Annotated in this window: 116 protein-coding genes and 1 riboswitch (1 of these 117 running past the window's edge); of the genes, 50 read left to right on the forward strand and 66 right to left on the reverse strand. The window is 35.2% G+C overall.

Going from position 1 to position 115,343, the window contains the following annotated elements; translation table 11 throughout:
* Nucleotides 1-264 precede the first annotated feature (264 nt).
* Nucleotides 265-954 (reverse strand): ATP-binding cassette domain-containing protein, encoded by a 690-nt coding sequence (locus tag IR022_RS08735; protein ID WP_050708807.1) that lies wholly within the window; start codon nt 952-954, stop codon nt 265-267.
* 1,337 nt (nt 955-2,291) lie between these two features.
* Nucleotides 2,292-2,735, reverse strand: a complete 444-nt coding sequence (locus IR022_RS08740) for a cysteine peptidase family C39 domain-containing protein (RefSeq protein ID WP_082204240.1) — start codon at nt 2,733-2,735, stop codon at nt 2,292-2,294.
* A gap of 336 nt (nt 2,736-3,071) precedes the next feature.
* Here IR022_RS08740 and IR022_RS08745 point away from each other — a divergent pair, with 336 nt between their 5' ends.
* The 6 genes from IR022_RS08745 (at nt 3,072) to ppc (ending at nt 14,109) form a co-directional block, all read left to right on the forward strand.
* Nucleotides 3,072-3,605, forward strand: a complete 534-nt coding sequence (locus tag IR022_RS08745) for an NUDIX domain-containing protein (RefSeq protein WP_194203445.1) — start codon at nt 3,072-3,074, stop codon at nt 3,603-3,605.
* Complete coding sequence (locus IR022_RS08750; RefSeq protein WP_194203446.1) at nt 3,602-6,607, forward strand: tetratricopeptide repeat protein; 3,006 nt, start codon at nt 3,602-3,604, stop codon at nt 6,605-6,607. The genes IR022_RS08745 and IR022_RS08750 overlap by 4 nt, the downstream gene beginning before the upstream one ends.
* 85 nt (nt 6,608-6,692) lie before the next feature.
* Entirely contained in the window at nt 6,693-8,465 is a 1,773-nt protein-coding gene (locus IR022_RS08755; protein ID WP_194203447.1) for a hypothetical protein, read from the forward strand.
* Nucleotides 8,466-8,828: 363 nt separating this feature from the next.
* Nucleotides 8,829-9,097, forward strand: a riboswitch (cobalamin riboswitch).
* Between the two features lie 160 nt (nt 9,098-9,257).
* The gene (locus IR022_RS08760) at nt 9,258-9,476 is read left to right on the forward strand and encodes a cysteine-rich CWC family protein (RefSeq protein WP_194203448.1); all 219 of its coding nucleotides are present in this window, start codon (nt 9,258-9,260) and stop codon (nt 9,474-9,476) included.
* Nucleotides 9,477-9,618: 142 nt separating this feature from the next.
* Nucleotides 9,619-11,355, forward strand: coding sequence for a phosphoenolpyruvate carboxykinase (locus IR022_RS08765; RefSeq protein WP_194203449.1), 1,737 nt, complete (start codon nt 9,619-9,621; stop codon nt 11,353-11,355).
* A gap of 117 nt (nt 11,356-11,472) precedes the next feature.
* Complete coding sequence (gene ppc, locus IR022_RS08770) at nt 11,473-14,109, forward strand: phosphoenolpyruvate carboxylase (RefSeq protein WP_194203450.1); 2,637 nt, start codon at nt 11,473-11,475, stop codon at nt 14,107-14,109.
* An 81-nt stretch (nt 14,110-14,190) separates the two neighbouring features.
* Here the strand turns inward: ppc and IR022_RS08775 are convergent, their stop codons facing one another.
* Entirely contained in the window at nt 14,191-14,868 is a 678-nt protein-coding gene (locus IR022_RS08775; RefSeq protein WP_185099992.1) for a response regulator transcription factor, read from the reverse strand.
* Between the two features lie 86 nt (nt 14,869-14,954).
* The gene (locus IR022_RS08780; protein WP_194203451.1) at nt 14,955-16,334 is read right to left on the reverse strand and encodes a sensor histidine kinase; all 1,380 of its coding nucleotides are present in this window, start codon (nt 16,332-16,334) and stop codon (nt 14,955-14,957) included.
* A 253-nt stretch (nt 16,335-16,587) separates the two neighbouring features.
* Between IR022_RS08780 and IR022_RS08785 the strand changes: the two genes are divergently transcribed.
* Nucleotides 16,588-16,713, forward strand: coding sequence for a ComC/BlpC family leader-containing pheromone/bacteriocin (locus IR022_RS08785; RefSeq protein WP_194203452.1), 126 nt, complete (start codon nt 16,588-16,590; stop codon nt 16,711-16,713).
* A 44-nt stretch (nt 16,714-16,757) separates the two neighbouring features.
* Here IR022_RS08785 and IR022_RS08790 read toward each other — a convergent pair whose 3' ends face one another.
* Nucleotides 16,758-17,870, reverse strand: coding sequence for an Mrp/NBP35 family ATP-binding protein (locus tag IR022_RS08790; protein WP_194203567.1), 1,113 nt, complete (start codon nt 17,868-17,870; stop codon nt 16,758-16,760).
* Nucleotides 17,871-17,903: 33 nt separating this feature from the next.
* Nucleotides 17,904-18,662 (reverse strand): tRNA (guanosine(46)-N7)-methyltransferase TrmB, encoded by a 759-nt coding sequence (trmB, locus tag IR022_RS08795; RefSeq protein ID WP_194203453.1) that lies wholly within the window; start codon nt 18,660-18,662, stop codon nt 17,904-17,906.
* 303 nt (nt 18,663-18,965) lie between these two features.
* On the opposite strand from trmB, the gene IR022_RS08800 reads away from it, so the two are divergent.
* On the forward strand, nt 18,966-19,256 hold the full coding sequence (locus IR022_RS08800; protein WP_194203454.1) for a GNAT family N-acetyltransferase: 291 nt from the start codon (nt 18,966-18,968) through the stop codon (nt 19,254-19,256).
* A 61-nt stretch (nt 19,257-19,317) separates the two neighbouring features.
* Here the strand turns inward: IR022_RS08800 and IR022_RS08805 are convergent, their stop codons facing one another.
* The 5 genes from IR022_RS08805 to IR022_RS08825 form a co-directional block, all read right to left on the reverse strand.
* Entirely contained in the window at nt 19,318-19,950 is a 633-nt protein-coding gene (locus IR022_RS08805; RefSeq protein ID WP_194203455.1) for a DUF3256 family protein, read from the reverse strand.
* 85 nt (nt 19,951-20,035) lie between these two features.
* Nucleotides 20,036-20,935, reverse strand: a complete 900-nt coding sequence (locus tag IR022_RS08810) for an EamA family transporter (protein WP_050709739.1) — start codon at nt 20,933-20,935, stop codon at nt 20,036-20,038.
* Between the two features lie 128 nt (nt 20,936-21,063).
* On the reverse strand, nt 21,064-22,212 hold the full coding sequence (gene nhaA / locus IR022_RS08815) for a Na+/H+ antiporter NhaA (RefSeq protein ID WP_194203456.1): 1,149 nt from the start codon (nt 22,210-22,212) through the stop codon (nt 21,064-21,066).
* Between the two features lie 92 nt (nt 22,213-22,304).
* Nucleotides 22,305-23,048: a tRNA pseudouridine(38-40) synthase TruA gene (truA, locus tag IR022_RS08820; protein WP_194203457.1), complete on the reverse strand. Its 744-nt coding sequence runs from the start codon at nt 23,046-23,048 to the stop codon at nt 22,305-22,307.
* A gap of 13 nt (nt 23,049-23,061) precedes the next feature.
* A complete protein-coding gene (locus IR022_RS08825) occupies nt 23,062-23,724 on the reverse strand; it encodes a DUF5715 family protein (protein ID WP_050709736.1) in 663 nt (220 codons plus the stop codon).
* 306 nt (nt 23,725-24,030) lie between these two features.
* Between IR022_RS08825 and IR022_RS08830 the strand changes: the two genes are divergently transcribed.
* The 8 genes from IR022_RS08830 (at nt 24,031) to IR022_RS08865 (ending at nt 30,775) form a co-directional block, all read left to right on the forward strand.
* Complete coding sequence (locus IR022_RS08830) at nt 24,031-25,743, forward strand: SulP family inorganic anion transporter (RefSeq protein WP_050709735.1); 1,713 nt, start codon at nt 24,031-24,033, stop codon at nt 25,741-25,743.
* Nucleotides 25,744-25,930: 187 nt separating this feature from the next.
* Complete coding sequence (gene rpmH, locus IR022_RS08835; RefSeq protein ID WP_050709734.1) at nt 25,931-26,083, forward strand: 50S ribosomal protein L34; 153 nt, start codon at nt 25,931-25,933, stop codon at nt 26,081-26,083.
* Between the two features lie 107 nt (nt 26,084-26,190).
* Complete coding sequence (locus IR022_RS08840) at nt 26,191-26,679, forward strand: CvpA family protein (protein ID WP_050709733.1); 489 nt, start codon at nt 26,191-26,193, stop codon at nt 26,677-26,679.
* A 160-nt stretch (nt 26,680-26,839) separates the two neighbouring features.
* A complete protein-coding gene (locus tag IR022_RS08845; RefSeq protein ID WP_194203458.1) occupies nt 26,840-27,646 on the forward strand; it encodes a patatin-like phospholipase family protein in 807 nt (268 codons plus the stop codon).
* Between the two features lie 140 nt (nt 27,647-27,786).
* On the forward strand, nt 27,787-28,722 hold the full coding sequence (locus IR022_RS08850) for a ribose-phosphate pyrophosphokinase (protein WP_050709745.1): 936 nt from the start codon (nt 27,787-27,789) through the stop codon (nt 28,720-28,722).
* A gap of 149 nt (nt 28,723-28,871) precedes the next feature.
* Entirely contained in the window at nt 28,872-29,546 is a 675-nt protein-coding gene (locus tag IR022_RS08855) for a phosphatidylserine decarboxylase family protein (protein ID WP_050709731.1), read from the forward strand.
* A complete protein-coding gene (locus tag IR022_RS08860; RefSeq protein WP_050709730.1) occupies nt 29,543-30,253 on the forward strand; it encodes a CDP-alcohol phosphatidyltransferase family protein in 711 nt (236 codons plus the stop codon). Before IR022_RS08855 ends, IR022_RS08860 begins: the two co-directional genes overlap by 4 nt.
* A gap of 279 nt (nt 30,254-30,532) precedes the next feature.
* On the forward strand, nt 30,533-30,775 hold the full coding sequence (locus IR022_RS08865; RefSeq protein ID WP_194203459.1) for a DUF4834 family protein: 243 nt from the start codon (nt 30,533-30,535) through the stop codon (nt 30,773-30,775).
* A 14-nt stretch (nt 30,776-30,789) separates the two neighbouring features.
* Here the strand turns inward: IR022_RS08865 and IR022_RS08870 are convergent, their stop codons facing one another.
* Nucleotides 30,790-31,503, reverse strand: coding sequence for an SIR2 family NAD-dependent protein deacylase (locus tag IR022_RS08870; RefSeq protein WP_194203460.1), 714 nt, complete (start codon nt 31,501-31,503; stop codon nt 30,790-30,792).
* A gap of 163 nt (nt 31,504-31,666) precedes the next feature.
* Here IR022_RS08870 and IR022_RS08875 point away from each other — a divergent pair, with 163 nt between their 5' ends.
* Nucleotides 31,667-32,251 (forward strand): FKBP-type peptidyl-prolyl cis-trans isomerase, encoded by a 585-nt coding sequence (locus IR022_RS08875; RefSeq protein ID WP_194203461.1) that lies wholly within the window; start codon nt 31,667-31,669, stop codon nt 32,249-32,251.
* Nucleotides 32,252-32,277: 26 nt separating this feature from the next.
* On the forward strand, nt 32,278-33,282 hold the full coding sequence (locus tag IR022_RS08880) for an FKBP-type peptidyl-prolyl cis-trans isomerase (protein ID WP_050709726.1): 1,005 nt from the start codon (nt 32,278-32,280) through the stop codon (nt 33,280-33,282).
* A gap of 73 nt (nt 33,283-33,355) precedes the next feature.
* Here IR022_RS08880 and IR022_RS08885 read toward each other — a convergent pair whose 3' ends face one another.
* Together IR022_RS08885 and IR022_RS08890 are read right to left on the reverse strand one after the other, a co-directional pair.
* Complete coding sequence (locus tag IR022_RS08885; protein ID WP_194203462.1) at nt 33,356-34,099, reverse strand: BT1926 family outer membrane beta-barrel protein; 744 nt, start codon at nt 34,097-34,099, stop codon at nt 33,356-33,358.
* A 17-nt stretch (nt 34,100-34,116) separates the two neighbouring features.
* A complete protein-coding gene (locus IR022_RS08890) occupies nt 34,117-35,886 on the reverse strand; it encodes a hypothetical protein (protein WP_194203463.1) in 1,770 nt (589 codons plus the stop codon).
* Between the two features lie 385 nt (nt 35,887-36,271).
* Here IR022_RS08890 and IR022_RS08895 point away from each other — a divergent pair, with 385 nt between their 5' ends.
* The 6 genes from IR022_RS08895 to IR022_RS08920 all read left to right on the forward strand — a co-directional run bounded on the left by IR022_RS08895 (nt 36,272) and on the right by IR022_RS08920 (nt 41,508).
* Nucleotides 36,272-36,736, forward strand: coding sequence for an Lrp/AsnC family transcriptional regulator (locus tag IR022_RS08895; protein WP_050709723.1), 465 nt, complete (start codon nt 36,272-36,274; stop codon nt 36,734-36,736).
* A gap of 147 nt (nt 36,737-36,883) precedes the next feature.
* A complete protein-coding gene (locus IR022_RS08900; protein WP_194203464.1) occupies nt 36,884-37,507 on the forward strand; it encodes a PASTA domain-containing protein in 624 nt (207 codons plus the stop codon).
* Nucleotides 37,504-38,565 carry an RluA family pseudouridine synthase gene (locus tag IR022_RS08905; RefSeq protein WP_050709721.1) on the forward strand — a complete coding sequence of 354 codons (1,062 nt, stop codon included), beginning with the start codon at nt 37,504-37,506 and terminating at the stop codon, nt 38,563-38,565. The genes IR022_RS08900 and IR022_RS08905 overlap by 4 nt, the downstream gene beginning before the upstream one ends.
* Before the next feature lie 39 nt (nt 38,566-38,604).
* Nucleotides 38,605-39,594 carry a D-alanine--D-alanine ligase gene (locus tag IR022_RS08910; RefSeq protein ID WP_194203465.1) on the forward strand — a complete coding sequence of 330 codons (990 nt, stop codon included), beginning with the start codon at nt 38,605-38,607 and terminating at the stop codon, nt 39,592-39,594.
* A complete protein-coding gene (locus IR022_RS08915) occupies nt 39,594-40,742 on the forward strand; it encodes a hypothetical protein (protein WP_194203568.1) in 1,149 nt (382 codons plus the stop codon). Before IR022_RS08910 ends, IR022_RS08915 begins: the two co-directional genes overlap by 1 nt.
* A gap of 187 nt (nt 40,743-40,929) precedes the next feature.
* On the forward strand, nt 40,930-41,508 hold the full coding sequence (locus tag IR022_RS08920; protein ID WP_194203466.1) for a DUF4468 domain-containing protein: 579 nt from the start codon (nt 40,930-40,932) through the stop codon (nt 41,506-41,508).
* A gap of 82 nt (nt 41,509-41,590) precedes the next feature.
* Here the strand turns inward: IR022_RS08920 and IR022_RS08925 are convergent, their stop codons facing one another.
* Nucleotides 41,591-42,193: a ribonuclease HII gene (locus IR022_RS08925; protein WP_194203467.1), complete on the reverse strand. Its 603-nt coding sequence runs from the start codon at nt 42,191-42,193 to the stop codon at nt 41,591-41,593.
* A gap of 270 nt (nt 42,194-42,463) precedes the next feature.
* Here IR022_RS08925 and purB point away from each other — a divergent pair, with 270 nt between their 5' ends.
* The 8 genes from purB to IR022_RS08965 all read left to right on the forward strand — a co-directional run bounded on the left by purB (nt 42,464) and on the right by IR022_RS08965 (nt 51,610).
* Nucleotides 42,464-43,807, forward strand: coding sequence for an adenylosuccinate lyase (gene purB / locus IR022_RS08930; RefSeq protein WP_194203468.1), 1,344 nt, complete (start codon nt 42,464-42,466; stop codon nt 43,805-43,807).
* Nucleotides 43,808-43,868: 61 nt separating this feature from the next.
* A complete protein-coding gene (locus IR022_RS08935) occupies nt 43,869-45,080 on the forward strand; it encodes a pseudouridine synthase (RefSeq protein WP_194203469.1) in 1,212 nt (403 codons plus the stop codon).
* A 133-nt stretch (nt 45,081-45,213) separates the two neighbouring features.
* The gene (asnS, locus tag IR022_RS08940) at nt 45,214-46,617 is read left to right on the forward strand and encodes an asparagine--tRNA ligase (RefSeq protein ID WP_050709715.1); all 1,404 of its coding nucleotides are present in this window, start codon (nt 45,214-45,216) and stop codon (nt 46,615-46,617) included.
* Between the two features lie 62 nt (nt 46,618-46,679).
* On the forward strand, nt 46,680-47,954 hold the full coding sequence (locus IR022_RS08945; protein WP_194203470.1) for a DUF6080 domain-containing protein: 1,275 nt from the start codon (nt 46,680-46,682) through the stop codon (nt 47,952-47,954).
* 17 nt (nt 47,955-47,971) lie between these two features.
* A complete protein-coding gene (locus tag IR022_RS08950) occupies nt 47,972-49,285 on the forward strand; it encodes a DUF6080 domain-containing protein (RefSeq protein ID WP_194203471.1) in 1,314 nt (437 codons plus the stop codon).
* 95 nt (nt 49,286-49,380) lie between these two features.
* Nucleotides 49,381-50,271 carry a decaprenyl-phosphate phosphoribosyltransferase gene (locus IR022_RS08955; RefSeq protein ID WP_194203472.1) on the forward strand — a complete coding sequence of 297 codons (891 nt, stop codon included), beginning with the start codon at nt 49,381-49,383 and terminating at the stop codon, nt 50,269-50,271.
* 2 nt (nt 50,272-50,273) lie between these two features.
* A complete protein-coding gene (locus IR022_RS08960; protein ID WP_194203473.1) occupies nt 50,274-50,870 on the forward strand; it encodes an HAD family hydrolase in 597 nt (198 codons plus the stop codon).
* A gap of 20 nt (nt 50,871-50,890) precedes the next feature.
* On the forward strand, nt 50,891-51,610 hold the full coding sequence (locus IR022_RS08965; RefSeq protein ID WP_194203474.1) for a DUF3667 domain-containing protein: 720 nt from the start codon (nt 50,891-50,893) through the stop codon (nt 51,608-51,610).
* 331 nt (nt 51,611-51,941) lie between these two features.
* Here IR022_RS08965 and rplQ read toward each other — a convergent pair whose 3' ends face one another.
* The 33 genes from rplQ to rpsL all read right to left on the reverse strand — a co-directional run bounded on the left by rplQ (nt 51,942) and on the right by rpsL (nt 70,082).
* A complete protein-coding gene (gene rplQ, locus IR022_RS08970) occupies nt 51,942-52,472 on the reverse strand; it encodes a 50S ribosomal protein L17 (RefSeq protein WP_194203475.1) in 531 nt (176 codons plus the stop codon).
* A 6-nt stretch (nt 52,473-52,478) separates the two neighbouring features.
* Nucleotides 52,479-53,471, reverse strand: a complete 993-nt coding sequence (locus tag IR022_RS08975; protein WP_050709710.1) for a DNA-directed RNA polymerase subunit alpha — start codon at nt 53,469-53,471, stop codon at nt 52,479-52,481.
* A gap of 4 nt (nt 53,472-53,475) precedes the next feature.
* Entirely contained in the window at nt 53,476-54,084 is a 609-nt protein-coding gene (gene rpsD / locus IR022_RS08980; protein WP_050709709.1) for a 30S ribosomal protein S4, read from the reverse strand.
* Between the two features lie 107 nt (nt 54,085-54,191).
* A complete protein-coding gene (rpsK, locus tag IR022_RS08985) occupies nt 54,192-54,581 on the reverse strand; it encodes a 30S ribosomal protein S11 (protein ID WP_050709708.1) in 390 nt (129 codons plus the stop codon).
* Between the two features lie 9 nt (nt 54,582-54,590).
* Nucleotides 54,591-54,971: a 30S ribosomal protein S13 gene (gene rpsM, locus IR022_RS08990; RefSeq protein ID WP_050709707.1), complete on the reverse strand. Its 381-nt coding sequence runs from the start codon at nt 54,969-54,971 to the stop codon at nt 54,591-54,593.
* A 30-nt stretch (nt 54,972-55,001) separates the two neighbouring features.
* Nucleotides 55,002-55,118 carry a type B 50S ribosomal protein L36 gene (ykgO, locus tag IR022_RS08995; RefSeq protein WP_006800238.1) on the reverse strand — a complete coding sequence of 39 codons (117 nt, stop codon included), beginning with the start codon at nt 55,116-55,118 and terminating at the stop codon, nt 55,002-55,004.
* 11 nt (nt 55,119-55,129) lie between these two features.
* Nucleotides 55,130-55,348, reverse strand: coding sequence for a translation initiation factor IF-1 (infA, locus tag IR022_RS09000; protein ID WP_050709706.1), 219 nt, complete (start codon nt 55,346-55,348; stop codon nt 55,130-55,132).
* Between the two features lie 10 nt (nt 55,349-55,358).
* Entirely contained in the window at nt 55,359-56,159 is an 801-nt protein-coding gene (map, locus tag IR022_RS09005; protein ID WP_050709705.1) for a type I methionyl aminopeptidase, read from the reverse strand.
* A 19-nt stretch (nt 56,160-56,178) separates the two neighbouring features.
* Nucleotides 56,179-57,504: a preprotein translocase subunit SecY gene (gene secY, locus IR022_RS09010; protein WP_050709704.1), complete on the reverse strand. Its 1,326-nt coding sequence runs from the start codon at nt 57,502-57,504 to the stop codon at nt 56,179-56,181.
* A 1-nt stretch (nt 57,505) separates the two neighbouring features.
* Entirely contained in the window at nt 57,506-57,955 is a 450-nt protein-coding gene (gene rplO, locus IR022_RS09015; protein WP_050709703.1) for a 50S ribosomal protein L15, read from the reverse strand.
* 31 nt (nt 57,956-57,986) lie between these two features.
* On the reverse strand, nt 57,987-58,163 hold the full coding sequence (gene rpmD, locus IR022_RS09020; RefSeq protein ID WP_050709702.1) for a 50S ribosomal protein L30: 177 nt from the start codon (nt 58,161-58,163) through the stop codon (nt 57,987-57,989).
* 20 nt (nt 58,164-58,183) lie between these two features.
* Nucleotides 58,184-58,702 carry a 30S ribosomal protein S5 gene (gene rpsE, locus IR022_RS09025; protein ID WP_050709701.1) on the reverse strand — a complete coding sequence of 173 codons (519 nt, stop codon included), beginning with the start codon at nt 58,700-58,702 and terminating at the stop codon, nt 58,184-58,186.
* A 5-nt stretch (nt 58,703-58,707) separates the two neighbouring features.
* Complete coding sequence (gene rplR / locus IR022_RS09030; protein ID WP_050709700.1) at nt 58,708-59,052, reverse strand: 50S ribosomal protein L18; 345 nt, start codon at nt 59,050-59,052, stop codon at nt 58,708-58,710.
* Nucleotides 59,053-59,073: 21 nt separating this feature from the next.
* Entirely contained in the window at nt 59,074-59,628 is a 555-nt protein-coding gene (rplF, locus tag IR022_RS09035) for a 50S ribosomal protein L6 (RefSeq protein WP_050709699.1), read from the reverse strand.
* A 17-nt stretch (nt 59,629-59,645) separates the two neighbouring features.
* Nucleotides 59,646-60,041: a 30S ribosomal protein S8 gene (gene rpsH, locus IR022_RS09040; RefSeq protein WP_050709698.1), complete on the reverse strand. Its 396-nt coding sequence runs from the start codon at nt 60,039-60,041 to the stop codon at nt 59,646-59,648.
* Between the two features lie 66 nt (nt 60,042-60,107).
* A complete protein-coding gene (gene rpsN / locus IR022_RS09045; protein ID WP_194203476.1) occupies nt 60,108-60,377 on the reverse strand; it encodes a 30S ribosomal protein S14 in 270 nt (89 codons plus the stop codon).
* Between the two features lies 1 nt (nt 60,378).
* On the reverse strand, nt 60,379-60,942 hold the full coding sequence (gene rplE, locus IR022_RS09050; RefSeq protein ID WP_050709696.1) for a 50S ribosomal protein L5: 564 nt from the start codon (nt 60,940-60,942) through the stop codon (nt 60,379-60,381).
* Nucleotides 60,942-61,259 carry a 50S ribosomal protein L24 gene (rplX, locus tag IR022_RS09055; protein WP_050709695.1) on the reverse strand — a complete coding sequence of 106 codons (318 nt, stop codon included), beginning with the start codon at nt 61,257-61,259 and terminating at the stop codon, nt 60,942-60,944. The genes rplE and rplX overlap by 1 nt, the downstream gene beginning before the upstream one ends.
* A 21-nt stretch (nt 61,260-61,280) precedes the next feature.
* Nucleotides 61,281-61,646 carry a 50S ribosomal protein L14 gene (gene rplN, locus IR022_RS09060; RefSeq protein WP_050709694.1) on the reverse strand — a complete coding sequence of 122 codons (366 nt, stop codon included), beginning with the start codon at nt 61,644-61,646 and terminating at the stop codon, nt 61,281-61,283.
* Nucleotide 61,647: 1 nt separating this feature from the next.
* A complete protein-coding gene (rpsQ, locus tag IR022_RS09065; protein ID WP_050709693.1) occupies nt 61,648-61,905 on the reverse strand; it encodes a 30S ribosomal protein S17 in 258 nt (85 codons plus the stop codon).
* 9 nt (nt 61,906-61,914) lie between these two features.
* Nucleotides 61,915-62,112 (reverse strand): 50S ribosomal protein L29, encoded by a 198-nt coding sequence (rpmC, locus tag IR022_RS09070; RefSeq protein WP_050709692.1) that lies wholly within the window; start codon nt 62,110-62,112, stop codon nt 61,915-61,917.
* Between the two features lie 5 nt (nt 62,113-62,117).
* Nucleotides 62,118-62,549, reverse strand: a complete 432-nt coding sequence (gene rplP, locus IR022_RS09075; RefSeq protein WP_050709691.1) for a 50S ribosomal protein L16 — start codon at nt 62,547-62,549, stop codon at nt 62,118-62,120.
* Nucleotides 62,550-62,570: 21 nt separating this feature from the next.
* A complete protein-coding gene (rpsC, locus tag IR022_RS09080; protein ID WP_050709690.1) occupies nt 62,571-63,317 on the reverse strand; it encodes a 30S ribosomal protein S3 in 747 nt (248 codons plus the stop codon).
* 9 nt (nt 63,318-63,326) lie between these two features.
* Complete coding sequence (rplV, locus tag IR022_RS09085) at nt 63,327-63,734, reverse strand: 50S ribosomal protein L22 (RefSeq protein WP_050709689.1); 408 nt, start codon at nt 63,732-63,734, stop codon at nt 63,327-63,329.
* 49 nt (nt 63,735-63,783) lie between these two features.
* Nucleotides 63,784-64,053, reverse strand: a complete 270-nt coding sequence (gene rpsS / locus IR022_RS09090; protein WP_029903251.1) for a 30S ribosomal protein S19 — start codon at nt 64,051-64,053, stop codon at nt 63,784-63,786.
* 21 nt (nt 64,054-64,074) lie between these two features.
* Nucleotides 64,075-64,899, reverse strand: a complete 825-nt coding sequence (gene rplB / locus IR022_RS09095) for a 50S ribosomal protein L2 (protein WP_050709688.1) — start codon at nt 64,897-64,899, stop codon at nt 64,075-64,077.
* Nucleotides 64,900-64,907: 8 nt separating this feature from the next.
* A complete protein-coding gene (rplW, locus tag IR022_RS09100; protein WP_050709687.1) occupies nt 64,908-65,201 on the reverse strand; it encodes a 50S ribosomal protein L23 in 294 nt (97 codons plus the stop codon).
* An 11-nt stretch (nt 65,202-65,212) separates the two neighbouring features.
* Nucleotides 65,213-65,842 carry a 50S ribosomal protein L4 gene (rplD, locus tag IR022_RS09105; protein WP_050709686.1) on the reverse strand — a complete coding sequence of 210 codons (630 nt, stop codon included), beginning with the start codon at nt 65,840-65,842 and terminating at the stop codon, nt 65,213-65,215.
* On the reverse strand, nt 65,842-66,459 hold the full coding sequence (rplC, locus tag IR022_RS09110; protein WP_050709685.1) for a 50S ribosomal protein L3: 618 nt from the start codon (nt 66,457-66,459) through the stop codon (nt 65,842-65,844). The genes rplD and rplC overlap by 1 nt, the downstream gene beginning before the upstream one ends.
* Nucleotides 66,460-66,483: 24 nt before the next feature.
* Nucleotides 66,484-66,789, reverse strand: a complete 306-nt coding sequence (gene rpsJ, locus IR022_RS09115; RefSeq protein WP_026626968.1) for a 30S ribosomal protein S10 — start codon at nt 66,787-66,789, stop codon at nt 66,484-66,486.
* 92 nt (nt 66,790-66,881) lie between these two features.
* On the reverse strand, nt 66,882-69,008 hold the full coding sequence (fusA, locus tag IR022_RS09120) for an elongation factor G (protein ID WP_050709684.1): 2,127 nt from the start codon (nt 69,006-69,008) through the stop codon (nt 66,882-66,884).
* Nucleotides 69,009-69,029: 21 nt separating this feature from the next.
* A complete protein-coding gene (rpsG, locus tag IR022_RS09125; RefSeq protein WP_050709683.1) occupies nt 69,030-69,506 on the reverse strand; it encodes a 30S ribosomal protein S7 in 477 nt (158 codons plus the stop codon).
* Between the two features lie 159 nt (nt 69,507-69,665).
* On the reverse strand, nt 69,666-70,082 hold the full coding sequence (gene rpsL, locus IR022_RS09130) for a 30S ribosomal protein S12 (protein ID WP_050709682.1): 417 nt from the start codon (nt 70,080-70,082) through the stop codon (nt 69,666-69,668).
* A gap of 380 nt (nt 70,083-70,462) precedes the next feature.
* Here rpsL and IR022_RS09135 point away from each other — a divergent pair, with 380 nt between their 5' ends.
* Both IR022_RS09135 and tsaE read left to right on the forward strand, forming a co-directional pair.
* Nucleotides 70,463-72,007, forward strand: a complete 1,545-nt coding sequence (locus IR022_RS09135) for a PglZ domain-containing protein (protein WP_050709681.1) — start codon at nt 70,463-70,465, stop codon at nt 72,005-72,007.
* 47 nt (nt 72,008-72,054) lie between these two features.
* Nucleotides 72,055-72,468: a tRNA (adenosine(37)-N6)-threonylcarbamoyltransferase complex ATPase subunit type 1 TsaE gene (gene tsaE, locus IR022_RS09140; protein WP_050709680.1), complete on the forward strand. Its 414-nt coding sequence runs from the start codon at nt 72,055-72,057 to the stop codon at nt 72,466-72,468.
* 67 nt (nt 72,469-72,535) lie between these two features.
* Here the strand turns inward: tsaE and IR022_RS09145 are convergent, their stop codons facing one another.
* The 6 genes from IR022_RS09145 to gnd all read right to left on the reverse strand — a co-directional run bounded on the left by IR022_RS09145 (nt 72,536) and on the right by gnd (nt 81,375).
* Nucleotides 72,536-73,009, reverse strand: coding sequence for a hypothetical protein (locus IR022_RS09145; protein WP_194203477.1), 474 nt, complete (start codon nt 73,007-73,009; stop codon nt 72,536-72,538).
* A 239-nt stretch (nt 73,010-73,248) separates the two neighbouring features.
* Complete coding sequence (locus IR022_RS09150) at nt 73,249-76,152, reverse strand: glycoside hydrolase family 2 protein (RefSeq protein WP_242053173.1); 2,904 nt, start codon at nt 76,150-76,152, stop codon at nt 73,249-73,251.
* A gap of 172 nt (nt 76,153-76,324) precedes the next feature.
* On the reverse strand, nt 76,325-77,668 hold the full coding sequence (locus IR022_RS09155; protein WP_194203478.1) for a DUF6080 domain-containing protein: 1,344 nt from the start codon (nt 77,666-77,668) through the stop codon (nt 76,325-76,327).
* Between the two features lie 441 nt (nt 77,669-78,109).
* Complete coding sequence (gene pgl / locus IR022_RS09160) at nt 78,110-78,832, reverse strand: 6-phosphogluconolactonase (RefSeq protein ID WP_242053184.1); 723 nt, start codon at nt 78,830-78,832, stop codon at nt 78,110-78,112.
* 2 nt (nt 78,833-78,834) lie between these two features.
* Complete coding sequence (gene zwf / locus IR022_RS09165) at nt 78,835-80,364, reverse strand: glucose-6-phosphate dehydrogenase (protein WP_194203479.1); 1,530 nt, start codon at nt 80,362-80,364, stop codon at nt 78,835-78,837.
* A 114-nt stretch (nt 80,365-80,478) separates the two neighbouring features.
* Nucleotides 80,479-81,375, reverse strand: coding sequence for a phosphogluconate dehydrogenase (NAD(+)-dependent, decarboxylating) (gnd, locus tag IR022_RS09170; protein ID WP_194203480.1), 897 nt, complete (start codon nt 81,373-81,375; stop codon nt 80,479-80,481).
* A gap of 256 nt (nt 81,376-81,631) precedes the next feature.
* On the opposite strand from gnd, the gene IR022_RS09175 reads away from it, so the two are divergent.
* Both IR022_RS09175 and IR022_RS09180 read left to right on the forward strand, forming a co-directional pair.
* Entirely contained in the window at nt 81,632-82,666 is a 1,035-nt protein-coding gene (locus IR022_RS09175; protein ID WP_194203481.1) for a hypothetical protein, read from the forward strand.
* A complete protein-coding gene (locus IR022_RS09180) occupies nt 82,629-85,025 on the forward strand; it encodes a hypothetical protein (RefSeq protein ID WP_194203482.1) in 2,397 nt (798 codons plus the stop codon). The genes IR022_RS09175 and IR022_RS09180 overlap by 38 nt, the downstream gene beginning before the upstream one ends.
* A gap of 182 nt (nt 85,026-85,207) precedes the next feature.
* On the opposite strand, the gene gpmA is transcribed toward IR022_RS09180, so the two are convergent.
* From gpmA to rnr, 4 genes are all read right to left on the reverse strand, one after another.
* Nucleotides 85,208-85,954: a 2,3-diphosphoglycerate-dependent phosphoglycerate mutase gene (gpmA, locus tag IR022_RS09185; protein WP_050709672.1), complete on the reverse strand. Its 747-nt coding sequence runs from the start codon at nt 85,952-85,954 to the stop codon at nt 85,208-85,210.
* Nucleotides 85,955-86,082: 128 nt separating this feature from the next.
* Nucleotides 86,083-87,045: a hypothetical protein gene (locus IR022_RS09190; protein ID WP_194203483.1), complete on the reverse strand. Its 963-nt coding sequence runs from the start codon at nt 87,043-87,045 to the stop codon at nt 86,083-86,085.
* 36 nt (nt 87,046-87,081) lie between these two features.
* Nucleotides 87,082-88,518, reverse strand: coding sequence for an MBOAT family O-acyltransferase (locus IR022_RS09195; protein WP_194203484.1), 1,437 nt, complete (start codon nt 88,516-88,518; stop codon nt 87,082-87,084).
* A gap of 125 nt (nt 88,519-88,643) precedes the next feature.
* The gene (gene rnr / locus IR022_RS09200) at nt 88,644-90,791 is read right to left on the reverse strand and encodes a ribonuclease R (protein WP_050709669.1); all 2,148 of its coding nucleotides are present in this window, start codon (nt 90,789-90,791) and stop codon (nt 88,644-88,646) included.
* Nucleotides 90,792-91,080: 289 nt separating this feature from the next.
* Between rnr and IR022_RS09205 the strand changes: the two genes are divergently transcribed.
* From IR022_RS09205 to IR022_RS09220, 4 genes are all read left to right on the forward strand, one after another.
* On the forward strand, nt 91,081-92,268 hold the full coding sequence (locus IR022_RS09205) for a DUF418 domain-containing protein (protein WP_194203485.1): 1,188 nt from the start codon (nt 91,081-91,083) through the stop codon (nt 92,266-92,268).
* 129 nt (nt 92,269-92,397) lie between these two features.
* Complete coding sequence (locus tag IR022_RS09210; RefSeq protein ID WP_194203486.1) at nt 92,398-93,405, forward strand: NAD-dependent epimerase/dehydratase family protein; 1,008 nt, start codon at nt 92,398-92,400, stop codon at nt 93,403-93,405.
* Nucleotides 93,406-93,493: 88 nt separating this feature from the next.
* Complete coding sequence (locus IR022_RS09215) at nt 93,494-95,218, forward strand: ABC transporter ATP-binding protein (RefSeq protein WP_194203487.1); 1,725 nt, start codon at nt 93,494-93,496, stop codon at nt 95,216-95,218.
* Nucleotides 95,219-95,305: 87 nt separating this feature from the next.
* The gene (locus IR022_RS09220) at nt 95,306-97,072 is read left to right on the forward strand and encodes an ABC transporter ATP-binding protein (RefSeq protein ID WP_194203488.1); all 1,767 of its coding nucleotides are present in this window, start codon (nt 95,306-95,308) and stop codon (nt 97,070-97,072) included.
* 54 nt (nt 97,073-97,126) lie between these two features.
* Here IR022_RS09220 and IR022_RS09225 read toward each other — a convergent pair whose 3' ends face one another.
* Nucleotides 97,127-98,077: a FimB/Mfa2 family fimbrial subunit gene (locus tag IR022_RS09225; RefSeq protein ID WP_050709664.1), complete on the reverse strand. Its 951-nt coding sequence runs from the start codon at nt 98,075-98,077 to the stop codon at nt 97,127-97,129.
* Nucleotides 98,078-98,302: 225 nt separating this feature from the next.
* Here IR022_RS09225 and rimP point away from each other — a divergent pair, with 225 nt between their 5' ends.
* The 5 genes from rimP (at nt 98,303) to murI (ending at nt 104,743) form a co-directional block, all read left to right on the forward strand.
* Nucleotides 98,303-98,770, forward strand: coding sequence for a ribosome assembly cofactor RimP (gene rimP / locus IR022_RS09230; protein WP_050709663.1), 468 nt, complete (start codon nt 98,303-98,305; stop codon nt 98,768-98,770).
* Nucleotides 98,771-98,772: 2 nt separating this feature from the next.
* Nucleotides 98,773-100,029: a transcription termination factor NusA gene (nusA, locus tag IR022_RS09235; protein WP_050709662.1), complete on the forward strand. Its 1,257-nt coding sequence runs from the start codon at nt 98,773-98,775 to the stop codon at nt 100,027-100,029.
* A 114-nt stretch (nt 100,030-100,143) separates the two neighbouring features.
* Nucleotides 100,144-103,116: a translation initiation factor IF-2 gene (infB, locus tag IR022_RS09240; protein WP_194203489.1), complete on the forward strand. Its 2,973-nt coding sequence runs from the start codon at nt 100,144-100,146 to the stop codon at nt 103,114-103,116.
* A 201-nt stretch (nt 103,117-103,317) separates the two neighbouring features.
* The gene (locus IR022_RS09245; RefSeq protein ID WP_050709660.1) at nt 103,318-103,866 is read left to right on the forward strand and encodes an OmpH family outer membrane protein; all 549 of its coding nucleotides are present in this window, start codon (nt 103,318-103,320) and stop codon (nt 103,864-103,866) included.
* Nucleotides 103,867-103,906: 40 nt separating this feature from the next.
* Nucleotides 103,907-104,743 carry a glutamate racemase gene (gene murI / locus IR022_RS09250; protein WP_194203490.1) on the forward strand — a complete coding sequence of 279 codons (837 nt, stop codon included), beginning with the start codon at nt 103,907-103,909 and terminating at the stop codon, nt 104,741-104,743.
* Between the two features lie 127 nt (nt 104,744-104,870).
* On the opposite strand, the gene IR022_RS09255 is transcribed toward murI, so the two are convergent.
* The 7 genes from IR022_RS09255 to IR022_RS09285 all read right to left on the reverse strand — a co-directional run bounded on the left by IR022_RS09255 (nt 104,871) and on the right by IR022_RS09285 (nt 109,910).
* Nucleotides 104,871-105,176 carry a T9SS type A sorting domain-containing protein gene (locus tag IR022_RS09255; RefSeq protein ID WP_050709658.1) on the reverse strand — a complete coding sequence of 102 codons (306 nt, stop codon included), beginning with the start codon at nt 105,174-105,176 and terminating at the stop codon, nt 104,871-104,873.
* Nucleotides 105,177-105,252: 76 nt separating this feature from the next.
* Entirely contained in the window at nt 105,253-106,167 is a 915-nt protein-coding gene (locus tag IR022_RS09260; RefSeq protein ID WP_050709657.1) for a ribonuclease Z, read from the reverse strand.
* Nucleotides 106,164-106,745: a 7-carboxy-7-deazaguanine synthase QueE gene (locus tag IR022_RS09265; protein WP_050709656.1), complete on the reverse strand. Its 582-nt coding sequence runs from the start codon at nt 106,743-106,745 to the stop codon at nt 106,164-106,166. The genes IR022_RS09260 and IR022_RS09265 overlap by 4 nt, the downstream gene beginning before the upstream one ends.
* Nucleotides 106,735-107,088, reverse strand: coding sequence for a 6-pyruvoyl trahydropterin synthase family protein (locus IR022_RS09270; RefSeq protein ID WP_194203491.1), 354 nt, complete (start codon nt 107,086-107,088; stop codon nt 106,735-106,737). The genes IR022_RS09265 and IR022_RS09270 overlap by 11 nt, the downstream gene beginning before the upstream one ends.
* Nucleotides 107,089-107,172: 84 nt before the next feature.
* The gene (locus tag IR022_RS09275) at nt 107,173-108,327 is read right to left on the reverse strand and encodes an endonuclease/exonuclease/phosphatase family protein (RefSeq protein ID WP_194203492.1); all 1,155 of its coding nucleotides are present in this window, start codon (nt 108,325-108,327) and stop codon (nt 107,173-107,175) included.
* Nucleotides 108,284-109,165, reverse strand: a complete 882-nt coding sequence (locus IR022_RS09280; RefSeq protein ID WP_194203493.1) for a rhomboid family protein — start codon at nt 109,163-109,165, stop codon at nt 108,284-108,286. Before IR022_RS09280 ends, IR022_RS09275 begins: the two co-directional genes overlap by 44 nt.
* Complete coding sequence (locus IR022_RS09285) at nt 109,149-109,910, reverse strand: rhomboid family intramembrane serine protease (protein WP_194203494.1); 762 nt, start codon at nt 109,908-109,910, stop codon at nt 109,149-109,151. Before IR022_RS09285 ends, IR022_RS09280 begins: the two co-directional genes overlap by 17 nt.
* 231 nt (nt 109,911-110,141) lie before the next feature.
* On the opposite strand from IR022_RS09285, the gene IR022_RS09290 reads away from it, so the two are divergent.
* The 5 genes from IR022_RS09290 to IR022_RS09310 all read left to right on the forward strand — a co-directional run.
* Nucleotides 110,142-110,408: an HU family DNA-binding protein gene (locus IR022_RS09290; RefSeq protein WP_050709651.1), complete on the forward strand. Its 267-nt coding sequence runs from the start codon at nt 110,142-110,144 to the stop codon at nt 110,406-110,408.
* 333 nt (nt 110,409-110,741) lie between these two features.
* Nucleotides 110,742-112,541 (forward strand): arginine--tRNA ligase, encoded by a 1,800-nt coding sequence (gene argS / locus IR022_RS09295; protein WP_194203495.1) that lies wholly within the window; start codon nt 110,742-110,744, stop codon nt 112,539-112,541.
* Between the two features lie 280 nt (nt 112,542-112,821).
* A complete protein-coding gene (locus tag IR022_RS09300) occupies nt 112,822-113,379 on the forward strand; it encodes a PspC domain-containing protein (RefSeq protein WP_050709649.1) in 558 nt (185 codons plus the stop codon).
* Nucleotides 113,380-113,556: 177 nt separating this feature from the next.
* Nucleotides 113,557-113,922 (forward strand): PadR family transcriptional regulator, encoded by a 366-nt coding sequence (locus IR022_RS09305; protein ID WP_050709648.1) that lies wholly within the window; start codon nt 113,557-113,559, stop codon nt 113,920-113,922.
* Nucleotides 113,923-113,953: 31 nt separating this feature from the next.
* A protein-coding gene (locus IR022_RS09310; protein ID WP_194203496.1) for a PspC domain-containing protein crosses the window boundary here: on the forward strand, nt 113,954-115,343 show its 5' portion. Its footprint extends 29 nt past the window's final position; the window shows 1,390 of its 1,419 coding nt (coding positions 1-1,390); it begins with the start codon at nt 113,954-113,956; its stop codon lies off the right edge, out of view.

A 115,343-nucleotide genomic window follows, 5' to 3' on the forward strand; every position in this document is an offset into this window, starting at 1 on the left:
TATGTATAACCTTGTCAATGATCGCTTCTTTTTGCTTCTGGTAACAACCATCTCTCGGTTGTAAAGCGAGTGCAAAAGTAGTCCCTTTTATAATACACTCCAAATAATTTATATACTATTTTTGAAAGTTTTTTCGCGTTTTTGCTTAACTGCTATTTAAACAGTGTTTTACAACATGATTTATTTTGAAAGTTTTTTTCAAAACATCGAAAGCTTGACCAACACTACAATCACAGAAGCAAAAAAGGCCGAAACATTATAGCTTTAAACTAGAAGATCGGCATTTTGAAAGCGTTCACTTTTTAATTCCTGAGAACAGACTTCTTTATATATCTTCCCATTTTCGAGTATGCCTATATGAGTACTGAAACTTCTTATATCATCTATACTTCGACTTGACATCAGAATAGTTCCACCTTTCTTCTTGATTTTAAGAAGTAACTTACAGATATCACCCTTTGAATCTTCATCCAAGTCTCTTAATAAATCGTCAAAGACAAGTAGATCCGGATTATGGTATAATGCAATTCCTACACTAAGAAACTTTTGTTGGGTTATGGTTAGCTTTTTCACCTTGGTATTGGTGTATTTTGCCAACCCGATAAACCGTAAGACTTCGGCTATCCGCAAATCTCCATAACCAAAGAGCATATCTATATATAAGAAGTTCTGCTTAACTGTTAGGTAATTTTGATAATACGGAAGATCAATAATAGCACCAACAATACTCTGGAGACTTTCTCTCCGGTTATAAAAGTCTTGCCCTTTAATATATACTGTGGAAGCAGTCGTTTTTAATAAACCTAAGATCAATTTTAGCGCTGTCGTTTTTCCCGATTTAGGTTTTCCTACTAGACTATAAATACTGCCTTCTGCAATGGACAGCACAAAGTCTTTGAGAACGAACTGTTGCTTATAGCAAAAGTCCATCCTTTCAATTTTCAAGATGTTCATTCCCTTATTTTATTAATTTCCCCAATAAATAGAAGGCAAATAAACAAAAAAAACAGCATGAAACCACAACAAAATCCCTCTATTTACAAAGGATGCGGCTTATTGAAGCAAATAAACAAAAATATTACAGTTATTGTAAGATTAAACACTCTACAGTATAGGATAAGTTCCTATTTTAACAAATACCGAACACGACTAACCTTAAAATAGAAATATCCTTACAATACCCTAATACAGAACTCTAAGAAACTATTTTTGGAAGATAAACGTGAAAAAAGATCAATAGAACACATAGAATAGATTTAAAGAAACCTAAATGCAACTTATTTAAAATTAAGATATACTGTTTTTATTATTCCGACCAATACAAGAAAAAAAACAAAGAGATGAGCCTCGCCTAACATTAAGGAATTCCTTTCAGACCTATATACAGCTATACAACCCAAACCACCTTTGGATTTTGAGGTAGAAAAAAATATTAGATTATATATAGATTACCTCTCTATATTTAGCTATCTATCGTTCCAAACTTATTGACTATTTTACATTACGATCTCTATTAATAGAAGAGGAACAAGAACTAATCGTTAATAAAGATTGCACATATCAATTTAAACAACAATATATCTGAATATTGCAAGTTTCACATCTAGGATATTACAACAAATCAGATATAAGTTTGCGATTATAACTTTTTTCTAATTTTATCTTCCTTATTCTCTTTGTAAAAAAATGAGATTAGTTAAAAAACGAGAGGGATAGAAATAAAAAACTGAAACTTTCATTATCTTTTTTAGACAACAGTTAAATGAAAGTTTCAGTATATACAGTGAGCTTACTTAAATTAAGAAACTCATCATTTACGAGCTCGCATTGTGTATTACAGCTTTATTATGACTCACGACTAAGACATAATCATCTGTTTTTTTTAACAGTGATATACAAAAACTGTATATGCATTTTCAGTTCTAATTAGACAATATGAAAACAAAATATCTTACAAGAAAAGTGCTCGGAGCATGTGCGCGAATCGAAAAGTTAAACACTCTCCGATACACTTAACTATCAGATAAACAACACATTATTGATTAGAAGGAGATAACAGCTTCTCTAACGGACAGTTCTATCACGCTTTGCAGTTACAAATGTAAAAACACAGCATCATAGTAATATAAGAGAAGAAAACAACTACAATAAGTCAACAGAAATTATGCTTTATAAAAATCTTATAGAACAAACACATTTAAAATATGATAAAATTTCAACTCTTCCCCCTCTTTATTTCACACAAACTACCTTAGAGAAGCATTAAAGACATTTCCTAAACTACTAAGAAATTAGTCTTGTACACTTTTTCTAGTGATTCTTTCCTTACTCGCCTCATTCTCATTTGCAGAGGGCATTACATCGGAATATATTACGATGCTGCTCCACAATTTTTGAAATGCAAACTTCGAAATTTCAATATTTTTATTGATTACAGGGTCGTAAAAAACGACATTACCCTCAGTCCCTAAGCTCTTCAGCACAACATAACGACCTCCATCGATTCTCAGATGAAGTATTCCTTTACGCTTATCTTTTCTTAGAGTTTCAAAATCAGAGTAATAAGTTTTACAACTCAAATCATAATCTTTTAAAATATTGGATATTGCGAGAATGGAAGAATCTTTTTGCTCAAAATCTAGCTGAACGCCAATCACTTTTCTATTATGCACAACATTGCATAACGAAAGGTATGTTGACACGAGATTCACCATGTAGGTACTACGTACATTCATAACAGAAATGTATTTTAACAATTTATATTCAAACAACCAACTTTATTACAAAGAAACAATAAATTTCCAAGTAATACTATAACCTTTTTGTCATCTTTTCTTATGTTTAGGCAAAAGTGAGCCATATTTTATATATTTAACATAGAAAAAAGTGATTTACGAACATAATCGCACTTTCAGAAAGCCAAAAACGACATATATTAACAAACAGAAATAATAATTAAGCTTTAGGCATGCGTTAATTTTATTGCAAACAATAACTATACATAAAACATGTATCTTATAAATAGCTATATTTGTACACAGTGTTATATAGAAGTTTAATACAGAAGTTTTATGTTAGAAAGAAAACATCCTCTTTATCAATTCAAATACTGTCCCAAATGTGGATCGGACCACTTCGTCGACAACAACTTCAAATCTAAACGTTGTCAGAACTGCGGATTCATCTATTACTTCAACCCCTCATCTGCAACAGTAGCCGTCATCATCAATGAGAAAGATGAAATACTGGTAGCTACGCGAGCTCATGAACCGGCAAAAGGAACCTATGATCTTCCAGGGGGCTTTGTAGACATGCAGGAAACTGCGGAAAAGGCTGTTATCAGAGAAGTAAAAGAGGAGACTGGACTAGATGTATCTTCTGTTCAATATTTATTCTCTCTGCCTAATCTATATATGTATTCTGACTTTGAGGTTGAGACAACCGACCTGTTCTTCTTGTGCAAAGTAGACAGCAATGCTAAATTTGCCGCTAACGATGATGTGGCTGCACTTAAGTTTTTACCGTTATCCGATTTAAATCCCTCTTTATTTGGGCTACGCTCTGTTAAACATGGGATCGAAAAAATACAAATGATGAATTTATGAAGAAAATACTACTTATTACAGGGATAGGAATAGCATCTACCCTACAGTTAACTTATGCCCAAAGGGGAATAAATAACGAATTGCCCGAACGTTTGTTTCTACAAGGCAAAGAGATGTTTTTGGACAATAATTTCGTAGGGGCTCAAAATACTCTTACTGAGTTTAAAAGGCTATCTAAAGATAAGAATGCCGAGTTGGAAGCTGATTACATGATTGCAGCTGCATCTTATTTCACAGGTAAGCCGAATGCGGTCAGTATACTACGTGAATATTTGGACACATACCCTGAATCTTATCATAGAAATGATATTTGCTTCTACATAGGATCGTCTTACTTCAACGAAAAAGACTGGTCTAAAGCTCTATATTGGTTCGAACAGGCTGACGTTGCCTATTTAGCAACAAAAGAGCAAGAAGATTACACCTTCCGCTCTGCCTTTGCCAATCTTCAAGAAGGCAAAAGATCTGTTGCAGCCAACCAATTTGAGCTATTAGCACGTAACAGTAATAAATATTATGAACCTGCAACTTACTACAAAGCATATATCGATTTTCAAGAAGGTAAATATGATGATGCTCTTGCAACATTTGAACGCCTAAAAAATAGCCCCGAATATAAAGAACAATCGTTATTCTTTATAACACAAGGACTGTTCTTGAAAAACAACCTAAATGAAGCAATCAATGCAGGACATAATTATCTGAACACATATCCTAATAATAAAAACTCTGCCGAAATACATCGTATTCTGGGTAATTCTTATTACAGACAGGGCAATATAAATGAATCTATTTCGAATTACGAGCAATATCTGGCATCCGAATCTAAACCATTTGCAGAAGATATGCTACAACTAGGAACTGCATATACACAGATAGGAGATTATCAGAATGCAATAAAAGCTTTACAGTTTGCAGCCTCAACAGAAGACAAGCTTGGACAAACTGCTTATATGCTATTGGGACAAAACTATTTAAAAGTAAATGACAATGCAAATGCTTTAATGGCTTTTGATGCAGCATCGCGTGTACAATTCGACCCTTCCATTAGCGAAGTAGCATTATACAATTACGCAATGTTGGTTCATAAAACATCATTGTCTGTTTTTGACCAATCGATTACAGTATTACAACGTTTCTTAAACGAATACCCTAACTCGAAATATGCAAATGAGATAAACAACCAATTAGCTGCAACTTTACTTTCAACCAAGAACTATCAGGCTGCGCTTGCTGTTATCGACAAAATGCGTAATCCGGGAAGACAAATAATTGAGACTAAGCAGACTATTCTCTTTCAACTTGGAGCACAAGATTTTATCGATGGAAATTACGATCAGGCAATTCAACGTTTCAACGCTTCAATCAATTTAGGTAACTATGACGTTAAGTCTAAAAACGAATCGTACTTCTGGCGTGGCGAGACATATTATCGTGAGAATAATTATCCGGCAGCAATAAAAGATTATCAAACATATCTTTCGGTATGTAATGCTTCGGACGATAACTATACTAATGCACTGTACAATCTTGGTTATACATACTTCAATTTAAAACAATATTCTAATGCTTTAAATTACTTTAAACAATATACATCACAAGAAAGAAACAGGCAGCTATTGACTTATTCTGATGCTTGGAATCGTATTGGAGATACGCACCTGTTTAACCGCAATTTTATTGAAGCAGAAAATGCATACTCTCAAGCTTCCATCAACAATCCTCAAAGTGCAGAATATGCAGATTTCCAAAAAGCATTTGTACTAGGTTTACAACACAACTATAACGGCAAGATTGCTGCATTGGATGTGATGATGAGAAAATATCCAGACTCGCAATACTATGATGATGCAATGTACGAGAAGAGTCGTGCTTTGATCATGCTAAATCGTGAGGCGGATGCAATTCCAATTCTGACTAGAATATTAAACGATTACCCCAATTCGAATGTTGCACCACAAGCAGGCGTACAATTGGGTCAGTCTTATTACAATACCAATAATCCACAAAAAGCAATAGACGCTTATAAACAAGTAGTACAAAATCATAAGAACTCAGAAGAAGCTCGTATTGCCATACAAAGTCTCGAGGGTATTTATCGTGACATCAATGACATTAGTTCATATGCCAGCTTTGCAAACTCTTTAGGAAATGGTATTATAATTACTGCCAGTCGTCAAGACTCTTTGTCTTACCTTGCTGCCGAAAACATATACATGAAAGGTCATGCAGGAGAAGCAGCTAATGCAATGAATAAGTACTTACAAGCTTATCCACAAGGTCAGTTTGCAGGAGATGCACATTATTATATTGGAGCAATAGCCTACAACAAGAAGGATTACGACACTGCACTTCAGGCATTCAACAACACCATCAATTCGGGCAATTCTAAAAATCTGAATAAAGCACTTGCTCTTGTTGGAGAAATACAATTAAGCAAAGGAAACAATCAAGCGGCATACAATGCGTATAAAGAAATGATGCGCACAGCCACCAGTGCCGATGATAAGAGTACAGCTCAGTTGGGCATGCTTAAAGTAGCCAACAGCCTGAATAAAGATGTAGAAGTAATTACTGTTGCAACAGCTTTATTATCTCAAGGAAAAACATCACCCGAAGTAGTAAGTGAAGCACGCCTTTACAGAGCTAAAGCATATCTCAATACAGGAGAAACCAATAAGGCTATGGACGATCTTCAAAAAGCCGCAAGCGATACTCGTAGTATATATGGAGCCGAAGCTCAATATCTTCTAGCTAAAACATACCTAAAAAATGGCAACTATGATAAAGCTGAGCAACAAGTTCTTGCATTGATGAAACAAGGAACACCTCACGCTTACTGGATGGCACAATCTATCATTGTATTGTCGGATACCTATCTTGCAAAAGGAGATAAATTCCAAGCGAAGCAATACCTTGAAAGCTTGAAGGCTAATTATACCGGAAACGAAGCGGATATTGCTACAATGATAAATGATCGTTTAACTCAATTAAATAAATAAGGCGTAGACCTTTGCATTGCTTTATGCGAGTATAAAATACAACTATAAAGCAGTAAAATATTTACTATACTTAAATTAAAAGATAATGAATACATTATATAAAACTTTATTTATTAGCACATTGGGACTAAGCGTTGCATCAGTAAACATTGCAGCTCAAACCGCCGCTAAAGATACAACCCTAAACCGTCAGGTTTCTCTCGAAAGAGAGTACACTCCTACAATACAGGATGCTTCAAAAATCAATACGCTACCAGCTCTTCATGAGCCAACAAAAAAGCAATATGATATAAAATTTGAAAATAGTATTCCTAATACCAGTATCACCTCTCATCCCATCGGAGATACTGGTTCGGGAGATATAAAAACAGACATTCCTTTTAGCAAACACAGAGGATATTTTCTATTCGGAGCTGGGATGTACTCTAACTTAGATGGTGCAGCCGGATATAGAATTGTAGATTCAGAGAACGATCAATTCGATCTTTTTGCGACTCACAATTCTACCGATGGTAAGATTAAATACCTAAACCCGAGTTCTTATCTGGATGAAGCGAAAGCCAAAAACATGGAGAACCTAATAAAAGCTAAGTATAGCCACAAATTTGAATCATTAACATGGCACTTGAATGGCTCATTTTTCAACAATACTTTTAATTACTATGGTAATCCATATGTATTTAGTAATATATTAGGCGAAAATGCTTCTTTTCATGAAGGACTTATGAAGCATAACCAAGGAGTAAATGTTATTGAGGCTGAAACAGGAATTACATCAACTGAACATAGCGATGCAATGTATTATTCTGCAAATGTAAAATACAACAACTTCACATCTAAATATGGCTATGATACAAACTATGATGGTGTATCAGGAAGCATATTCGATGCGATGGTCAATATTGCAGCACCAGTTCAAACAGATCATAAAGCAGGAGTTGAAGGAGGTGTTTTCTTTCAATCGTTTAGCAATATCGACTTTTTGCCTTTGTTAGACACAGATCCGTTTCATAATCTGACTATATTCAAAGCCAGACCATATTATAGTATTGATGGCGGAGACTTCAAACTATCACTCGGGGTCAATATTAATTGGGCTTCAGATATAGAGAACAAATTTGTAGCTGCTCCCTCCATCAAAACATCTTGGAACTTCAACGAGAAGAGTTTATTGTACTTTAATGTAGGTGGTGGTATTAACGACAATAACTTTGTAGAAATAAATCGAGAGAATAGATATATAAATCCTATATCTCGTGTATTTATTTCTCAAACATTATATGATGCTCAGATTGGAGTTAGATCGGGAATCGTAAGCGGTCTTGAATTTGATATCTTCGGAGGATATAAATATACTAAAGACGATCATTTATTTGTACCATACGATGCTGCATCATGGGGTAATGTTTCAGATATGTTGTATGCTAATCTGGGCGAAGGTCATTTCGGTGGAGCATTAAAAACTAAGTTAATCCCTTATACCGATCTTTCGTTGAAAGCAACTACACATTTTTACAACCTCAGCAAATATACTTTAACAGATAATGCACCTGAAAAGAAAGAAGCTTGGGGATTACCATCTTTAACTTTCGACTTTAATGCAGATTTTTCATTCATTGATAATCTTACACTATCAGTTAATTATATATTCGAAGGTGGACGCAAAATGTATGTAAACGAAGCTTCTTCCAAAATGGATAACATTAACGAACTGAATATTAAAGGAACTTATAATATATTAGATTGGTTATCATTCTTTGTAAGAGCAAACAACGTAATGAATCAAAAATACGAAAGACAATACGGTTATACCAATCAAGGCATTAATGCTCTTGGAGGTATAAGCCTAAAATTCTAAGAATAAATCTCATAACAGACCAACGCCCATATCTACGATTGTAGGTATGGGCGTTCTCTATTGACAGAGAATAGGAAAAAAAGGATCAATTCTAAGAAAAAAAAGAGATTTTGGTTATACCCCTATCAAGTCTTTATGCCGTTCTTTGCACTTAAGAACGAGGTTTTTCATACACATACATATAACGAATATCAATTACTAACAGTAAGTCTAAAAAAAGTGCCAGGAAAACACAATCCATAATATCTCAATTTAATATAGGACTCTCCTTCTCCTATAGGCACATTCTTGGAACAAAAAATCTTTCCTTCATTAAGGGAAGATTTTTTTGTTTCTGAGTGTAGCATCAATCATACATTTTATTATCTTTACACTGATTTTGGTGTTATTCTATCACAATCGCAGATAGAGTAATGAAAAGGGAATCCGGTGTAAATCTGGAACAGACCCGCTGCTGTAAGCTTCATTAAGAGTTTCTAAACAATACTCTAGCCACTGTCCGAATAGTAAGCAAAAACAGTAAACAACAAACTTGTTGATAACTGAGACCTGATAAATGCTGACTAAAAAGATGGGAAGGATGTTTAGAAATGAAGTAAGTCAGAAGACCTGCCAAAAAACACGAGCAAGAAACTCTCGGGAAATAGAGTTGATGCGACATATCATTACAACAATGATAGAAACTAAAAAAGACAAAGATGCTTTAGAAAAAAGCTATCAACAAAGACATGATCAGATCTTTCAAATAATCTGACCATAGAGAAAAACTTGTAGAAACATTAAATACAAAGGATGGATAAAATATGCCCTTGCTGTTCAATAAACTTTACCTGTAGAGTAGATAAAATTGAATTGTGTAATTGTTCAAGAATCAACCTAGCAGAGGGTGTCAGACAATACATTAAGACAACTTATGGAAACTGTTTATGCTTTGATTGTCTTAAAGATCTAAATGATCAATTTGTAAAATCACACGAAGAAAAGGCAAAGAATAAAGCAATCAGTAAGTAAACCAAAATAAGTCTTTTATCAATTCTTCTAATACAAGTAAAATGATTAAATTTGAAATTAGATTTTTGTTGAAGGAAATATCAAAACAGGATTATCAAAATAGATTCTAATAACTAAAATTATAAACAAAACCGAATAAACAATGCTAAACGAATTTACAATCAGTCGAGGAAAAGCGATGATTAACTTCTCGCTGAAATATTGTGATAACCGTCAGAAACTTTTGAATAGTTATGGTTTCAAGAAAGTAATCGACTCATTTATTCAAGTATTAAAGAAAGACAATGTCATTATATATGACTATTATATCAAGTACTTTAATAATAACGATGACGAATTTGCTCAATCACTTGTACAAGTATTCAAGTTCCTTACAGTTTGTGACGAGAACGAAATAGTAAGAGTAGACAACAGATATTCGGTTTGCTTTGCTGACAAAGACCTTTTCATTGAACTTATCGAACTATTATATTCATATTGGAGACGCTTAGACCGTATTTCGGTTGTTCGCAACTCAAGCCTTGGAGAAGGTTTGCAAGATGTTAGATTTACTCAGGCAAACTCTCAATTCAACGATCTAATTCTTGCGACTTATCGCCGCATCGAAGAGACCGTTATGGGATTTCAACACAGAGTATATCGCCAGTTAATTGCAGGTGCTAATGCTGGACTTATTCTTAATGACGAAGTATCATGGAATTGCCCAATCGAATACAAGGGACTATCAGCAGTACCATTTATAAGCACTGTGATATTTCAACCTCCATTGATTACATATACTAAAAGAAATACTCGTGACGGAATATTCCACGAACATTCTTCGAACCCCATAGCAAACATTTCTTTGAATGATGACGAATGGTTTGTATTCCCTGCTTGGGTAGGTAATATGCTTACTTTCGTTTATTTCCACAAAGACTTTATCGATCATGGCTTAGGTTTGTCTAATCTATTCGAATTGGCAACACCAAGCAGCTATATTGGTAAAAAGCCCGATATGATCTACGTATTCGGTTATGCTGATGGGCATGAAGAAAAACGTACGTTCTATTATAAAGACAAACAAAATGACATTCTTATTGGATATGCAAACTATTGCGACGATATCGACTATTTTGGCTATATGAAAAAAATGCTCCTAACTCTTCACAATGTGAAACAAATGGAGTTGGGTCGTTTACCAATACATGGAGCGATGGTAAACATTGCACTGAAAAACGGAAAAGAATCAAACATTATCATCATGGGTGATAGTGGTGCAGGAAAATCTGAGAGTTTGGAAGCATTCCGTAACCTGAATGAAAAATATATCAGACACATGCGTATCATTTTCGATGATATGGGTTATTTGAACATAGAAGCTGATGGTTCGGTTAAAGGGTATGGTACTGAAATAGGAGCATTTGTTCGTGTAGATGACTTAGATCCTTCGTATGCTTACCAACAATTAGACCGAGGAATATATACCAATCCCGATAAGGTGAATGCTCGTGTAACTATTCCTGTTTCAACCTACGAAGTTATTTCTAAAGGATATAAAGTAGATTATATGCTTTATGCCAACAATTATACTGAAACCGATCAGAAAATTAAATTCATGGATAACCTTGATCAGGCTATTCAAGTATTTGAGGATGGAGCTAGAAAGGCTAAAGGTACAACAACAGAAGTAGGCTTAGTAAAATCTTATTTTGCAAATCCATTCGGACCTGTTCAAGAAAGAGAGCTTGCCGAGAAGTTGGTACGTCAGTACTTTAGTAAAATGAACGAAAACGGTGTTAAGATCGGAGAGATCCATACATCTCTGGCTATAGAGGGCAGAACAAAAGAAGGACCCCGTTTAGCGGCAGAAGAATTGTTCAGTCTTATAAATGACTAAAGGTTGTGGTTTACTATAAAGTATACTAAGCCTTATTAACAATATCTCCTTTGTATTTTGATTAATTTCTTTCTACAAAGGAGATATATTGAATAAATAACATAAAAACAAGAAACTATGAGTCAATCAAATTCTTTGATGAACGACAACATAGCAATGCTCGGAAAATTACTTGGTGAAACCATCAAGGGAGCATTGGGTGAAGGCACCTATGAACGCGTTGAAACAATTCGCCAATTATCCAAAGCTTCACACAATGGTGATAAGCAAGCACATGATAAGTTGGTAGAAACTCTTCAAAATCTGCCTGATAAAGATTTTTTACCTGTAGCACAAGCATTTAATCAGTTTTTAAACCTTACAAATACTGCAGAGCAATACGATACCATATCGCAACATGCAATGGGAAAAGAAAATCCTGTCAACTTTGCTCGTATTTATGAGACCTTAAAAGGTAAAGGTGCAAATGATGAAGAGATAAGAAAAGCAATTGATGAAATATCAATAGACTTGGTTCTTACTGCTCATCCAACTGAAATAAATCGCCGTTCTTTGATTAACAATCTTAACGAAGTAAGCGATTGTCTTCAGCAATTAGACCACGATGATATTGTAAGCTACAAGCAAGAACATATAATGAGTCGTCTAAAACAACTTATTATTCAGTATTGGTTTACTGCTGAAATAAGAAAAGACAGACCAACGCCTAACGAAGAAGCTAAATGGGGTTATGATGTTATCGAAAGCAGCCTTTGGTCTGCCGTCCCCTCTTTCCTGAAAGAATTCAATAAACAGTTGGAAGCCTCTATCGGATATAAAATTCCAGTTGATGCTCGTCCCATACATTTTACATCCTGGATGGGTGGCGACCGCGATGGTAATCCTAATGTTACAGCAGTAGTCACAAAAGATGTATTACTTCAAAGCCGTAAACGTGCAGCTACCCTATTCTTAAAAGATATAGAAGTACTGGTTAAAGAATTGTCAATGTTTAATTGTACTGTTGAATTCAGAGACTATCTGGGCGATGCCGAAGTACAAGAACCATACAGAGCTTTAATGAAGAAACTACGATCAAAACTCAAGAAAACAATTATCTTTCTTGATGAAACGATCGAAGGAAAGCATACAACAATAACTGATGATATTATTTTCCATAACGAGCAATTATGGGAACCACTCATCAAATGCTACGACTCTCTTATTGCCTGCGGCATGGAAAGTATTGCTGATGACAAACTTTTGGATACACTTCGTCGTATAAAATGTTTTGGAGTTACATTAGTAAAAATAGATATACGTCAAGAAAGTACCAGACATACCGAAGCATTATCCGAATTAACTCTTTACTTAGGTTTGGGAGACTATGCAGCTTGGTCTGAAACAGAGAAGCAAACGTTTTTAATAAAAGAACTTTCTTCAAAAAGACCGCTAATACCCCAACAATGGCAGCCTAGTGCAGAAACTAAAGAAGTAATAGATACATTTAGAGTAATTGCAGAGACTCCTCAAGGGGTAATCCCCGTCTATGTTATCTCAATGGCTCGTACTCCTTCCGATGTTTTGGCTGTACATTTGTTACTTAAAGACACAGGTTGTCCCTACACATTGCCGGTAGCTCCATTATTCGAAACTCTTAATGACCTTAACAATGCCTCTGATGTTATGCAACAATTGCTAAACATTGGCTGGTACAGAGGTATTATCGGAAATAAGCAAATGGTAATGATCGGATATTCCGATTCAGCCAAGGATGCTGGAGCATTAGCAGCAGGATGGGCACAATACAGCGCACAAGAAGCTTTACTTAAAACCTGTAATGATGCCGGAGTAACACTTACTTTGTTTCATGGTAGAGGCGGAACAATCGGTAGAGGGGGAGGTCCTGCTAAAGTAGCCTTATTCTCTCAACCTCCAGGTTCTCTAAAAGGAGGACTTCGCGTTACTGAACAAGGCGAAATGATCCGTTTCAAACTAGGTTTACCTGATTTAGCCATCACAACATTGTCACTGTATATAGATGCAATATTAGAAGCAAATATATTACCTCCACCTGCACCAAAAGAAGAGTGGAGACAAACGATGGATGAACTATCTAATATTTCATGCAAAATATATCAAGACCTTGTTAGAAACAATGATAATTTCATTCCCTATTTCTATCAAGCAACACCCGAAGCTGAATTGGCAAAACTTCCATTAGGTTCACGTCCTGCTAAACGTAAATCGACAGGTGGCGTAGAAAGCCTACGTGCTATACCTTGGATTTTCGGTTGGTCACAAAACAGACTTATGCTTCCTGCATGGTTAGGAGCAGGACAAGCCTTACAACAGATTATTGATGAAGGCAAAATGAATATATTGGAAACAATGTATCAGGATTGGCCTTTCTTTAATACTCGTATAAGTATGCTTGAAATGGTATATGCAAAAGCCGATAGTCGTATTGCAGCCTACTACGATCAGCGATTAGTAGATAAAAACATACAATACTTAGGTACCGAATTACGCGAGCAATTAGCAAAAGATACTAATACGATCTTAAACATTGCTCATGATAAATCTCTGATGGAAAATTTACCTCTTATAGCAAGCAATATTGCTATGAGAAATATTTACACAGTACCGTTGAACCTTCTTCAAGTTGAATTATTGCAACGAGTTAGAAGCAATGAAGTACACCCAGATGAATTAGAGCAGGCGCTCATGGTTACAATTTCAGGAATTGCAGCCGGAATGAGAAATACTGGTTGATCTCATCTATAGTATCATAAAATAAAAAGAGGAATATAATTTAAATTATATTCCTCTTTCTTTATACATATATATACGATATTATCTTTCCATAAGTTTATAACCTACTTTAGATATTGTAACTAATTCTACATAAGGATTCCCTTCAAGATATTTTCTGATCTTATGAGTCAAATTATTTAGAGAATGTTCTTTTTGATATACATCTTGCTCACCCCATAACAACCAGACAATACTTTCTTTGGTAACAACTCCATTTACATTTTCGCAAAGAAGACGTAAAAATGCCGCTTCAGTTTTTGCGACTCTCAGTTCTTGACCATCATATTCAATAACTTGATCAATAGGGCTAAATGAAAAACCAGAGAAGACAAACTTCTTTGACCCCGATTCGCTCACTCTATTTAAAAGATTATTTATTCGAGCCAACAATTCTTTTGTTCCATAAGGTTTCTTTTGATAATCAACATGTCTTAATTTCAATCCACGTTCAATATCTTTAAAGTGTGTTTTGCCTGTGGTAAATATGATAGGCAAAGACGAATTTGATAGTCTGACTCTTTCCGCGACATCAAACCCATTCATTTCTCCAGCTAAATCGACATCCATCAATATAAGATCGATAGGTTGCTCGTCAATTGTCTCCATTACATATTCGCCTTTCTTCACATGTTGTACATCAAATCCTTCAACTTCCAGATTCTCTGATAGCATAAAAGCTAGATTCTCATCGTCTTCTACTAATAGTATATTTGCCATAGACATAAGTTTGTAAAATGTGCTTAAAAAAAATTAATCTGTTTCACAAAGATAGTAAAGTTTAACTTACTCAAATAAATTAATAATTATTTTACGTTCTTTACTAAGGGCAATTTTACAATAAACTCACTACCAACACCTAGTTCGCTCTTAACAGAGACACTTCCTCCATGCTTTTCAGTAATACGTTTTACGTAATTTAAGCCAATTCCATGACCTTTAGCATGAGTCGTTTTTCCAACACGCGAATATTTTTCGAAAACAACATTTAAGTTCTCTTCTGAAATACCCACTCCTGTATCTTTTACCGAAATACAGACATTATTATTTTCATTGTATAATCTAATATGTATATCGATTGAGTCTTTCGAATATTTTATTGCATTACTTATTAAGTTCGAAACCAAATGTTCCATATGATCTTTATCTGCGAAAATCATAGAATCCTTCAATTCATTATCGACATCTATTTCAGGTGCCCCAGGCGTTGTATCAACAGCCTTATCCGCTAAATCGAAAACAACTTTCACAATATCAAATTCGGTAGGATGCAATTCGAAAAGGCCTTCATCATCCTGAGCAAGACTTAAGAACATTTCTGTTCGACTTGTCATATTTAGAATCTCTTCTTCTCCAATCCTCAACATACGAGCTCTTTTTTCCTCATTCAAAATTATCTTTTCATTTCCTAGAGAATTCATTGTCTGACGCAAAACGGCCAAAGGACGTTTAAACTCATGGGATACTTCTGAGAAAAAGTCATTTTTCAAGCTTGCCAATTGTTTCTGTTTCGCTAAAGTTTTCTTTTGTATGTGTAAACTGTATATACAGAATATAGAAAGCAATAATGAAAGAACCAACATCCAAGCCATCTGAGGATAAATCTTCCAGGTTGGATTCACCACAGCTAAACGCAGATATTTAGTTTGCTTTACATTCAGAGGTATTTCTTTAGAATAGACAACATCAGAATAACTATTAGGATTAGTCAAAGTCGTTTCTAAAACTGAATCTGAGTCTAAATCAACAATCTCTGAATAAAATTTCAGATTAATATCATTTTGAGCAAGAATAATTCCCGCTAAGCTATCTATTTTCTGCAAATTGATAGGGTATTTTCTACTAATAAACTCTTCCATTGCTAAATTCAGAACAGAAGTAAGCCCCTTGTCTCTTTTCATTGATTCCATACCTTGACTACCGCCATCAATACGAGTAACTTTAGTGGTATCGACTCCAGGAGGCGGAGTTGTTCCAGCATACTTAACATCTGGAGTCTTATGCCCTCCTTTTAAGCCTAAACGAGCATTTAAGTCCTTATTGTAAACCGATTCTATAACCAAATTCAACTCTCGTTGAAGCAAATCTACATTTGTCTGAAACAAACGATAAACTAGCAAGGCTTGTAATACAAATATTATTCCAACTGCGAGTATGGAGAACCGCGTCATATAAGTATACTTCATGTAGTAAAGATATTAAATCATTTTATTATTTCAGAGAAATACAAAGAACCAAATATAAGACAAAAATAGATAAAACAGCACTATTTTAGAAATACAAAAAAGAAAGAAAAAAAAGAAAAACAGAGATAAAGATTTAACCTACAGAAGCAACTATTCGAGAAAAATATGACTATTTTATTATATAAACATCTGAATTACAGAAGTATCTTTACTTCTAGGAAAGTATAATAAAAACATCATTAAAAAATAAGTCATGAAAAAAAAATCAATTAAGAATTTTAAAAAATTAGAAAATAAAGATTTAAAAAAGATTAAAGGAGGAGAAATCCATTATGTATGGGTTGGAGATGAATGGATGGCTGTTGATTATCCATCATAATAATAAAAAAAGCTAGTCATATGACTAGCTTTTTTTATTTACTATTATTTTAGATGCACCTCAACCTTTTGAGTAGGGTCACCCTCTTTATTTCTCTTGTCTACGGAAGCTACAAAGTGCTGTGCTAAAAGAGCAAAAGCTTCGCCAGTCACCGAATTTTCATTCAAAGCTACCGGACTACCACTATCTCCTCCTTCACATATACTTTGTACAATAGGTATCTGACCTAATAGAGGAACATTCATTTCCTCAGCCAAATTCTTTGCTCCATCTTTTCCAAAGATATAGTATTTATTCTCGGGAAGTTCAGCAGGTGTAAACCATGCCATATTTTCGACTAATCCTAAAATCGGTACATTTACTTTTTCATTGGTAAACATATCAATACCCTTACGTGCATCAGCCAAAGCAACCTCCTGAGGAGTACTTACAACTACAGCTCCTGTTATTGGTAAGGTTTGAACCAAAGTCAAATGTATATCGCTTGTTCCTGGTGGAAAGTCAATCAAGAAATAATCGAGCTCACCCCAATTACCATCAGTTATCAATTGTTTTAAAGCATTACCTGCCATAGCTCCGCGCCAAACAATAGCACTCTCTTTCTTCACAAAGAAACCTATTGACAACATTTTCACACCATATTTATCAACGGGAATTATCATTTCCTTATTCCCTACAAGCTCCAAGAATGGTTGAACATCTTCCACATCAAACATTTTCGGCATAGAAGGTCCAAAAATATCCGCATCAAGCACACCTACTTTATAACCTTGTTTTGCTAATGCAACTGCCAGATTAGCTGTTACAGTACTCTTACCAACACCACCTTTTCCTGATGATATAGCTATGATGTTTTTAACTTCAGGCAATAGCTTAGGAGCAGCGGGAGGAGGAGCAACTTCGTTTGTTTTAACTTCAATATTTCCCTTTATATCAATATCGGGACTTATATATGTAAGTATGGCCGTTTCGCAGGCTTTAACTACAGATTTAATAAAAGGATCGTTAGGCTTTTCGAAAAGCATAGAGAAACTAACTTTATTACCTTCGATATGAATATCATCAGATACAAGTCCCATTTCTACGACATCCTTACCTGTTCCGGGATAACGCACATTACGTAGCGCATCAAGAACTAATTTCGGATATATTTTTATACTCATTATATATTATTTTAGTTGGATTCTTATTTATATTCGTTTTGTTAGAATTTGAGAGTTACTTCTTCCATAACTCCGATAACTATCTTGCTCTATTTCAACTTCAGGTTCTACCCAATCCTCTTTAGGAAAATACTCGAATTTAAGGTATTTTATATTCAGACCTCGTGCAATCCACTGTTGTTCATAAAATGTTTTGATACTTAAGATATCATCTACTAAATCCGAATGATATAAATCATCTGTCTTAAATAGCACCTTAAGATTATTCAAATCTACCATTTCTGAAGTATAAGTAAACATAAAATTACTATCCGATTTCAAATGAACTACTCCATTGGGCTTAAGAAACTGTGCATATAGTTTCATAAAACGTGTTGAAGTCATTCGTCTATTTACTTTATTCATCTGAGGATCTGGAAAAGTAATCCATATTTCTGAGACTTCTCCCTCATCAAAGAAATTACTTAGCAGTTCGATATGAGTTCGTAAAAAAGCTACATTCTCCAATTTCTCTTCAAAAGACTGCTTAGCCCCCGACCACATACGAGCTCCTTTGATATCGACACCTATGAAATTATTCTCTGGATATAGTTTTGCCAATCCCACAGAATATTCACCTTTTCCGCATCCCAATTCGAGGATTATGGGATTATTGTTTTTAAAAAACATCTCATTCCACTTTCCTTTCATTTCAAATCCTTTTTCCTTTAATACAGCAAAAGGATATTGAAACACATGTGGATATTCATTCATATTAGCAAACTTTGCTAATTTATTCTTTCCCATATTTCGACTCTCTTAGAACTATAATATTTTATGATACTTAATAATAGGTATACACCTCAAATTAAAAGACAAAGATACATTAAAAAGAGTGTACTGTAAATATCTTGATTAGACTTATAACAAGAAAGCTAAATCACTTTCTTAAACTTCTTTCGTTATATATTTGTTTAAATAAGGGTACAAGTGTCATAATCTTTTAAGGACTTATACCTTTTTTATAACTTTGGTAAGTATGACAGTTATAGCCAGCCAACGCTAAAGTGTAGAGCTAAATACTTTTATTTAATTAATAAAATAACAAATATGGAATACGAAATAAAGCATAATTTAGAAGAAGAAAGATTTGAAGCTTTGTCAAATCAGGAAATAGTAGGAGTAATAAATTACTATAAAGAAGATAATGTATTGGTGGTTACTCATACGGGTGTAGAATCAGAATACGAAGGGCAAGGGATTGCTGGTGCATTGACAAAATATTTATTGACTTATATAACCAAGAATAATTTAAAAGTCACACCGCTCTGTTCTTATACCAAAACCTATATTGATCGCCACCCCGAATATCAAAACTTAATTAAACAGGAATATGAATAAGAGAAAAGGTTGACTTCGAACGAAGTCAACCTTTTCTCTTATATCAGATCTTCGAACTTGTTTACTTATAAGCAAATTTATCCCAAGTATAAACTTGTGGTGCTTCTTTAAGAAAAGGCTCTAGTTTCTTGTAATCATCCTTCGACAAATAATTCTTTATATCGTAAGTTGCCACAATATTTTTATCAGAAGAAGAAAAATTCAACTTTACAGGAGTCATATCCAATGATGCATAAGCATTCAGAAAATCGTCCGATGTACGATCTATATCACCTTTTAAGAAAACATCTTTATTTATTTGAGGAAACAGATCGGGCTGCCCTAAAGGATTCCAATCGGTTGTATAAAAATCAATTCTACTATCACAAGCTGGTCCACAAACCGTTGTTATCACGCCAATAATCTGCGAGTTATTTACCAATGACAAGAGTTTAACCTCCAAGGTACCAACTTTAGATGTTTGCAGTGCAATATAATCATCCGTAAAACCGAGACGTTTTATTGTATCACCCACTGCGTTTACAACAACAGCCTGAGCCGTATCTTTTTCAGGTGCAATAAGTTGCTTACGTTGCTCTAAAGTTACACCAATCAACATATCGTCGGGCATTGCAATAACCAAAGGAGCTATATTCTGTGCCTGAGCGACTAAACCTATAAGCAATAAAGAAAACGTATATACTATTTTTTTCATATGTTGTGTATCTTCTAAGATCTCAAAACCATTTGTTGCTCCAATTAAAGCAAAAAATCCTTAAGCCTTAAATCCTTTCTATCAATTATTTTGTACCCAAATATAGGAAAAACATTCCTATAATTATTAAGATCAAATCTATCGCCTTTCCTTTTAAGTTTTTTTCATGGAAGAAAAATACTCCACCAATAAAAGAAACTACTACAGAACTACGTCTCACCATAGATACAATAGAAATCATTGCATCTGGATCGGTCAATGCATAGAAATAAACAAAGTCTGCAATAGTCAAGAAAAGTGAAACAAGAAGAATACTCCATTTCCAACTAAAAGCAGTCGAGTTTTTTCGTTTCGGATACCATAATATAACCAGTATCACAAACATCATGATACATTGATAGAGGTTATACCAGAACTGAACCGACGTAGAGCTTATTCGCTGCATCAGGTATTTATCATACAATCCGCTTGCGGCACCTAAAATAGCAGCAATGAATATGAAAAATATCCACTTATTCTGGCGAAAATTAATTCCCTCTTTCTTTCCTGTAGCCGACAATAAAAAGAACGAAACAATAGTCAGTATAACACCTATCCACTGATAAAAGTTGAGACGTTCTCCAAATATAAGTAATGCACCCACTAAAGTCATCACCGGACGAGTTGCATTAATAGGACCTGTTATGGTTAATGGCAGATGCTTAACAGCAAAATAGCCAAATATCCAAGACGATAATACAATTATAGATTTGAGTATAATATAAACATGCGCCTCGAAATTGACTGTTGGAACATAAAAAATAGTATTCTCTATTGTTGCAGGAGCAACGCGGGACAATAAGAATAAAGGCAACAGAAATAAAGTACAAAAAAATGTATTCAGAAATAACACAGGAATCACCGCATTATTATGAACCGACATTTTTTTATTTATATCATAACACCCTAAAAAGAAAGCCGACAGAAACGCTAAACCTAACCACATAATTTATTTGTTCATTTAAGGCCTCAGCCCTTTTTATTATTCAAGTAAAGGTAAACCGATACGTTCGCCTTTATAGATAGACAAACAAAGATCTACCCTTACAACTAAAACAACTTCTCATGATTATATCAATTCGACGACTTCTTTAAGGTCATATGTAAGCATATATACCCAAGCACTCCTGCTAAAAGAGAACTTGTAAGAATAACTATCTTAGATGTATTTATTATTTGCTGATCGTCAAATGCTAAAAGTGTAATAAAAATAGACATCGTAAATCCTATTCCTCCGAGCAATCCTGCTCCAATCATATTATACCAATTGACTCCTTCGGGCAGTTTCGATAATTTTGCAACAATAACAATCAGAGATGCCAATGTTATACCGATTGGTTTCCCCAAAAGCAATCCACTAAGAATACCTAATGATATAGGCTCAGCAAAAAGAGTATGCCAATCTGAGGATATTGTTACAGCTGTATTTGCCAACGCAAATATAGGAAGTATAAGAAAAGTAACTGGAAAATGTAGCTTATGCATCACATAAAAAGCAGGAGAACGTCCATCCTTTCTATCGGCAGAAGGAATAACTAAAGCAAGTAGCACACCAGCAATAGTAGCGTGAACACCTGACATTAGCATAAAATACCACATGGCTGCACCTCCAATAAAATAGGGTATAAGCGAATATACTTTGAACTTATTCAATACAGCTAGGAAAGCGAAGATTCCCAATGCAATAGATAAATCGAGAAGCATAAGGTCTTTGGTATAAAAAATAGCAATAACCATAATAGCACCCAGATCATCTACCACAGCTAGAGCCATTAAAAATACTTTTAACGATGTTGGTACTCTTTTCCCTAGCAATGAAAGCACTCCCAATGCAAACGCAATATCGGTAGCCATAGGTATACCTACACCCGATTGAGAGGGTAAACCTAGATTAAACAATAGAAAAAAAGCAACAGGAACTATCATTCCTCCCAAAGCCGCAGCGACAGGCAATATTGCATTTCGCGGACGTGAAAATTCTCCAACAGCAACTTCTCTTTTCAGTTCGAGTCCGATCATTAAAAAGAAAATTGCCATTAATCCATCATTAATCCACAGCTCGAGACTTAGCCCTGCAAATGCGATATGCCAAAAATGAAGATATTGGTCCTTAAAAGCAGAGTTGGCGATTATCAATGATACTATTGTACATATTATTAATATGACTCCACCAGATTTCTCATCTTTAAGTATATTCTTCAGTTGTTTATACATTTTATTCATTCAATTAAAGTTCTTTTGATTCTTATGATATAGTATAAGGTCTTTATACATTAATATCTACCTCTCAAACTTTTCATTTTTAATTTCTTCGTTTAACCAAAAATCTCATCGGGATATTCAACCTCTTCCAGAAACAATGCATTTCCCGGTACCGAGCATCCTGCAACACTTCTATCTTTAGCTTCTATAATCCGTCGCATTCCTGCCTCATCCAATTTTCCCCGTCCGGCTTCCAATAGTGTACCAACAATTGCACGAACCATATTTCTCAAAAAACGGTTTGCTTTGATTGTAAATATGTAATCTTCTCCCTCTTTTTCCCATCGGGCATACATTATTGTGCAATCGTTTGTTTTGACATCGGTATGCAACTTGCTAAAACTCGTAAAGTCTACATAGTCAAATAAAATATCACTACACCTATTCATTATATCCAAATCTATATTCCCATGTACCTTATATTTATACGGATACATAAACGGGTCTTTTTGTGTAGTTATATAATACTTATATAAACGCGATGTAGCATCAAAACGAGCATGAGCATCGTCTTTCACCCTAACGGTTTTATATATTGCAATATCTTTAGGTAAGATTCTGTTTAATTTCTCTGTCAGCATGACAGTATCTTCAACATCAGCATCAAAATGAGCTATCATCTGACGGGCATGTACTCCTGCATCTGTGCGACCGGCACCCAGAATAGGTGTTGGTACACGTAACAATATAGCTAATGCCTTTTCGATCTCTTCTTGTATCGAAACTCCATTTCGTTGAACCTGCCATCCGCAATAGTTACCACCATTGTAGCCTAAGTACATGAAGTATCTATTCATCTTCTAAATTTTCTTATCTGACTGTTATATGAAAGCAAGCCTGTTTTTTCTCATGCACAACATAGCATTGATCTCTCTGTCTCAGGTCATGCAAAACTTCTCCCAGAACAAGCTTCAATCGATCGGTAGTAACGTCGTTCGTTCCCGAAGGTCCTCTCTTTTCGAACCTTTTCCATGAAATATCAAAAGTTGTGCCATAGCAGTGTGCCGAATTATGACTCGCATTACCATTTCTCTTGGTTAAAGAAGCCACATCATCGAGACTACGAGTAACACTTGTCACTACTAATTTATAAACGGGAAGTTTTTTACTAATAAGCGAATCTCTAAAATTGGAACTGATTTGTACTAATAACTTAGATGCATCGTTCACCAAGTATGGGACAGAATGTGACAATTTAGCTATTTTATATAAATCCAACTCCATGGGTAAATGTACCATCTCGTTCAGCACCCGAGAGGTATCGCCTCTCACTCCCATAGGAAGAATACCTTTTCGTTGAGCTGCCTCCAAATGCAATTCGGGCATATCATTAAACGACTTATACGCTCCCCTAAATCGGGTATATTTTTTGACATCGACATTATCGACAGATGTAGACTCTTCTTTTTTGCCTTTGCAAGCTCCAAACAGAAAGAAAAAAACGGATAAGAAAAATAAAACACGAAAGTTCATCAATATATTTTAATCAGGTCACAGACCCATTAGTAATTTTAGAGAGTATAAGTACAACAAACTATTATAATTTAAGAATGCAGTGTAAATACAAACTCCCATTTTAATTGCTCTTATATATAGGTAAAATCCCGTAAGACAGGATACATTTATCTAGGAAAGCTCATTGAGTCACAAATTTAAAGAAAATAAACGATTTTCGGACGAATCAAGAATGTTAAAACAAATCGATTTTCTATTATGAGGTAAACCAGAAATCATTTCATACCTTTGCAAACTCATAATTATAGGTTATGATATAAAGCTATGAACACGGATTTTTTAAAAACATTCAGGCCTCAAATTATTGATTCCTTAAAAGGCTACAATAAGGAGAAATTTATGGCCGACCTCATGGCCGGTCTCATTGTTGGAGTTGTCGCACTTCCCCTTGCTATTGCATTTGGTATCGCATCAGGGGTGAGTCCCGAAAAAGGACTTTACACGGCAATTATCGCAGGGTTTATAATCTCAGTTTTTGGTGGAAGCACAGTCCAGATCGGAGGTCCGACAGGTGCATTTATTGTTATAGTATATAATATTATAGAGCAATTCGGCTTTCAGGGGTTGGTTATTACAACAGTTATGTCTGGAGTAATTCTCATTCTGATGGGCATTGTAAAACTTGGTGTTGTTATAAAATATATACCCTACCCCATCATTGTTGGTTATATGAGTGGTATAGCTGTCACGATATTCTCCACTCAAATAAAAGACTTCTTAGGGCTTGACATAAAAAATATCCCTCCCGACTTTTTAGGCAAATGGCAACAATATATTCTCAATTTCAACACTCTCGATTTAGTAACTGTTGGTATTGGAGTCTCAAGTCTACTCATCATTATCTTTGCCCATAAGGTTTCGAAGAAAATCCCGGGATCGCTCATAGCCGTAGTTCTTATAACCGTAGTTGTGTACTTCCTGCGTTACTATCTAAATATCGATACTGTTCAAACCATCGGTGACCGTTTTAGCATAAATAGCGAATTACCTCATATGCAAGAAATCACCTTTAGCATAAAGGCAATCAATACGCTATTCCCTTATGCATTCACATTGGCAATTTTGGGATCAATAGAATCACTCATCTCAGCCAATGTTGCAGATGGCGTTACAGGCGAAAAGAACAATTCGAATATGGAACTGATAGCACAAGGAATCGCAAACATTGTAGCACCTCTATTCGGAGGGATACCTGCAACGGGAGCTTTAGCTCGTACTATGACTAACGTTAGCAATGGAGGACGAACCCCGATTGCAGGTATAGTTCATTCTGTATTTTTATTATTAGTTGTTATGTTCTTGGGGAGTTTAACCCAGCATATACCTATGGTTTGTTTAGCAGCAATACTCATTGTTGTTTCTTACAACATGAGTGAGTGGAGATCTTTCTTAGCTTTACTAAAAAACTCAAAGGCTGACGTTATTGTATTAGTTACAACATTTTTACTTACTGTAATATTCGACCTTACTATTGCTATCGAAATAGGCTTATTACTAGCTGTATTCCTATTTATGAAACGCATCATGGATGTTACTGAAATATCGGTTATTACAGACGAGTTAAACCCTTCGGACAAAGAAGGAGCATCTTCCGACGACAACCTCATCATTCCCAAAGGCGTTGAAGTATATGAAATAGACGGTCCATTCTTTTTTGGTATAGCAAATAAGTTTGAGGAAAGTATGCGGGTTATAGAAGATAAACCTCTGGTCAGAATCATACGTATGCGTAAAGTCCCTTTTATAGACTCTACGGGAATGCACAATCTGGAAAGTTTATGTAAAAAATCTCAGGACGAAGACATAAGAATGATACTTTCGGGGGTAAGACCAAACGTAAGGGCTGCACTCGAAAAATTTGGATTCTGTGAACTATTAGGCGAAAAGAATATATGCCCCAATATTAATCTGGCTATGGCAAAAGCTGAAAAAATCTTAAGAGAGCAAGCTATGGCAAACAAAACACCAATTGATTAAAGTGTCTCGTACTATTTACAACAGAAAAGACTAGCTGCAAAATAGATGGATTGTAAAAGTATTAAAATACAGCAATAAAATAATTTACACTACTTAAAATAAAGATATACTTGTATATTTAAAATAAACTATCTACTTTTGCAAGCCAAATTCGATCAGAAACAATAACGAATAATATAATATAGCAATGAAAAGAACTTTTCAACCCTCTAGAAGAAAGAGAATAAACAAACACGGATTCCGCTCGAGAATGGCTACAGCTAACGGTCGTAGAGTATTAGCTTCTCGTAGAGCAAAAGGCAGAGGCAAATTAACTGTATCTGACGAAGCTGCGAAATAATTGAATAGACTATTCGTTTAGTCTTCTGTATAAATGAAAGTAGGAATTAATTTTAATTCTTACTTTTGTCATTCATATAAGTACCATTACTTACCTAATTACGATAGATGAATTGGTTTGATATCTGCATAGTCATAGTGATAATATATTGTATCATAAAAGGATATAAAACAGGTTTAGTTAAGCAATTATCTACACTAGCAGGTCTTATAGTAGGAGCTGTTCTGTCTGGCAAACTCTCTATCTTAGTACTTCCATACATACAACACATCAAACAAATACCCGAGTACATGGCAGCCCCATTGTCATACGCCTTAACTTTTCTCATAATCATTACATCCTTCTACTTACTCGGAACTATGATGGAGGAAATACTCAAGACCGTAAAAATGGGTACATTAAATAAATTGGCAGGGATTGCATTATGCCTCACCAAATGGCTATTCGCTATAAGTATTGTTGTAAATCTCATAGTACAAGCCGATGAACATCATCAATTATTAGCACCTAAAATTCAGAATGGGTCTGCTACATATAAGTACATTCAACCCTTTGCACCTAAACTAGTTCCTTTTCTTAAATTTAGCCTCGATTAAGAAGTAAACACCTCTTTACTGCACTATCACATTAAAATAGTACAGCATTTACAGAATAAATAAACTTACAATAGACACCCTCTATTAGTTATTATTCAAATTAGCCCTCGTATTCCATTTAAAACCTTTACTTTTATATTTCAATTGAGATACACTCTTTATGAGCACAGCCAATACTTATAAATATAAATTAGGACTAGCCTTAAGTGGTGGTGGTGCAAAAGGTTTTGCACATCTGGGCGTACTTAAAGCCCTTGAGGAAAAAGGAATTTCACCTTCAATTATATCAGGAACAAGCGCCGGAGCTTTTGCCGGAGTATTATATGCCGATGGCAATAGTCCAGATGAAATACTTTCTTTTTTTCATAAAAAAGCTTTCAAAGAATTTGCTGAGCTTACTATTCCACATACAGGCATATTCAAGGCTGATCGATTCAGACAATTTCTGAAAACGCATCTAAAAGCCAGAACTTTTGAAGAGTTGAAAACACCTTTAAAAGTAGTGGCAACTGACATAGCCAATGGAACAAGTACCGTATTTGACAAAGGTCCACTTATTCCGGCAATCACCGCATCGTGCGCCTACCCTATTGTGTTTACTCCCGTAGAAATAGAAAAAGTACACTATGTAGATGGTGGTTTATTTAAAAACTTTCCGGTAACACCCATTCGCTTCGAATGCGAAAACATAATAGGTGTAAATGTAGCACCTCTAACTAAACTAAAATACAAAAACTCGCTGTTATATATTGCAGAGCGATCATTCCACTACATATCAGTATCTAATTCTCTGGCAGATCGAAAACTATGCGATCTATTAATAGAACCCGATAGATTATCATCTTATGCCATGTTCACTTTAGAACACACCAACGATATTTTCAATGTAGGCTATGAAGTTGCTATGCAGGAGTTAGAAAAAGAGAAAAACAAGGCGTTATACGAGAGTTTACTAGCCCCCTACTAACAAATAACTAGTCCAAACAATATCCGAAATAGTGTTAATGGCATAATTTATGCATTGATATTCATTTCCTAACAAATAGTTTTATAAATTTGCACTCGATAAATCTACAATTACAATAAAACAACTCATCAATGGAACAAATGGAACAGATACCATTCAAAATCTTCTCGGGAACCAACTCTCGTTACTTAGCTGAAAAAATCTGTAATAGTTTAGGTTGTCCACTCGGCAATATGAATATCGAACGCTTCGCTGACGGCGAGTTCTCAGTATCATACGAAGAGTCGATCCGAGGACGTCAGGTATTCCTGATTCAATCAACCTTCCCCTCTTCAGACAATCTGATGGAACTATTATTAATGGTGGATGCCGCCAAAAGAGCCTCAGCTCGTTCTATTGTTGCAGTAATTCCTTACTTTGGATGGGCAAGACAAGATCGTAAAGATAAGCCTCGCGTATCTATCGGAGCTAAACTTATAGCAGATATGCTAAGTGCAGCAGGAATCAACCGACTTATTACAATGGATTTACATGCCGATCAAATACAAGGTTTCTTTGATGTACCGGTAGACCATTTATATGCTTCTGCAATTTTCTCTGATCACATCAAAACATTAGATCGCGAGAATCTTGTAATAGCAACTCCTGACGTAGGTGGAACAAAGCGTGCCAGCTCATACGCTAAATATTTTGGTGTTCCTATGGTTATCGGTTACAAACTTCGCAAAAAAGCAAACGAAATATCTGAAATGCAAATCATTGGAGATGTAGAAGGAATGGATGTACTGCTTGTTGATGATATTGTTGACACTGCAGGTACCATTACTAAAGCTGCCAATTTGATGAAATCGCATGGTGCACGCTCGGTAAAAGCTATCGCTAGCCACGCGGTAATGTCTGACCCAGCATCGGAACGTGTAGACCAGTCAGCCCTATCTGAAATTATATTTACAGACAGTATTCCTTACTCTAAGAAATGCGAAAAAGTTACAATTCTTTCCGTAGCTGATGTTTTCGCAGATTCAATCAGAAGAGTATGCAACAACGAGTCTATCAGCTCTTTGTACGTTCTGTAAACCAACAAATATAATAAGATTGGGTTCGTAATTCTATTACTGAACCCAATCTTTATTTTTGAAAAAGCAAATAATGTTTTGCCATGTCAGCAAATAAGAATATTTTTGCTTGTTGGAAGGCTAAATAATAACGAATATATATTTAAACGATGAAGCTCCATCACGAAGGGCGCAGCGAACTAGCAATACTAATCTGCATACTATTGGTACTCAATGGTAGTTTGGTTTACTTTTTTGGAAAAAACTTATTCACCTTTTTAATATTAGGTGCATCTGTTACTTTTTTCTTTATCGTACTCAACTTTTACAGAAGCCCATACCGTCGCTTTACAGGTGATATGGTCAATTCTATTGTTGCTCCCGCCGATGGGAAAATTGTTGCCATAGAAGAGGTATTCGAGCCCGAATATTTTAAAGATAGCAGATTACAAGTATCCGTATTCATGTCTCCATTAAATGTGCATGCCAATTGGTATCCAATTAATGGTACTGTTATATTGAAGAAACATCATAACGGACGTTTTCAAGCTGCATACTTACCAAAGTCGAGCACAGAAAACGAACGCTCTACTGTTGTTATTAGACGCGAAGATGGTGTAGAAATACTTATGCGTCAAATAGCAGGTGCTATGGCTAAACGAATTGTAACATATCCTGACGAAGGCTATGAAGCACATATTGATGAGCACATGGGTTTCATTAAATTAGGATCACGTGTTGATTTATTTCTACCACTTGACACTAAAATAAATGTAACTCTGGATCAAAAAGTTACAGGTAATCAAACAGTAATAGGCGAATTACCTCTACAAAACAACGCATGAAAAAACATATCCCCAATTTACTTACATCAATGAATGTCCTTTCGGGCTGCATAGCATGCGTTATGGCATTCAATGGTAATTATCTATGGGTTGTTATATGGGTTATAATTGCTGCGATATTTGATTTTTTTGATGGGTTTGCAGCTAGAATCCTTAAGGCTTATTCGCCAATCGGCAAAGAATTAGATTCTTTAGCTGATATGGTTAGCTTTGGAGTAGCACCAGCCCTTGTTGTATTCAGATTTCTATCAGATTCACCTGTACTCGCTACTCTTGATTGCTCAATTGCCGAATATATACCATTTATCAGTTTTCTTTTGGTTATATTTTCAGCACTCCGATTGGCAAAATTCAATATAGATGAGCGCCAATCTACATCATTCATTGGATTACCAACTCCGGCTAATGCTCTTTTCTGGATTAGTTTCTGCTATGGAATTAGTGTAAGAGACGAGTTTACTCAAACAATAAGTTTCTATCCGATAATAGCTCTTGTTATTATATTTTCCCTTCTACTAACGGCAGAAATTCCGATGTTCTCTTTAAAAATTAAGAGCCTGAAGCTAAGAGGAAACGAGCTACGATACGTTCTAGCTCTTTTTATGATAATAGCCATTTCCTTCTGGGGAGTATTGGGTATTTCGGCAGGGATAATACTTTACATAATACTATCTGCAACAACTTCTAAATTCTTAAAGCAACCTTAAGACCTCAGACCTCTTTATCTCTTTGATGAGCATAAGAAGGACAATTTGCTACAAACAGAGGCTATATTACTAAAGAGTTGAAATTACTTAGAATTAGTAATAGGTCGTTAAATATTCCAAAAAGCTTTTTATTGAATCGGTATTCATTGTATATTTACATTCATAGATTAAAAAAAGGTCATAAGCCTTTTATTGCTTTGCTAAACAATAACCGAAAAAGAAGGTTATAATATTAAAATAGAGCAATAAACATTTAATGTAAACTTAGTAAAATACTAAATGGGAAGTTTCTTTTTATTTATATTAGTAGTATTCTTTGCAATCATAGGCTTGATCGGAGCTTTTGTATTGAGATTTGTGCGTTTGTTTATCAAGCAAACAAGCGGTTTCAATAACAGCAGATCAGCTCATAATAATAGATACGACGATCAGCAAGATCAACCATCACATACAGAGAATAATCATCAAAAAGTATTTAGCAAAGAAGAAGGCGAATACATTGATTACGAAGAAGTAAAATAAGCAGAAGTTAATACTTATTGCTTATTTTTATTATGTCCAAATTGCTCTTTAAGCAGATCTCTCAATTCAGCTACACCTTCCGATGCACCCTTACGTATAAAATGCACTCTACCTTGAGAAACCGAAACATCATTCGGGTCTATTACATAAATAGGAGTTTCGGCATATACATAATTAATAAGTCCTGCTGCAGGATACACATTCAAAGAAGTTCCTATAACAACCAAAGCATCTGCTCTTCTTACAATCTCCTCAGCTTCGGTCATTAATGGCACAGCCTCTCCAAACCAAACTATATACGGACGAAGTGGAGACCCATCATCACACTTATCATCTACACTTATATCGGGATTATCGGGATCTAAAGGATAAACCTTATAAGGATTTATTGAAGATCTGGCTTTCATCAATTCGCCATGTAAATGAATAACACTAGAGCTTCCCGCTTTTTCATGCAAATTATCTACATTCTGGGTTATAATCTGCACATTGTACTCTTGTTCCATTTCAGCCAACCCTATATGCCCTCTATTAGGTTTAGCTAATAAAGACTCCCTCCTTCTTTTATTATAAAAATCTAAAACTAATTGAGGATTTCTTTGGAAACCCTCGGGTGTAGCCACATCTTCTACACGATGTTGTGCCCATAATCCACCTGAGTCTCTAAAGGTTGCAATTCCACTTTCGGCACTCATTCCTGCCCCTGTTAAAACAACAATATTTTTCACTTCAAATATTTTTTATAAGATTTAACAAATAAATCACGAAGATCTTTGATTTTCAAGCATGAAAGTTAGATAAAATATCGCTAAAAGAGTTATTTTTGCAAGATTATAAAATCAGAAATCAACGTAGGGTATAAAAAGGAAAATCCCGAATAATAGAAAAACAATGGATAAAATAAGCTACGCTTTAGGACTTAGTATTGGAAACAATTTTTTAAGCTCAGGTATCAAAAAAATCGACATCGAAGTATTTGCTAAAGCACTTGCAGATGTATTAAACGATAATCAACCATCTATGAGCTACGACGAAGCTAAGAGCGTTATTAATGACTACTTTACAAATCTACAAGCAGAAAAACTTGACATCAACGAAAAAGCTGGTCAAGAATTCTTAGAAATCAATAAAAAACGTCCGGGTGTAGTAACTCTTCCTAGCGGATTACAATACGAAATCATCACCAAAGGAGAAGGTAAATTACCACAAGCTACCGATCAGGTAAAATGTCACTACCATGGTACACTTATCGATGGTACTGTATTTGACAGTAGCGTACAACGTGGCACACCTGCTACTTTTGGTGTAAATCAAGTAATCAAAGGTTGGGTAGAAGCTCTTCAATTAATGCCCGTAGGTTCAAAATGGAAATTGTTTATACCTGCTGATCTTGCTTATGGCAAAGCTGGAGCTGGACAATCTATCGAACCTAACTCTGCATTAGTATTCGAAGTAGAAGTATTGGATATTGTATAATAATTAAATCATAATTAATTTTTCAAATGAAAAAATTTCAAATCCTTGCACTTAGTGCAATTGCTGCTATTGGTACAATGGCTGTTTCTTGTCAAGGAGGCGCCGGCACTCCTAATGCAACCTTAAAGACTGAGGTTGATTCTCTTTCTTATGCTTATGGAGTACAACTATCAGAAGGTGGACTAAATCAGTATCTATCACAACTAGGCGTGATCCAAGACACTGCTATGTTCAAAGCAGTAGAAGGACAACGTATTGCTGCAGAAGCAGATCCTGCAAAAAAAGCTCAACTTGAAAAAGCTCTAGTTTCAAAAATAGATTCTTTAAACAAAGCTAACTCTAAGAACCTAGTTCAATTCATCAAAGGATTAAGCGAAAGCTTCAACAGCAATAGCAAAGATCAAGATGCATATTTTAGCGGTCTTCAAATCGGAAGCCAACTAAAACAAATGACTGAAGGTTTCCAAAATCAAGTATTAGATTCAGCACAAGTTAATAAATCAGCTCTACTTGCAGGTTTACTTAACTCTCTGAAACATGAAAAACTTGCTATTGAAAATGCAACTGAAATAGTTCAAGGTAAAATGATGGCTTCTCAAGCTAAAGCTCAGGCTAAACAAGAAGAAGAACTTAAGAAACAAAACGGTCCTCAAATCGAAGCGGCTAATAAATTTCTAGAAGAAAACAAAGCTAAAGATGGCGTTGTAGCACTTCCTAGTGGTCTTCAATACAAAGTAGTAAAACAAGGTACAGGTGCAATACCAACTGCTAGCGATAGAGTTAAGGTATTCTACAAAGGATCATTGATTGATGGTACTGTGTTTGAAACTAACGAAGGTAAAGATCCTGTTGTATTTGGCGTTGGTCAAGTAATCAAAGGATGGACAGAAGCTCTTCAATTGATGCCTGCAGGTTCAAAATGGACTTTATACATCCCTTACGACCTAGCATACGGTGCACAACAAGCTGGTTCTATCGCTCCATTCTCAACTCTTATCTTTGATATTGAATTAGTGAGCATCGAAAAATAATTTTTCGAAAACTTCATAAAAAAAGAGACTGATATATATCAGTCTCTTTTTTTATTATAGATCAATCTCTTCTTTAAAATTTAATCCCCAACTTTATCATCGGTTGTGAGATAAACGAGAAAGTATGATTATCAGAAGACAAATTACCTAATCCTGCTTGAGGGCGTTCTTTATAAACTGTGTATTGGTAAGCCACGGGACGTACATCCACACCTACAAACAACAATTTATCAAAGAAATAGTCGAACCCGCATACTGGAGCTATGCGAAAACCATACGCTTCGGCAATAGAAGCTCCCATATACTCTTGGCTGTCAGCCTTAGCTGTCACTTTACCATAAGCAAAACCTACTTCTCCTCCAAAGCGGATGAACAAACGATCACTCCTAGATGCATAATAACGATCGGCACCTAATCCAATAGCATACTGAATATTATCGCTATTCGGTACAGCTTTGTAAGTTGGTATTGAACTCGGTTCTGTCCCCCCAGTCCCTACAACCTCGCTATACCCTGGATTATTACTATAAGTAAATCCTCCTGTAAGCTTTAATGCCCAATCATCTGAAACAAACAATTTTGCTTCAATATCTAAAATTGGCTTTTTATCAAACCAAGCAGACATGGGAGCAGAAAGAGTATATTCAGATAGATTTGGTTTTGGCGCAGACATCCCAATATAAGAACCTACTCCAAAATTGACTGAAAGCATAACATCTCCTTTTTCGGGTGCATAACTAGCTACATCTTCCTGAGCAGATAACACACTCCCAAACCCGATAAATAAAAACACAATAGAACTAAATATTTTTTTCATTATTTCTCTGTTTTTATTTATTTCATACGTACATCAATAATCGCTTTGGCATCACTAGCCTGCTTTTCAGCAATTGGAAGCAATGTTTTTAGAGTAGCAATTTCAGCATCTGCATTTTTGATTTTTTGATCAAGTTCAGCAAGAGCACGTTTATTCAACTCTTTCGCATTGGTAATATCTCTCTTATACTGAGCTAAACTAGCTTCATTATTAACAACATTAGCTTCAAGTTCTTTTATTCTCGCTTTCACTTGCTCTAATGAACTTGTCCAAATACTATTACCTCCAGGATATATCAGATCTCCACTATAATATATAGTAGTTAACTCCTGAATATAAGCTGACATACTATACACTTCATTTCGATTGTTTACATGTGCGGTATAAGCTGCATTATAGATCTTTTCGGCAGCAATATAAGCCTCTGCTAATTTTGTAGCTTTGTTTGCATCTCCACCGTAAGCCGCTTTCTGGTTATTAGCCTTGGTCAATGAATTTTGAGTCGAATTCAATGAATACTGCAAATCCGAAATATTGTATTCTAAATTACTGATCATGCTTTGATTAGAAGAATAAGCGCTTGACGCGTTATTATAAGTATTATATGCTGCTTGATACTTATCGTAAGCAGCATTCATTTTATTATAATTAGCAGTAGACCAATCGTTATAGTATGCACTTCTGGCTTCATCATACAAAGCATAAAGTTTGTCTTTTTCGGCCTCTGTGCTCTTGAGAGTAGTATATAATGTTGCCGTTTTCGCTCTGTATTTAGCTACATCTGCATTTTTCTGCTCTATCTGTGTTTTATAAGCAGCAATATTTTTTGTGGTCTCGGTTATAGTTGCATTTATTTCTTCTATCGAATAATAAGTCATATTATAAGGCATCGAATTCCAAGTGCTACTCTTACCTACTAAATCTTGAAAATCGACAAGATCTTTCCTTGCTCCATTTGCAAATTTGGCTTGAGCAGCATTATACTCCTTATATAGTGTAGCCTGCTTAATCAAAAGAGCATCGTATTCTTTGGTCTTTTCAGCTATCTCTTTTTCAAGTTTCGCAGCATCAACATTCGTTAATATCTGATTCCATGAAGCTATTCGTTTCTTATCATTTGCTATTTTAGATTCCAGATTTACAATCCAATCATTATATAGACGAATACTTGCTTCTGTGTTTGCTTCTGTTGTTATCTTCAGATCTGCCAATACTGCTTTATCATAGGCTAAGTTTAATTCTGCCTGAGCCAATGTCTTTTTAAGTAAATTTACTTCTCCGATGTAAACCTTATAATCATTTACAGCTTTATTAAGAACTTCATCCTGTTGATTTTTAGCTTTATCCAATTCAGCCTTAAGCTTCAACATTTCAATCTCAGCTACAATCTGAACCTGTTCAAGTTTATACTTATACTCTTCAAGTTCATACTTAACTTTTGCTTGAAGGCTTTTCAGTTCTTCAGCTGCAATCAATTGATCCGATTCAGCTTTCTTCTTCTCTCCTTCAGTTTGCGCAATTGCTAAAGCAGCATTAGCCTCATTTAGTTTAGTCTGGCTTTTCACCTGCTCTACTTGAGCCTCCATTAATAAGACCTCAACAGCCCCCTTTATCTTATCAGCTTCTAGCTGAGCTTTCAATAATTCAGCCTGAGCCTTTAGCTGATTTGCATAAGCCTCTCTAACTTCCTTTACACTTGACGATTCGTTATCATCTACGCATGACGTAAACGCAAAGGAACCTCCTAGCACCATCAGTGCCGAAACATAAATCTTAATTTTTTTCATTGAGTTTTGTTGTTATTAGTAGTGAATAGTATATAATCAGTTATTAATTAGTATGTGATAAATTATTAATGTTTCGGAAATAAGGCTCAATTATCAAACGACAATTTTAACTATTTTATTAAAAAACCTTATCCAAGGTTAATTTGTGTGCGAAAATATACTTTTAAATTAACAATGCGAAATTTACCAAGCACAATATCAAGAAATAAATGAGCAAAAAAAGATATAGTTTAGTTTAAATGACCCTATCTTACATTTTACAATGCGATAAAGCCGTATTATTTTAATAATATGCTAGCAAAAGAGCCATTTTTTCTCCTAAAAAAATACGTAGCTAAAAAAATACTACTATATTTGACACATAAATAGAATAAAAAGAAAGAATATGGAAAAGATTGATAAACTTGACAAAAAGATTCTCGAAATTATTTCGCAGAATGCAAGGATTCCATTCAAAGATGTTGCCCTAGAATGTGGTGTATCCAGAGCAGCTATACATCAACGTGTACAGCGAATGATCGAAATGAAAGTAATCGTAGGATCAGGATATATTATCAACCCTAAAGTTTTAGGCTATAATACATGTACATATATCGGCGTAAAATTAGAAAAAGGATCGATGTATAAAACTGTAATACCTGAACTTGATAAGATACCTGAGGTAGTAGAGTCTCACTTTACAACAGGACCTTATACTATTTTGGTTAAATTATATGCTAAGGATAACGAACATTTAATGGAGCTCTTGAATAATAAAATACAGGAGATACCCGGTGTTGTTGCAACCGAAACAATGATTTCTTTGAGTCAAGGAGTAAAACGCCAGATTCCGATCACAAAGCCTGAGTAACATACACATATACACTCAGATAAAACAAAAAGGATAGTCTATTCTAATAGATTATCCTTTTCGTTTACTAAAAAATACAAAAGCTATAACTTACATGTCTTTTTTTTAATACTTTTGCAGTTCAGAACATGAGATTTTAGAGATACGATGGGAAAAGATAAAGGAACAAATAGTTTTCTAAAAAAAGTAATTAGTAATACATACGTAAAGAACATAGTAGCAATGATTGTCATTGCAATTGTTCTTATCGGAATTACGCTTTTTTTTGTCAATAAATACACTCGCCACGATCAGGCAATAGAAGTTCCTGATTTGAAAGGACTACAAATTGAAGATGCAGCGGCTATGATTGCTGCGAAAAACTTAAGATACGAAATAGTAGACTCTCTTTTTCAAAAAGACGGTGTACCCGGAGCTATTCTAGAACAAATCCCAAGTGGAAAATCCAGTGTAAAACACGGGCGTACAATATACCTCACAATACAAGCTAAAAACGAACCTTTGGTAGCAATTCCCGATCTGGAAGACGCTTCTTTAAGACAGGCAGAAACACTGCTTAATGCATTAGGAATTTATCAAATTAATATAGTTTCTGTTCCATCCGAATTTCAAGATTTAGTTTATGGTGTTGAATACAAAGGTACTCCGCTTAAAGGTGGGCAAAAAATACCAAAGGGCTCAACCGTAACCTTGAAAGTAGGAAATGGCAATGGAAGCGACACTTCTCTAGACAGTTTACACATTGAAGGAAGTGAAACATCCACCGAATGACCAATCAGCTTGAAGATATAGAAGATCTTATAGAAGGAGATCCAGAACAAGACTCGTCCGAATTATTTGAACATTATCGGTTTGTAGCCGACAAAGGACAGGGACTGTTGCGTGTTGACAAATTTATAACAACACGTATAGACGGAATATCGCGTAATAGAATACAAAATGCAGCAGATGTAAATTGTATTTTAGTAAACGGGACACCCGTAAAATCAAACTACAAAGTGAAACCTAACGATGTCGTAACAATAGTTATGGATCGTCCTCGTCGCGAGATTGAAATAATCCCCGAGGACTTACCGATTGACATTGTATATGAGGATGAAGATTTGATGGTGATTAATAAACAAGCAGGATTAGTTGTACACCCAGGTCACGGTAACTATACCGGAACGTTGGTGAATGCAATTGCTTTTCACTTACAAAACACTCCCGAATATGATGCTAAAGATCCTCGTTTAGGATTAGTGCATCGTATAGACAAAGACACCTCTGGTTTATTAGTAATTGCTAAAAATCCGGCGGCTAAAACTCACTTATCAAAACAATTCTTTGACAAAAGCACTAAACGCGAATATATCGCATTAGTTTGGGGCGCAATAGAACAAGACTCTGGTCGCATTGAAGGCAATATAGGACGAAATGTGAGAGACAGACTACAAATGACTGTTTTTGAAGATCCCGAACTAGGAAAGCCTGCAGTTACCAACTACGAAGTATTAGAACGATTAGGCTATGTAACACTAGTTAAATGTCGTCTCGAAACAGGTCGTACCCATCAAATACGTGTCCATATGAAACATATAGGACATACGTTATTCAACGATGAGCGATATGGGGGCAATATTATATTAAAAGGTACTGCTTTTACAAAATACAAGCAATTTGTTCAAAACTGCTTCAATTTGTGTCCACGTCAGGCACTCCATGCTAAATCATTGGGCTTCATCCATCCTCGTACAGGAGAAGAAATGTTATTTGAATCTTCTCTACCTGAAGATATGACTCTTATGATTGATAAATGGAGAGGCTACATTTCGAATAGAGACTTTTAACTTTAACAATAATATATCTGAGAATATTAAATACTTGCCATGAAGAAAAATGTTGCAATTATATGGGGAGGATATTCTTCTGAGATTGTAGTCTCGGAAAAAAGCATGAACGGAATATATTCGTTCCTAGACAAAGATCGATATAATGTCTATAAAATAAAAATAGACAAAAAAGGATGGACTGCAAATATTGAGGATAAAGAATATAATGTTGATAAAAACGACTTCAGCATTGCTTTCGATTCAGAAAAAATAAAAATTGATTTCGCCTATATAACTATCCATGGTACTCCAGGAGAGGATGGACGTCTGCAAGGTTATTTTGACATGCTAGACATCCCCTATTCTTCTTGTGACTGGATGACTTCGGCCATTACATTCAATAAATTTGTATGCAATAATTTCTTGAAGAATTTCGGATTCAACGTTGCAAAATCAGTATACTTAAGAAGGGAAACTAAGTATAATATCGAGAGTATTGCTGAAAGCCTTAAATTCCCGGTATTTATAAAACCAAATACAGGAGGATCGAGTTTTGCTACAACTAAAGTAAAATCGATCGATAAAATGCAAGAAGCTATAGATTTTGCTTTTGGCGAAGCCTCTGATGTTATTATTGAAAGCTTTATAAGCGGAAGAGAAGTGACTTGTGGCTGTTACAAAACAAAAGAACACGAAGTTATATTTCCTATAACCGAAGTAATTACAGAGAATGAGTTCTTCGATTATAATGCTAAATATATGGGAGAGGTTCAAGAAATAACTCCAGCCGATCTATCTCCAGAAATGACATTGAATATACAACAGCTCACATCTAAAGTATATGATCTGGTAGGAGCGAAAGGAATAATAAGAGCAGATTTTATAATTTCAGAAAACACCCCCTATTTTTTAGAGGTGAATACAACACCGGGCATGACCACCACAAGCTTTCTTCCACAGCAGGTTAAAGCTGCCGGTTTGAGCATGACAGATGTTTTAAGTGAAATAATTGAATGTGAATTTCAAAAAACACAAAAGAGTTTATGATGAGCGATAATAAATTCGTTGATATAGCCCCTTTAGAAGACAAGGACGTAAAGAAAGCTATCCAAGAATTACTAGTAGATCCGGGGTTTATGTATGCTGTTAAGTATATACTTCCGGATATAAATTGGGATGAGTTTTCATCTGAGATGTTGAAATACAATACAAAATTCGATTTTCAATCAAAAATGATCGCCCCTACTGTATGGGCATTAGCAAATAAAACATCATCTGGTGTGACTAGTTCCGGATGGGAAAAACTAGGAGACAAAGCACGCCTTATCATATCAAACCATCGAGACATAATTCTGGATGCAGGGATACTTAATATCCTCCGCAATGAGAAGGGGATGGAAACAACAGAAATTGCCATCGGTGACAATTTACTAATCCACCCTTGGATCGAGAAATTAGTTCGTCTCAACAAAAGCTTCCTTGTAAGACGTGGTGTATCCGTTAGACAAATGCTTGAAGTATCAATCCATATGTCGGAATATATTCATTACGTTATCAATGAAAAGAAGGAGTCTGTTTGGCTTGCTCAAAGAGAAGGACGTGCAAAAGATTCTAATGATAAAACTCAGGAAAGTGTATTGAAAATGCTTGCATTATCTGCACCATCAGGAGGATTTGTTGAAAGAATTAAAAGCCTAAACATATTACCTCTGTCTATTTCATACGAATATGACCCTTGTGATTATCTTAAGGCTATGGAATTTCAGCTTAAAAGAGATAATCCCGAATACAAAAAAGCTCAAATAGATGATCTTCGAAATATGGAAATCGGATTACTTGGCTTTAAGGGAAAAATTCACTTCCGTTTTGGTGATGAGATCAATGATAAGCTAGGTTCAATAGAGTCATTAGATAAAAAAGAACGTACATCGGCAGTAGCTCGAATTATTGATCGCGAAATTCATTTGAATTATGAATTTTATCCATGCAATTACATTGCTCACGATCTATTAGAAAGCTCTAATAAATACAAAGAACATTACACCGACCAACAGGTAAATGATTTCAAGGAGTATATGTCAAAACAGATTGATAAGATAAAACTCGAAAATAAAGATATTCCTTTCCTTAGGAATAAGATATTGGAGATGTACTCAAATACGCTAAAAAACTATCTAAAAGCAAAGGAAGAATAATTATTCTTCCTTTTTCTTTTTTATTGTTAAACTACCACTGCACTATTATATTTTTCATAAATTTGCAAGAATACAAAAGACTTATTTTGTTGTCTGTATAGCTAGTGCAGTAAAATTCACACAAACTTCTTTCAACAACAAGCTCATAAATAAGCAGGAATTCATTATTATAAAATAAGTAAACACTATGACCAGACTAAAAAGCATAACAATCTGTTTAGTATTCTTCTTGACCTTGTTATCTGGCAACATCTTTGCACAAGTATTAGTTCAGAATGATAAATTTACTTATGCCCCCCTATTCAACAATCAAGTAGTATTGGTAAGAGAGATCCCTCTAAATAATAATGACATTGAAAAAAGTTTTCACAGGGTAAAAGAATGGGGTAAAGAAAGATATGCCTCTTCTCCTCTTATATCAAATATAAGATACGATAACACTAATAAAGAGATTATTATAAAATCAAGAATAGAACTTCTTCTTCCTGAAAATAATGAAAAAATAAGAGAGAAAGTGGTTATGACTTACCACCTCAATACATTTATATTTAATGATAAATGTGTATTTGAAGTAAAAGGTATTACTTACAAACTACATAATGTAAAGAAAAGTGTAAAAGCCGAAGAGATTATTACACCATCGGCATTAGAAACTGCAGGACCACAGCAAGAACTAAGAGTAAATATTCAAAGAAGCACACTTTTCTTCCTTAACGAATTAGCCGACAGTTTAGCTGATGCACTAAATGCACCGGATAGTCTTTAAGGTATCAGACCTTTTTATTACTTTGGCAAGTAAAATAGCTGTAGTTTATTACAACCATATATAGAGCATTAAAAAGCTGACATTACTCAAAATCAAGACTAAGTTGTTTGTTTTTCAGATTAAACGTCAAACGATGATAAGGCGTTATCCCATGTTCTTCAATCGCCAGCCTATGCTTCATAGTGGGGTATCCTTTATTCTGATTCCACCCATACTGAGGGTATTCTTCATTTAATTTCATCATAAAGTCATCTCTGTAAGTTTTTGCTAATACAGAGGCTGCTGCAATAGCTAAAAATTTACCATCACCTTTTACAATACAAGTATGAGGTATATCTTCATACTTCTTAAACCGATTTCCATCAATGAGTAAATGTTCGGGGGCAATTGCTAAATCAGACACAGCTCTATGCATTGCCAAGAAAGATGCATTCAAAATATTTATCTCATCAATCTCTGAATGCGAGACAATTCCAACAGCCCATGCCAAAGCTTGCTCCTCAATAATCGTTCTTAGACTATACCTTGTTTTTTCTTTTAGTTGTTTCGAATCATTCAATAATTCACAACTAAAATCGGGTGGCAAAATTACTGCTGCTGCAAACACAGGACCGGCCAAACATCCGCGTCCGGCTTCATCACAACCAGCCTCTACAACATTAGGATTTAAGAATAACTGAAGCATTTTAAGTCTATTGAAATGTAAGATTTGCTAGCTTCATAAAGAAGCAATAAAATTGACAGAAACTATATTAGAGCATATAATACTAAAATATGAATTAGTATATATCCATTCAAAAATAAACATATTATCCTATTTTCACCAATAATCATATATTTTATCAAGTTTTTTCTTGTAATTGGCTACAAATAATTGATTTAATAATTACCTTTGTAAGGCACTTAGGAGCATCAAAAAGGATGATATCTTACTATTAAACTCAAAATAACCATCATGAAATTAGATACCCTAACAGCCATTAGTCCAATTGATGGTCGTTATCGTAACAAAACCGAAGAATTAGCAAACTACTTCTCGGAATATGCATTGATCAAATACCGTGTATTAGTTGAAGTTGAGTACTTCATAGCTTTATGCGAACTTCCATTACCACAATTGAAGAATATCAATCATACAATTTTTCCCGAATTAAGGAAAATAGTTACAAATTTCACAGAAGAGGATGCTACTCACATCAAAGAAATTGAGAGCATAACTAATCATGATGTAAAAGCTGTCGAATATTTCATCAAAGAAAAATTTGATGTTCTACACTTAGAGCAATACAAAGAATTCATCCATTTTGGATTGACTTCACAGGATATAAATAATACATCAATCCCTCTTTCTTTGAAAGAAGCATTAGAGAATGTGTATTATCCGCTTTTAGACGAACTTATAAACCTACTTCAAAGCAGAGCAGAGGAATGGGAAGAAGTATCTATGTTAGCAAAAACTCACGGACAGCCAGCATCCCCTACCCGCTTAGGTAAAGAGATAATGGTTTTTGTGAGTCGACTTAAGAATCAGGTTGATTTAGTAAAATCAGTTCCATTTTCAGCTAAATTCGGAGGAGCAACCGGTAATTACAATGCTCATACTGTTGCTTATCCTCAATACAACTGGAAAGACTTTGGCTCGAAATTTGTATCTGATAAATTAGGATTAGTAAGAGAAGAATATACAACACAGATTTCTAATTATGATAATATGGCAGCAATCTTTGACGGATTGAAGCGTATAAATACGATCATGATTGACTTGAATCGCGACTTCTGGCAGTATATTTCGATGGAATACTTTAAGCAAAAAATAAAAGCAGGAGAAATAGGCTCATCAGCCATGCCTCATAAAGTAAATCCTATTGATTTCGAAAACGCAGAAGGTAATCTGGGCATAGCTAATGCTATATTAGAACACTTATCAGCAAAATTGCCAATATCTCGTCTACAAAGAGACTTAACCGATTCGACAGTACTAAGAAATGTGGGTGTTCCTGTGGGACACATTATTATCTCATTGCAAAGTACACTTAAAGGATTAGGAAAGTTACTCTTAAATAAAGATGCTTTAGATAACGATCTAGAGAAAAACTGGGCAGTGGTGGCTGAAGGAATACAAACTATATTGCGTCGTGAAGGATATCCAAAACCATACGAAGCTCTTAAAGAATTGACTCGTACCAATGAGGCTATTACAATGACTTCTATCTCTAATTTCATTAATGGACTATCTGTTAGTGACGAAATAAAAGAAGAATTAAGGAAAATAACGCCTCATACATATACTGGAGTATAACTCAAATAGCCGCGAGGCTATTATAATTAATTGATTGATTAAAATTTAAATCTTATTACAGATGATTACAGACAGAGATAATGAAAGCCGAGATGGTTACTCATCATCAAATAAACCGTCTCTTAACAAGAATAATCAGAGTGAAGCGAAGAAAAAACGTCCTCGTGTAGGCGATACTCGCCCTGTGATTAACCGGGATAATAATAACTCTGACGACAGACGCAGCAACTATAATGCGGATGATAGACGTAGTGATTACAACTCTGGAGAAAGAAGAAGTAATTACAATTCCGATGACAGACGTAGCAACTACAATTCTGGCGGAGACAGAGGTGGCAACTACAATTCAGGAGAAAGAAGAAGTAATTACAATGCGGGCGGAGACAGGGGTGGTAATTATAACTCGGGAGACCGTAGAAACAGTTCTTATCAGTCAAGAGACAATAATCGCAGACCTTATGACAGAGATCAAAGATCTGGCGATTCTCAAAACAGATCTAAGGGACCTAAACAGTTATTTAAACCTGTTAAATACAAAGAAAATTTAGATCCAGAAACACCAATCCGTTTAAATAAATACTTAGCTAATGCAGGTGTATGTTCTCGTCGCGAAGCCGACTCGTTCATTACAGCCGGTGTAGTAAGAGTTAACGGAGAACTTGTATCAGAATTAGGAGCTAAAGTAAAAAGAGGTGACACTGTTACTTTCCAAGACAAACCAGTTCGTCTAGAAAGTAAAGTTTATGTACTTCTAAACAAACCTAAAAACACGGTGACAACTTCTGACGATCCACAAAACAGAAAAACTGTTATGGATTTAGTAAAAGGAGCATGTCCTGAACGTATTTACCCTGTAGGTCGTCTTGATAGAAACACTACCGGAGTATTACTACTTACTAATGATGGCGATTTAGCTTCTAAGCTAATGCATCCAAAATATGTAAAGAAAAAGATTTATCAAGTAAGATTAGACCGCGAAGTGGCCATAGAAGATATGCAAGCTATTGCTGACGGTATTATGCTTGATGATGGAGAAATTCATGCAGATTCGATCGCTTACGTTGGAGAAGATGTACTTGATGAAGTAGGAATCGAAATTCACTCAGGAAGAAATCGTATAGTACGTCGTATATTCGAAAAATTAGGATATCAGGTGCTAAAATTAGATCGTGTATATTTTGCTGGACTTACCAAGAAAAATGTAACACGTGGTCGATGGAGATATTTAACTGAATCGGAAGTAAACATGCTCCGCATGGGTGCATTCGAATAAACAATAGTATAAGGTAACAAACCTTGTTGCTGCTTTTGCATGTATAATGACAGAGATGGCTATACATGCAAAACGCAGCAATACATATTTTAGAGAACTTATAACCCTAGTTTAGGACAAACTTAAATTAAAAATGGAAACAATTCGTAGAACTAAAATTTCAGACTTGCTCCGCAGAGATGATTTTGGAGCAACCGTAAGTGCCAAAGGATGGGTACGTACCCGAAGAGGCAACAAATTTGTAAGCTTTATACATTTAAATGATGGTTCTACAATCAATAATATACAAGTAGTTGCAGATAATGAGCTATTTAATGAGGATATACTAAAAAAGATAACTACCGGAGCATGTATCCATGTAGTTGGAACCTTAGTAGCATCACAAGGACAAGGACAAAATTGCGAAATACAAGCTAAAGAAATAGAGATCTATGGTATTGCCGATCCTGAAGAATATCCATTACAAAAACAAAAGAATGGTCCGTCTTTAGAATATCTTCGTGAAATTGCACACTTGCGCCCCAGAACAAATACTTTTGGAGCAATCCTTCGTATGCGTCACCACATGTCATTTGCTATCCATAAATATTTTAATGATCATGGATTTTATTACCTGCATACGCCTATTATTACAGCGTCTGATGCTGAAGGTGCGGGTTCAATGTTTCAAGCAACCACATTAGATTTCAATAATACACCTCGTACCGAAACTGGTGCAGTAGACTACAGTCAGGATTTCTTCGGACGTCAGACTAATCTTACAGTTTCAGGACAATTAGAAGGTGAACTAGGAGCTATGGCATTAGGTGCTATATACACCTTTGGCCCTACATTCCGTGCAGAGAACTCTAATACTCCTCGACATCTTGCCGAATTCTGGATGATAGAGCCGGAAGTAGCATTCTATGATATCAACGATAACATGGATTTAGCTGAAGACTTCTTACAATATCTAATCAAATATGCGCTTGAGAATTGTAAAGATGATATTGCTTTCTTAGCCGATAAATATGACAAAGAATTAATTGATAGATTAAACTTCGTTACCAATAATAAATTTATTCGCTTGACATACACCGAAGGAGTTAAGATCTTAGAGGAAAGTAAGCATAAATTCGAATTTCCTGTCTATTGGGGTGCCGACCTTCAATCAGAACACGAACGTTATTTGGTAGAGCAACATTTCAAATGTCCCGTAATTTTGACTGATTATCCAAAAGAGATCAAGTCATTCTACATGAAACAAAATGAAGATGGCAAAACTGTTCGTGGAATGGATGTTTTATTCCCGAAAATTGGAGAAATAATTGGCGGATCTGAACGTGAAGCGGATTACGACAAACTAATGAATCGTATCAAAGAAACAGAAATGAATGCAGATCCGATATGGTGGTATTTAGAAACCCGTAAATTTGGAACAGCTCCTCATGCCGGATTCGGGCTTGGATTTGAACGTCTCATGCTATTCGTTACTGGTATGGCTAACATTAGAGATGTAATACCGTTCCCTCGAACGCCACACAACGCTGAATTTTAAAGAAACAAATATTTTGCAGCAGAATCAATATATTCTGCTGCACTATTTTTACACACCACAATATGCTATCACTTTTAAAGAGTTGGAATTATAAAGAAGACTTAGCTCAACTAAAGAAAATGTTCAGATTATTTTTCCCAAGAGGTAAATCTGAAGTTACTCTTTTTATTGTTTTCTTTTTAATTTATGGATCATTAGCCACATTCATGGCTTTAGCTACAAATATAACAGACCAACCAACAGTAAAAACCGATGCATATTTTTCTTTTGATAATGCTCTAATATCTCATCATGGATTTCAAAATTTAGAGGGTCATCCTCTAATGGCATTATTTACGTTTCCAATTATTTATGTTGGGATTATATTTAATTTAATATTCGCAACAGTTAAAGCTAAGGCTCTTTTTCTTGTATTAGTTTGCACATATTTAGTTAGCTCATCCATTATCTATATATATCGTTATCTAAAAGAGATTATAAACTTAAATGGCTATATTACATATCTTCTGATCTCTTTTTATGCAACTACATCCACACTTATAATCTTATCATTTACATTCGAATCGTACACATATTCATTATTCCTTCTCACATTTAGCTTATATTACTATTCGTATAGAATTAAAAATCAATTAGCAACTCCTTTCTCTATAAATATTATACTTGCAATATCATTAGGAGGAATAACAATTACTAATTTTGTAAAAGGCTTAATTCCTATTTTATTTATTCCTAATGATCTAAAGTTAATCATAAAAAGAGTTTCGATAATCAGTGCCATATTCATATCTATACTTATTGTCCTAGAAATCAAAGAGAATATTTTCTCGAATATTCAGAACCGACTCGATCTTTTTATTATTGATTCAACTCTTGTTTATAAGTACATTATTGATTTCTTTTGGGGCGCAGCTATCCTCTTTCCTGAAATTATAAAATCAGGTTATTATGGAGGACCTATTGAAGTTATTTCTACAGATTTTTACACGGGGTGGTGGCAATACCTAATAGTATCATTAATATTTATATTTATGATTGGAGGGAGTATCTTAAACTATAAAAACAAATTAATATACATCCCTATATTATTTTTTATGGTAGATATATTTATACATGTTATCATGAAATATGGAATTAATGAAGGAATAATATATGGCGGACATTGGATCTTTATTATTCCCGTATTAATTGGATGGCTATACAAATCTTTGAAGACTGCTCAACAAAAAGCTTTAGAAATCCTATTATCCTTACTATTCATTGCTCTTTGTGTCAATAATATTACTCAAATGAATACTTTCATTAAGCTTGCACAAGAACTCTTCCCTGCAAGTTGAAGGACAAATTAATTAATATGTCAGCACTATTAGAAAAATGGAACTGGACAGCAAATTTTGAACAAATAAAGAACATTCTAAATTTATTGCTTCCTAAAGATAAAAAAGAAATAATACTCTTCATATTTCTCTTTTCTTTCTATGGATTCTTTGGATTTATGATTGCTCATGGAACATCAATACAAGATTATTCTTTAAAACAATGTGATCTTTATTTTAGCTTTGATGCCGGTTTTATATTCCATCAGGGAAAAAGCTATCAGAACAGTATTCATCCTCTTCTTAAGTTATTTTGTGTCCCGATTATATACATTCTCGACAATATCACGGTTTTAGTCGGAAATTACAAAATCAAAACATACATACTAACGATGTTATGTAATTGTCTCATATCTATGTCTATTATATATGTATATAGATATCTCAAAGAGATTGTTAGCTTAAAAGGCTATATTGTATATCCACTGATTGTATTTTATAGTATCTTTTTCACAAATTTGATTTTAAGCTTTACAACTGAGACATATACTATATCTATATTTCTATTGAGTTTTATGGTTTATTATTATTCACATTGCATTGTCACAAATAAGCAAGTTAGACTTCTACCCAACTTAATTTTTACAATTATTTTAGGTGGAATAACCATAACAAACTCAATAAAAGGCATAATTCCAATCTTATTTACTAAAGATAAATTACATTTCATTTTTAGAAAGATCGGAATTATAGCATCTATTCTATTTATTGCAGCCATCCTATATCTCTTTGTCAATAATATTAATTTATTAAATGAAGTAGATACCAGATTAAAATATGTGTCTACAGAGCAAAACAACACACCCTACTTAGAGTATCTTGCATCTTTTATTGGTACACCTATTATATTCTCTGAGCTCTATGCTAGAACTGTTCAATTAGAATGGATAAGCTATCCTTTACAGCTTATAGAGGTCAAATTTCTTAATCAAGTATGGCAATATATATTCATATCTGTATTGGTACTACTACTATTAATCTCTATTATTAGAAATAGGCATAATAAGACAGTTCTTTTAATAGCATCTCTATTTTCCGTAGACATACTTATACATATTATCCTAAAATATGGAGCGTCTGAGCCTTATATCTATGGAGGACATTGGATATATGTTATTCCACTACTACTTGGTTGGCTATACTCCTCATTAGGGAATAAGTGGTCTAAAGCTTATCTGATTCTATTAACTATGATGTGTATCGTTCTATTAATAAATAACACTCAATCCTTACTCGAATTTATAAATTTAGCGAAAAGTCACTATCCTGTTGATCTAAGAAATATATCCTAGTAATTATATTAGTATCTGAATAATAATCTAAATTGATCAATTAGATGTATTTTAGCATTTTAAATTATGTCTCTAACTAATAATATAAATAGAAAATGATTCAATCTCTTTATACATATCTTAAGCTACTTCGTGCTCATCAATGGATTAAGAACTTCTTCATATTTGCTCCGATCTTCTTTTCTTTTAATTTTTATAATATAGAAGCGATAGTAAACGCATTTTACGCGTTCATTGGTTTCTCTCTGATTGCTAGTTCAATATATATAATTAATGACTGGAAAGACATTCATCTTGATCAACAGCACCCTACAAAAAAGAATCGTCCACTTGCTGCAGGAACAATTAGTATAAGGAATGCCTTTATCGCATGTCTACTTCTTGTAATTTCAGGATTCTCAATTTATTTATTTGTTTTAGAAGATTATACTGCATCGTCACTATTGGCTTTCTATTTCTTATTAAACATCTGTTATTGCTTCAAATTAAAACAAATCGCTATAATTGATGTTACAATTGTTGCCATAGGATTTGTTATCAGACTCTTTATTGGAAGCATTGTTACTTCAATTATATTATCGCATTGGCTCATTATTTTAACCTTCCTTTTGGCTCTATTGTTAGTATTAGGAAAAAGACGCAATGATGTTTTAATATACAGCGAGACTGGACAAGAATTACGCAAAAGTATATCAGGCTACAACCTTGAATTTCTAAATACAATGATTATTACAATTGTAACTATTATTATATTTAGCTATATTATGTATACTATATCACCTGAAATCGTTGTTCGAAATGGTGAATACATGTATATTACATCACTATTTGTAATACTTGGACTATTCAGATATCTTCAAGCTATTTTTGTAGAAAAGAAAGGAGATAGCCCCACTAAACTAGTCCTCAAGGATCGTTTCTTGCAAATAGATATTCTATGCTGGATAATATCTTTCATTACAATATCAATATTAAAGCCTCTTTAATAATGTCATTACAGAATAAAACAATAGCAGCCTTTGATTTTGATGGAACAATAACCACTAAAGATACATTGTTCGATTTCATTAGATTCTATATAGGAAAACACAACTTACTTAAAGGGTTGATTATATTATCTCCAATACTCATATCATACAAATTAGGCTTTACAAGAAACGATATAGCAAAACAAAAGCTCTTTTCTTATTTTTTCAAAGACAAGAGTATTCAGGAGTTCAATAAAGTTAGCATAGACTATGCTAAACGAATAAAAGAGATTGTCAGACCTGAGATCTTAGAAAAGATTAAATGGCACCAAGCTCAGAATCATATTGTTATTATTATAAGTGCCTCCATAGTAAATTGGATAAAACCTTGGGCTTCAGAAATAAATATTAAAACTGTTCTTGGCACTGAAATTGAAGTCAAAAGCAACATAATTGAAGGAGTGTTCAGCTCTAAGAACTGCTATGGACAAGAGAAAATAAATCGTCTAATAGCCCAATATCCAAACCGAGATGAGTATGTTCTATATGCTTACGGAGATAGTCGTGGAGATAAAGAATTGTTAGCTTTCTCAGACCATCCAACTCTAATAAAGTAAACTTAGCGCCAATAATAACAATGAATATAGTGAATTGTAAAAATTGCAATAACCAATCAGATAGCAAATATTGCCCTTCTTGTGGGCAATTAATGAATACTCATCGCATCAATTTACAATACCTAGTTCATGAAATTCAACATAGCATATTTCATGTTGACAAAGGTATATTATATACAATAAAAGAATTGGCTCTAAGACCAGGAAAGACCTTAACTGAATATCTTTCGGGTAAGAGAGCTAGTTATTTCAAACCATTTGCCTTTGTAACTATTCTAGCAACTATATATGGTTTGCTAAGCCATTATTTACATATTTATCCTGAGATTCAAATTTTAAATGACACATCTCAATCACAGAAAATAACTGACATAGCCTTTGATTGGTTATATAAACATTATGCATTAACGACATATTTACTTATTCCATTTTATGCATTATTGTCATACTTATTATTTAAAAGCAAGTATAACTATTTTGAACATCTAGTTATCAATGCTTATCTGATCGGCTTTCAAATCATACTATTAATAATATGTCTTCCTTTCAGTTATATATCAATATCTCTTTACTTTTTTCTCCCAACTATTGTATCTTTCTTATATTTTGCATGGGCATTCCATCAAACATTTAATAATCATCTCTTTATTAGTATTTTTAAAACAATATTAATCACGATATTTAGCAGTGTTTTAGGCTTAATATTAGGTCTTCTTGGAGGATTATTATTCGCTATATAACAGCATATCCCAATAAGGTAGGAGATTTTTGTAAATATTCTTAATTAAATTTTAGAACATCTATTGAGACTAGTCGTGAATACTCAAGATTCACACACAATAGAGCTCCTATGTCTATTATCTCACGAAATTAGCATCCCTTAGAGTTAAGTGATTATAATCGCTTAAAGCAAATCTATTCTAGTATATAATTATTATCTCAACTTCTCCCCTTAATGCTGTCAGCAAAACCTCTTATCACAGTTTTGTTTTTGTTTAGAAAAGAATAATTTAAACAAAAAAAGCACTCTCATAAATGAGAGTGCTTTTATAAAAGAGTAATATCTTATTATTATTCTTCAGTCTTTTTGTCTTCACCTTCCACTTTAGCTTTAGCTGCTTTTGGCGCTTTAGCTTTAGGTTCTTTCACTTCAGAAGCTACTTCTGTACCTTCATCAGCTTTCTTTTTAGAACGACGTGTCTTAGGTTTAGCTGCAGCTTTAGCAGTTTCTTTCAACATATTGTCGTTATAGTCTACTAATTCAATAAAACACATTGAAGCATTGTCACCCAAACGATTTCCAGTTTTGATAATACGAGTATATCCACCTGGACGATCTGCTATCTTTACAGATACATTTTGGAACAATTCTGTTACAGCTGTCTTACTTTGAAGATCTTGGAATACTAAACGTCTTGAGTGAGTAGTATCTTCCTTTGATTTAGTAATTATAGGCTCAATAACTTTTCTTAAAGCTTTAGCCTTTGCCACAGTTGTAAAAATACGCTTATGCATAATTAAAGAAGCACACATGTTAGATAACATGGCATTTCTATGCGTATTAGTACGACCTAAGTGATTAAATTTTTTATTATGTCTCATCGCTTATTAATCTTTATCTAATTTATATTTGGAAATATCCATGCCAAAAGAAAGGTTCAGACTATCTAGTAATTCATCTAACTCGGTAAGAGATTTCTTACCAAAGTTACGGAATTTAAGAAGGTCATTCTTATTGAACTGAACAAGCTCTCCTAAAGTTTCTACTTCTGCCGATTTCAAACAGTTTAGAGCACGAACCGAAAGGTTCATATCTACTAACTTGCTCTTCAACAATTGGCGCATGTGAAGTATTTCTTCATCAAATTCCTCATTACCATCAGTTTCAGTTTGTTCCAACAGGATTTTCTCGTCAGAGAACAACATGAAGTGGTGAATAAGGATTTTTGCAGCTTCTTTCAGTGCATCTTTTGGATGTATAGATCCATCAGTCGATATTTCTATCACTAATTTTTCGTAATCCGTTTTTTGCTCTACACGATAGTTCTCGATAGAGTATTTTACATTACGGATCGGAGTATAGATAGAGTCAATTGCGATTACATTAACATCATCGGAAAGACTACGATTCTCGTCTGCGGGAACGTATCCACGACCTTTGTTAATGGTCAACTCAATTTGAAGATTCGCACTTGGATCTAAGTGGCAAACCACCAGTTCGGGATTTAAAACTTCAAATCCAGATAAATGCTTACCTATATCTCCAGCTTTGAACACTTCCGAACCCGAAATAGTAATGCTTACTTTCTCATTCTCTATTTCTTCGACTATTTGTTTAAATCGAACTTTTTTCAGATTCAGGATTATATTTGTTACATCCTCTATAACTCCTGGTACTGTAGCAAATTCATGCTCAACACCATCAATTTTAATAGAGGTAATAGCAAAACCTTCAAGTGAAGAAAGGAGAATACGGCGAAGAGCATTACCTACAGTAATACCGTAGCCAGGTTCCAACGGACGAAATTCGAACTTACCGAAGAAGTTGTCCGCTTCTAACATCAATACTTTATCGGGTTTTTGAAATGCTAATATCGCCATGAAATTAATCTTTAGAATACAATTCTACTATCAACTGTTCTTTTATGTTCTCTGGAATATCTGCTCTTTCAGGTAAATGTAAATACTTTCCTGATTTAGTAGAGTTATCCCACTCTATCCATGGATATTTACTATGATTAAATCCTGATAAAGCATTATCAATAACCTCTAAAGATTTTGATTTCTCACGAACAGCTATTATTTGCCCTGGTTTTACAGAGTATGATGGAATATTTACAATTTTTCCATCAACTAAGATATGACGGTGTGAAACCAACTGACGAGCAGCAGCTCTTGTAGGAGCTATACCCAAGCGGAATACAACATTGTCAAGTCTTGATTCTAGGAATTGTAATAGAACCTCACCTGTTATACCACGTGCACTTGCAGCTTTTTCAAATAAGTTACGGAATTGTTTTTCCAATACTCCGTAAGTATATTTAGCTTTTTGTTTTTCACGCAACTGAATACCATATTCAGAAGTCTTTTTCTTTCTACCATTACCATGTTGTCCCGGAGGATAATTCTTTCTAGAAAGAACTTTATCCGGTCCGAAGATAGGCTCACCGAATTTACGGGCTATTCTTGATTTTGGTCCTGTATATCTTGCCATTTTTTTTAAATTAAAACATTAAAAAGAAGCGAGAATTGTGCAGCCGCGATTACAGAGAGGGTTACTTGCAATCAATCACAACTCATGTTTCTACTTAGAAATTGGGATTAAACTCTTCTGTGTTTTGGAGGACGACAACCATTGTGAGGAAGTGGAGTAACGTCAACTATTTCTGACACCTCTATACCTGCACCATGTATTGTGCGGATTGCAGACTCACGTCCGTTACCAGGACCTTTTACAAACACTTTAACTTTTCTCAAGCCTAAGTCATATGCTACTTTAGCACAATCTGACGCTGCCATCTGAGCTGCATAAGGGGTATTTTTCTTAGAACTTCTAAAACCCATTTTACCTGCCGACGACCAGCTGATCACTTGACCTTCGCTGTTTGTAATCGAAATAATAATATTGTTAAATGAAGAATGCACATGAACTTGTCCGTTTGCATCAACCTTAACGTTTCTCTTCTTAGCTGCGACTGTTTTTTTTGCCATATCAAACTATTATTTTGTAGCCTTTTTCTTGTTTGCAACAGTTTTCTTTTTGCCCTTGCGTGTACGAGCATTGTTTTTAGTACCTTGTCCTCTAAGAGGCAAACCAATACGATGACGGATACCACGGTAGCAACCGATATCCATTAGGCGCTTGATGTTCAATTGAACTTCTGATCTCAAATCTCCTTCAACCTTAAATTGGCTTGAAATTAATTCACGGATTGTACCAGCTTGTTCGTCTGTCCAATCTTTCACTTTAAGATCTCTATCAACACCTGCTTGTTCTAAAATTTTATTAGAACTACTACGTCCGATACCATATATATATGTCAAGGCAATTTCGCCTCTCTTATTTTGCGGTAAATCGACACCAACTATTCTTATAGCCATATACTAGATTATTTTTGCAAAATTAGTAAATTATCCCTGACGTTGTTTATACTTAGGGTTTTTTTTGTTTATTACATATAAGCGACCTTTTCTTCTGACGATCTTACAGTCAGCAGTACGCTTTTTTAATGATGCTCTTACTTTCATATTTTGTTTTTTTATTTGTATCTGAAAGAGATTCGACCTTTAGTCAAATCATATGGAGACATTTCAACTCTTACTTTATCGCCGGGTAATATTTTAATATAGTGCATTCGCATTTTCCCCGAAATATGAGCAGTAATCTCATGTCCATTTTCTAACTCTACACGAAACATTGCGTTAGACAATGCCTCTATAATTACGCCATCTTGTTCTATTGATGCTTGTTTAGCCATAAAAATTAATTTAGATTCCGTTATTTCCTAGTACAGCCTCAATAAATTCGAACGTCGATAAGATATCTGCTTTACCCTCACGAATCGAAACTGTATGCTCGAAATGTGCTGATAATTTTCTATCCTTTGTTCTTACTGTCCAGCCATCACTTTCAAAGACAACATTCTTGCTTCCTTGGTTAATCATTGGCTCAATAGCTATACACATACCCTTCTTTAACAAAGGACCAGTACCTCTTCTTCCATAATTTGGAACTTCAGGTGCTTCATGCATTTTGCGTCCAATACCATGACCAACTAATTCACGCACTACCGAATATCGTAGTTTTTCGCAATAAGTCTGAATGGCTTCACCAACATCTCCGACACGATTACCTTCGATGGCTTTTTCTATACCTTTATATAGAGATTCTTTTGTGGTTCTTAACAAAGCCTTAGCTTCTTCCGATACCTCCCCTACAGCAAAAGTATAGGCTGAATCTCCACAAAAACCATTCTTCTCAGTTCCGCAATCAACAGATATTATATCTCCGTCTTGAAGAACATAACCTCCAGGTATACCATGAACTACAACATCATTAACCGAAGCACATATACTTCCTGTAAAATCAAATGTACCTGGTGCACCTTTATAGCCTTTAAAAGATGGAATTGCTCCATGACTTCTGATAAATTCTTCAGCTATTTTATCCAAATGCAAAGTAGTAACCCCTGGTTTGATATGTTTGGCAAGTTCGCCTAGAGTCATCCCAACCAAGCGGTTACTCTCACGCATTAATTCTATTTCTTCTTCTGTTTTTAGGAAAATCATTGATCTATACTAAACTTACTTAATATGCCGCAATCGAGCCTGAACGACCTTTTATTCTACCTGACTTTAACAAACCGTCATAATGTCTCATCAACAAGTGACTTTCAATTTGTTGTAAAGTATCCAATACTACCCCAACCAAAATCAATAAAGAAGTACCACCAAAAAAGTGAGAGAATTCCTTACTAATACCAATTAAACTTGCAAAAGCAGGTAGGATAGCAACAAGAGCTAAAAATAATGAACCGGGTAGAGTTATACGAGACATAATAGTATCGATATAATCAGCCGTTTTCTTTCCGGGTTTAATACCTGGAATAAATCCATTATTTCTTTTCAATTCATCAGCCATTTGTATTGGATTGATAGTAACCGCAGTATAAAACCATGTAAATGCTATAATTAATAGAGCAAATATAAGGCAATATAACCAACTGGTGTTATCAGTCATAGAACGCATGAACCATCCAGATTTATCTGCAGTAGAAAATCCGGCAACAGCAACAGGGATAAACATAATTGCTTGAGCAAAAATGATAGGCATCACGTTGGCAGCATTCACTTTCAATGGGATGTACTGACGTGCACCACCATATTGTTTATTACCAACGATACGTTTTGCGTACTGTACTGGTATCTTACGAGTACCTTGTACAAGAAGTATTGCCATTGCAATAACAAACAGTAAGAATACCATTTCAAGCAAAAATACGATCAAACCACCAGCACTGTCACTTAGACGAGACGTAAACTCTCCAACTAAGGCATGAGGCAATCGGGCGATGATACCAACAAGTATTATAAACGAAATACCGTTTCCAATACCTTTATCTGTAATACGCTCACCTAACCATAGTACAAACATACTACCCCCTGCCAGAATTATGGTTGAAGGCAATAGAAAACTCCAGAATCCGCCAGGAGCAGCTCCTCCCAAAGCACCTAATAAATAGGCTGGTCCTTGGAAAAGAAGTATTACTAATGTCAGATAACGGGTATATTGGTTAAGCTTATTACGTCCACTTTCTCCTTCTTTTTGTAGTTTTTGAAAGTACGGAAGCGCTATACCCAACAGCTGGATTACAATCGAAGCTGAGATATAAGGCATAATACCCAATGCAAAAATAGAAGCGTTTGCAAAAGCACCACCAGAGAACATGTCAAGCAAGCCTAACAATCCTCCGGACGCACTATGGCGAAGAGCTTCCAAATCCGCTGGATTTACGCCCGGCAACACTACATGTGTACCAAAACGATAGATCACTACGAAAAAGAAAGTAGTGAGAATCCGTTTGCGCAGATCCTCAATCTTCCATATATTTTCTATTGTTTTTACAAATCCCATCTTACTTCAGTTTTGTTGCGGTTCCACCTACTGCTGTAATAGCAGCTTCTGCTGACTTAGAGAAAGAATGAGCTTCAACATCTAACTTTACAGTTAATGCTCCATTACCTAAAATCTTCACTAAGTGCTTAGATGAAACAAAACCAGCGTTGATCAGGGTCTGAATATCAATTTTTGTTAGTTTTTGAGCATCAGCCAAATCTTGAAGTACATTCAAATTAATAGGTTTGTATTCTATACGATTGATATTTTTAAAACCATATTTAGGAAGACGACGTTGAATAGGCATTTGACCTCCTTCAAAACCGATCTTCTTTGAATAACCCGATCTAGACTTAGCACCTTTATGACCTCTTGTTGAAGTACCACCCAAACCAGAACCAGTACCACGACCAATTCTTTTTCTTGTTTTAGTAGAACCTTCAGCAGGTTTTAAATTCGATAAATTCATATGCTTAGATTTTTTATCTTTTACTAGATTATTACTCTACTATAGAAACTAAGTGCTTTACTTTTTCGATCATCCCTCTAACCGCTGGATTATCTACGTGTTCAACCACTCTATTCAATTTTCTCAACCCTAGAGCATCTAATGTTCTCTTTTGATCTATAGGGCTATTGATTCTGCTTCTAACTTGTTTAATTTTAATAGTTGCCATAATTTTGATTTTCTTGCAAATTAACCTTTAAACACTTTCGCCATAGATACTCCTCTGTTTTGAGCAACAGTATAAGCATCTCTTAGTTCACCTAAAGCTTCAATTGTAGCCTTCACAAGGTTGTGAGGGTTAGAAGAACCTTTAGACTTCGCAAGAACGTCAGTTACACCAACACTTTCAAGCACGGCGCGCATCGCACCACCTGCTTTTACTCCTGTACCAGGAGAAGCTGGTTTGATGAAAACTTCTGATCCACCAAAACGAGCAAGTTGTTCGTGAGGTATAGTTCCTTTTAATACTGGAACTTTTATCAGGTTTTTCTTAGCAGCTTCAACACCTTTAGCAATGGCTGTAGTTACCTCGCCGGCTTTACCTAAGCCCCAACCAACTATACCATCTTCGTTACCTACAACGACGATAGCAGCGAAACTGAATGTACGACCACCCTTTGTTACTTTTGTAACGCGATTGATAGCCACCAATCTGTCTTTCAATTCGATATCGTTGGTCGATTTTACTTTATTATTAATTCCTGCCATTTGTATTAAAATTTAAGTCCACCTTTACGGGCAGCATCTGCCATTTCTTTAACTCTACCGTGATATAAATAACCATTTCGGTCAAATACTACAGATGTTACGCCTGCTTCTTGAGCAGCCTTAGCTACTAGTTCACCTACTTTTGCTGCCATCTCTTTTTTAGGAGCTTTATCTCCGATTTTAAGAGAAGAAGCAGAAGCTAAAGTTTTTCCAGTTAAATCATCAATAACTTGAGCATAAATTTGCTTGTTACTTCTGAAAACTGTTAAACGTGGACGTTCAGTTGTACCTTGTATTTTACTACGTACATCTAACTTTATCTTATTTCTTCTATCTGTCTTCGTTGTCATGATTTTTACAGTTTACGTAAATTATTTACCTGCCGACTTACCAGACTTACGACGTATAACTTCACCAACAAAACGAATACCTTTACCTTTATAAGGCTCTGGTTTACGGAATGAACGGATTTTAGCACACACCATACCAATAAGCTCTTTATCGCAAGATTCTAAAATGATTAGAGGATTCTTGTTTCTCTCAGATTTAGTTTCTATGATTATCTCTTTTGGTAACAACATATGAATGTTGTGAGTATAACCTAGAGAAAGGTCTAATTGTTGCCCTGCATTAGATGCACGGTAACCAACCCCTACTAATTCTAACTCTTTACGATATCCTTCAGAAACTCCAATAACCATGTTATTTATTAACGATCTGTAAAGACCATGCAAAGCACGGTGCTCTTTTTCGTCAGTTGGACGAGTAACCGTCAACACTTCACCGTCGACAGAAACTTTGATATCAGGATTTACACTTTGAGTTAATTCACCTTTAGCTCCTTTTACAGTAACTAAATTGTCTTTATCCACACTTACGGTAACTCCCGCAGGGATAGTAATAGGTAATTTTCCAATTCTTGACATAGTATACCTCCTCTTAATTAATAAACATAACATAAAACTTCTCCACCCACTTTCAAACCGCGAGCTTCTTTGTCAGTCATAATACCTTGAGAGGTAGACAATACAGCTATACCAAGACCGTTAAGTACTCTTGGCATCTCTTTGTATCCTGTATACTTACGAAGACCTGGAGTTGAGATACGAATTAATTTCTTAATCGCATTCACTTTATTTACGGGGTCATATTTCAAAGCTATTTTTATAGAGCCTTGAGGACCTTCTTCTACAAACTTATAGTTAAGTATGTAGCCTTTTTCAAAGAGAATTTTAGTAATTTCTCTTTTCAAATTTGACGCTGGTATTTCTACCACTCTGTGCTTTGCAAGGATTGCATTTCTCAAGCGCGTCAAATAATCTGCTATTGGATCTGTCATTATAAAATGATTTAAATTAATCCCGAACCCGGGACAATATTTAATTCTAAAAAAAATTTCGTTGTATTACCAGCTAGCTTTCTTGATACCTGGTATTAAGCCTTTAGAAGCCATTTCTCTGAATTGAATACGAGAAATTCCAAATTGGCGTAAATACCCTTTTGGACGACCAGTCATACTACATCTGTTATGTAGACGAACTGGAGACGCATTCTTTGGCAGAGCTTGAAGTGCTTCGTAATCTCCTTCAGACTTCAACTGAGCTCTTTTAGCTGCATATTTAGCTACTAATTTTGCTCTTTTAACCTCACGGGCTTTCATTGATTCTTTTGCCATCTTATATCAATTCTTTTTTTGCGTTCTTAAATGGTAAACCAAATTCTTTCAAAAGAGCATACCCTTCTTCATCTGTTTTTGCAGAAGTTACAAAGGTAATATTCATTCCCAGAATCTTACTAATCGAATCGATATTAATTTCAGGGAAAATGATTTGCTCTTGTATACCTAATGTATAGTTACCACGCCCATCAAGTTTGCTTTCGATACCTTTGAAGTCACGAATACGAGGAAGAGCCACTTTTACAAGTCTTTCCAAAAATTCGTACATCTGATAATGACGCAATGTAACCATTACACCAATAGGCATTTTTTTACGCAACTTAAAGTTCGAAATATCTTTCTTAGATACTGTTGCTACAGCTTTTTGACCAGTGATAGCAGTCAACTCGTTGATTGCTGTTTCGATGATCTTTTTATCGGCAACTGCTATTCCTAAACCTTGATTGATAACAATCTTTTTAAGAACAGGCACTTGCATTGGTGATTTATAACCGAATTCTTTCATCAGAGAAGAAACAATACGATCTTTATATTCTGTTTTAAGAGTTGTTGTATTGCTCATTATTTAATCTCCTTCCCTGTTTTTTTAGAATAACGCACTAGCTTACCATTCAATTCCTTACGTCCAATTCTTGTTGGTTTTCCTGATTCAGGATCTACCACATTCAAATTAGAAATATGAATAGGAGCTTCTACTTTCTCAATACCTCCTTGAGGATTTTTTGCATTAGGCTTAGTATGCTTAGATACCATGTTCAGACCTTCAACAATGGCACGTTGTTTGTCAATAATGACTTTAACAACGCGACCTGTCTTACCTTTGTCTGTACCGGTGTTCACATAAACGATGTCACCTTTCTTTATATGTAACTTACTCATTACCGTCTAGATTTATTTAGATTAAAGTACCTCTGGTGCTAAAGAAACAATCTTCATATTCACCGATCGCAATTCTCTTGCTACTGGTCCGAAAATACGAGTTCCTCTGATTTCACCGGCAGCATTCAACAATACACACGCATTGTCATCAAAACGGATATATGATCCGTCAGCTCTACGTACTTCTTTTCTAGTACGTACAACCATTGCTTTAGTTACTGCACCTTTCTTAACATCACTTGAAGGGATCACACTTTTGATAGCAACTACTATTATATCTCCAACAGATGCATAGCGTCTTCTTGTGCCTCCTAGTACGCGGATACATAGAGCTTCTCTAGCTCCACTGTTATCCGTTACTGCTAATCTTGATTCTTGTTGTATCATTTTATTTAGCCCTTTCGATTATTTCGATTAATCTCCATCTTTTAGTTTTGCTCAAAGGACGAGTCTCCATGATTCTTACAGTATCACCGATATTACACTCGTTTTTTTCATCATGAGCATGAAATTTCTTCGTTTTATTAACGAACTTCCCGTAAATAGGGTGTTTTTCTTTCCATTTTACAGCAACAGTAACGGTCTTATCCATTTTATTACTGAAAACGACCCCGATTCTTTCTTTTCTTAAATTTCTAGTTTCCATCAGCTCTTATTACTTTTTATTTATTTCTCTTTGACGCAACACTGTCAAGATACGAGCGATATCACGGCGCTTTTCTTTAATCTTAGCAGGGTTATCCAATGGAGTCACACTGTGGTTCAAAACTAATTGATCTAATGCCAATCTCTCAACATCCAATCTTTCTGCTAAATCCTTTTCGGATAAGTCTTTTACTTCTGCAATCTTCATAGTGCTTAAGAATTTTGAGTTAAATCATAATCTCTGCGTACTACAAATTTTGTAGTTACTGGCAATTTTTGAGCAGCTAAGCGTAATGCTTCTTTAGCAACTTCAAAAGATACACCTTCGATTTCGAAAATCATTCTTCCTGGAGTAACAGGTGCCACAAATCCTTCTGGCGAACCTTTACCTTTACCCATACGCACCTCAGCAGGTTTCTTTGTAATCGGTTTATCTGGGAAAATTCTTACCCAAACCTGACCTTGACGTTGCATGTAACGAGTCACAGCAATACGAGCCGCTTCGATCTGACGTCCGGTTATCCATTTGGTCTCAAGGGTCTTGATACCGAACGAACCGAAAGCAAGTTGGTTGCCTCTTTGGGCATTACCTTTCATGCGACCTTTTTGCTGTCTTCTAAATTTTGTTTTCTTCGGTTGTAACATCTTTTTTCAAATGTTTAATTCTTATTTTCTCTTACCTTTCTTGAAACCTCTTCCATCGTTCGATCTACGATTATCGCCACCACCTCTATTTTGAGAAGAAGACGGTTCTTTAGATACAACAAATGATGGAGCAAGGTCTTTCTTACCATAGATTTCTCCACGGCAAATCCATACTTTGATTCCGATTAAACCAACTTTAGTCAAAGCCTCAGCGTGTGCGTAATCAATATCAGCACGGAATGTATGAAGTGGAGTTCTTCCTTCTTTGTACATTTCCGAACGAGCCATTTCAGCCCCATTCAAACGTCCAGAGATTTGAACTTTAATACCTTCAGCACCCATTCTGATAGTTGAAGCGATAGCCATTTTGATTGCACGACGGTAAGCGATTTTACCTTCTACTTGACGTGCGATATTATTAGCTACGATTACAGCATCCAACTCAGGTTTTTTGATTTCAAATATATTGATTTGAATATCTTTATCTGTAATTTTCTTTAGTTCTTCCTTTAACTTGTCTACTTCTTGACCACCTTTTCCGATAATAATACCGGGACGTGCAGTACATACAGTAATAGTTACAAGTTTCAATGTTCTTTCGATTACTATGCGAGATACACTAGCTTTTGCCAGGCGAGCATTCAAGTATTTACGGATTTTGCTATCTTCTAGCAGAGTCTCACCGTAGTTGTTGCCGCCATACCAGTTAGAATCCCATCCTCTTATTATACCTAAACGATTCGCTATCGGATTGATTTTTTGTCCCATCTGGCTAAATTAATTTTGTTTTTTATTACTAAGTGCATCAACAGTAATAGTTACATGATTCGAACGTTTACGAATTCTGTAACCTCTACCTTGTGGAGCAGGACGAAGTCTTTTTAACATCGCACCTCCATCTACATATATCGAAGACACATAAAGTTCACCACTCTCAGCTTTACGCTCATTTTTAGCTTCCCAGTTAGCAATAGAAGAACGCAAAAGTTTCTCAACTCTTGCAGCTGCTTCTTTATTTGAGAATTTCAAAACGCCAAGAGCTCTAAACGCTTCCATACCTCTCACCATGTCTGCGACTAAACGCATTTTACGTGGCGAAGTAGGAATGTTGTTCAACTTAGCTAAAGAAACTGCTTGTTTAGCTTCTTTTCTAGCGTCCGCTGCTATTCTTTTTCTCTTACCCATTTTATATTAATGTTTCTTTTTTGTTGAATAAATTTTGGCTTTTGCTTGATTATCTCTTCTTGTTACCACCGTGTCCACGGAAAGTACGAGTTAGAGCAAATTCTCCTAATTTATGACCTACCATATTTTCAGTTACATATACAGGAATAAATTTATTTCCGTTATGAACAGCTATAGTATGACCTACAAAATCAGGTGAAATCATTGAAGCCCTTGCCCATGTCTTAACAACAGCTTTCTTGCCTGACTCATTCATAGCCAAAACTTTTTTCTCAAGCTTAACATTAATATACGGGCCTTTTTTTAATGAACGACTCATAATTCTTTTAATTAAATCAGGTTACTTCTTTCTTCTTTCAATTATATACTTAGAAGAATGTTTCTTTGGAGCTCTTGTTTTAAGACCTTTAGAATACAATCCTTTACGTGATCTTGGGTGTCCTCCTGAAGCACGACCTTCACCACCACCCATGGGGTGATCGACAGGGTTCATTACTACACCTCTAACACGAGGACGATTTCCAAGCCATCTAGAGCGACCAGCTTTACCTGATTTTTCAAGTGCATGATCCGAGTTACCAACACTACCTACAGTTGCTTTACAAGCTGAAAGTATTTTACGTGTTTCTCCAGAAGGCATTCTGATGATAGCATAGTCACCTTCACGAGAAGTTAACTGAGCGAATCCTCCTGCCGAACGAACTAATTTCGCTCCTTGTCCTGGACGTAATTCTAAATTATGAACTATAGTACCGATAGGAATATTTGCCAAAGGCAAAGCATTTCCTACCTCAGGAGCTGCACTAGCACCTGACATCACTGTTTGACCTACCTGCAGGCCATTAGGAGCAATCATATAAGCTTTTGCTCCGTCTGCATAATGTAACAAAGCAATACGAGCCGAACGATTCGGGTCGTATTCAATTGTTGCCACTGTAGCAGGTACTCCGTCTTTAGTTCTCTTGAAGTCAATTAGTCTGTACTTTCTTTTATGACCGCCACCTACGTTGCGAACAGTCATCTTTCCAGTATTGTTACGACCACCTGAAGTATGCTTCCCGACTACAAGAGATTTTTCTGGTACACTTGCAGTGATCTCTTCGAATGTACCAATAATTTTGTGTCTTTGCCCCGGTGTTGTGGGCTTTAATTTACGTACTGCCATTTTTTATCTTAGATATTACTAAAAAAGTCTATTACTTCACCTTCTTTCAAGGTTACGATTGCTTTCTTGTAAGCAGGAGTTTTTCCACTAACTACACCAGCTTTAGTAAAACGGCTTTTGCGTTTTCCAGCATAGTTCATAGTGTTTATATCTTCCACTTTAACTCCGTAAATTTGCTCTATTGCATTTTTGATCTCAACCTTATTTGCACTAGGAGCAACACGAAAACCATAACGATTCGGAAATTTTTCAGAAATCGCTGTTTGTTTTTCTGTTAGAATTGGTTTAATTAAAATACCCATTTTTTACCTCCTTATGCTTTTAAAAGTTTATCAATTACCGCTACCGAAGATTCTGCTAAAACTAGGCTTGAACAATTCAAGATAGTATAAGCATTTATCTCAGAAGCAGTTACAACTTTAACTCGCTCTAAATTACGAGCCGACAAATATACGTTTTTATTTTGATCCGACAAAACCAAAACTACCTTTTTATCAGCCACTTGCAAACTTTTAGTCAAAGCAATAAAATCTTTAGTTTTTGGAGTTTCAAAGTTGAAATCCTCAACTACTACGATTTGATTGTCTTTAGCTTTGTATGCTAATGCCGATTTACGAGCAAGAACTTTAACTTTCTTGTTCAATTTAAAGCTATAATCTCTTGGTTTAGGACCAAAAACACGAGCACCACCAACTAAGATTGGAGATTTGATATCGCCACGACGAGCTCCACCTCCACCTTTTTGTTTGATTAGCTTACGTGTACTACCCGACAATTCACTTCTTTCTTTAGATTTGTGAGTACCTTGACGTTGATTAGCCAAATACTGCTTTACATCTAACCAAAGAACGTGGTCGTTAGGCTCAATTCCATAGATAGCATCGTCCAACGATACTTTCTTGCCGGTATCCTTACCGCTTATGTTAAATACACTAAGTTCCATTATTTTTCAATTAATACGATTGAACCTCTGCTTCCTGGAACAGAACCTTTTACTAATAAAAGATTATGCTCAGCGATCACTTTAATAACTTGTAAGTTTTGAACAGTAACACGAACGTTACCCATTTGTCCACCCATTCTTGTTCCTTTGAACACCTTAGCAGGATAAGAACAAGCTCCGATAGAACCTGGTGCACGTAAACGGTTATGCTGTCCTAATGTTGCTTGACCAACCCCGGCAAAACCGTGGCGTTTAACAACACCTTGAAAACCTTTACCTTTTGATGTTCCAATAACATCGATAAAGCCATTTTCCTCCAACAAATCTACAGTTATTACATCGCCTAACTTGTAGCTTTCTTCAAATCCTTTGAACTCAGCCAAGTGTCTCTTAGGTGTTACTCCTGCTTTTTTAAAGTGACCTTGTAGAGGTTTGCTAGTATGTTTGTCTTTTGCATCAACAAAACCTAACTGAACAGCCTCATAACCATCTTTATCAGCAGTCTTCACTTGAGTAACAACACAAGGACCCACTTCGATAACAGTGCATGGAACATTTTTTCCCTCGACACTGAAAACGGATGTCATTCCGATTTTTTTTCCTAATAATCCTGGCATTTCTTTAATTGATTTACGTGTTTATCAAACTTTAATTTCTACTTCTACACCACTTGGCAATTCAAGCTTCATCAAAGCATCTACAGTTTTAGCTGTTGAGCTATAGATATCGATCAATCTTTTATAAGAAGATAATTCGAATTGTTCACGTGACTTTTTGTTTACGAAAGTCGAACGGTTAACAGTAAAAATACGCTTGTGAGTAGGCAATGGAATTGGTCCACTTACTACAGCACCCGTAGCTTTAACTGTCTTCACGATTTTTTCAGCTGATTTGTCAACCAGGTTGTAATCGTAAGATTTCAGTTTGATTCTAATTTTTTGACTCATTTCAGTCTTTTAAATTAAGGGTTGTTTTTATATAGTAATGCAAACTGCAATTAAGAGTCATTTACTAATCACAGTTTGCAAAACAGTTTTTCTTATTTAATAAGATCTACTCGACCTTGACATTCAGTCAAGACTTGTCTAGCGATAGAAGAAGATACTTCTGCATAGTGATCAAACACCATTGCTGATGTAGCACGACCCGAAGTAATAGTTCTCAATGAAGTTACATAACCGAACATTTCAGCTAATGGAACTTTTGCTTTAACAATACGAGCTCCAGAACGGCTTGATTCCATCCCTTCTACTTGTCCACGACGCTTATTCAAGTCACCAATTACATCACCCATGCTCTCTTCTGGTGTTACCACCTCAAGTTTCATGATTGGCTCAAGTAATACAGGACGAGCTTTTTCTGATGCTGATTTGAATGCAAATCTAGCACAAAGTTCAAATGACAACTGATCTGAATCCACAGGGTGGAACGATCCGTCAATCAAAGTAACTTTCATCTTATCCATAGCAAATCCAGCAAGAACACCATTCTTCATAGAGTTCAAGAATCCTTTTTGAACTGAAGGTATAAATTCCTTAGGAATATTACCACCTTTTACTTCATCTACGAATTGAAGTGAACCCTCGAATTCTGCATCTGCAGGACCAACCTTAACAATGATATCAGCAAATTTACCACGACCTCCTGATTGTTTCTTATAAACTTCGCGAAGCTCAACTGTTTCAGTGATTGCCTCTTTATAAGATACCTGAGGACGTCCTTGATTACATTCTACCTTAAACTCACGTTTCAAACGCTCAATAAGAACGTCAAGGTGAAGCTCACCCATACCTTCGATGATAGTTTGACCTGAATCTTCGTCAGTATGCACACGGAATGTTGGATCTTCTTCTGACAACTTAGCCAAACCATTAGCCAATTTATCAACATCTTTTTGAGTTTTAGGCTCAATAGAGATACCGATTACTGGATCTGGGAAGTCCATTGCCTCAAGTGTAATAGGATTATTTTCGTCACAAAGAGTATCTCCAGTACGAATATCTTTAAATCCTACACCTGCACCAATATCACCACAACCAATCACCTCTTTAGGATTTTGTTTGTTTGAGTGCATTTGGAACAAACGAGAAATACGTTCTTTTTTACCTGAACGTGTATTATATACGTAAGAACCTGCATGTAATTCTCCTGAGTAAACACGGAAGAAACATAGGCGACCTACGAATGGGTCAGTTGCGATTTTAAATGCTAAAGCACAAAATGGCTCATCTGGACTTGGGTGACGAGTAATTACTTTTTCAGAATCCTCTGGATCTACACCTTCGATAGCTGGAGTATCCATTGGACTAGGTAAGTACGCACAAACTGAATCTAATAGAGGTTGAACTCCTTTGTTTTTGAAAGAAGAACCACACAACATTGGAGTAATCTGCATTGACAATGTTCCTTTACGGATAGCCACTCTAATTTCGTCTTCTGTTATAGTAGAAGGATCATCAAAGAATTTAGCCATCAAAACATCATCACATTCCGCGATTGATTCCAACATTTTTTCTCTCCACTCTTGAGCTTCTTCTAACAGATCAGCTGGAATTTCTTCCACGTGATAATCTGCCCCCATAGTCTCATCGTGCCAGAAATAAGATTTCATAGTCACTAAATCTACAATACCCGTAAATTTTTCTTCAGCACCTACTGGTACTTGAATAGGGCAAGGATTAGCTCCTAACATTTCACGAATTTGACGAACAACTTCAAAGAAGTTTGCACCTGAACGGTCCATTTTGTTCACATAACAAATACGTGGAACTTCATATTTATCAGCTTGACGCCAAACAGTTTCTGATTGAGGCTCAACGCCTGATACAGCATCAAATGTAGCGATTGCTCCATCTAATACACGTAACGAACGTTCTACCTCAACAGTAAAGTCAACGTGTCCCGGAGTATCAATCAAGTTGATTTTATACATCTCATTATCATACTTCCATTGAGTGGTAGTAGCAGCAGATGTGATAGTAATACCACGCTCTTGCTCCTGATCCATCCAGTCCATTGTAGCAGTACCATCGTGAGTTTCTCCGATTTTGTGAGTCAATCCTGTATAGAAAAGAATACGTTCTGATGTCGTTGTTTTACCGGCATCAATGTGAGCCATGATCCCGATATTTCGGGTATTATTTAAGTTATCTAAAACTTTTGCCATTGTATTATATTACCTCCTTAATTAAAATCTGAAGTGAGCAAATGCACGGTTAGCTTCAGCCATTCTATGCATATCTTCTTTTCTCTTATACGATCCACCTTGGTTATTGAAAGCATCTACAATCTCTGCAGCTAACTTATCAGCCATGGTTTTACCACCTCTCTTACGAGCATAAAGGATAAGGTTTTTCATAGACACAGATTCTTTACGATCTGCACGAATCTCTGTTGGAACTTGAAATGTTGCACCACCTACACGGCGAGACTTCACTTCTACCTGAGGAGTCACATTATCTAGAGCTGCTTTCCAAATTTCCAAAGAGCTCTTTTCTTCGTTAGGAAGTTTGTTTTTAACCACTTCTAATGCAGTGTAGAAAATAGTATAAGAAGTACTCTTCTTACCATCGTACATCAAGTGATTCACGAATCTTGTAACTTTTACATCACCGAAAACAGGATCTGGAAGGACCTGTCTTTTCTTTGGTTTTGCTTTTCTCATTTTTGTTTAAAAATTTTGTTCTTGTTTTTGGTTGCCGATCTCCCTGTCTTCAACGGTTCCGCCGAACCATTTACTCAACCTTATAGTAGCCTACCCAATAAACTTAAAAACACTTTAATACTTGAATTAATTAAAAATGTCGACTATCGGAATTGGAAATTATTTCTTCTTTCCTCCCTTAGCCGGTGCAACTGGTGCTTTTCCAGCTTTAGGTCTCTTAGCTCCATATTTAGAGCGTCTTTGCGTACGACCATTCACGCCAGCAGTATCCAATGTTCCACGAACAATGTGATAACGTACCCCCGGAAGATCTTTAACACGACCACCTCTAACAAGTACAATAGAGTGCTCCTGCAAGTTATGTCCTTCTCCAGGAATATAAGCATTCACTTCTTTACCATTTGTTAAACGCACACGTGCTACTTTACGCATAGCTGAGTTTGGTTTTTTCGGAGTTGTTGTATACACACGTACACAAACACCTCTTCTTTGAGGGCAAGAATCCAATGCTGGAGACTTACTCTTTTCAACCAAAACAGCCCGACCTTTTCTTACTAGTTGTTGAATTGTAGGCATTTCTTTTAATTTTTAGAACTTAAAAAATTCAATTTTTATTTGGTTATACTACATTACAAATACGACAAGAATAAATAGCCAAACAAGTGAGTATCAAAATAATACCACATGAAGACCATTCATCTCTTCGTAATTCGAGGTGCAAAAATACAATAAATCAGACACATATCAAAAAAAACGCCCTACTATTTTCATATTTTATTGGAATAAAAAACACTAGATATAATTTAAGCTCACACAATTATACACTTTGTTATAGAAATACTTAACTTTGAGGTCACAGACCTTTTTATGATATTAAAAACCACTAACACTTTCTTTCTAAAGATTGCTAGGGAGTAAAAAGGCACTAAAATTCAAGAACAGATAATTAAGATTATATGAAAAAATACCGCATACTTTGGGCTGATGATGAAATTGAATTGCTCCGCCCTCATGTCCTTTTTTTAGAAGAAAAAGGCTATGAGATAGTAACGGTCAATAGTGGACAAGATGCACTAGATTGTTGTAAAGAAGAAAGATTTAATCTTGTATTTCTGGATGAAAACATGCCCGGACTTACAGGCTTACAAACCTTAAGCAAGATAAAAGAAATAGATCCGAATATACCTATAATCATGATCACCAAGAGTGAAGATGAAGGCATTATGACGGATGCTATAGGTAAAAAAATAGCAGATTACCTAATAAAACCAGTAAATCCGAGCCAGATATTATCCTCTATCAAAAAAAATTTACATAAAAACGATATTGTATCAGAAGCGACATTGGAAGGATATCGTGAAGAATTCAATAAGATAGGAATGCAAATAGGGGATTCATACTCTTTTGAGGAATGGACAGAAGTATATAAAAAGCTGGTATTTTGGGAAATGGAACTAACTGCGACCCAAAATCCGCTTTTAGAATTGATCGTTGCACAGAAACTAGATGCTAATAATTCATTTTGCAAATTCGTGAAAAAGAATTACGTATCATGGATACAGGATCCTGACAACAGACCAATTATTAGTCCCGATCTCTTCAAAAAAAAGGTATTTCCTCGATTAGATAACGGAGAAAAACTGTTTTTTATTCTTATCGACAACTTTAGGCTTGATCAGTGGGCAGCCATAAGAGATATGTTAGCTCCCGACTTCACTTTTGAGGAAGACATGTATCTTTCGATACTTCCAACAGCAACACAATATTCTCGAAATGCTATTTTTGCCGGATTGATGCCTTTACAAATATCTCAAATGTATCCTAATTTATGGGTAGAAGAAATAGAAGATGAAGGAAAGAATCTTAATGAAGATCTATTGATCCAAGCACAAATAGATCGTTTCAGAAAAGATTACTCATTCTCTTATAATAAAGTACACACGTCTGCATACGGAAGCAAATTATTACAAAGCTTAAACACATTAAGCAACAATCAACTAAATGTAATAGTTATCAATTTCGTAGATATGCTGTCGCATGCAAGAACCGATTCTCAGATGATTCGCGAATTGGCAGCAAACGAAGCTGCTTATCGCTCACTTACACGATCGTGGTTCAAACACTCAAGCATTAGTGACCTTTTCAAGCATATCGCAAACATGGGCTACAACATTGTACTCACTACCGATCATGGAACCATACGGGTCAAAAACGCCTTAAAAGTAATTGGAGACAAAGCAACAAATACCAACCTCAGATATAAAGTAGGAAAGAATCTTGACTATGACTACAAGAAAGTCTATGAAAGCCGGAATCCAACACAAATAGGACTCCCCTCTCCTAACCTAAGCAGCAAGTACATATTTGCTCTCAACGAGGACTTTTTTGCATACCCCAATAATTACAACTACTATACATCTTATTACACTGATACATTTCAACATGGCGGAATCTCAATAGAAGAAATGCTATTACCATTCATTACTCTAAAACCCAAATAAACAAATATAAATCAACAGGATATATAAACATTAAGAAGAATCGAATAATGACTATAGAAATAAAATCGCTGGATACAATCACAGATGCCGCCATCGAGTTTGTTAAACAAATGGGAGATAATACCGTTTTTGCATTCCATGGAGAAATGGGAGCTGGCAAAACAACTTTCATAAAAGCTATCTGCGAAAAGCTTGGAGTAACTGATGTTATAAATAGCCCTACGTTTGCAATTATAAACGAGTATAGAGCAGACTCTGGAGAATTAATATACCACTTTGATTTTTACAGAATCAACAAAGAAGAAGAGGCTTTTGATTTCGGATACGAAGACTACTTTTATAGCGGATGCATATGCTTTATTGAGTGGCCTGAGAGAATAGAATCATTACTTCCACATGACACTGTACATGTTACAGTAAAAGAAATAGAAAATGGAAGTAGACTTGTTGAGATAAAATAATAAAATCTACATTCAAAAAAAGACCGATGTTCTCGGTCTTTTTTTATTTGCTATATAGATATTCAATTTAAGATAAAGCAACAGCAGCAAGACCTATGACAATCCCTCCAACGATGGCTACTGCATAGATTACAAATACAACAATCATCATTATCCCCACAAACTTATAATGAGATTTTAAAAAACCTAATCCATTAGATAAAAGTTCTGAATTTCTCAAATCCAAAGCAGCACGGGTATCTACTGAAAATTTATACAAATAATAGACAGGACAAGCATAGAGAGCTGCCAGAACTAAATACACTAATGAGAAAAGACCCGGTGCAACAGAAAACGGAGTACTCTCACTCATTGTAGAAGGCAACAAAGACAGAAATGCTCCTATAAAAATGGCAAAGATTACCATAAAAGCAATACCTATAAAACCTAGAATAGACAAGAACTTTGCCCATTTAGCTGTCTCCCTTAAGAATTCACATGAAAGGTCTGTTAACTCCAAACCTTTTTGGTCGTACTCTTGTGTTGAATAATTATTTTCCATACTATTTAAAATTTTATTTATTTTCACAACAAATGCAAATATAACATAAAATTCAATTTAAATACTGAAATCTAATTATTGATTATTGAACTCTATCGACCAACTACTACAACCATAACACATTGAAAACAAGAAAGATCAAAATTAAACCACCTAGCATATAAATAAACTAAATTGGAATAAAAAAACGCAGAGAAAATTCCCCTGCGTTTTTTTATTCTATAAAATTGATGAAAATTTTACAATTCTACTGAGTCAAAGTTATAACCTTCTGCTATTATAGAAAAGTTAGCAGGAACCATATCCTGTAAAGTCAATTCTATTTTACGTTTTTCGCCAGGCAGTAGATTCATATACCCATCAGAGAAATAAGCAGGAAGAATTATTTCACCTGTTATTTTACTTTTCGCATTCAATTTTACTGCTACAGCAAATTCGGTTGAATTATTTTCTAACTCGTAAAAGTATTTAGAACCTGTGGTCTTCTTCAAAGTCAATTTCAACTCCGGTTTACCCAATGCATTTAATGCTTGATTAGACTGCAAATTACCCCAATTTTTCCAATAGTCATTTATTGAAACAATGTTTCCTTTGCTATCCTTCAATTCAAGTCGAACTAAAGTATATTTAGGTACATCTTTTGTTGCAAGTTGTGGTATAAAACAATCGACCTTACCATTGGCAGGAACATCATACTTCTCCGTTTTATTATAATATTCTTTACCTGTTATATGGAAGTAACGAACGTTTACTGTCATATTCTTATAACCCTCACGAGAAGAGTTAACAATCACAACTTTATTATCTGGTAAGTTCATTTGAATATGCACTGGTTCCTGAGCTTTCTTAGCACCAAAGTACGAACCTGGAGTCTCATAATCGTAAGTATATGTTTGCCATGTCATACTAGGCCAAGATGGATGACTCATCCACATAATAAGACCTGTTGTATTATCCCACATACGACTATTCCAAGCTTCAATCATCGCTCTCCATGTATCATAAGTTACCATTTGAGCTTTTTTCGAAAAGTCTTCCATACTGTTGGCTTTTCCATAGCTATTAACAGCAGCCATAAAATCTTCGAAGAAATGGGTTGTATGATGTAAATCGTGATATGCCCACACATCATTTATAGGCCACTGATCTTCAGGAGCAATAAACTTACGGATAGTATTTGCTGTTGGGATAGCCTGAGCTCCAAATTCGGTATTGAATCCTTCTGCTGTTTCAGTAAAATAGCGAGATTGATCTTTAAAGAAACCATAAGGACCACTATTCACAGCATTCAAGAAACGAGAATTACCATGATAATGACGTGTAGGATCTTCCGTTGCCAACATTTTAGCCAACTGAGGCTCCATTCCTTCGGGAGCATATCCTTCGTTACGAGGACACCAAATTGCAATAGATGGATGAGTTCTGAAACGACGTACTACATCCGTAGCATTCTTCATAAACAATTGGTAATCGTTGGGTTCCACAGTATCATCTGTCGTAATCCAGAAGTCATTCCAAACAAGCATACCATATTCGTCTGCCAATTCATAGAATAACTCCTCTGTAGTTTCACCTACCCAGTTACGGATAAGGTTGAAATTAGCATCTTTATGCAACTGAAAATAAGGTATGAATTTTTCACGCGAAATACGCTTCATTGCATCGTCCATACCAAATGTACCTCCTTTAATAAAGATACGAACTCCATTTACACGGAATACAAAATACTGACCTACAGGATCGTCATTTGATAGTTGCTCAAAAACAACAGTTTCCTCTATATTTTTCTGTAATGTAGGAATCGTTCTATTTAATTTTGGATCTCCTACTTTCACTACATTCTCGTAGTCAAAAATTGGTTTACCATTAGTTTCAACATCCACAGGAGTGTAAGCGACTCTATGATCCCCTTTAGCAGGAGTATTTATCATTAATTCGTATGATAATTCACGAATACCAAAACGAAGCTTTTTCAAATCAGAAAATTTCGTTCCTGCATTTGCTTGTAGTTCCAAATTATAAAGATTCGGATTACCATAACCATTAGGCCACCATAGCTTAGGATTCTTTATATTCAATTCCTTAAAGTTTGCCGGATCGAAAACCAAAGTCTTCTCCTCTTTTGCTTTTAAGTTATAAGGTAAATTAATGTCCACACCTTCAAACTTTGCAGATAAAGTTCCTTGTACTGGAGAGTCGGTTAAGTTCTTTATAGGAACAATAATCTTTATAGTTGCTTTTGTTGTATCAGGTAAAGGAAGATTGGTTACTACCTGAGGATCGCCAATAGTAACATCACTACCAACCCGCAATCTCACATCTTGCCAAATTCCCATATTTCGGTCACGAATACCGGGAATCCAGTCCCAACCCATAGATGCAATAAAAGTAGGACCATCCAAACTTAACTGCCCTCCATTTAAACCTTGCCCTGCAACCATTGATTGTTCATGAGCAATCCCGGGATTATCAGGAGGAGAGACTAACACTGCTAAAACATTTTTCCCATTGGCTTTTATAAGTGATGTAACATCATACTCTCCACGAATAAATGCACCTGTGATATTACCTAATTTCTGTCCGTTTAAGAAAACCTCTGCTCTATAATTTATACCGTTTAGCAACAAGCGAACTCGTTTTCCTTCGGTATTAGAGGGAGCATCAAATGAAGTACGATACCACCATTTCATATACGCCAATGTATCGGGTATCGCCATATTATTAAGACCAAAGTATGGATCAGGATATTCTCCTTGATCAACTAGCGTAGTAAGCACAGTTCCCGGAACTGTAGCATTATACCAGCCTTTAGTATCATAGTTTAGACTAAAGATAGATTCTTTAGATTCTATAACTTGAGTTGAAGTCCCCATTTCCCAACCATCGGAAATAATCCATTCTCCATCTTGGGTCGGAACTAATTTCGTAGCAATGTTTTGCTTTGCCTTTCTTTCTGAAGTTTGAAAAGGTGCTTTGCCATATGGTAATTGATCTTCAGGCTGTTTTTCTTTCAGTCCCGCCCAAAGCTTTATAAGCCCGGTTTTACCCATCATGTCCTGTGCATTCACACTATTCGGAGCAATCAGAGCAGAAAAGAACATTGAACCAATGATGACACAAGTCTTTAGTGTTTGTTGTTTCATGAATATTTATTTAGATTGATTTGCGATTTCACAAATATAATCAAAAATAATTCGAACCTAAAGAGTTTAAACAGTGAGTTGTTAATTAACAAAATCAAAATATCCGATTCATTGCCTACAAAGAAACAATAGATCGGATATTTTATTTAATAAAGCTCCAAGAATATTACACTTACCATTTATAGGATTCTGGAGGCCAAACCAATTTAACTTCATCTATGAATGCAATTAGTCTCACATAATTATTTATAACCATACAGATAAATAGACAGCCAATTACACCTAAATATGTATATTTTTTCCAGCCAGCAAGAGATTTATATCCCCAACCGAAAAGAAGAGGTACAATATATACCCAATGCCCTCCGTATATATAAGCCTCTAACATTCCATATTTTAGAATCATATGTAATACTATCTCAACAGAGAATAACAAGAAAAGTAACTGAACTAGCTTATTTCTAAAATCAGTAAATAAAGGTATAAATATCAGCAATGTCAAGAAGATAGTATAAGCATGTTCCCAAACATAGGAGAAAGGAATAGCATCAATCTCATACATAAAATAATCCTTATACTCCAGCCCAACAAGAACAGCTGTATCTTTTGGGATAATATCTAAGGTTGTCATAATATTAGGAAATAGAACAGCTCCACCAACAAGGGCTTTCCAACCTGAAAGGAACAACATTTCAGAAGCCTCAGTGGGGCGAGCATCTGTAAATCTGAATAGAAAAAACTCAAAGACTCCTTCTCTGTAGATTGCAGCAAGAAAACAGATAAGTAAAAGACAGCCTATTATAAATGTTTGCTTTAAAACTTTAGAAAACTTCTCTTTAACCAGAAACATAGGAATCATCGCTTTTGCAGTATTAGTTATAGTAATACCTCCTAAAACGAAGCAAAAAAATAAGTTTGTGAGAAATCTAAATTTTCTTCCTTCCTGAATTCGGAGTGAATAATAATACACAAAGAAGGATAAGAAGAAAATGCTAAAAGCATATGTTTCGATTGTGAAACTTAAGACCAAACATGTAAAGGAAAATGCATAAAACAGAACCAATAACGAAAGGATCAGTATATTCTTGATCTTTACAATTTCAACCAAATACCTATAAATATAAACAGCCGATAGCGAAACCATCAGATTACAAATCATTGCAAATCCAATTGTTTTTATCTTATAATTACCATAAAAATCCATGAAAAACTCTAAAACCAAGCTTATCGGAGTTGAATACAAATTAAATAATGGATGAGCAATATCATATCCAAAAGGCACTCCATGAAATCTCATACCAACATCATAATTCAGATAGACATCGTATTTCTTTATCAGGCAATCTTGTATACAAGTTTCATTGGCAATTACCCAACCGAATGAACCGTAAACCAATAGCAAGAACAGCAGTAAAATTAATTCTTCTTTATTTTTAGGGAATAGAGCTTTGAAAGCAGTAATCAGCTCCTTAAAACTTTCTTTCAGACCAACAATACAAGCCTCTTTACTAATCATGCTTATTATATTATAACAAATAGAAAGGCGCAAAGATAGAAATATTAATAGAACAAAAGCACTCACTACTAACGAAAGAGGCTTAATCACGATGTTTTTATTTAACAAACAATACATTAAACATGAAGTTTCACAAACCCACGCGCCTTCATTAAATGTTAAATATTCAAATATATAAGCACGTATAAAAGAGGAGGAAATTAAAGAAGAGAGATAGTTTTCACTTAAAAGCAAGAAGCTTTATATGGAAGAGGATAAGAAGCAACTTATAAAGCAAAAGAAATTATATACATATTAGAAATGTGCATTTAATAACAAAATAGTCTCAAATATATTATTGAGGATAAAACAGAATACAGTCAACAAACTTGCACCTTATCTAAACTAGATAAAAAATATAGGAGCGATTATTTCTTCGCTCCTTTAGTCATCTTTCAAGAATTACAAAAGACTAGCAGCCTCCTCATCCAACATCCAGAAAAGTTTTCCATTCAGAGGATTTACTTTTGCAGCCGGATAAGTGTCTAAAAATTTCTCACGCTCTTCTATTATCTGTTTAACCTTCTCAGCCTTATTTTTTCCCGTTACAAGAAAAACTATATTGCGAGAATTATTAACAAGACGCCCTGTTAAGCTAATGCGCTCCATACCTGTCTCGGGGTGCTGAGCAGTCACACAATCAGCCTCTACATTCCACAATTCTATTTGATGAGGAAATATAGACACGGTATGTCCATCATCTCCCATACCAAGCATCATAATATCAAATGTAGGTAAATTGTTTTCTTTCGGAAGATATTTATCCATGATAGAAGTATACCATTGAACCTCTTCTTTAGATTCATTCTCTCCATGGATACGGTGAATTTTCTTTTTATCTATTGTAGGTATTTTATCAAACAACAGACTTTTAGTCATTCCAAAATTACTCATTTCATCTGTAGGACGTACACAACGTTCATCCCCCCAGAAAAATGCAATCCGATTCCAATCAATCGATTCTTTACAATTGGCTACCCAATAATTAAAAAGAGCTTTAGGTGTTGAACCTCCCGAAAGTGAAACATTCACAATTTCGCGCTTCGAAAGCTCTTCTTTTAATAACGAAGTAAAGCCCTCACTGAGGGCTTCAACATCTTTGTATATATTAATCTTCTTGTCCATAATCATAATTCACAGTATATACCATCGTCTGACAGATTCTTACATGGGTATCTCCAAGTCATATTCTCACCTTCAATCAAACCATCGGCACACGCAGGCCCCCATGATCCGCAAGGATATCCATACAATGGAGCATCCGGATTGGTTTCCCAATAATCAAGTATTGGCTGAACAAATTTCCACGCAAACTCTAAAGCATCACCACGAGTATACAAAGTAGAGTCGCCCAACATAGCATCAAGCAACAAACGTTCGTATGCCCCTGGAACATAAGTATCTTGAAGTTGAGAATAGTGGAAATCCATATTCACTTCTTTCACTTTATATCCATTACCAGGAACTTTCATTCCCGTTTTCAATAAGATACCCTCATCAGGATGTATACGTATCACCAACACATTTCCATCGCTGCAATATTCTTTATTATCAACAAACAGATTGAGTGGTGTGGGTTTAAAGTGTATAACAATTTCAGAGACACGAGTTGGTAAATGCTTTCCTGTACGAACATAGAAAGGAACACCACCCCAACGCCAGTTATCGATAAACATCTTCATCGCAACATAAGTCTCAGTACGAGAATTAGGATCTACTCCCTTTTCTTCTCTATACCCTTTTTGAGGAACACGTTTAACATTTGCCGCTGTGTATTGACCACGTATAACATTATTCTGAATATCTACTTGACTCAAAGGACGCATAGCTTGAAATACCTTCAGCTTTTCATTTCTGATAGCATCCGATTCAATCACTGTAGGTGGCTCCATTGCCACTAAAGCCAATAATTGGAACAAGTGATTCTGAATCATATCGCGCATTGCTCCAGAGTGATCATAATATCCTCCTCTGTTTTCGACTCCGATACTTTCGGCAGCGGTAATCTCTACATGATGAATATAGTTCCTATTCCACAAAGGTTCGTAGATACTATTAGAGAAACGTGTAACCAAAAGGTTTTGCACTGTCTCTTTACCTAAGTAGTGATCCATACGATATATTTGATGCTCTTCGTAGTCATTTAACAAACTCTTGTTAAGTTCTACCGCCGATTTCAAATCCGTACCAAAAGGTTTTTCAATAACAATTCTTCTGATTTTATCCTTGCCCTCATTCAATCCCTCTTGAGCCAAAAACTTTGGTATCAAAGGATATAAGTTAGGAGGTGTTGACAGATAAAAGAGATAATTACCATTCGTTCCTTTTTCTTCATCAAAATTCTTGAGACGAGAAGTCAATTTAGAGTATTCGGCTCCATCATCAGTATTTATCGAAAGATAGAAAAGTTTCTCAGAAAAAGCATTCACATCTTTCTCCGATGCATCTTTAGATATTGCGAATTGGCGAATACCATCAATCATCTTTTCTTTAAATGATTCATCAGTAAAAGAGCTACGTGCAACACCTAAAACCACAAAATTTTCGGGGAGTGATTTTTGTTTATAGAGATCGAAAAGAGCCGGAACTAACTTTCGGTATGTCAGATCACCCGACGCACCAAAAATCACCAAGACCTGATCTTTTATTTTTTTCATAAACATTTTCCTTTTAAGGTCTCAGACCTATTTGTGATAATAATATCACATATTTTAAAGTAAATAAGCTTTGGAGAAGTATATCAACTTCACCAAAGCCCATATTTCAAGAACTTAGTCTTTTTTAATTTCGTGACCACCAAATTGATTTCTCATGGCAGACAGCAATTTATACGCATAAGAATCATTCTCTCTCGATTCGAAACGAGTAAACAACGATGCAGTAATTGCATGAGCAGGCACATCAAAATCGATAGCAGTTTGCACAGTCCAACGACCTTCGCCACTATCTGAGACATAAGGCTTAATTCCTGTAAGATCTTCGTTTCCTTCCAATGCGTTACCGATCAACTCAAGCAACCATGAACGAACTACAGAACCTTGCATCCACACACGAGAGATTTTTTCCAAATCTACATCATATGGAGATTTTTTCATAATTTCGAAACCTTCGGCATAAGCCTGCATCATTCCATATTCGATACCATTGTGAACCATTTTCACCATGTGACCCGAACCACTTTCTCCACAACGGATATATCCGTTTTCAGGAGCCAATGATTTGAAGATAGGCTCTGCGAAATCGCAAGCGCCTTTTTCGCCACCATACATCAAACAATATCCGTTTTGAAGTCCCCAAACACCGCCACTAGTACCACAATCTATATAATGAATGCCTTTTTCAGCAACTTTTTTTCCACGTTCTACAGTTTCTCTCCAGTAACTGTTTCCACCATCAATGATAATATCATCTTTACCTAATAAAGAAACAAGTTCTGCAATATTCTCTTCTACTGGTTTTCCGGCAGGAACCATTAACCATACTAATTTACGTCCGTCTAATTTCCCAACTAAATCAGTCAAGTCTTTGGCAGCTACAGCACCTTTACTAACAGCTTCGTCTACTTCTTTTGGAGTTAAGTTATAAACTACAACTTCATGTCCATGATTCAATAGGCGTTCAACCATTTTGCCACCCATCTTGCCTAAACCAACAAATCCGATTTTCATATTTTATAAGTTTTGATATTATTTTACGTTCTGTGTAATATTGAACATCTAAATTAGTGATTTGTTGAAGATATCCAGTCATTTAAAACAAATATTCTTTCATTGTTTTGTATCAAAATGTCAAAACACTGATATCAAACTCTTTGATAAGGCATAATTAATGATTGGTTTTATTTATAAAATAGAAATCAACATCAACCATTTCTAACAAAACAATTATTTATTTTATACCTTTGACTAAAGAAAAAAAGCTCAATTGAAATACTTAGTATATATATTAATTATAACATTAGTTGTTAGTTGTAGCTCGCCAGAAAAAAGAACTCTTGACGAGCAAAATTCCTTTTGTTATTGGAAAACAACATTTACATTCGACTCTCTTGATAATAACGTTTGGAAACAAACCACAGCCAATCATATGTACATTCGTTATTTTGATGTTGGATGGGACAACACATCAAAGAAAGCCAAACCCATAAGCACAGTAGCAAATAAAGATTCTCTACCCTGCAAGCATATAACACCCGCTATATTCTTTTCAAACAATGTATTCGAACAATCAACAAATCAACAATTGGACACATTAGTGACAAGAATTAAAAGTAGAATAGAACAGACGAACGAACAGTTCGCTATTCAGGATTTCGCCAACAAATATTCTGAAATTCTTATAGATTGTGATTGGTCGAAAGGCACTAAGGATAAATTCTTTTATTTCATCGAGAAGCTGAAAGAAGCCATTCCCAACAAAGAGATAACTACCACCCTACGCCTTTGGCAGTATAGGAATCCAACGATGGCAGGTATCCCTCCCGTGAAAAGAGTGCTATTAATGTGCTATAATTTACAAGCTGCTAACGAATATGATATAGAGAACTCAATAATAACCCTCAACGAAATAAAAAAATACGTCAATGAGGTTAGTTACCCTCTGAAAACGGATATTGCCCTACCCTTATTCAGCTGGGGAGTAATTTTCAGAAATAAGGAATTTAAAGGAGTAATCAGAAATGCAACCTGCGAAAATTATTCTAATAATAAACAATATACTAGCATTGAAGAAAACCGATTCCGCCTGAATGAAGAAATGATTATCGGAGATTTCTTTGCTCGCCCAGGAGACGAAATTAGAGTGGAGGCTCTTAGCCCGAAAGAGTTACAAGAATTGACTAAATACTTACTCTCAGAAATAAAAACAGACAAGTACTCACGCATTACCTTTTTTACATGGGACACTAATAATATACCAACAGATGAAATCAAAAACATTTATACTAGTTCTGCTCGTTAACTTTGTGATGGCACAAAGTAGTCTAAAAGCCTGCGGTTATTGGGAATTTGAATGGGAATATCGCCCAATGACATTTCAGGCACAACTTCCGTGGATGCAATCAATGAATCCTTTCGTTTACACTACCGCATCGTTATTCTACAATATGAATCCCGACCCGATGGGTAAGGATCGTACCCGAAATATATCAGAGTGGCAAAAAGCAACATCTAAAGACATAAACCTAGACGATATATATGCAATACAATACGAAACAGATCCTGATACATTTATTAATTCTTTTGAGAATTCAGGATTAAAAGAATATCAAAATAACTCATTAATAAAATATCTCACTCATGATAAGAAACATAAAGATATTCTTGATTACCTAGTCTTTGCAAAAAAAGTAGAGTCTACGGAATATGATTTTGCCAATTTAAATTTTGAAGAGTGGCAAGATGAAATCAATAAAACACCGAATAATAGCTTAATTCTGAAACATGAACTATTAGCTGAAGCTAAAGAGAGATTAAAAGCAGCAAAATTGCTATTCTTAAAGGAACGATACGCATTTCAAGTGGTACGATTAAGTTGGCAAGTGGGTGAATATAAAGAAGCGTCAGAGGCTTTCGACACTTATTTTAAAGCAATCAACCCAAATAGCCTGATGAGTGTATGGGCAGGCTTGTTTAAAGCCATGTCATTAGATAGGCTTGATAGGAAAGCGGATGCTAATCTGTTTTACATCCAAGTTTTTGAAAACAGTGATGAGAAAAAGCTTAGAAGTGTACAGCTATACAACTACAATATACCTACACCACCAACATTCAGCGACAAAGAAAAAAGCATCGAAATAGTACTGAAGTCGATTCAAAACCCCGGACGTACTTTAGACTCTATACAGAGCATTCATCGTCTGGATAAAAACAGCAAATATCTTACATTTATGGTTATGCGTGAGATAAACAAACTAGAAGACTGGTTAATAAGCTCAGTTTATCTAAAATCTGAGAAAAATCCATTTTCAAATGCATATCAATATAGCTGGGATAATGACGACGAAGAGACAAGCCAGATAAAGAAAAAGAATCTGGAAACAGATATGCAATACCTCCAAAGGCTTAAAGCATTTGTAATCGTCCTAAGAAATGGAACTCAACAACAAGAAGAGAAAGACTATTATGCCATAGCTTTGGCTCACCTCTCTCTTTTAGAGGAAAACAGAGAAGACGCTAAAAAGTATTTAGCTACAATCTCAACAAATGCCAATCCATCTATATTATTACAAAAGTCTATCGAGAATATCTGGTTGTCTATCAAAACAGATGATATAACAACCGATAACTTCAAGAGAAACTATGTCAGCCAAATAAAGAAGCTAAAAACACAGCTTCTAACAACACCGTATAAGTTTAATAATGAGAATGATCAGAGTTATGAAAATTACAGAATATTCTACACTCTCGATCTTGCATTAGCAAACGAGTATAAAAAGCGAGGAGACATTATATCATATTGCCTTTTAAAGAACATATCTAACAAGGACCGCAATCCTGATGGTTCGTTCTGGTACACATCAGAACCTGCATCCGATTATTATGGAGTTATGAGGCAAATGGATTTTAATGCTTCGGTATCAGACATGGATGCGTTAATAGCCCTTTTGCAGAAAACTAATAAGACTGAATTTGAGGAATATATTTGCGACCAACCCTTTAATCCGATAGATGCTTACAGAGATTTAAAAGGGACAATTGCATTTCGAAACAGAGATTTACAAACTGCTTACGGGGCATTTGCAAGTATGGATCAGAATTTCTGGGCTACAACCTACTACTTTAAAGACTATCTAAACGAAGATCCTTTTATTCCCAAGAATCTATATTCTCAAGAAAGTAGAGACTTTACTTATAAGTTCAATAAAACTGATTTTTTAAAGACACTACTTGATCTTGAAAAGACAGCGAAAGGAAACGACGCGAAGAAATCGGCAGATGCTTATCTAAAATTAGGGCATGCTTTTTTTAACACGACCTATTGGGGTAATTCGTGGATGATGGTCTCTTATAGTTGGAGCGGAAGTGATAAATACTATAGTAACACCCAGCTTCTTGACTCTTGGAGAAGAGCGTATATGACAGCCTCCATAGCTCAGGAATACTATGAGAAAGCTTTAGAAAAATCACAGAACAGAGAGCAGAAAGCCTACGCGACATTGATGCTAAGCCGTACGCATTGGCACAATATTGTCTTAAACGGAAGTGAAAAAGATAAAAAATTGGCAGCGAAATATTCGAATGAATTCTACAACAATTACCTAAACACTCAATTTGCTAAACAAAATGAATGTCTCGGCTATGAAGCATTCATCAACTAACGGTTACAAGGTCTCAGACCTTTTTTAGAACGGTGGCTGGTGAAACTTCAGCCATTAGCTATAATTATCAGAGGCTAAGAAAAAAGCTTCACATTCCGTAAAGGGAAATATTCTCTCAAAATAAAATAAGCCGTTGTTCAAAATGAACAACGGCTTATTTATTAGATAAAGATTATAAAATCTTATTTCTTTTTTCCTTGATTAGCTACAGCATCCATCAAAGCTTTGATTTCTTCTGGATCACCTAAGAACTCATCATTTACAAGATTAAAGTTATCATCAAACTCGAAAAGATAAGGAACAGCAGTAGGCAAATTCAATGAAACGATATCTTCGTCAGAAATACCTTTAAGGTGTTTGATAATCCCACGAAGGCTGTTACCATGAGCAGCAACAATAATTTCATCATGATCTTTCAATGCCTTGAAAATAGTATCATTCCAATAAGGAAGGATTCTTTCTACTGTATCTTTTAATGCTTCAGTAAGAGGAAGGTCTTTTTTATCAACGTCTTTGTAACGAGGATCAAGGTATGGAGAACGAGGATCGTCAGCAGCTAAAGCTGTTGGAGGAACATCGTAGCTACGTCTCCAGATAAGTACTTGCTCATCGCCATACTTTTCTGCAGTTTCAGCTTTGTTCAAACCTTGAAGCATACCGTAATGCTTCTCGTTCAAACGCCAAGATTTTTCAACAGGAATCCAATCCAAATCCATTTGATCAAGGATTGTATTCAATGTTTTATTAGCTCTCTTCAAATATGAAGTATAAGCTTTTTCGAATTTGAATCCTTTTTCTTTTAATAATTTACCAGCTTTGATTGCTTCTTTAACACCATTTTCAGTTAAATCAACATCAGTCCAACCAGTAAATCTGTTTTCTAAATTCCATACACTTTCACCGTGACGGATCAATACAACTTTTTTCATATTTTCTTTGTTTTAGGTTTTCTTCAAAATCAAAGTCATAGACCTCTCTATTGCCTCAGTAGGCATATTTATCAAAATTAGTCATAATTAAAAAATATCGCAAGAGATACCTCGAATTGCTTATTTAATTATTTACTATAAACTATACTCATAATACTATCGCCAACTAAAGGTCTGAAATGCGACTCTTCATAATAATTATACTTGGATGTAGTAAACTGATTTCTACCTGAGAAATCATACACATTGTCTCGCCCAAATACATTTTGAATCATTTCCATATCCTTCGGATTAAACTTCTCCTGAGAATAAAGCGGATTTATAATAACTTTATATTGTGTATTATGCTTCGATAGAATTCTTTTAATACCATGAAGAGCTTCTTCTTCAAACGGATCTATTCGTTGAAAGGGACTCATTTTCAAGCTATCAGTTACTGTATAAAACGAAGGTGAGTCGTAATAGTTCGGTTCATTTTCAATCCGTTTTTCCAAGTCTGATCTAAATGGTCTATTCGTCTTAGGATCAAATGTAGCTTCAACAGAATAATAGTGTTTTCTCACATATTCATTATCTAATCCGAAAAATTTATTCCCATAAAAAGACAAAACAAAACCAGAATTAAGATATGCTAGAAAATGGGTTTCATGAAAGTTATATCCACTCTCTCCTTCCAATAAAGGATGCTCAATATATAGGAAACGAGGTTCACTTAGAGTATTATCAAAAGTAAAGTCTACATCAATTGCAATAAAAGCATTCTTAATATCAACACCCAATGAATCTAAAAACCTCAGTTTATGATATACTCCTTGAATTTTCTCACCATAGGCATCAAAGGAATATACTTTGGCATCTGCACCAAGGTATTGTTTCCATGTATCTATATTATATCCAAAAATACGCGAACTTCCAAAAACGAATGAATTATAGTTCTCTTTCTTATAATTCTTTAAAAACATTTCGGTAGAAATATAACCTCTATTTATTTGCAGAGATGAATAGTTGTCATAAGTCTGCACAACCTTAAAAGGATCATATATAATATAACCAATCACTAACAATGCAAAGACTGTAAATGGCAGGATCAAAAAATATAAAACTTTTTTAAGAAAGGTCTTCATCCTCTAAAATTGAAAATATATAAATTGTTGCTCACTACCTGTTAAACAAAGTATAGCAAGTATAATTAAATAATAGAAAGCCCAACTTAATGAACGCTTCCATGTCATTGTTAGTTTTTCTATTGCATATTTATTTTCTCGCCCCAGCCATTCGATAACCATAAATACAATAACAATAAGTATTACTGTTCCTGAAATAACATCCGGCGTTTGGAATAAAGATGTAGAAAATATCCCTTTTATATATGATATAGCATCTGCAATTGTTTCAGCACGAAAAAACACCCATGCTAAACTGGCTAAACAAAAAGTAAGAATCAACTGAAAAGTTTCTCTTACAGAGGGAAGGATTCGACCCTCAGCAACTGTATCCAAGTTTTTCCGATTTGTCTTAAATATTATAGAAGGCATAATAAATAAGGCATTCAATCCGCCCCAAGCCAGAAACGTCCAATTAGCGCCATGCCAGAAACCACTGACTAAAAAGATAATAAATGTATTACGAACAGTCTTAGCCATTCCCCCTCTACTTCCTCCTAAAGGAAAGTACAGATAGTCTCTGAACCAAGAAGACAGTGAAATGTGCCATCTCCTCCAGAACTCAGCAATATCTCTTGAAAAGTATGGAAAACGGAAATTCTGTAACAACTCAAAGCCTAATAGACGAGCCGATCCCAAAGCAATATCGGAATAACCCGAAAAGTCTCCATATATTTGTATAGCAAATAACATTGCTCCCAAAGCTAATGTACTGCCCGAATAGTGTTCGTGATTATGAAATATTGTATTGGCTAACTCTGCACAATTATCTGCCACCACTACCTTTTTAAACAAACCCCACAGAATCTGTTTCAGACCATCTACAGCTTTCGAATAATTAAATACTCTAGGCTTTTCAACCTGAGGAAGTAGATGTGTAGCTCTCTCGATAGGACCTGCAACCAGTAAGGGAAAGAAACTCACAAAGAGTGAATAGTCAATCCAATTACGAGTTGGCTTTATTTTTCCGAAATAAATATCAAAGACGTACGACAGTCCATGAAATGTATAGAACGAAATACCTACTGGTAAAATAATATTAAGAGTTGTCATATGAGGCGTGAAACCCACAGAAGACAATAATTCGGCAAACGATTCGACAAAGAAATTGTAGTATTTGAAGAAACCAAGAAACCCAAGATTGAGTCCAACACTCAAAATTAGCCAGAATTTCTTTTTAGAAGCTCCACTAGCCTCAGCTATTTTCAATCCAGAAAAATAATCCAGAAAAGTAGAAAATGCGAGTAAAAACATAAAACGCCAATCCCAGCAGCCATAAAAGAAGTAGCTACAAACTGCTAGAAATATATTCTGCCATTTTAATGATTTGTTAAGAACAAACCAATAAATAAAAAATACAATAATAAAGAATATAGCGAAGCCGGCCGAGTTAAATAACATTCAATGTTTTTAGATAAATACCATAAACAAACTCAAAGCACTTAAATAAGATCACAAATCTAATCTGTATGACAAATTAAGTTTGTGATCTTATCTATTGAGACTACAAAATTAAAAAATTCATTTTACTCTACAATAGTAAAGTCCAATTGCTTTCTTTCCAGATTAGCTCTAACCACCTTCACATTGATCTCATCGCCCAAGCGATACTCTTTGCGGGTACGACGACCTCTCAGACAATAGTTCTTTTCATCAAATTCATAGAAGTCATCATCAAGCTCACGCATAGGCACTAATCCTTCGCATTTATTCTCTTCTATTTCGGCATAAACACCCCACTCTGCCACTCCCGAAATAACAGCCTTAAATACACGTCCTATCTTGTCCGACATGTATTCTACTTGCTTGTATTTGATAGAAGCACGCTCGGCATTCGCTGCTAATTGTTCCATATCAGAACAGTGCTTACATTCGTTTTCGGTTTGTTGTTCGCTCACACTACGTCCACCTTCCATATAATGAGTCAGCAAACGATGCACCATCATATCTGGATAACGACGAATAGGTGAGGTAAAGTGAGTATAATAATCAAATGCCAATCCGTAGTGACCAATATTAGAAGTCGAATATACAGCCTTAGCCATTGCCCTAATAGCAATTGTAGAAATTAAGTTTTCTTCAGGCTTATTATGTACATCATCTAATAGTTGATTAATCGATTTTGCGACAGCAGTATTACTTCCGTCAATCTTCACTTTATATCCAAAGCGACGTATAAATTGTGATAAGCTCTCCATCTTCTCGGGATTAGGCACATCATGTATACGATATACAAATGTTTTTGCTTTCTTGCCTTTAGCCACTTTTCCGATAAATTCGGCAACTGTTTTATTTGCAAGAAGCATAAACTCTTCAATCAGCTTGTTCGAATCTTTTTGCTCTTTGAAATATACACTTAAAGGTTTTCCATCAGGGTCGATTTCAAAACGAACTTCTTCACGCTCAAAAGCGATAGAGCCATTTTCAAAACGTTTTGCTCGCAATTTCTTCGCCAGTTCGTCCAATTTAAGAACATCGTCTTTAAAATCTCCTTTTCCTGTCTCTATAATATCTTGAGCTTCTTCGTAAGTGAATCTTCTGTCTGAATTTATAACAGTACGTCCAATTCTATATTTTTTGATATCCGCCTTATCGTTTAATTCAAAAATAGCAGAATAACACAGTTTTTCTTCATTCGGACGAAGCGAACATAATCCATTACTCAATCTTTCAGGTAACATAGGAATAGTACGATCCACTAAGTAAACAGAGGTTGCACGTTCTTCTCCTTCTTTATCGATAATACCTCCTGGAATTACATAATGCGTTACATCGGCGATGTGCACACCAACTTCCCAATTTCCATTTTCCAACTGGCGAATCGAAAGAGCATCATCAAAATCTTTCGCATCACGAGGGTCAATTGTAAATGTGGTTACTGAACGAAAATCTTCGCGTTTAGCAATCTCTTCTTCGGTTATTACATCCGGTATTTTTTCAGCCTCAGCTGTTACATTTTCAGGATATTTATAAGGTAACCCGAACTCTGCCAATATAGCATGCATTTCGGCATTGTTGGTCCCTGCTTCTCCCAATATATCTAACACTTCCCCTACTGGATTTTTAGCACGCTCAGGCCATTCTACAATTTCCACCAAAGCTTTATCGCCCGTTTTACCTCCTTTAAGTTTCTCTCTCGGAATAAAAATATCATTTGCTAAAATCTTACTATCCATTTCAAGGAAAGCAAAATGCTTTTGAACATTAAGTGTTCCCACGAAGCGAGTTTGTTTTCTTTCGAGTATCTCTACTATCTCACCCTCAGAACCTCTTCCTTTACGTTTAGCTAGCATCTGAATACGAACTTTGTCGCCATTCATCGCGTGCGCAGAATTACGTTCGGCTACAAATACGTTTTCGCTACCGTCTTCGGGAACAAAAAAGTTTTTGCCATTGCTTCTTCTCTCAAATTTACCTTCGAGTAAAACTCCTCTGGTATTCGATTTATATTTGCCCTTGCTTGTTTCTGTTATAAAAGCATCCTCTACCAAATCTTCGAGTATCGACATCAACATCAAACGCTCAGGTTGTTTTTTGATGCCTATCTCGGCTCCAATTTGTTTATAATTGTAAGAATTGCTTGTGTTATTATTAAAGAAGGCGATAGTAGCAGCAACTATATCGCTTTTTTTTCTCCTTGGAGCTGACTTTTGAGGTATCTTATCTATGCTCATACAATGTGTATTTTCTTTTTTCTATTAAGGTCACAGACCTGTTTATTATATCCATAAGTAACTTATAAAAGGCGCGTTATGCTCAGAAAAACCGAGGGAGCAAATACCTTACCTTATTTACTTATAAATACAAATATAATCATTCGGATTTATTATGTCTTACAATCTCATACAAAGTCTGTCTTAATTTAAAGAATTAGTTAGATAGATTTTATTTTAATACATTTGATAACCCTTTTCAGATAACAGAACCTATCATATATCTATTTAACATAAAACACGTCTTTGTATGCAGCAAGAATTAACCGAAAAAACACCTCGCATAGAAATGGTAGATGCTTTACGCGGATTTGCCGTAATAGCAATCGTATTAATCCATAGTGTAGAACATTTTATTTACCCGGTTTATCCCGATCCAATAACACAACCCGAATGGCTTAACATTCTTGACAAAGGAGTTTTCAGTGTTATATTTTCATTAATTGCAGGAAAAGGTTATGCTATTTTTTCTATTTTATTCGGATTCACTTTTGCAATTCAATTCAAAAACCAACAAAATAAAGGGAACGACTTTGGAGTCCGTTTTTTATGGAGATTATTACTCCTTGCGGGATTCGCGACCTTAAATGCAATGTTTTTCCCTGGTGGAGACGTTTTGCTTTTATATGCAATTGTAGGTGTGATTCTTTTTGTTGTCAGAAAATGGAATGATAAAGCGATTTTCATCATCATGATACTTCTTTTGCTACAACCTATGCAGTGGTTTTATTACATATCAGGGCTTATAAATCCAGAATTTTCTTTACCAGAGAATATAAATGGAGCTCTTTACGCCCAGATTATAGAAATCAACAAATCAGGAGAATTCTTACCTTTCATTTGGGCAAACATCACGACAGGACAATTAGCTAGTTTTTTATGGGCTGTAGAAGGTGGACGTTTCTTACAAACTGCAGGGTTGTTCCTTTTAGGATTATTGATTTCTCGCAGAAAACTTTTCAATTCCACACCTGAGAATATAAAATTCTGGACCAAGACTCTAATTTTATGTGCAATCCTCTTTGCCCCTATGTATCAATTAAAAGTTGAATTATTTGACACAAATAGTGATCTATTTATAAAAAACACGGTAGGCGTAATGTTCGATATGTGGCAAAAACTCTTATTTACTTTTGTCCTCATTGGTTCATTTATTATTCTTTATCAGAAAGAAGCATTTCAAAGAAAGATATCATGGTTCCGAGTTTATGGAAAAATGAGCCTCACCAATTATATATCTCAATCGTTTATAGGGGCACTTATATTTTTCCCTATCGGATTAAACCTCTCTCCTTATTGTGGTTTCACTAATAGCCTGATAGTAGGATGTATCATAGTTGCTCTTCAATTACAGTTTTGCAAATGGTGGCAAAAATCACACAAACAAGGACCGCTTGAAAAAATATGGCACAAACTTACATGGATCGGACAAAAATAAGTTTGTACTTTTGAGCTTCAATAGAGATATAAGGTCTCAGACCTTTTATTGCTTTGGCAAGCACAATGGCAATAATCTGTTATAACTCGAAAGTATATCATTAAATACTTTCATTTACTTAATAGCTGAATGAAAAAAATAATAATAACGGGAGCCAGCGGTTTTATTGGTAGTTTCTTAGTCGAGAAAGCGTTGAGTCTTGGATTTCAAACGTGGGCTGGTGTAAGAAAAAGCAGCAGTCGAGAATACCTACAAAACAGCAATATACTGTTTATTGAATTTAATTTTGGAAATAAAGAAAAACTAGTTGAGCAACTCAAAGAGTTTAAAACCTTATTTGGGCACATCGATTATATTATTCATAATGCAGGTATAACTAAATGTCTTGATCCTAAAGAATTCGATCAGATCAATTATCAAAACACGGTAAATTTTGTAGAGGCATTACAAGAGGCAGATTCTGTTCCATCGAAATTCCTTTTAATGAGTAGCCTCAGCTCTTTTGGTGTAGGTAATGAAATTAATTACACGCCTATCAAATTGACTGATACACCCCACCCCAATACAGCATACGGTATTAGCAAACTAAAAGCAGAACAGTATCTTGAAAGCACTACCAATTTCCCATATATGATACTCCGCCCAACAGGTGTTTATGGACCTCGAGAAAAAGATTATTTCCTGATGTTGAAAACCGTAAAATCGGGATTAGATGTTGGGGCTGGATTCAAACCTCAGCATCTGACTTTCATATATGTGAAAGATTTGGTTGATGCTGCTTTTTTAGCATTAGAAAGCCCACTTTCTAATCGAAGTTATTTTGTGGCTGATGGAGATGTACATACCGACAAAGAATACACTGCTTTAGTAAAGAAAGTATTAGGCAAGAAACATGTACTAAGCATCAAAATACCGCTTTGCATATTGAAACTAGTCTCAATAGTAGCTGAGAGTATCGCTCAGATAACAAAAAAACCATCAACACTCAATCGTGACAAATATAAGATAATGAAACAACGCAATTGGGTGTGCGACATTGAACCTTTAAGGCAAGATTTGCGTTTTACACCTCAGTACAACCTAGAGCGTGGCTTAACAGAATCCGTAAACTGGTATAAAGATAATAATTGGCTATAAGCAATCTCAATCAATTATTATTCAGCAACAACCATCTGTTGTACTTAATACTTATCAAAGCAAAAAAAGGTATAAGACCTGACATAAAATGAATAGATACTGGCAAATTCTAAAGAAATACAAACTAAGCCTTATAATCAGTCCTTTTCTGGTTCTCATTTATGTAGTGTGCGAAACAGTGCAGCCCCTCCTTATGGCTAACATTATTGACAATGGAGTTATGCCTCGGAATCTTTCAGTCATTACAGAAATTGGAGGATATATGATCTTAATTTCGATTGCCGGATTAATTGCCAGCATTCTCAATATATACGTATCATCACGAACTTCTATCGGATTTGGTACAGATCTCAGAACAGAACTTTTCAATAAGATACAACACTTATCTTTCTCTGATATAGATCGCTTCAACTCAGCATCACTAATCACCCGTCTTACCAACGACATTACCAAGATTCAGCAGGTGATACTCATATCGATGCGTATACTTTTACGCTCTCCATTAGTGCTTTTTCTTGCCATTTTCTTTGTCATCAAAATAAATGCAGATTTAGCCCTAGTACTTATAGGAGTAATTCCCATACTTAGCATTAGCATATATCTTATACTTCGTAAGGGATTTCCCTTATTTATAAAAGTGCAGCAAAAAGTAGATCATCTCAATGGCATCGTGCGCGAAAACCTCATAAATATACGTGTTGTAAAATCATTTGTTAGAGAAGATTTCGAGGCGAAAAAATTTGCAAACAGCAGCGAAGACTTACGAGACATGGTTATCAGGGCATCAAATATTGTAGTTTCGGTATTTCCCGTTATGCAATTAATAATGAACATCTCTGTTATTTTAATTTTATGGATAGGTGGTCAGAAAGTAATATTGGGAAACCTAAAAGTGGGAGAATTGATTTCTTTTGTCAATTACCTATCACAAATACTTCTATCACTAATGATGCTATCTATGATAATTATGGCATTTGCACGGGCATCGGCATCATCTAAACGAATACTAGAAGTTATAGAGACCGAGCCATCCCTAACAAACACTCCCGAAGGTATCGTAAACAATCATAAAATAGAAAAAGGAGAAGTTGCTTTTCACAATGTTAGCTTCCGACATTATGGCGGAGAAAATGACGTTCTACGGAATATTAATTTTCATATCAAGCAAGGCGAAACCATTGCCATTGTTGGAGCTACAGGATCAGCCAAAAGCTCAATGATACAACTCATCCCCCGATTGTATGATACTACTGCGGGGAAAGTACTTATTGATGGAGTAAATGTAAAAGACTATAATCTGGACGAAATACATGCTAAAATAGGAATGGTTCTACAAAAGAACGAACTTTTCTCAGGTACAATTATAGAGAATCTAAGGTGGGGTAAACCTGATGCAACAGACGAAGAGATAATAGAAGCAGCTAAAGCGGCAGAAGCCCATGATTTTATTTTAGCCTTTACAGATGGATACAATACAAAATTAGGAAGAGGAGGTATCAATTTATCAGGAGGACAAAAACAGCGCATATGTATTGCCCGAGCCTTACTGAGAAAGCCTAAGATTTTGATTATGGATGATAGCACGAGCGCTGTTGATTCTGATACTGAACAGAAGATAAGAACCAACCTCAATACAATGTTACAAGACACAACTGTACTTATCATAACTCAGAGAATCAACACCATGCAGTCGGCAGACAGAGTTATAGTTCTCGAAGATGGTGAGATAGATGCAGTAGGAAAACCATCTGAATTGATGGAAAAATCGAAAGTATATCAAGAGATATACAATTCACAACAATTAGCATTCTAAGGCTAAACCCTTTTTATTGCTTTGATTATATAAAACTTAATGGATAGCAGCCTTTAAACGCAGCAAAGATATTTCACTCTAGTTGATATGGCACACGGAGATCACTCAAAACCTATTGAAAAAGCGAAGGAAGGAAAAAAGACTTTTCTTCGATTAATGTCGTACTTATCATGCGACCGCAGCCTTTTGTATATTATTGCATTCCTGATCATAGTAAGCATTATATCAAGTCTTCTTGGCTCATATATGCTCCGTCCCATTATTAATGATTATATCATACCGGGCGACATTCCCGGATTATTTAAGGTACTCTTACTTCTTGGAGTTATATATTTAGTAGGTGTAGTTGCGACATACATAGAATACAGACTACTTAATAAAATAGGACAGCGAACTGTTACTCGTCTTAGAATGGAACTATTCAAAAAGATGGAGATCTTACCTATAAAATATTTTGATACTCATCAACATGGAGACCTAATGAGTCGCTACACCAATGATATTGATAAGATTAGCGATGTATTGACTGATAGCCTATCTGACTTATTATCTAGTGCACTAACCCTCATAGGTATTGTCTGCTTGATGCTTTACATCAGCCCCATACTTACGTTGGTGACTATGATTACTGTTCCTCTCATGTTTCTGAGTGCTAAACTGATTGTAAAACAGAGTAAGAAATACTTCAAAGCCCAACAGGAAAAGTTAGGCGAGGTAAATGGCTACATAGAGGAAATGATAAGCGGACAAAAAGTGATTAAAGTATTCGGACATGAGAAAAAAGTAGAAGCCGATTTCGACACACTTAACCAAAACCTAAGAGGGAAAGCAGAAAAAGCTCAATTATACTCAGGAATGATGATGCCTATCATGCAAAACCTAAATACGTTGAACTATGTAATTATAACTATCGTTGGTGCATTACTTGCTATTTTCAGAGGTTTTGATGTTGGAGGATTAGCAGCCTTTCTCCAATATTCCAGACAATTCGGACGCCCCATTAATGAGCTAGCCAGTCTGTATAATAACATACAAGCTGCAATAGCAGGAGCCGAACGCATCTTTGAAGTAATAGACGAAGCACCCGAAGCAGAAGACTCTCCCAACGCAGTTATTCTCACTGATATAAAAGGTGATGTTAAGATGCAAGACGTCTACTTTGGCTATAAACCAGAAAAATTGATTTTAAAAGGAATCTCTTTAGAAGCAAAATCGGGAGAGAAAATAGCTTTAGTCGGGACTACCGGAGCAGGAAAGACCACTATTTTAAATATGTTTCCACGTTTTTTCGACATCAAATCAGGAGAAATTACGATTGATGGTATTTCAACCAAAGAAATAAAACGTAAAAATCTAAGGCAATCAATAGCAATTGTACTGCAAGACACCCATCTATTTACAGGAACGGTACGCGAAAATATCAGATTTGGACGTTTAGAAGCAACAAACGAAGAAGTAGAAGCAGCAGCAAAGTTGACCGCCGCTCACTCCTTTATCAAACGCCTTCCACATGGATATGATACTATGCTTGAAAATGATGGAGCCAACCTAAGTCAGGGACAACGGCAACTACTAAATATTGCTCGAGCAGCAGTTGCTAATCCTGCGATCCTTCTTCTAGACGAAGCTACAAGTAACATTGATACCAGAAGCGAACTTCTCATACAGAGAGGACTAGATAAATTAATGGAAGGCAGAACCAGCTTTATTATAGCACATCGTCTTTCTACTGTTCGAAATGTCGATAGAATACTAGTTCTCGAACATGGACAGATTATAGAGCAAGGTAGCCATAAAGAACTATTGGAATTGAAGGGAAAATACTATTCTCTTTACGAAGAGCAGTTTAAATAAAAAAAGCTCCTGAAATTAATCAGGAGCTTTTTCAAAAAATACTTTATTTAGAGATTAGTCGAATGACTCTTCAAGAGTTGCACCCCATTCTGTATCAACTTCGAGGCCTTCATTTGTAAGCATACCAGTAAACAAATTACCGGAAAGTCTTAACGTTTTATTTCTTTCAATCTCATACCCCCTTTTTAGAATTATGCTTCGCCCAACATTAGGAGTGTCTTTTAAATAATATAAAGCTGCTAAATAATAATTTGAACTACTTTCGACTTTGGCAGGAAATCCTGTAAATACAATAGGATTATCTTCACTTATATTCAAGAAATTCGCCCTAGTATATTTTGGAGAACACATAACAAGCGTATGCCTTTCTCCTTGCCAAACTGTTCTCAAATCCTGAAAATAAAAATGATTCGGAAAACCTTCTGAAACATAAAGTTGTAGAGATAAAAGGTCGGTAGGAGTATTTGCTATATCTAAAGGCAACACTTCTACTTTTCCTACAACTCGAGAGAGAACAGTCTCCTTGTTTACCATAGAATTACCGATAGTAAGATCACTTTGAGTAAAGAATACATCATTATCAAATTTCGTTCTTGTATCTTCTATTACCATTCGAATATATCCATCATTATATTGAACATTGAATCCATTACCAAAATTCGCTCCAAAATCATCAGCATTAGTTGCAATAAACACAACCTTATAATTACCTGATGGCAAAGTATCCTTAACTTCAGATACATTTACATTTAAAAATTCTTTATACTTTACTCTTCTTCCTTCAGCATTATATACTACATAATGCAAGCTTTTAATATCCGAGCTACCAAGAGAAGTAGATCTCACATTAACCTGTTCAAACTCATTCCCTTTTAAATCAAACACTACTTCCTGCATTTTCAAAGAAGGTGTAGGTTCTAAGTCGGATATCTCTGAATCCTTACTACAAGAGAAAAAACTACCCATAAGGAGAGCAGCATTTAAATAGAATAATACTTTTTTCATTTAATTATTAGTTAGTGAAGTGCAAATATACCCACTTTAATGAAAACTGCGAAGAAGGTTTCATTTTTGATAGAAATTCTATTATAATCTTGAAAAGAGTAGCATACTAAAGAAATTTAGATGATTCATTTGCTATTTTGCATATTTTATTATATATTTGCATCAATATTAAAAGGGGGAGGAGGCTAAAGCTTTCTCCTTTTTCATTCGTTGATATAAATACAGATGATTGATAAATTAGAAATAAGAGATATCGCCGAAGATTTCCTGATCAATTCTGAGACGTTTTTAGTAGACGTAATCGTAAGACCGGGAAACATTATTGTTATAGAAGTTGACAACCAAGAAGGAGTCAGTCTCGAAGATTGTATCAAGCTAAACAAGCATATAGAATCGAAACTTGACCGCGATGCCGAAGATTTTGAACTTGAAGTAGGATCTGCCGGGGTAACATCTCCGTTCAAGATCACCCGTCAATACGAAATAAATATTGGCAATGAGGTTGAAACCCTTACTAAAGGAGGACAAAAAATAACCGGGGTACTCAAAAATTGCGATGATAGTGCATTTACTGTAACTGTTACCAAAATGGAAAAACCCGAAGGAGCTAAACGTAAAGTAGCTGTAGAGGAAGATTTGTCTTTCAAATACGATGAAGTAAAATATACAAAATATCTAATCAGATTTAAATAATTATGGCTAAGAAAGAAGTTATAAGCATGATTGATACTTTTTCAGAATTTAAGGACCTGAAAAATATCGACCGTATGACAATGATAAGTGTTCTTGAAGACTCATTCCGCAATGTCATTGCAAAAATGTTTGGGACAGACGAGAACTACGATGTCATTATCAATCCTGACAAAGGAGACTTGGAAATCTGGCGCAATCGTACGATAGTAGAAGATGATGCACTGGAAGATCCAAATATAGAGATTTCTCTTTCGGATGCTAAAAAAATAGATGAAGACTTTGCTGTTGGTGAAGATGTTACAGATGAGGTTTTCTTTGAAGATTTTGGACGTAGAGCAATCTTAAACTTACGCCAAACTTTAGCTTCTAAAATTCTCGAACTTCAAAAAGATAGCCTTTATAACAAATATAAAGAAAAGATTGGAGAGATTGTTTCCGGAGAAGTATACCAAATCTGGAAAAAAGAAATCCTTCTTTTAGATGATGAAAAAGAGGAACTTTTACTACCTAAAACAGAACAAATACCAAGTGATTTCTTCCGCAAAGGAGAGCACGTAAGAGCTGTTGTAGAAAGAGTTGACAACAAGAATAACAATCCTAAGATCATTCTTTCGAGAACTTCTCCTGTATTCTTAGAAAGATTATTCGAATTGGAAGTTCCCGAAATAAATGACGGATTAATAACAATAAAGAAAATAGCACGCATACCTGGTGAAAGAGCTAAAGTAGCTGTGGAATCGTATGATGATCGTATTGACCCCGTAGGTGCTTGCGTGGGAATGAAAGGATCGCGTATACATGGTATCGTTCGTGAGTTGAGAAACGAGAATATCGACATCATCAACTACACATCAAACATGAATCTTTATATCCAGAGAGCTTTGAGCCCAGCTAAAATCACAACCATCAAATTGAATGATGAAGAGAAGAAAGCTGAGGTATTCCTTCGCCCAGAAGAAGTATCACTTGCTATCGGTAAAGGCGGTCTTAACATTAAATTAGCCAGTATGCTAACCGGCTACACCATTGATGTATATCGTGACATCGATGAAGTTGACGAGGAAGATATCTACTTAGATGAATTCGGAGACGAAATAGACGAGTGGGTAATCGAACAACTAAAAAAACTGGGCTATGTTACAGCTAAGAGCATTCTTGCTGCTAACAAAGAAACAATTGCAAAAGAAGCCGACTTGGAAGAAGATACAGTTGAGGAGCTTTTTGCTATTTTACGAGCAGAGTTTGAAGATGAAGAATAACTCTTATTTGGTAATTCTGTGATTTCTTAATACTTTTGTATAGTTTAAGTATTTGACGGAAGCTCAAAATTTATTCTTTTCAGCCTGTTCATATTCATGATTTAAAAAAAACGTATGTCTATAAGATTAATTAAAGTTTCAAAGGATTTGAATGTGGGTATCAATAGTCTTGTTGAATTCCTACAGAAGAAAGGCTTTGCTGTCGAAGCAAATCCTAATACGAAGATTGACGATGAACAGTATGACCTTCTTGTAAATGAGTTTGGCAAAGACAAGAAAATAAAACTAGCCTCCGATAGAAACAAAGAGTTACAAAAGGAAAAAAAGAAAGCTACTCAAGACGAATCTTCTGAAGAAGATGACGAGGATGTAGTAATTCCACAGCCCAAAAAGGTTGAAGAGATAAAGACAGTTATCCCGGAAGATATAAAACCACATATTCAGATTGTAGACAAAATAGATTTGGACAATCTAAACAAAAGTAAAAGTTCAACTTTGACAAAAGACGAAAAAAAGATAGAGGTAGTTGAGCCTCTGCAAGTAGAGAAAGAAGAAAGCAAACCTGTTGCTCAAAAAGAGGAGCTAGAAAAACAGGAAGAAAAAATTGCTGCAAAAGCACAAGAGGTTGAGAATACAGAGAAAGTTGAAGCTAAAGCCGTAGAAAAACCAGTAATTGAAGAGCCTGTAACGGTTGCTGAAGTTAAAGAAGAAACTAAGGTTGTTGCAGAAGAAAATGTAACAGAAGCAACAGACCAATCAACTCCGCAAGAAGGTGACGATGATGTATTCAGACTAAATAACCCTTCAATCAAATCGAACATTGTATTAAAAGGGACTATTGACCTTAGTGCAATTAACGACAAAACTCGTCCTGCTAAAAAAACTAAAGCAGAAAAGAGAAAAGAACGTATCGACAAAGAACTATCCGATACTAAAAAAGTAAAGGAAAGTACCGTTAAACTTCTGAAAAAAGAAGCTGTTGACGAACAAAAGAAAACTCTTAAACTTGATGATCCGGATGATCCTGCAAGAAAGAAAAGAGCCCGTATCAAAAAAGGAAAAGTGGATATCGAGAAAGGTATTGCTGCTCCTGGAGGAACAACACCTCACCTTCAAAAAGATAACAAGGCGAAACAAGTCAACACAAATGTACGCAGACCAATTCTTACACCTAAAGCAGCTGTAACAGAAGAGGACGTTCAAAAACAAATAAAAGAAACTCTAGCTCGTCTAACCAATAAGGGAGGAAAAGCCAAGGGTGCTAAATATCGTAAGGAAAAGAGAGATGCCGTTTCTCAAAGACAACTCGAAGAACTTGAGTTACAGGAAAGAGAAAACATGATTCTTAAGATTACCGAATTCGTTACAGCTAATGACTTAGCTAACATGATGAATGTTCCGGTAATTAAAGTTATCTCTACTTGTATGAGTATCGGTATGATGGTATCTATCAACCAACGTTTGGATGCCGAGACTATCAATATTGTTGCTGAAGAATTTGGATTTAAGACTGAATACGTAAGTGCTGAAGTAGTTGAAGCAATCTCTGAAGAAGAGGATAAGGAAGAAGATTTAGAGCCACGTGCACCAATTGTTACCGTTATGGGACACGTTGACCATGGTAAAACTTCATTATTGGATAGAATCCGTCAAACCAATGTTATCGCTGGTGAGGCAGGAGGTATTACTCAACACATCGGTGCATACAATGTTAAGCTTAAAGATGGAAGACCGATGACATTCTTAGATACTCCAGGTCACGAAGCCTTTACAGCGATGCGTGCCCGTGGTGCTAAAGTAACGGATATTGTTATTATCATTGTTGCAGCTGACGATAATGTCATGCCTCAAACAGTAGAAGCAATCAATCACGCAGCGGCAGCAGGTGTACCTATTGTTTTCGCAATTAACAAAATAGATAAACCGGGAGCAAATCCTGAAAAGATAAAAGAAACTCTTGCAAACATGAACTACCTTGTAGAATCGTGGGGAGGTAAATACCAATCGCAAGAAATTTCAGCTAAACAAGGATTAGGTATTGACGAACTTTTAGAAAAAGTTCTTTTGGAAGCCGAACTTCTTGAATTAAAAGCTAATCCTAACAAACGTGCAACAGGTTCTGTTATAGAATCCTCTCTGGATAAAGGACGTGGATACATATCTACTATACTTGTTCAGAATGGAACACTAAGACAAGGAGATATTGTTTTAGCAGGAACTTATTTCGGACGTGTAAAAGCAATGTTTAACGAACGTAATCAACGAATCGAAACAGCTTTACCTTCTGCTCCCGTATTGATCTTAGGATTAAACGGAGCGCCTCAAGCGGGAGACATGTTCCACGTTCTGGAATCAGAACAAGAAGCTAGAGATATTGCTAGTAAACGTGAACAATTGCAACGTGAACAAGGATTGCGTACTCAGAAAATACTTACTCTTGACGATATAGGTCGTCGTATTGCTATCGGTAACTTCCAACAATTGAATGTAATTGTAAAAGGTGACGTGGATGGATCAGTTGAAGCACTTTCTGACTCTTTAATACGTCTATCTACCGAAGAAATACAAGTGAATGTTATTCACAAAGCAGTAGGAGCTATTTCAGAATCGGATATTACACTTGCCGCAGCATCTGATGCAATTGTAATCGGTTTCCAAGTACGTCCATCAGTTGCAGCTAGAAGAATAGCTGAGAAAGACGGAGTCGAAATACGCCTATACTCCATCATCTACGACGCAATCGAAGAGATTACTGCAGCAATGGAAGGTATGTTGTCGCCAGACATCAAAGAAGAAATCACTGCAAACGTAGAAGTACGCGAAGTCTTCAAAATCACTAAAGTCGGTACAGTTGCCGGTTGTATGGTGAAAGAAGGTAAGATTAAACGTTCGAATAAGATACGTATTATTCGCGATGGTATCGTTATATACTCTGGAGATCTAGGTTCATTGAAACGTTTCAAAGACGATGTGAAAGAAGTTGCATTCGGATATGAGTGTGGACTGAACATTCATAACTACAATGATCTAAAAGTAGGAGATATAATTGAAGCTTTTGAACAAATTGAAGTAAAGAAAACATTATAATAAAAAGATTTTATTATATTTGTAACCATAACCTAAGAACCAATTGGTAGTTGTAACCAAGCAATCATGCCTTGATCGGTGGTATCCCACAAAATATACCACCGAAAACACACAACTATCAATAAGGTACGGTGGCTAAAGCCCAATAAATCTACACTGAATCTGTATTAACCATTCTATAATATTAATTTTCATACTATTATGATGGCCAAAAGAATATTTCTTTCTGCATTACTTATTATATCAATCGCATTCATTAATAATATTTCAGCACAGCAGTTAATAACACCAATAACTACTGAAAAAATTGCATACATCAATTCTATTGAGTTATTAGAAACAATACCCGGAAAGGTAGCTGCTTCTAAAGCGATTAGCGAGTTGAACCAGAAATATAAAGATGAGTTGGCGGTGATGCAGAACGATTATAACAATAAATACACCGACTTCTTATCAAATCAAAATAAATTAGCTGAAAGTATCAAACTTAGACGCATGCAGGAGCTATATGAATTGGAACAAAATATAAACCGATTCATGAAAGTGGCTCAAGAAGATGTTGAAAGCCAAGAAAACCAGTTAATAGAACCTTTGAGAGAAAGACTAAAGGAGGTTGTTAATCAAGTTGGAATAGAGCAAGGTTATACTTGCATATATGATAAAGCTAATCCTGCAATTGCATTCCTTACTCCGAATGCTATTGATGCAAATCCATTAATAAAAGCAAGATTACAATCTACAAGAAGATAAATTCGTCAGATTCACCAGCCCTCAATTAAAGGGATCAATTATGAAAAAGAATCTCACTCCAGGACCAATCGGAGTATTTGACTCAGGATACGGAGGATTAACCATTCTCTCCGAAATACAAAAATTACTTCCTCAATACGATTATATTTACTTAGGTGACAATTCAAGAGCCCCTTATGGTACACGGTCATTCGATGTAGTATATGAATTCACTAAGCAAGCCGTTCTTGCACTTTTAGAGCAAGGCTGCAACCTCGTTATACTAGCATGTAATACAGCCTCTGCAAAAGCCCTGAGAACAATCCAGCAAAACGATTTACCCAATATCAACCCGAACAAAAGAGTTCTTGGAATAATACGCCCTACTGCCGAAATTATAGGCGATATTAGCAAGACTCGTCACATAGGTATTGTTGGAACGCCAGGAACAATCCAATCAGAGTCATATCTTATAGAAATAAATAAATTACATCCGGATATAACGGTTAACTCCCATGCATGCCCAATGTGGGTTCCCATTGTAGAGAATAACGAATTTAATACTCCAGGAGCCGATTATTTTATACAGAAGGATCTTGCTAGCATATTAAGTAAAGACGAGGCTATAGATACTCTTATATTGGGATGTACGCATTACCCACTTCTGATAGATAAGATTAAACAATATGCACCCGCAGGGCTACAGATATTATCCCAAGGTAAATATATTGCTGAAAGCCTCCAAAACTACCTTAATCGCCACCCTGAAATAGAGAAAAACTGCACTAAGAGTAGTACAACCAAGTATTATACTACCGAATCGGCATCTAAGTTTAAAGAGTCTGCATCGATATTTCTAAATAAAGAGATAGAAGTAGAAAGAATCAATATAGAATAAAATACAAGGTCTTTAACTATTTTGTAGAATTCCTCAATAGACACAACGAAACTCTATAATAAAAAATTATATGGTTATTTTTTTGTTTAATAAAGATTTGGAGAGGTGATAGAATCAGAAAAAGCGGTTATTTAACGACCACTTTCTTTGTTACATTATCTGATTTGAGGATATAGTATCCTTTAGGTAGATTTACACGGTTAGAATTTGTACCACTATTAACGTTGAAAGTCATAACTTTAGTTCCTAAAATATTGAAGACCTCAATTGTTCCATCTTGTGGGAGGTTTTCTACTACAAACTTTTCGCCATTGATGGTCAATTCAACTCCTTGTTTTTCAGAGTCAAAACCATCTTTCCTATCTTGCGAGAAACCCAAGAAAGGTAGAGCAAAAAAAGCTGCTAGTATTAATATTTTTGTTATCTGTTTCATTTGTTAAATTAGATACACACAAATGTAATGTTTTTTAGTTAAATCTAAAGGGAAAAATGATTTTTTTTTCAGCTATTTATAATTTTTCTAATAATAATTCGTTAGCAAGAATAGTATGAGGAAAAATCTTCACTGCCTCATCCAAAAACAAGCTATCATCAGAGTATCTCGAAGAATAATGACCCAGCATTAATTTCTTCACATTTGCTTTCAATGCAATCTGTGCTGCTTGCCCCGCTGTTGTATGTCTAGTCTCTCTTGCACGGGCTTTATCTTCCTCTAAAAAGGTCGCTTCGTGATACAATAAGTCAACACCTTGTATAATCGGAATTATATCTTCTTTATATGCCGTATCTGAGCAAAATGCATATTTACGCGAAGCATCGGCAGGTTTAGTTAATCTATTATTAGGAATAATAAGCCCATCCTCAGACGTATAATCTCCTCCTTTTTTGATACTTGCCAAATCTCTTATCGGAATATTATAGAACTTAATTGCTTCTCCATCCAGATGCAAATCATTTTCAGCCTCTTCAAAAAGAAATCCGGCACAAGCAACTCTGTGATCTAAGGGAATTGTACTGACTTTTACTGATCGATCCTCATAAATCACTTCATTTTTAGTATGATCAAATGGCTTTATTATCACCTCAAATGATAAGTCCCTACAAAAGTATTCCAATTGAGGTCGCAGCATTTTCTCGAGATCAGCAACTGCATGTATAACCAAGTCTCCTGTTCTCCCTAAGAGCCCTAAAGTTGAAATTAAACCAATCAGTCCAAAACAATGGTCTCCATGCAAATGCGATATAAATATCTGATTCAATCGGTTGAAACGTAAACGAGCTCTTCTAAATTGCAACTGAGTACCCTCACCACAATCTATCATGAATAATTTTTCTCTAACGTTCAAAACCTGCGATGTGGGAGCATGCTGCATAGTAGGCAAAGCCGACCCACAACCTAATATATGTAATTCGAATTTATTCATTCAATATGTATCAATTTATGTACCTGCAGACTTAAACTCCATACAGGATTCTCTTTCACCAAATCAACACAGTAACTCACATTATCTAAGTTAATCTTGTCTCCGTCGAATATAGGACTGACAAAATATTTATCGGCTTTTGGAAACACCGACACATCTGGCAATATATTCCCTCTTTCAATTGGAATACGAATTTCATTTACCGAAGGAATCTTCTTCCGTATATCTTCATATTTCATTTTAGGGCTGCATGTTATATAATCAATCAAAGAGGGTACACGACGTGTCCCATTTGTTTCTATTGCTTGTTTATAACCTTTCTCTCTAAAATAAGCCACATGTTCATCTTTTAATTGGATTGTAGGTTCTCCACCCGTCCATATGATCCATTTACAAGGATAGACAGCAATGGTTGCAGCTATTTCCTCTAAAGTCATATCGTCTCCTTCTGCAAAATCGGTATCACAGAAAGAACAAGTAAGGTTACACTGAGTTAGTCTGATGAAAATAGATGGCTCTCCTACTCTCCCCCCTTCACCCTGCAATGAATAGAATATTTCATTTACATTAAGCTTCATATATAGCAGATGTTTTAGGCGTTTCACAAACTTCAACAGCGTATATCTGCGGAATCTCCTTTACGAAAATAGTATATAATTCACGCGCCATATTTTCTGCGGTAGGATTTACAGAAAACACATCATTAAGATGTCTGTGATCTAAATTATTGTCAATATATTCTTTTACAATACTCAATTCTCTATAATCCTTTACAAAACCAACTTCGCTTAAAGTTTCAGACTTAAGATGAATAATAACAATATAATTATGCCCGTGCAATCTTGAACAAGGATGATCGTCTGACAACCCTTCTAATATATGGGATGCTGAAAAAGCAAACTGTTTACTAATTTTATACATAACCTTTTTTCTAAAATAAATATTCACTGCATTATTGTACAAACACAACAGGCAGGAGTGTAATAACGAACTAGGCCTAAGCCATTATTTAAAATGTAGATACGTCCAAATAGGATAATGATCCGAAAACTTAACCTTATCTACTGTACATTTATATGCTTTCAAATTCCTTGAATGCATAATAAAATCAATTCTAAACCAAAAATAATTCTCATGATAAGTTATCCCCGGTCCAAAACCCGTCTCGGCATAAGAATCCAATAAATCTTTCTTTATTGTTTTATACGAATAAGAGATAGGACTGTCATTAAAATCTCCACAAACAATTATAGCATCAGTAGTTTGTTCTTCAACATAACGGGCAACCATATTTACTTGTGGCGCTCTCTTTCTGAAAGCCGATCCTAACTTATTCTCCAAACTCTGAGTTACCTCATCTAATTTATGCGAATCTCTTGCTCTAAGAAAATCTTTATACAGTTTTTTATCAGCAGATGTCAATCTATTTGACTCTAAGTGATTATTGATAACTGTAATTATCTTTCCATTCACCTCTATCTTATAGAGAGCAACTCCATTATCGGATGATACAATAGGAATACTAAGAATTGACTTAATTGGATATTTAGAAAAACAAGCTAAGCCGTATTCGTACCTTCCATTGCTGGGGCGCAAAGGTATTACCGAATAATACGGATATACTTTCAACACTTTCTGCAAATTTCTCGTACTTGCATGCTTATCACTTGTTGAAACTACATATTCTTGCATACATATAATATCAGCATCTACTGATTTCAGATATTGAACCATCGGCATATCTGCGCTCCACTTCTTATTCAATTCCCAGTTAAATCCTCTTACATTATAAGACAATATCTTAATGCTTCCTTCTGGAGGTGTACCCGAAAATATATTGATCGGAAAATAAGTTGTGATAGGGCTATAACATATAGCCAATACTATAACATTAAATAAAGCAATCTTCCATTTTGAAATAATGCACCAAAAGACAAGCAGCAATAAATTAACCATCAGGATAAAAGGGAAAGCCAAACCCAGATATGCAAAGATAAGAGTTCTAGCAGGCGAAATACCCCAACTAAGAAAAGAGCTTAAAAGCAAGAGTAAGGTAAATATATTTATCCCTAGGACAAAAGAGTGAAAGGTGCGCCTTAAATATTCAAATATCTGTTTACTTGTTACTGGCATCAAATAATCGTTTTTTTTCGTCATCATTCAAGCTATTGTAGCCCGACTGTTTAATCTTATCTAAGATACGGTCTATCTCTAAAGATTCACTATACTTACGCTGATTATAACTCGCATCGTCTTTCGAATTATTATTACGCGTAACCCTCATCTTTGGCTTAGCTTTAAATAGATTAACAATCTTATCGATCAAAAGATTAATCCAACGTGTAATATCTTTTCCTTTTCGGTATTGAATAGCATAATAATATCCTATTAACGCCCCTCCTATATGAGCAATATGCCCACCAACATTAGAGCTTCCTCCTAATGCTAAAAAATCGAGGACAAATATAAAAATTGCGATATATATGATTTTTACACGTCCAAACAGAAGCATCATTACCTCCTGGTCTTTATTGTAAAATGCCGCACCAAATATAATTGCCATAACCGAAGCCGATGCTCCAATCATAGACGAAGGATTCATTTTTATAAAATAAGGTATTGTATTAAAAGTAAGAATATAAAAGAGAGCTCCCGCTAATCCTCCCAAAATATAAAGGGCAACTAAATTTTTAGGAGTAAAATAAGTCAGGAATATTCGTCCAAACCAATACAACATAAGCATATTAAATAGTATATGCAAAATCTCGTAATGAACAAACATATAAGTAAATAATACCCAGATGTGTTTGGCAGTAACTCCAATATTAGAAGAAACCTCAATATATCCCTGTAAATCGGGCGTTTGTAATTCAAACAGAACTGCAAATACTCTCAATAATGCAATAATAAGAAATACGCCCACATTGATAATTATCAATTGTGACAATGAATCGCGATATTTTAAATTATTAAATATTGATTTAATAGAATTTCCCATTCTTCTTATTATTTCTTCTCCAATATAATATTAATATAAAACCTGTCAACAATCCTCCTAAGTGAGCAAAGTGTGCTACATTATCTCCCGTTCTATCCCATACACCCATAAATAGCTCTGCAACTCCATATAGGATAACAAAATATTTGGCTTTAATAGGAATAGGGAATAATATTGCGATTAATTCAACATTAGGGAATAACATACCAAATGCAACAAGAATACCAAATACAGCACCCGAAGCACCCACCATTGTTTGGTTTAGCAAAGCATTGAATCCTCCAAGTAAAGGATCTGCATAATTTCGACCTGTACTAATCAGTTCTGCTCCATTTCTATATATTTCAGCCAGTATCTCAGGCGACAATTCACTTTCGGCGGCATTGATACGGATATAAACAACCAACATATTAAATAATGCCGCTCCTATACCTGTAACGATATAGTAAAAAAGAAATCGCTTTCCTCCCCACACCATCTCGAGTGTTCGACCAAACATAAAAACAGCAAACATATTAAAGAACAAATGCGTGATTCCCGACGCATCGTGCAAAAACATATAGGTAATAATCTGGTGAGGATAAAATAAGTCTGACTTAAAATAATGAAGTCCCAGATAAGTTGTAATATCTATCCCTTTATTGGCAAACACCACTTGTGCAACCCAAAACAACGCATTTAAAATAATTAAATTCAACGTTACCGGTGGCACCGATCCAAACATTCCTCCTCTATTCTGATTCATATATTTTTTCTATGCTCTAAATTTAGGCAAAAATAGGTATATTTTTCGTTTACACCGCCGTAAGAAGCCTTAGTTTGCCTTTTTTTTAGTTTAAATGCCCTTTTAGCGGCGGTTTTTTCATCTTTTTTTTTGATAGTTACTAAACTATAATCTATATTTGGTGTTTAAATATGTAAGTAAGTCGTTAAAATACAGTTTAATTAATTAATTTATATTTTTTATTGCAATATTATGAATAAAACTGAACTGATTAATGCTATTTCAGAAAAAGCTGGACTAAGCAAAGTTGACTCTAAAAAAGCACTAGATGCATTTATTGAAACAGTAGGTGCCGAATTAAAAAAAGGTGAAAAAATTGCTCTTGTGGGCTTCGGTACATATTCTGTATCTGAAAAAGCTGCAAGAAAGGGTATTAATCCTAGAACTAAAGAGGCAATTGATATCCCTGCGAAAAAAGTGGTTAAATTTAAAGCCGGAGCTGAACTATCTGACCTGTAAATCAGAGAACAAAGATTTAGAAAAATGGGAAAAAATCGTTGATTTTGTCCCATTTTTTATATTTACAAAACTTAGGACACAAACTACACGAGGAAATAATAATACACACATTGACTATAACAAGCTTTGACTAATACGCTTATCCAAGCAATAAAAAGACCTAACACCTTACCTTTTCAATCTTTTTTGTAGCTTTGCACCTTAAAATCAAAATTAAGGTGTCTGACCTTTTTATTGCTTTGCCTTTTAAAAGTGGAATACTACGTTTACTCTGAACAATAAAGTAATAGATAACTTACAGCATCTAGAAATTAAGACGAAAAATTTTTAATAATGAAAGTAGAACAAGCAATACTGACAAGTATTATTTCGGCAATCAAGAATTTATATAATACAGAAGTAGATAACTCTTTGGTTCAACTTCAAAAAACTAGAAAAGAATTTAAAGGACATCTTACTCTAGTAGCTTTTCCTTTTTTGAAAATTTCGAAAAAAGGACCGGAGCAAACCGCTCAGGAAATTGGAGAATGGCTTAAAGCCAATAGTCCCGAGGTTTCAGACTTTAATGTTGTAAAAGGTTTTTTGAATCTAGAAATAAATTCATCGTGTTGGATTGAATTACTTTCTGATATCAATTCTGAAGAGAATTACGGGATAGTACAACCTACGGACAACTCGCCATTAGTGATGATCGAGTACTCATCTCCTAACACAAATAAGCCGCTGCATTTAGGGCACATTCGAAACAACCTATTAGGTTTTGCTCTTGCTGAAGTTCTAAAAGCTAACGGATATAATGTAAAGAAAACCAATATCGTAAATGATAGAGGTATACATATATGTAAATCGATGCTTGCCTGGAAGAAATGGGGAAATGGAGCTACACCTGAATCTACAGGAGAAAAAGGCGACCACCTTGTAGGCGAATATTATGTTCTATTCGACAAACATTACAAAGCCGAACTAGACAAGCTACAAAGCGAAGGTCTTAGCAAGGAAGAAGCAGAAGCAAAATCGACCTTAATGGCAGAAGCTCGCGAAATGCTTAGAATGTGGGAAGCAGGAGACTCAGAAACTGTGGAACTATGGAAAACCATGAACAGCTGGGTATACGCTGGGTTTGGTGAGACTTACAAAGTGTTGGGTGTTGACTTCGACAAAATATATTACGAATCGGAAACATATCTGGACGGGAAAGACAAAGTGCTTGAAGGTCTGGAAAAGAATATATTCTATAAGAAAGAAGATGGATCGGTATGGGTTGACCTTTCGGAAGAAGGCCTCGACCAAAAATTACTCCTCCGTGGCGACGGTACCTCAGTATATATGACTCAAGATATCGGAACTGCCGAACAACGTTATAAAGATTTCCCCATCGACAAGATGGTGTACGTAGTCGGAAACGAACAAAACTATCATTTTCAGGTACTTTCTATCATTCTCGATAAATTAGGCTTCCAATTTGGAAAAGACTTAGTGCACTTTTCTTATGGAATGGTTGAACTACCCAAAGGTATGGGACGCATGAAATCGAGAGAAGGAACGGTAGTAGATGCTGATGATCTGATAGAAGACATGGTAACTACTGCACGCGAAACTTCCGAAGAATTAGGTAAACTAGATAATTGCACTGAAGAAGAAGCTGCTAATATTGCGCGCATAGTTGGCTTAGGTGCTTTAAAATACTTCATTCTGAAAGTTGATCCTAAAAAGAATATGGTCTTTAATCCTGCCGAGTCAATAGATTTCAACGGAAACACAGGTCCATTCATTCAATACACATACGCTCGTATACAATCAGTATTAAGAAAAGCAGCAGAACAAGGATTAATTATTCCTCAAAGATTAGAAGTTCAAACCTCTCTTACTGAAAAAGAGACTGCATTAATTCAACTTACTGCCGAATTTGCAAGCACTCTTAAGCAAGCAGGAGACGAATACAACCCTGCGCTTATCGCCAACTATGTATACGAATTAGTAAAAGAGTATAATCAATTCTATCACGATCACTCTATCTTAAAAGAAGAAGATAAAAATATAAAAGAATTAAGACTTACCTTATCTTCTAATGTAGGTAAAATAGTAAAAGCAGGTATGCAGTTATTAGGTATTGAAGTACCGGATAGAATGTAAGGTCAAAGATCAATTTATAACGTAACGTCTATAAAAATAAAAGCCTCAAAGAGGAAGTGATTTATACACTTCCTCTTTTTTTTGCCCCCCAAAAGTTAAATAATATTAAATGAACAGGAATTCGAATATAGATAAAGCACTACATATAAGAAATTTACATTAAAACACAAAACCCACTATAAGCTACAGGATAGTATTATGTATTGCATAGTACTAAAATAATTACATATATTTGTATAGCATAAATCATTGTATAAGAAAATAGATAAAAATTACAGATATGAAAAAAGTTGTAGAAGTCAATATCGGAGGAATCAATTTCACAATTGAAGATGATGCCTACATCCAATTAAAGGCATATTTATCGAGATTCGAAGCATCATTACCTAAAGAAGATGCTAAAGAAATAATGGAAGATGTAGAAGCCAGAGTTGCTGAGATATTTCAGAAAGAAATAAAATATCCAAATCAAGTCATTGGAGAAGATTCTGTAAGAATCGTAATTGAATGCCTTGGAGAAGTAGGTCCTTCTACAAATTCAGATAACAATAATTCGCAACAAAAAACAAACAGAAAAATGAAAACAAATAAGAAACTATATCGCAACATGGATGACAGAGTTTTAGCCGGTGTTTGCGGAGGACTTGCCTCATATTTTGATATAGACACAACAATAATCAGAGCCATCTTTGTCCTTGTATTTTTCTTCGGTGGTTCTGCCCTACTCGCTTACATCATTCTATGGGTAATTATGCCAAAGGCCGAAACTGTTATCCAAAAAATGGAAATGAACGGAGAGCCTATAACAGCAGAAAACCTAAAGCATTATAGTAAATAAAGACTTAGATCTTTTTGTTGCTCAGGTTTAGCATAACAATAAGAGGCAGCTGCAATCACAAAATACAGAATAAACAGGTGAAACTTTAAACATCGTGATTACGAACCTCTTTGTAGCAAAAGACAATAACAAATAGATTATAAGGAAGTTAAAACTTACGCACTTAAAACTCAGAATATGGAACCAATTAATGTAGACAATATAAAAGCTCAAATGAGAAAAGGTATTCTCGAATACTGTATTCTTAGCATCCTGTCGGAAGGCGATGCATATGCATCTTCGATTATCAATGAGTTGAAAGAATCGGAAATGATAGTGGTTGAAGGAACATTATATCCCTTACTAACCAGACAAAAAAATCAAGAATTACTTTCATACAGATGGGAAGAATCGACCCAAGGACCTCCCCGTAAGTACTATTCTATCACAGACAAAGGTAAAGCAGTATTAGCAGAGCTAGACAATGTATGGGCTGATCTGGTAAATACAATTGCCCGCATCAGAAAAAATCAAGTTCTGAACACTTCTGAATCAAACGGTTGAAAACAAATTACAAGACTAAAAAAGTACCAAAATGAAAGAAACAATAAAAGCCAGCATAGGAGGATACGCATTCACTTTAGATGCTGATGCGTACGAAATACTGAAATCGTATCTTGATAATTTGAAAATACACTTCGAAAATAAAGAAGATGGTAGTGAAATTATCGCAGACATAGAAGCTCGTATGTGCGAACTCCTACAAATGAAAGCAAGCAAGAGCGAGAATATAATAACTCTGGAAGACGCTAATAGCATCATAGGCATTATGGGAAACCCGGTTGACTTCGAAGCAGAAGCAACGGATACCAGCGATAATAGCCAAACTGAAAAACCGGAGAATACAATCATTCGCAAAAAACTATACAGAGATACTGAGAATGGTATTCTCGGAGGGGTATGTGCAGGATTGGCTAAATATTTCCACATCGATGTAGTCTTAGTTCGAATTGGTTACGCTGCAAGTATTGCTTTAGCAGGTTTCATTACAGGGAAACTAGGCGGATACCTTTTAGCCTCATACCTCTTACTTTGGATAGCAATGCCAAAAGCGAAAACAATGGCTCAAAAGCTAGCTATGTCTGGAGAAGATCCAAGTATAGAAGCGATAGAAAACAGAACTGCTAAGGTTTCTAGAAAAAGAGAAAGCAAAATAGGTAGTGTATTAGGATCTATCATTAAGGCAGCAAGCGGCACTATTATATTTCTAATTGGTATAGCAATAATGCTAATTGGAGGCTTCTCAATATTTTTTCCGGCTGCACTAAACTTGCCCTCAACTTCCGAGCTACTAAATATGTTCGGTTTATATTCGAGCAACATTAATATTGCATTAGCAATAATCTGGTTCTTACCTGCAATTTGTTTAATCTATCTGGGAATTATAATTTGTACGAAAATAACGCCTAAAGACTTTATTATATTTGGGGTTGCATTTTTAATATGGGTTGGAGCTGGCTCTTATATCGGAATCGTCACAGCAAAGCAAGCTATAAACTATAAAGAAGATGCTGATTTCACCGAGAAGATAGATATAAATACATCATCCGACACCCTCTATGTAAAGCTGCATCAAGATTTACAAGCTGCATACACTTGGGGCAAAGGAGATAATGAACTATACACATTAGATGGTAATCCGAGATCATGGTTTATTCTACCAAAGATTCGAGTGAATAGAGATACTATCTACAAGAATTTTGAAATTAAAATTAAAAAGACTGCTTTTGATAAAAGCTATCAAGCAGCAAAAGTAAAAGCAACAGATGCAAAATTTAATTACAATATACAAGATTCGCTAGTATTACTCAAACCTCATTTATATAATAAAGACAACTCTTGGAATCGCGAAATATTTGAAATTGAGATTAATTCTCCTGCTAACAAGACAGTAATAATAGATGAGCCAATCAATTACCGCCATC

Origin of the sequence: Dysgonomonas sp. GY617 (assembly GCF_015233815.1) — a bacterium.
Lineage (GTDB): Bacteria > Bacteroidota > Bacteroidia > Bacteroidales > Dysgonomonadaceae > Dysgonomonas_A.

Coding starts and splice junctions, on each gene's coding strand:
- rplX (WP_050709695.1), bottom strand. CDS start 61,259: ATGAGTAAGTTACATATAAAGAAAGGTGACATCGTTTATGTGAACACC.
- rplE (WP_050709696.1), bottom strand. CDS start 60,942: ATGAGCAATACAACAACTCTTAAAACAGAATATAAAGATCGTATTGTT.
- gpmA (WP_050709672.1), bottom strand. CDS start 85,954: ATGAAAAAAGTTGTATTGATCCGTCACGGTGAAAGTGTATGGAATTTA.
- IR022_RS09205 (WP_194203485.1), top strand. CDS start 91,081: ATGCAGCAAGAATTAACCGAAAAAACACCTCGCATAGAAATGGTAGAT.
- IR022_RS09245 (WP_050709660.1), top strand. CDS start 103,318: ATGATGGCCAAAAGAATATTTCTTTCTGCATTACTTATTATATCAATC.
- IR022_RS09290 (WP_050709651.1), top strand. CDS start 110,142: ATGAATAAAACTGAACTGATTAATGCTATTTCAGAAAAAGCTGGACTA.
- rpsG (WP_050709683.1), bottom strand. CDS start 69,506: ATGAGAAAAGCAAAACCAAAGAAAAGACAGGTCCTTCCAGATCCTGTT.
- ykgO (WP_006800238.1), bottom strand. CDS start 55,118: ATGAAAGTAAGAGCATCATTAAAAAAGCGTACTGCTGACTGTAAGATC.
- rplD (WP_050709686.1), bottom strand. CDS start 65,842: ATGGAACTTAGTGTATTTAACATAAGCGGTAAGGATACCGGCAAGAAA.
- nhaA (WP_194203456.1), bottom strand. CDS start 22,212: ATGAATAAAATGTATAAACAACTGAAGAATATACTTAAAGATGAGAAA.
- rpsS (WP_029903251.1), bottom strand. CDS start 64,053: ATGAGTCGTTCATTAAAAAAAGGCCCGTATATTAATGTTAAGCTTGAG.
- IR022_RS08805 (WP_194203455.1), bottom strand. CDS start 19,950: ATGAAAAAAATAGTATATACGTTTTCTTTATTGCTTATAGGTTTAGTC.
- IR022_RS09280 (WP_194203493.1), bottom strand. CDS start 109,165: ATGGGAAATTCTATTAAATCAATATTTAATAATTTAAAATATCGCGAT.
- IR022_RS08775 (WP_185099992.1), bottom strand. CDS start 14,868: ATGGCAAATATACTATTAGTAGAAGACGATGAGAATCTAGCTTTTATG.
- IR022_RS08965 (WP_194203474.1), top strand. CDS start 50,891: ATGAATATAGTGAATTGTAAAAATTGCAATAACCAATCAGATAGCAAA.
- nusA (WP_050709662.1), top strand. CDS start 98,773: ATGGCTAAGAAAGAAGTTATAAGCATGATTGATACTTTTTCAGAATTT.
- IR022_RS09255 (WP_050709658.1), bottom strand. CDS start 105,176: ATGAAACAGATAACAAAAATATTAATACTAGCAGCTTTTTTTGCTCTA.
- tsaE (WP_050709680.1), top strand. CDS start 72,055: ATGACTATAGAAATAAAATCGCTGGATACAATCACAGATGCCGCCATC.
- IR022_RS09220 (WP_194203488.1), top strand. CDS start 95,306: ATGGCACACGGAGATCACTCAAAACCTATTGAAAAAGCGAAGGAAGGA.
- IR022_RS09305 (WP_050709648.1), top strand. CDS start 113,557: ATGGAACCAATTAATGTAGACAATATAAAAGCTCAAATGAGAAAAGGT.
- IR022_RS08960 (WP_194203473.1), top strand. CDS start 50,274: ATGTCATTACAGAATAAAACAATAGCAGCCTTTGATTTTGATGGAACA.
- IR022_RS08955 (WP_194203472.1), top strand. CDS start 49,381: ATGATTCAATCTCTTTATACATATCTTAAGCTACTTCGTGCTCATCAA.
- rpsD (WP_050709709.1), bottom strand. CDS start 54,084: ATGGCAAGATATACAGGACCAAAATCAAGAATAGCCCGTAAATTCGGT.
- IR022_RS08765 (WP_194203449.1), top strand. CDS start 9,619: ATGCTAAACGAATTTACAATCAGTCGAGGAAAAGCGATGATTAACTTC.
- secY (WP_050709704.1), bottom strand. CDS start 57,504: ATGGGATTTGTAAAAACAATAGAAAATATATGGAAGATTGAGGATCTG.
- rpsK (WP_050709708.1), bottom strand. CDS start 54,581: ATGGCAAAAAAAACAGTCGCAGCTAAGAAGAGAAACGTTAAGGTTGAT.
- IR022_RS09270 (WP_194203491.1), bottom strand. CDS start 107,088: ATGTATAAAATTAGTAAACAGTTTGCTTTTTCAGCATCCCATATATTA.
- IR022_RS08865 (WP_194203459.1), top strand. CDS start 30,533: ATGGGAAGTTTCTTTTTATTTATATTAGTAGTATTCTTTGCAATCATA.
- rpmD (WP_050709702.1), bottom strand. CDS start 58,163: ATGGCAACTATTAAAATTAAACAAGTTAGAAGCAGAATCAATAGCCCT.
- zwf (WP_194203479.1), bottom strand. CDS start 80,364: ATGAAAAAAATAAAAGATCAGGTCTTGGTGATTTTTGGTGCGTCGGGT.
- IR022_RS08920 (WP_194203466.1), top strand. CDS start 40,930: ATGACCAGACTAAAAAGCATAACAATCTGTTTAGTATTCTTCTTGACC.
- trmB (WP_194203453.1), bottom strand. CDS start 18,662: ATGGGAAAGAATAAATTAGCAAAGTTTGCTAATATGAATGAATATCCA.
- rpsC (WP_050709690.1), bottom strand. CDS start 63,317: ATGGGACAAAAAATCAATCCGATAGCGAATCGTTTAGGTATAATAAGA.
- IR022_RS09260 (WP_050709657.1), bottom strand. CDS start 106,167: ATGAATAAATTCGAATTACATATATTAGGTTGTGGGTCGGCTTTGCCT.
- IR022_RS09195 (WP_194203484.1), bottom strand. CDS start 88,518: ATGTTATTTAACTCGGCCGGCTTCGCTATATTCTTTATTATTGTATTT.
- gnd (WP_194203480.1), bottom strand. CDS start 81,375: ATGAAAATCGGATTTGTTGGTTTAGGCAAGATGGGTGGCAAAATGGTT.
- IR022_RS08950 (WP_194203471.1), top strand. CDS start 47,972: ATGTCAGCACTATTAGAAAAATGGAACTGGACAGCAAATTTTGAACAA.
- rpmH (WP_050709734.1), top strand. CDS start 25,931: ATGAAAAGAACTTTTCAACCCTCTAGAAGAAAGAGAATAAACAAACAC.
- rpsE (WP_050709701.1), bottom strand. CDS start 58,702: ATGGCAGGAATTAATAATAAAGTAAAATCGACCAACGATATCGAATTG.
- IR022_RS08925 (WP_194203467.1), bottom strand. CDS start 42,193: ATGCTTCAGTTATTCTTAAATCCTAATGTTGTAGAGGCTGGTTGTGAT.
- IR022_RS08810 (WP_050709739.1), bottom strand. CDS start 20,935: ATGTGGTTAGGTTTAGCGTTTCTGTCGGCTTTCTTTTTAGGGTGTTAT.
- IR022_RS08890 (WP_194203463.1), bottom strand. CDS start 35,886: ATGAAAAAAATTAAGATTTATGTTTCGGCACTGATGGTGCTAGGAGGT.
- IR022_RS08885 (WP_194203462.1), bottom strand. CDS start 34,099: ATGAAAAAAATATTTAGTTCTATTGTGTTTTTATTTATCGGGTTTGGG.
- IR022_RS08905 (WP_050709721.1), top strand. CDS start 37,504: ATGACCAATCAGCTTGAAGATATAGAAGATCTTATAGAAGGAGATCCA.
- IR022_RS08935 (WP_194203469.1), top strand. CDS start 43,869: ATGATTACAGACAGAGATAATGAAAGCCGAGATGGTTACTCATCATCA.
- infA (WP_050709706.1), bottom strand. CDS start 55,348: ATGGCTAAACAAGCATCAATAGAACAAGATGGCGTAATTATAGAGGCA.
- murI (WP_194203490.1), top strand. CDS start 103,907: ATGAAAAAGAATCTCACTCCAGGACCAATCGGAGTATTTGACTCAGGA.
- IR022_RS08855 (WP_050709731.1), top strand. CDS start 28,872: ATGAAGCTCCATCACGAAGGGCGCAGCGAACTAGCAATACTAATCTGC.
- IR022_RS08840 (WP_050709733.1), top strand. CDS start 26,191: ATGAATTGGTTTGATATCTGCATAGTCATAGTGATAATATATTGTATC.
- IR022_RS09300 (WP_050709649.1), top strand. CDS start 112,822: ATGAAAAAAGTTGTAGAAGTCAATATCGGAGGAATCAATTTCACAATT.
- IR022_RS08850 (WP_050709745.1), top strand. CDS start 27,787: ATGGAACAGATACCATTCAAAATCTTCTCGGGAACCAACTCTCGTTAC.
- IR022_RS08780 (WP_194203451.1), bottom strand. CDS start 16,334: ATGAAGTATACTTATATGACGCGGTTCTCCATACTCGCAGTTGGAATA.
- rplW (WP_050709687.1), bottom strand. CDS start 65,201: ATGGGTATTTTAATTAAACCAATTCTAACAGAAAAACAAACAGCGATT.
- pgl (WP_242053184.1), bottom strand. CDS start 78,832: ATGGACAAGAAGATTAATATATACAAAGATGTTGAAGCCCTCAGTGAG.
- rplF (WP_050709699.1), bottom strand. CDS start 59,628: ATGTCAAGAATTGGAAAATTACCTATTACTATCCCTGCGGGAGTTACC.
- IR022_RS08755 (WP_194203447.1), top strand. CDS start 6,693: ATGAATACATTATATAAAACTTTATTTATTAGCACATTGGGACTAAGC.
- IR022_RS08830 (WP_050709735.1), top strand. CDS start 24,031: ATGAACACGGATTTTTTAAAAACATTCAGGCCTCAAATTATTGATTCC.
- fusA (WP_050709684.1), bottom strand. CDS start 69,008: ATGGCAAAAGTTTTAGATAACTTAAATAATACCCGAAATATCGGGATC.
- IR022_RS09265 (WP_050709656.1), bottom strand. CDS start 106,745: ATGAAGCTTAATGTAAATGAAATATTCTATTCATTGCAGGGTGAAGGG.
- IR022_RS09225 (WP_050709664.1), bottom strand. CDS start 98,077: ATGAAAAAAGTATTATTCTATTTAAATGCTGCTCTCCTTATGGGTAGT.
- IR022_RS09135 (WP_050709681.1), top strand. CDS start 70,463: ATGAAAAAATACCGCATACTTTGGGCTGATGATGAAATTGAATTGCTC.
- rplB (WP_050709688.1), bottom strand. CDS start 64,899: ATGGCAGTACGTAAATTAAAGCCCACAACACCGGGGCAAAGACACAAA.
- IR022_RS08900 (WP_194203464.1), top strand. CDS start 36,884: ATGGGAAAAGATAAAGGAACAAATAGTTTTCTAAAAAAAGTAATTAGT.
- IR022_RS09210 (WP_194203486.1), top strand. CDS start 92,398: ATGAAAAAAATAATAATAACGGGAGCCAGCGGTTTTATTGGTAGTTTC.
- IR022_RS08915 (WP_194203568.1), top strand. CDS start 39,594: ATGAGCGATAATAAATTCGTTGATATAGCCCCTTTAGAAGACAAGGAC.
- IR022_RS08745 (WP_194203445.1), top strand. CDS start 3,072: ATGTTAGAAAGAAAACATCCTCTTTATCAATTCAAATACTGTCCCAAA.
- argS (WP_194203495.1), top strand. CDS start 110,742: ATGAAAGTAGAACAAGCAATACTGACAAGTATTATTTCGGCAATCAAG.
- rplR (WP_050709700.1), bottom strand. CDS start 59,052: ATGACAACGAAGACAGATAGAAGAAATAAGATAAAGTTAGATGTACGT.
- asnS (WP_050709715.1), top strand. CDS start 45,214: ATGGAAACAATTCGTAGAACTAAAATTTCAGACTTGCTCCGCAGAGAT.
- rimP (WP_050709663.1), top strand. CDS start 98,303: ATGATTGATAAATTAGAAATAAGAGATATCGCCGAAGATTTCCTGATC.
- rplV (WP_050709689.1), bottom strand. CDS start 63,734: ATGGGTAAGAGAAAAAGAATAGCAGCGGACGCTAGAAAAGAAGCTAAA.
- IR022_RS09180 (WP_194203482.1), top strand. CDS start 82,629: ATGAAATCAAAAACATTTATACTAGTTCTGCTCGTTAACTTTGTGATG.
- IR022_RS08740 (WP_082204240.1), bottom strand. CDS start 2,735: ATGAATGTACGTAGTACCTACATGGTGAATCTCGTGTCAACATACCTT.
- rpsM (WP_050709707.1), bottom strand. CDS start 54,971: ATGGCTATAAGAATAGTTGGTGTCGATTTACCGCAAAATAAGAGAGGC.
- rplP (WP_050709691.1), bottom strand. CDS start 62,549: ATGTTACAACCGAAGAAAACAAAATTTAGAAGACAGCAAAAAGGTCGC.
- map (WP_050709705.1), bottom strand. CDS start 56,159: ATGATTTTCCTAAAAACAGAAGAAGAAATAGAATTAATGCGTGAGAGT.
- IR022_RS08880 (WP_050709726.1), top strand. CDS start 32,278: ATGAAAAAATTTCAAATCCTTGCACTTAGTGCAATTGCTGCTATTGGT.
- rpsJ (WP_026626968.1), bottom strand. CDS start 66,789: ATGAGTCAAAAAATTAGAATCAAACTGAAATCTTACGATTACAACCTG.
- rplO (WP_050709703.1), bottom strand. CDS start 57,955: ATGAATTTATCGAATTTAAAACCTGCTGAAGGTTCTACTAAAACAAGA.
- IR022_RS09145 (WP_194203477.1), bottom strand. CDS start 73,009: ATGGAAAATAATTATTCAACACAAGAGTACGACCAAAAAGGTTTGGAG.
- IR022_RS08825 (WP_050709736.1), bottom strand. CDS start 23,724: ATGAACTTTCGTGTTTTATTTTTCTTATCCGTTTTTTTCTTTCTGTTT.
- rpmC (WP_050709692.1), bottom strand. CDS start 62,112: ATGAAGATTGCAGAAGTAAAAGACTTATCCGAAAAGGATTTAGCAGAA.
- IR022_RS08875 (WP_194203461.1), top strand. CDS start 31,667: ATGGATAAAATAAGCTACGCTTTAGGACTTAGTATTGGAAACAATTTT.
- rpsH (WP_050709698.1), bottom strand. CDS start 60,041: ATGACAGATCCAATAGCAGATTATTTGACGCGCTTGAGAAATGCAATC.
- IR022_RS08975 (WP_050709710.1), bottom strand. CDS start 53,471: ATGGCGATATTAGCATTTCAAAAACCCGATAAAGTATTGATGTTAGAA.
- IR022_RS08945 (WP_194203470.1), top strand. CDS start 46,680: ATGCTATCACTTTTAAAGAGTTGGAATTATAAAGAAGACTTAGCTCAA.
- rplQ (WP_194203475.1), bottom strand. CDS start 52,472: ATGAGACATAATAAAAAATTTAATCACTTAGGTCGTACTAATACGCAT.
- IR022_RS08895 (WP_050709723.1), top strand. CDS start 36,272: ATGGAAAAGATTGATAAACTTGACAAAAAGATTCTCGAAATTATTTCG.
- rpsN (WP_194203476.1), bottom strand. CDS start 60,377: ATGGCAAAAGAATCAATGAAAGCCCGTGAGGTTAAAAGAGCAAAATTA.
- IR022_RS08910 (WP_194203465.1), top strand. CDS start 38,605: ATGAAGAAAAATGTTGCAATTATATGGGGAGGATATTCTTCTGAGATT.
- IR022_RS09215 (WP_194203487.1), top strand. CDS start 93,494: ATGAATAGATACTGGCAAATTCTAAAGAAATACAAACTAAGCCTTATA.
- rplN (WP_050709694.1), bottom strand. CDS start 61,646: ATGATACAACAAGAATCAAGATTAGCAGTAACGGATAACAGTGGAGCT.
- IR022_RS08735 (WP_050708807.1), bottom strand. CDS start 954: ATGAACATCTTGAAAATTGAAAGGATGGACTTTTGCTATAAGCAACAG.
- IR022_RS08800 (WP_194203454.1), top strand. CDS start 18,966: ATGGAATACGAAATAAAGCATAATTTAGAAGAAGAAAGATTTGAAGCT.
- rplC (WP_050709685.1), bottom strand. CDS start 66,459: ATGCCAGGATTATTAGGAAAAAAAATCGGAATGACATCCGTTTTCAGT.
- truA (WP_194203457.1), bottom strand. CDS start 23,048: ATGAATAGATACTTCATGTACTTAGGCTACAATGGTGGTAACTATTGC.
- rpsL (WP_050709682.1), bottom strand. CDS start 70,082: ATGCCTACAATTCAACAACTAGTAAGAAAAGGTCGGGCTGTTTTGGTT.
- IR022_RS08785 (WP_194203452.1), top strand. CDS start 16,588: ATGAAAAAAAAATCAATTAAGAATTTTAAAAAATTAGAAAATAAAGAT.
- IR022_RS09155 (WP_194203478.1), bottom strand. CDS start 77,668: ATGATTAGTAAAGAGGCTTGTATTGTTGGTCTGAAAGAAAGTTTTAAG.
- rpsQ (WP_050709693.1), bottom strand. CDS start 61,905: ATGGAAACTAGAAATTTAAGAAAAGAAAGAATCGGGGTCGTTTTCAGT.
- IR022_RS09275 (WP_194203492.1), bottom strand. CDS start 108,327: ATGATGACGAAAAAAAACGATTATTTGATGCCAGTAACAAGTAAACAG.
- purB (WP_194203468.1), top strand. CDS start 42,464: ATGAAATTAGATACCCTAACAGCCATTAGTCCAATTGATGGTCGTTAT.
- IR022_RS09150 (WP_242053173.1), bottom strand. CDS start 76,152: ATGAAACAACAAACACTAAAGACTTGTGTCATCATTGGTTCAATGTTC.
- IR022_RS08860 (WP_050709730.1), top strand. CDS start 29,543: ATGAAAAAACATATCCCCAATTTACTTACATCAATGAATGTCCTTTCG.
- IR022_RS08750 (WP_194203446.1), top strand. CDS start 3,602: ATGAAGAAAATACTACTTATTACAGGGATAGGAATAGCATCTACCCTA.
- IR022_RS08760 (WP_194203448.1), top strand. CDS start 9,258: ATGGATAAAATATGCCCTTGCTGTTCAATAAACTTTACCTGTAGAGTA.
- ppc (WP_194203450.1), top strand. CDS start 11,473: ATGAGTCAATCAAATTCTTTGATGAACGACAACATAGCAATGCTCGGA.
- IR022_RS08845 (WP_194203458.1), top strand. CDS start 26,840: ATGAGCACAGCCAATACTTATAAATATAAATTAGGACTAGCCTTAAGT.
- infB (WP_194203489.1), top strand. CDS start 100,144: ATGTCTATAAGATTAATTAAAGTTTCAAAGGATTTGAATGTGGGTATC.
- IR022_RS09285 (WP_194203494.1), bottom strand. CDS start 109,910: ATGAATCAGAATAGAGGAGGAATGTTTGGATCGGTGCCACCGGTAACG.
- rnr (WP_050709669.1), bottom strand. CDS start 90,791: ATGAGCATAGATAAGATACCTCAAAAGTCAGCTCCAAGGAGAAAAAAA.